Source organism: Stenotrophomonas sp. 107298_Sma (assembly GCF_056480345.1).
This window is the reverse complement of record NZ_CM151094.1, coordinates 226,894-339,212: the sequence shown is the minus strand read 5'-3', so window position 1 is coordinate 339,212 and position 112,319 is coordinate 226,894. Positions and strand designations below refer to the sequence as shown.

Sequence of the window (112,319 nt, the reverse complement as noted above, 5' to 3'; positions counted from 1 at the left end):
GCGGCGCCAGCATTGCCAGGCGGCGGGGTCGATCGAGGGGCAGAGCGGGAACAGCAGGCGGCATCACGCGGATCCGGCGGTACGAAGTGCCCACCGTAGGCCCGCGTCTGGAGCAGCGGAATCCAATTTATTGCAACGCACCAAAGACGCGCGCAGGCGCTCAGCTGCGGTTTCGGATCGCTCCAACGCGACAGGCCCGGCATGAGCCGGGCCTGTCGAGGCATCTTCAAGCGCGCATGCGCGCCGAGGAAGCAGTTACCAGCTGAAGCGCGGGCCGACGGTGTATTCCTTGTCGCCGTCGCGGTTCATCTTCAGCTCGCCGTTCAGGCCCCAGTTCTGGTTCAGCTTGACCTGGCCACCCAGGCGACCGTACCACTGGCCTTCCGGATTGATGCCGTGCTTCTTCGAGAAGTCTTCGTAGCCGACCATGCCGTAGACCTCGGCGTGGGCACCGAAAGCGGTGCGGATGCCGGCTTCGGCGCTGTAGCCGTTGAAGTCCAGGCCGTGCTTCTGGTCGCGCTTCTGGTAAGCAACGCGGGCAACGAAGTCGGTGGTCGGAGCGATTTCAACGTTGTAGCCGGCGCCGATCTTCCACTGGTCCAGCTTGATGTTGGTGTTGTCGATTTCCTGGCGGCTGTACTCACCGAAGGCGTGGAAGTTCGGCAGGAAGCCGTAGGAACCCTTCACGCCCCAACCGTCGGCCTTGAACGCATCGATGTCGGTCTTGGCGTAGTCAGCTTCGGCGTAGTTGTAGGACAGGTTCTCAGCAGCCGAGGCGGTGAACGGCAGGGCAGCGGCCAGGGCCAGAGCAATCAGCGAATTCTTCATGGGGGTACACCTTTACTTTCTTATGGTGTGCAGCAGCGCCAGGGCGCCATCGCATCGGGAATGTAAATTCTCCGTTATTCGCCACAACGCTCCCTGAAAACAGCGGTCTTCGCATTGCTGAATTTTTTGGCTTGATTCAGGCTGCGTCTGGCATACGCGCGCGCCACGCGTGCATCTGCCATCCATCGATGATTGCAACAGGAGGTTGCCTTGCACCTGCCCTACCCGCTGCAGATGACTGTCCGCGCTGCTGTCCTGGCCTGCGCGGCCCTGTTTTCCTCCGCGCCTGCGCACGCACTGCAGGCCGCTGACTACCGGCGCGCCGAACGCGTGCACGACAGTCATCTGCGCGGTGCGCTGCGCAATGCCTCGCTCCTGCCAAACTGGCTGGCTGATGGCCGCTTCTGGTACGAACGCGAAGACGCGCAGGGCCGACGCCAGGCGGTGTTGGTCGATCCGGCGAACGCTATGCGTACGATCCTGTTCGAACCCGATGTGCTGGACGCCGCAGTTGCACCTCTCGGTACCCACGGGCCACGCCTGCGCTTGAACAGCGTGCAGGTACTGCATGATGGCCTGCGCCTGCAGTTCAACGGCGAGGCGGCAATCAACTGCCAATGGCCACGCCTGCAGTGTACGGCCGCACAACAGGCGCCGCCGCCAGCCGATGCATTGCCGTCGCCCGGCGGTGACGCCTGGCTGCAGCTGCGCGACCACAATCTGTGGCTGCAGCGCTCTGGAACGGCGCCGCGCGCACTGACCAGCGGCGGTGAAGCCGGCCACGGCTATGGTGTGCTGCCGGACTTCAGCCTGCGCGGCATTCCGCGCAGCCAGGGCCGGATGCCGCCGCGGCCATTCGCGGTCGGCTGGTCGCCGGATGGCAGCTACGTGGCCGGCATCCGCTACGACGAACGCGCGCTGCAGGACTACCCCTATCTGGAAAGCAGCCCGACCCACAGCGCGCGGCCGCGCGTGCATACCGTGAAGCTGGGGGTGCTGGGTGACACCGATCAGGTGCGCGACAGCCTGTACGTGGTCGATACCCGCAACGGCAGGCAGCATGACATCGCGCTGCCCGAGGGTTGGAACACGCTCAGTGAGGCCGGCATCCTGGGTTGGGACGGTGACCGGTTGTATGCCGCGATCGCGCACTTCGGCACAACGCGCAAGCTGCGCCTGGTGGAGATCGATGCCGGCAGCGGTGCAGTGCGCACCGTGCTGGAAGAAGCCAGCGATACCCGCCTGCAGCTCAACGTGTATTCGTACAACCGGCCAGCGGTGGCGATCCTGCCCGGCCAGGACACTGCGGTGTGGTTCTCGCAGCGCGATGGCCGGGGCCACCTGTACCGGGTGCGCCTGTCCGACGGGAAGGTGATGCAACAACTGACCCACGGTCCATGGGTGGTGCGTGACCTGCTCGGCGTGGACGTTGTGAGTGGCTGGGCATACTTCAGCGCCGGCGGCGTCGACGGTGGCGATCCCTACGTGCGCGGCCTGTACCGGGTATCGCTGCAGGGCGGCCCCATCCAGCGCCTGGCCGCCGATGGCAGCGACCATCTGGCCGATGCCGGCAGCGGCGCTTTGTTCGGTGATCGCGCCCCGCAGGCCCTGTCACCGCGGGGCGACTACCTGGTCGATACCGTCTCCAGTCTCGATCAACCGCCACGCACCGTGCTGCGGGCCAGCGATGACGGCCGTGAAGTGATGGTGCTGGAAACAGCCGATGACAGGGCGATCGTTGCTGCCGGTTGGCGCCCACCACACCGCGAACGACTGCTGGCCGCCGATGGCCGCACGCCGATCTTCGCCACCGTCTACCTGCCCCGCGACTATCGCGATGACGGCAGCTTCCCGGTGATCGACGCGATGTACGGTGGTTCCTTCATCAGCAATGCGCCGGTCACCTACGCCGAGGCGGTGTCCGCCTTGAATCCGGTGTCACGCGCCAGCCTGGCCGAACTCGGCTTCGTGGTGGTCAGCATCGACGCGCGCGGTACCGGCGGCCGTGACAAGGCGTTCCATGACAGCAGCTTCGTGCAAGCCGCCGATGTGCAGCTGGATGACCACGTGGCCGCGCTGCGCCAGCTGGGCGCGCGCTACCGAGGTATCGATCTGCAACGGGTGGGCATCTACGGGCATTCGTTCGGTGGCTACAGTGCAGCGCGCGCCCTGCTGCGCTACCCGGCGTTCTACAAGGTGGGGGTGGCCTCGGCCGGCAGCCACAATTTCCAGGGCATGTACGGTGGGGCCGTTCATGGCATGGACCGGCTGTTCGGTGGCGTGCTGCCGGCCACGACCACTGCCGACGGTGTGCCGGCGCCGTTTGCCGGACTCGACAATGCAGCGCTGGCCGGCAACCTGCGCGGTCACCTGATGCTGGTCTATGGCGAGCTGGACGAAAACGCACCTCCGGCATTGACCCTGCAGCTGGCCGCCGCCCTGAACAAGGCCCAGCGCAGCTACGACCTGCTGTACCTGGCCCGGCAGGACCACGAACTGTTCCGCAACGACGCCACCTACACGCACCGCATGTGGGACTACTTCGTGCGCCACCTGGCGGGCCAGCAGCCACCGGATACGATGCTGGCGCCGCTGCCTGGTGGTCCGGGCTGAACAGGCGCACACAGGATGTCGATCCACGACGCACTGGTTCGTCGGGTACTTGAAGGCCGTGCATGCGGCACGGTCCATCCGGAGGCAGCAATGAGCTACATCGATGGTTTCGTCCTGGCGGTGCCCACCGCCAACAAAGAGAAGTTCCTCGCTCATGCACGCACAGGGGATCCCGTTTTCATCGAATACGGCGCGCTGCGCGTGGTCGAGTGCTGGGGCGATGACGTGCCGCACGGCAAGACCACCGACTTCTTCGGCGCGGTGAAAGCCACGCCAGACGAGACGGTGGTGTTTTCCTGGATCGAATGGCCGGACAAGCCGACCCGCGACGCCGGCATGAAGAAGATGATGGAAGACCCGCGGTTTGATCCGGCGACGAATCCGATGCCGTTCGACGGCGCGCGGATGATCTACGGCGGCTTCGTGCCGATCTACGAACTAACGCGCTGAACCGGGCGGACGTGCTCAGCGCGCGTCCGTTTCATCGCTGGCAGAGGCATGGCCGGCGCCCAGTGCGGCGCCGGCGCCCAGACCCACGCCCCCCATGCCGGCGCCCATTCCGCCCCCACCGCTGCCGCCTCCAGTGCGGCCGCCCTTCGCATCACCATCGGTGCGGCCCTTGCCACTGGCACCGCCCGGGCGGGTCGGGCCCTGCGGCGGAATCTGCAGATCGGCCGGGATCGGCGCCAGGTCCAGCGCTTCGCGCACGAAGTCGCGCAGTGAAACCACCAGATCGTGGGTGTGCACCAGTCGTCCCTGCGCCAACTCGTTGGCCGCACGCGCGGCCAGCCGTACCTGCTCATCGGTGCCCAGCAGCAGGATGTCCGACAGCGCCGCTTCTACGGCGTCGCGGATGCGGCGCGCGCGATCCGAGCGGGGTTCGGCGATGCCTTCGGCATCTTCGCGTTGGCGCAGGTCGCGGCGGTGGCTGGGATCGACACCCAGTTCACCGGTGAACGAGCCGCCCAGGGTCTTGTAGGCGGCCATCAGCGTGCGCAGGCGCTCGTTGATCTGCCGGTTCTCGCGCTCGCGCCGCTGCTGCAGGGTCTGCATCACCAGCAGGCGGATGCCCACGCCCAGCAGAGTGATCAGGACCAGGCCGGCCAGGGTGGACAGCACGCCCTGCCAGGAGCTGAAGTCGATACCGCGCATGCTCGGGGCTCCGGCGGGAAGAACCTGCATCTTGCCCCATCCCGTGTCCCAGAAACGCGAAAGGCCCCACCACCCGGTAGGTGGCAGGGCCTTCGGTACCCGCGCGATTACTTGCGCTTGGCGACCTTGCGCACGGCCTTCTTGGCCGGAGCCTTCTTCGCCGGAGCCTTCTTGGCAGCAACCTTCTTCAGCGGCGCAGCCTTCTTGGCGACAGTCTTGCGGGTGGCGGCAACCTTCTTGCCAACCGCCTTCTTGGCGACGGCGGTCTTCTTGCCGACGACCTTCTTGGCGGCAGCGGTCTTCTTGCCGACGACCTTCTTGGCAACGGCGGCCTTCTTGCCGACAACCTTCTTGGCAGCAGCGGTCTTCTTGGTGGCGACCTTCTTGGCGACAGCAGCCTTCTTGCCGACAACCTTCTTGGCAGCCACGACCTTCTTGCCGGCGACCTTCTTGGCAGCGACGGTCTTCTTGGCCACAGCCTTCTTGGCGGTGGCGACCTTCTTGCCGACAACCTTCTTGGCGGCCTTGGTCTTCTTGGCAACAGCCTTCTTCGCGACGGCAGCCTTCTTGGTGGCGGCCTTCTTCACGGTAGCGACCTTCTTGCCGGCAGCCTTGGTGGCGGCCTTGGTGGTCTTCTTGGCAGCAGCGGCCTTCTTGGCCACGGCCTTGCCTGCAGCTGCCTTCTTCTTGGCCACTTCCTTCTTCAGGGCAGCGGCTTCGGCCTTGGCGTTCTTCTTGGCGGCTTCCAGCTTCTTCTTGGCGTTGGCAACGGTCTTGCCGACCGACTTGGCAGCCTTCTCGGCCTTCTTGGCAACGGTCTTCTCGACCTTGGCCACAGCCTTCTTGGCCTTGGCAACGCGGGTACCGGCAGCCTTGGTGGCGCGCTTGACGGTCTTCTTGACCGACTTCACGGCGTCTTCGGCGGCGTGGGCGATGGTCTCGCCAACGTTGGTGGCGGTTTCTTTGACGTTCTCGACGGCGTCGGTCACGACCGACACACCATTACCGTTGCTCATGTTGCCCTCCTGGGGGCCTTAAGTATCAAAACGGGGCGATGCTATACCGACATTGACGATCGTGGAACGGGGCACGCGCCAGCAATCGCATCTGCTGCGACGCTGATGGTGTAGCCCACCACCCTTGCCGGCGATACATGTGTGCAGGAAAACCCTTCTTTTCAGCACTGAGCCGCGCTGGCGAGGCTGCGGCGGGCGTTCGCTGCACGTGCTTGATCGAATGCAGGCGAAGGAGCGCTTTATGGCGCATCGCGGCACCCGGTTGCGCCGAACTGCGCAAGTATCGGCCTGTATCTGCAATGCATCCGATGTCGCACGAACGCGCACCAGGCACCTCCACTGATGACGCCACCACCCCGAAGCGGGCGGCAGTGGCCCCGCTTTCCGGCGTTCCGTTTTCATGGCGCATTTATCCAGATCGCGACACACTCATTCAGCTTGTTTTACCGTAGAGCCAAACGGCCCCCACCCACGCCAGCGAACCGACTCCCATGCGACCGCTTCCCACCCTGCTCACGCTCGCAATCGCCGCCGCCTTCGGTGGCTTCGTTGCCACCGGCCTCAATGCGCACCTGGACAACCGAGCCGATGCAGCGCCGCTGCCGGCGGTGCTGCCCACCGCCGCCGCGCTGCCAGCTTCGGTGGCCGGGCAGGCGGTGCCGTCACTGGCACCGATGCTGGAGAAAGCGATGCCGGCCGTGGTCAGCGTCAATACCAAGCAGGTCGTGCGGGTGCGCAACCCGTTCTTCAACGACCCGTTCTTCCGCCGTCTGTTCCCGGACATTCCGCAGGAGCGCATCAATGAATCGCTCGGCTCGGGCGTGATCATCGATGCCAAGGAAGGCCTGGTACTGACCAACCACCATGTCATCGACAACGCCGATGACGTGCAGGTGACACTGGCCGACGGGCGCACGGTCAAGGCCGAGTTCCTCGGCTCGGACCGCGATACCGACATCGCGCTGATCCGTATCCCGGCGCAGAACCTGACCGACATCAAGCTCGGCAACAGCGACCAGTTGCGCGTGGGCGACTTCGTGGTGGCCATCGGCAACCCGTTCGGCTTCAGCCAGACGGTCACCTCCGGCATCGTCTCGGCGGTGGGCCGCAGCGGCATCCGCGGGCTGGGCTACCAGAACTTCATCCAGACCGATGCGTCGATCAACCCGGGTAATTCCGGTGGCGCACTGGTCGACCTGCAGGGCCAGCTGGTCGGCATCAATACCGCCAGCTTCAACCCGCAGGGCAGCATGGCCGGCAACATCGGCCTGGGCCTGGCGATCCCCTCCAACCTGGCGCGCAGCGTGGTCGACCAGCTGGTCAAGCACGGCGTAGTGGTGCGCGGCACCCTGGGCGTGGAGAGCCAGAACCTGACCGCACAGATAGCGCAGGGCCTGGGCCTGGGCGAAACCCGTGGCGCACTGGTCACGCGCGTACTGGCCGGATCGGCCGCGGCCGCTGCGGGCCTGAAACCGGGCGACGTCGTGGTGTCGGCCAACGGGCAGCGCGTGGACAGCGCCGAGGCGCTGCACAACGTGGAAGGCCTGGCCACAGTGGGCAGCCCGCTGACGCTGGACGTGCGTCGCGAAGGCAAGCCGCTGCAGATCAAGGCGATATTGAAGGAACAGGCACGCGCGGTCACCGGCGACAGCCTGGACCCGCGCCTGGGCGGTGCCACCTTCGTCGACCTGCCCGAATCGCTGCGCCAGTCCGGCGCTGGCGGCGTGCTGGTCAGCGAGGTCAAGCGCGGCAGCCGCGCCGCCAGCAACGGGCTGCAGCAGGGCGACATCATCACTGATGCAACGGTAGGTGAATTCGCCGACCTGGCCAGCTGGCGCGCCAATTTCCAGCAGCGCCCCCCCACCCTGGTGCTGCGCGTGCTGCGCAACAATGGCCAGCAGCAGGGCCAGCTCGTGATGCGCTGATCGCCCAGCCGTAACACCCCCTATACCCCGGCAATGCTATTGCTGTCAGTCCAGGTCGGCGCCGCCGTCCCCCGTTCCCCCATCGCAACAGGAGTGATTCGATGAGCCCCACCAATACCGAGAACCTGAAGGACCACCTGGGTGAAGCCGGTTCCCACCTGAAGCAGGCCGCCAGCGCTGCCGGCGGTGCGATCAAGGGCGCAACCGGTGCAGCAACCGACGAACTGCGCATCGGCAAGGCCAACGTCAAGGCAGAGTTGTCCGACAGCGCGCTGTCCGGCCTGGCCGCCGCCGAATTCGGTGGAGCCGCAGCCAAGGAACAGGTCGACGCACTGATGGACAAGGGCAAGGACCTGATCGACAGCGCCGCTGAACTGATCCGCGAACGTCCGTTGGCTTCGTTCGGTGTCGCCTTCGCAGCCGGCTGGATCATCGCCAAGCTGGCCCGCGGCAGCAGCGACAAGTAAGCCGCAGCGTGAGCGAAGAGAACGCGCAAGCGCCTGATCCGGCGGCTACCCCGCCGCTGGATGAGAGCATCCGCCAGGTCGGCGCGGCCGGTCGTGCCGCCGCCGATTCTGCCAAGCACACGGTACGCTCCCTGCGCCGGTTGGCCTCTGCCGACTTCGCGCTGGCGCGTAGTGCATTCGGTCGCGCGCTGGCCTGGGCCGGCGTGGCGATCGTGTTTGGAGCCTCGGCCTGGCTGCTGATGGCCGCCACGCTCATCGCCCTGCTGCAGAGCTGGGGCCTGAGCTGGCTGCAGGCCCTGTTGATCACCTCGCTGCTGAGCCTGGCCGTTACCGGCTATGCGATCTGGCGGGTGTCCTACTTCTTCCACCACACCGGCATGCACGCCACCCGGCGCCAGTTGTCGCGCCTGGGCCTGTTCGATGAGCCCAGCGAGGACGACCCTGATGCCGGGGTACAGCTGCCGGAGGGCAAGCCATGAAATTCGGCGCGCTGCAGCGGCGGGTAAAGCGCTGCGAACAGGTGGTGACCGTGCGCATGGGCGAGACCCAGGACCACTGGGGCACGCTCAGCCAGGTCTGGCGCCAGGGCTGGTCGCCTCTGCGCATCGTCGTGGTGGGCCTGGCCGGTGGCTTCATCGCCGGCAAGCTGGAAGTGCCGGGCAAGGTCAACGGCGCACGCTGGCTGCAGATGGTGGGGTCGGTGTCGAACCTGTTCGCCAGCGCGCAGGCTGCATTCGCTACGGCGATGGCAGCGCAGGCCGCAGCCACCGCCGACGATGCGGCTGAAGAAGCCGACGATGCCAGCGAACATGCACAGGCGGCAGCATCAGCGGCGGGCACACGACCGGCACCAGCACCACAACCGCAGGCAGCGCCGGAACCGGAACTGCGCGAACCGCGTCCGGCCGAAGCGGCGACCGAGCTGTCCGAACGTTGATTCACGGGATCCGCCGCGCCGATCGCGGCCGGCGGATAATGCGCTCCCCTTTCCGGTTGATGCGTCGATGAGCGAGTCCCTCCTGTCCCCGTCACCGGCTGGCCCGGAAGCGCCCGAGGCGCCACTGCCGCCGCCATCGCGCCCGCGCGGGCCGATGTCGCTGGTGGTGCTGGCCGCGCTGGCGGTGGGCTATACGCTGTGGGCCGCACAGGACATCATCCTGCCGGTGCTGCTTGCGATGTTCTTCGCGCTGGTCGGCAACCCGATCCTGCGCCTGCTGCAGAAGCTGTGGATCCCACGTGCGCTGGGCGCGCTGCTGATCCTCGGTGCCGGCCTCGGCGTGACCGGTTCGCTGGCCGTGCAGCTGATCGGCCCGGCGATGGAATGGGCGCAGGAAGCCCCGCAACAGCTGCGCAAGGTGGCCCGCCAGGTGCAGGACCTGACCAAGCCGGTGCAGCAGGCCAACCAGGCCGCGGAGAACTTTGCACGCGTCGCTGGCGGCGACAGCAACCGCAAGGTGCAGGTGATCCGCACCCAGCTGGACGACCCGTACCGCATGCTGACCCGTGCGCCGCGTCTGGCCGCCTCGGTGCTGGCAGTGGTGTTGCTGACCCTGTTCTTCATGATCTACGGGCAGAGCCTGCAGCGCGCGGCGATCGCCCTGTTCCCGAACCGCCAGCAGCAACGCTTCACCAGCGACATCCTGCGGTCGATCGAGCGCGAGGTGTCGCGCTACGTGCTGACCATCAGCGTGATCAACACCCTGGTCGGACTGGTGTTCGCCGGCGTACTGATGCTGCTGGGCATCAGCCTGCAGGAAGCGCTGCTGTGGGGCACGGTGGCCGCCCTGCTGAATTTCGCACCGTATGTAGGCCCCTTGATCGGCGTGGCACTGATGCTGCTGATGGGCTTCGTCGAGTTCCGCGACCCGCTGCAGGCCCTGCTGCCCGCAGCCGCCTACCTGGGCCTGCACACCCTGGAAGGACAGATGGTGACCCCGATCGTGCTGGGACGGCGCATGAAGCTGTCGCCGCTGGTACTGATCCTGGCGCTGATGCTGTTCGGCTGGGCCTGGGGCATGATCGGCCTGCTGCTGGCAGTACCGCTGCTGGTCTGCATCAAGCTGGTGCTGGCACGGCTGGACGGCATGCAGGGATGGGCGCGCCTGCTGGAATGAAAGCCCGCGCTGGCGGGGGTAGAATGGCAGGGTGAATTTCCCTGTCCAAGCCATCACCCTCGACCTCGACGACACGCTCTGGCCGTTCGCCCCGATCGGCGCCCGCATCGACCTGGTCCTGCACGAGTGGATGCGTGAACACAGCCCCGCCACTGCCGAGATGTATCCGCTGGCGGCGATGCGCGAACTGCGCGAGCGCTCGTTCCGAGACAATCCACACCTTCACCATGACCTGAGCGCGCTGCGCCGGCTGACGCTGCAGGAGGCCCTGCAGAACAGCGGTGCCAGCCTGGAATTGCTCGAACCGGCCTACGAGGCGTTCTACGCCGCGCGCAACCAGGTCGAGTGCTATCCCGATGCGATCGATGCACTGGCGCGGATTGCCGCGCGGGTACCGGTCGCAGCGCTGAGCAACGGCAATGCCGATCTGGAGCGGATCGGCCTGGCCCATCATTTCGCCTTCCAGCTGGGTGCGCGCGAACACGGCGCGGCCAAGCCCGAAGCGAGCATCTTCCACGCCGCCTGCACCCGCCTGGGTGTGGCGCCGGCACAGGTGCTGCATGTCGGCGACCACGCCGAGATGGACGTGGCCGGGGCGATCGCCGCCGGCCTGCGCGGCTGCTGGATCAACCGCGAAGCCGCCACCTGGACCCATCCGCAACTGCAGCCGGACCTGCAGTTCGACACCCTCACCGGCCTGGCCGACTGGTTGGATGACAACCTCGATGCCGCCGCACCCCGGAGTACCTGACGCATGAGCGAGATCACTGGTTTCACCGCCGAAACCGCCGCAGCACTGCCACTGCATGTGCTGGGCCGCGAGCAGTTCGCGGCATGGAAGGACGGCCAGCCAGCCGCTATCCAGGCCTGGCTGGCATCGCAGGGCTTCAATGCCGGCGCACACAGCGTGGCCCTGCTGCCGGGTGCCGACGGCCTGGCCGGTGCGGTGATCGGCGTTGGTGACCGCGCCGATGCCTACAGCTATGCGCATGCCCCGCACGCCCTGCCGGAAGGCAGCGTGTGGCAGCTGGCGACTGAACTGCCGGCCGAGGAGCAGGCACTGCTGCAGCTGGGCTGGGGCCTGGGCAGCTATCGCTTCGACCGCTACCGCAAGCGTAACCGCGCCCCGGCTCAGCTGGTGGCTGCACCTTCCGGTGAAGTGGCCGATCTGATCGCCGCCAGCCTGCGCGTGCGTGACTGGGTCAACACCCCGACCGAAGACATGGGCCCGCAGCAGCTGGAAGACGCAGCGCGCACCCTGGCTCAGGCACATGGCGCCCAGGTCGAGGCGATCACCGGCGATGAACTGCTGAAGCAGAACTTCCCGGCCATCCATGCCGTCGGCCGCGCCTCGCACCGCGCGCCGCGCCTGGTGGTGCTGCGCTGGGGCAAGGAAACCGATCCTGCACTGGTGCTGGTCGGCAAGGGTGTGTGCTTCGATACCGGCGGCCTGGACATCAAGCCGGCCGACGGCATGCGCAACATGAAGAAGGACATGGGCGGTGCTGCACACGCACTGGCCCTGGCCGGCCTGGTCATGGCTCGCGGGCTTCCGGTGCACCTGACCCTGCTGGTGCCGGCGGTGGAGAATGCGATCGGCCCGGATGCGTTCCGCCCGGGCGAAGTCATCTCCACCCGCAAGGGCCTGAGCGTGGAGATCGATAACACCGACGCCGAAGGCCGCGTGATCCTGTGTGATGCGCTGACCTTCGCCAGCGAACAGAAACCGGACCTGGTGCTGGACTTCGCCACCCTCACCGGCGCTGCGCGCATCGCGCTGGGCCCTGATCTGCCGGCGCTCTTCAGCAATGACGACAGCGTGGCCCAGCAGTGGCTGCAGGCCGGCGACGCCACCCGCGACCCGGTCTGGCGCATGCCTTTGTGGCGCCCGTACCTGCGCTATCTGAGCAGCGGTATCGCCGACCTGGCCAACGCCGGTTCGCGCATGGCCGGCTCGGTCACCGCTGCGCTGTACCTGGAACGCTTCCTGGAAGACGGCCAGCGCTGGGCGCATCTGGACGTGTACGCCTGGAACGACGGCGAACGCCCGGGCCGGCCGGCCGGTGGTGAAGCACTGGCGCTGCGCTCGGCGTGGGCGATGCTGAAGGCGCGTTACGCCTGATGGAGGCGCCGGGCATGGCCCGGCGCAACCTGCCCTGATGCAGCGGGTAAATCTGACGAAAAATTGAATTCCGGCCCCGGCCGGGTTCTGCGAGGATGTGTGGGTCGACCACCCACACGCTCCGTGAAGGCAGGACACCGACCATGTCGCTCTTCCGCTACACCCGCGCCGGCCAGACACCGGGCGCACCGCGCAAGCACTCGCCGCTGCTCTGGATCGCACTGATCGCGTTGATTCTGGGGGCGGTCGCGTTGACCTTCGCCTGGTTGGCCGGCTGGGTTGGCAACCGCCTGACCGCGCAGCGCTTCACCGACACCATCGAAGCTACCGGCCCGGCCCATCCCGGCTTCCGCCGTGCGCACAGCAAGGGCATCTGCGTGAGCGGCTGGTTCGAGCCCAGTGCGCAGGCGCCGACGCTGTCCAGCGCACGGGTGTTTTCACAGCAGAAGGTACCCGTGATGGGCCGCCTGTCGATCGGCGGTGGCGACCCCTACGGCGCGGACAACACCGCACGCGTGCGCAGCCTCGCTGTGCAGATGGTCAGCGACGACGGCCAGGAATGGCGGATGGCGATGAACAGCTTCCCGTTCTTCGCCGTACCCAACGCCGAGGCGTTCTACGAGCAGACGCGCGCCTCCATCCCCGACCCCACCACCGGCAAGCCCGACCCGCAGAAGATGGCCGCGGTGCTTGCGAAGTACCCCAGTGCGCAGGCGTTCCAGCAGTGGGCCAAGACGGCGCCGTGGACCAGCAGCTGGGCCGACACCACCTTCAACAGCGTCAACAGCTTCTGGTTCACCAATGTGCAGGGTCATAAGCGCGCAGTGCGCTGGCGCTGGCAGCCGCAGGCACCGGTGGTGGAGATGGATGCGGACACGCGCAAGCAGGCCAGCGTCGACTTCCTCAGCCAGGAACTGCAGCAGCGCCTGGCCAGTGGCCCGGTGCGCTGGAACCTCGTCGTCACCACCGCCGAACCCGGCGATGCCATCGATGATCCGTCGGTGCCGTGGCCCGAGTCGCGTGAACAGGTTGTGGCCGGCGCACTTAGCCTGGACCGCCTGCAGTCGCAGGAAGAAGGCGCCTGCGGACAGATCAACTTCGATCCACTGATCCTGCCCAGTGGCGTGCGTGGCAGTGACGATCCGATCCTGGCCGCCCGCTCGGCCGTGTACTCGCAATCCTTCAACCGACGCGAACGCGAGCGCGCCAGCGGCAACGTCGAACAACCGAAGGAGGCCGCACGATGAGCACCGGCAACGGCCACTTCAACCTGCTGGCACGGGTGCTGCACTGGGCGATGGCATTGATGATCATCGCCATGCTGTTCATTGGCGTGACCATGGTCGCCTCGCTGCACCTGCGGCCGGTGCTGATCGACCTGCACCGCCCGTTGGGCATCGCCATCGGCGTACTGGTGCTGCTCCGCCTGTACAACCGGCTGCGCCATCGCCCACCGCCGTTGCCGACGGATCTTCCCGTATGGCAGGCGATGGCGGCCAAGGCCTCGCACTGGATGCTGTATGCGCTGATGCTGGCGATGCCACTGATCGGCTGGGCGATGCTGTCGGCCGGCGGTTACCCGATCGTGCTGTGGGGTGGCCTGCACCTGCCGCCGATCGTGCCGCATACCCCGGCGTTGTACGCCGCGTTGCGCAATGCGCACAGCCTTCTGGCGTATGTGTTGTTCGCCACGGTGCTGATGCATGTGGGTGCAGCGCTGTTCCACCTGTGGGTGCGGCGGGATGGCGTGTTCCAGGCGATGGCACGCGGGAAGGACTGATCGTGTTCGCCGGGTGTTCCCGGCGGATCGTTTCCGCGACCGCGGAGGGGTGTCACTTTCTTTGCGCGCAAAGAAAGTAACCAAAGAAACGCTCCGCCGGCCGCGAGCCGGCGTGCTTCGCACGCCGGTGCCCTGCGCTCCTCGGTCCGTCGAGGGACGGTGCGGGAACTCGCTGCGCTCAGACACCCGCACCTCTTCGCCCTCGCCGGACCTGCGGTGCTCGGCTCGCTTGAAGGCGGACTGGAAGGTCAACGGCAACGGCATCCACGCATGGCGTGGATCTACTGGGTGCAGCTGTCGCTCTTGATGTTGGGTCCGCCTTGAGCGAGCCGAGCATCGCAGGGGAATCAGGGGCGAAGAGGCGCCGGTGTTTGAGCGTAGCGAGTTCGGCGCCGTCCCCTGATTCACCGAGAAGCACAGGGCACCGGTGCGCAGCACCGGCTCGTGGCTGGCGGCGCGTTTCTTTTGGTTACTTTTCTTTTCGCGCGAAAAGAAAAGTGACACCCCTCCGCAGTCGCGGAAATGATTCGCCGGGCATGGCCCGGCGCTACCGATGCGTTGGGGCGCCCCCCTACAACCACCCCTTCTGCCGCGCCAGCCGGTACGCTTCGATCCGATTGGCCACGCCCAGTTTGCCGATGCACTCGGACAGGTAATTGCGCACCGTGCCGTGCGACAGCCCCAACTGCTCGGCGATCTCGCTGGCGGTACGGCCCTCGCCCGCCAACCGCAGCACACGGCGTTCGCGGTCGGTCAGTGGATCGGCCTGCGACCAGGCGTCCAGCGCCAGCTGCGGGTCGATCGCGCGGATGCCCTGCTTCACCTTGCGCAGTGCATCGGCCAGGTTTTCGGCCGGTGCGTCCTTCAGCAGGTAGCCCAGCACGCCAGCTTCCAGCGCGCGGCGCAGGAAACCGGCACGGGCGAAAGTGGTCACGATCACCACCTTGATCGGCAGTTCGTGGCGGGCGATGCGTTGCGCCAGCTCCAGCCCGCTCAGGCCCGGCATCTCGATGTCGGTGACCAGGATGTCCGGCTGCAGCTGCTGCAGCATGCGCCAGGCGGCCTCGCCATCGGCGGCACTGCCCAGCACTTCAATGTCCGGTTCCAGGCCGAGCAGCGCCGACAGTGCGCCGCGCACCATCGCCTGGTCTTCGGCCAGCAGGATGCGGATCATGCCGCGCCCCCCTGTGCCAACGATGCCGACGACAGGGGCATGGTGGCGGCCACCAGGGGCACGCGCACGGTCAGCAGCGTACCTTCGCCGCGCGGCGACTGCAGGGTCAGCTGTCCCCCGAGCGCCGCCGCCCGTTCACGCATGCCACTCAATCCATTGCCCTCGGCCTGCACGCCGCCGCGGCCGTCATCGCGTATCTGCATCGCCAACTGTCGGTCCTCAAGCATGAAATCCACCTGCACCCGGGTCGCCTGTGCATGGCGCACGATGTTGGTGGCGGCCTCGCGCAACACCAGCGCCAGCCCGCGCTCCACCTCCACCGGCATCGCTGGCGGTGCCGTGTACTGCAGGTGCACCTGCTGGCATTCCAACAGCAGCCGCGCCGATGCCAGTTCGCCGGCCAGATCGCTGGCACGGATGCCGGTCACCGCACTGCGTACCTGTGCCAGCGCTTCGCGGGCGATGGCCTCGGCTTCACCGATCTCCTGCCGTGCACGCGCGTCATCGCGGTCGTACAGCTTGCGCGCCAGTTCCAGCTTCAGCGTGATCAGCGACAGCGTGTGGCCCAGCAGATCGTGCAGGTCGCGGCCGATACGCTCGCGCTCGGCGGTGGTCGCCAACCGTCGCACCTCGTCCTGGGACAGCTGCAGGGCCACGTCGCGCTGATGGCTCAAGGCCTCCACGTTCACCACCAGGCCGACAATGAACGACACCGCCGGCATCCACACCATGGCCTGCCACGGATAGCCGAAGTACAGCGCGGTGCTGCAGAACAGAAGATTCAGTCCGGTCAACTGCAGCAGGTATACCCACCAGCCGCCGCGGCTGCTCATACGGATCATCACGCAGCCGAACACGAAGTAGCTCAACCCCGACGGATACCATGGCAGCAGTACCAGGGCCATCACGATCATGCCCAGCGCGTAGCGCCAAGCGTGGTGCCGTGGCGCCAGCATCACCTTGGCATAGAGCAGCAGGAACAACGGATAGCTGGCCAGGGTCAGCAGCAGCCAGCGCAGCGTGAAGCCGTTCCCGAGCACCGGGGTGAGGAAGATCCAGACAGACCACAGCAGGTGGATTGCGCCGCTCCAGGGCGACTTGCCACGCCGCAGCAGTTCGGCCACCGCCGAATCCGGTGCAGGGCGCAGCAGGGACGCAAGCCAGCTCGACGACACGGGAGGATCCAGGCGGGGACGATCGCTGCCGATCATGCCAGTTCAGCCGATCCGGCGCAGGCGCCGGCGCGCCAGCAGCAACGCGACCACGGTCACCACCAGCAGCACCAGCAGGTGGCCGGCGAGGTTGCCCACCGCCGGCAGCCCGACCACCGGCAACGCCAGCTGCGCCAGGTGCCAGGTCGGCCACAGCGGTGCCATCGTCGAGAACAGCTGAGGCAGTGCCGACAGCGGCAACCACAGGCCCGACAGCAAGGCCAGCGGCAGATAAACCAGATTGACCATCGCCGGCGCCGCACTGGCACTGACATGGCTGCCGATCAGCAGACCGATCGCTCCGAGCGGCAGTGCTGCCAGACCCGCCACCGCCAGCAGCTGCACCATCTGCAACGCCTGCAGCTGCACGCCACCGAGCACACGCGCCACGCCTATCAGCAGCAACGCCACCAGCAGCGCGAACATCACCGCCATCGCCAGCCGTGCCAGCAGCGGTGCCGCCGCCGGCATCGGCAGCGCGCGCTTGAGGGTCAGCAGGCCGCCTTCGCGATCCAGCGCCAGCTGCACGCCGAAGCCGAACAGCGCTGGAGCCATCGCACCGAACACGCAGTAGGTCGCCAGCAGGTACAGCGGCGCATGCCCGCGCCCGAGCAGCACGCCGAACAGTAGATAGAACAGCACCGGAAACAGCAGCGAGGGCACCGCGAACGCCGGCGTGCGCCAGGCCCGGCGCAGTTCGGCCAGCAGTTCGGCGCGGTACGGGCGCAGGGCCTGGCGCCATGCAGGCAGCGGCAACCTGGCGGTGCGGACAAGGGTGTTCATACGGCCTCCCGGGTCATGTCGAGGAAGGCGTCGGCCAGCGCCGCGCCCTGTACTTCCAGCTCGCGCAGCTGCGCGTCGGCGGCCAGCAGACGCGCCACCACCGGCTCGGCCGGGCTCGCCAGCATCTGCAGATGCTCACCGTCGCGCTGCACCTGCTGCACGCCCGGCCATTGCCGTACGTCCTCAATGGGCAACCCACTGCGGCAACGGATGCGGCGCGGGCGGTCGGCCAGGCGCAGCTCGCTCAGCGGCGCGTCGGCCAGTACCCGGCCCTGCTCCAGCACCACCACCTGTTGCGCCAGCGCTTCGGCTTCCTCCAGGTAATGGGTGGTCAGCAGCACACCACAGCCTTCGGCCACCAGCTGCCGGATCGCCTGCCACATCGCCTGCCGCGCCTGGATGTCCAGGCCGGTGGTGGGCTCGTCCAGGAACAGTACGCGTGGCCGCCCACACAGCGCGATGGCGAACTGCACGCAGCGCTGCTGGCCGCCGGACAGCTGGCCGTAGCGGCGGCGCGCGAGCGCCTGCAGGCCGGCGCGCTGCAGTACCTCCTGCAGCGGCATCGGGTCGGGGTAGCAGGCACTGGCCTGTGCCACCAGTTCGTCCACCTGCAGCATCGGCGGCAGGCTGGTGCTCTGCAGCATCACGCCCAGGCCGAGACGGCTGGTCCGCTGCTGCGGGTCGCCGCCAAGCAGTTCGACCTGCCCGCCATCGGCGCGGCGCAGGCCCAACAACACGCTGATCGCGGTACTCTTGCCGGCACCGTTGCGGCCCAGCAGCGCCAGCACCTGGCCAGCGCGTACCTGCAGGTCGATGCCATGCAGGGCGGTATGGTCGCGGTAACGCACCTGCACCTGCTGCAGGCGGGCCAGCGACGGGGCGATCGGATCCATGGGCGGTACCGGTAGCGGGGACGTTGCCATCCTGTGCCGCCGTGGTCACATTTCGCAGTTGCCGCCGTCAATGACATCGGATGACAGCTGTCACTGCCATCGCCGATGCACCTGCCTTCATGCTGTGCCGCACGCTCCACCGCCGGAACCGCCGCTGCCTGCCCTTCCGGTCACACCCGCCCGAACGCCTGTGATGGAACGAATGAACGCTTCTGCCGAGCTGTTGAAGGAACTCCGTATCGACCGCAAATCGCCGCCGCCCGCCTCCGGTGGTGGCAGCAATGGCGGTGGCCGCCGCTGGCTGTGGATCGCGATCATCGTGATCGTGCTGCTGCTGGCCGCTGCTGCCTTCGCCCTGTTCGGGCGTACGCCGGTGTTGGACGTGGAAACCGCCCCCGCGGTGGCCATCCAGCAGGGCAACGCCAGCAGTTCGGTGCTCGACGCCAGCGGTTATGTAGTTGCGCGGCGCATGGCCACCGTTTCGGCCAAGATCACCGGCAAGGTTCGCGAGGTGATGATCGAGGAAGGCATGCGCGTGGAGCAGGGCCAGATCATGGCCACGCTGGACCCGATCGATGCCGACGCGCAGCGCAGCCTGTATGCCTCGCAGTTGCAGGCCGCACGCAGCCAGGTGGCCGGGCTGGAGGCACAGCAGAAGCAGGCCGCCGCTGAGGCCAGCCGCCTGCAGGCGCTGGTCGGCCAGCAGCTGGTATCACGCTCACAGTACGACCAGGCGGTGGCCCAGCGCGACAGCCTGCGGGCACAGCTGGACACCGCACAGCGCAACGTCAAGGTGGCCAACGACCAGCTGGCCATCGCCGACCTTGGCGTGGACAACAACATCGTGCGCGCGCCGTTCTCCGGCGTGGTCACCGCCAAGGCTGCGCAGCCAGGCGAGATCGTCTCGCCGCTGTCGGCCGGTGGTGGCTTCACCCGTACCGGCATCGGCACCATCGTCGACATGGAATCGCTGGAGATCGAAGTCGAGGTCGGCGAAGCCTTCATCGGCCGCGTGCAGCCGAAGATGCCGGTGGAAGCCACGCTCAACGCCTATCCGGAATGGAAGATTCCGGGTGAGGTGATCGCCATCATCCCCACCGCCGACCGCGGCAAGGCCACGGTGAAGGTACGCGTGGCGCTGAAGGTGAAGGACCCGCGCATCGTGCCGGAGATGGGCGTGCGGGTCAGCTTCCTGGAACAGGCACAGCCGCAGGCGGCCGCCAAGCCGCAAGGCGTGCGCGTGCCAGGTGGCGCCGTGGTCCAGCGCGAGGGTGCCTCGGTGGCCTTCGTGCTGGGTGACGAGAGCCGCGTGCAGCAGCGCACGGTCGAGGCTGGTCAGGCGATGGGCAAGGATCGCCAGATCCTCAAGGGCGTGAGCGCGGGTGAATCGGTCGTGGTGAACCCGCCGGACACCCTGCGCGACGGCGCCAAGGTGCAACAGAAACAAGCGCAGTAACGGCCTGACGCCCACGGGCGCCGCCGGCAGCACCGCTCGACGCACGCCTGCGGCCACCGCAGGTGCGCTTCCTGTTTCCCGCCTTCAGTGGAGAACCACCCATGTCGACCCTGGTTTCATTGCGCAACATCACCAAGACCTACCAGCGTGGCCCCGAAGAGGTGCAGGTGCTGCACGGCATCGACCTGGATATCGCCAGCGGCGATTTCGTCGCGCTGATGGGCCCGTCCGGTTCCGGCAAGACCACCCTGCTCAACCTGATCGGCGGCCTGGACAACCCCAGCGGCGGCGAGATCAGCATCGAAGGCGAGCGCATCGACCAGATGAGCGGCGGCCAGCTGTCGACGTGGCGCAGCCACCATGTCGGCTTCGTGTTCCAGTTCTACAACCTGATGCCGATGCTGACCGCGCAGAAGAACGTGGAACTGCCGTTGCTGCTGACCCACCTCAGCGCGGCGCAGCGCAAGCGCAATGCCGAGATCGCGCTGACCCTGGTCGGCCTGGCCGACCGCCGCAGCCATCGCCCCAACGAACTGTCCGGCGGCCAGCAGCAGCGCGTGGCGATCGCCCGCGCGATCGTCTCCGACCCGACCTTCCTGATCTGCGACGAACCTACCGGCGATCTTGACCGCCAGTCCGCCGAAGAGATCCTGGGCCTGCTGCAGCAGCTCAACCGCGAACACGGCAAGACCATCATCATGGTCACCCATGACCCGAAGGCTGCCGAGTACGCCACCCACACGGTGCACCTGGACAAGGGCGAGCTGGCCGACGCGCCGCTGGCCCACTGACGGAGGCCACAGCGATGAAATACTTCTCGTTGGTCTGGGCGCAGCTGTTCCGCAGCCGCACCCGCACCCTGTTGACCCTGCTGTCGGTGGTGGCCGCGTTCCTGCTGTTCGGCATGCTCGACTCGGTGCGCGTGGCGTTCTCGTCCGGTGGCAGCGTGGAAGGTGCCAACCGGTTGGTGGTGGCTTCGCGACTGTCGATCACCCAGTCGCTGCCGATCCGCCTGGAAACGCAGATCCGCCAGGTCAGCGGCGTGCGCGATGTCACCTACGGCATGTGGTTCGGCGGCATCTACCAGGACCCGAAGAACTTCTTCCCCAACTTCTCGGTGGCGCCCAACTACTTCGATGTCTACCGCGAGCTGCAGATCGACCCGGCGCAGCTGCAGGACTGGCAGCAGACCCGTACCGGCGCGATCGTCGGCGAGACGCTGGCCAAGCAGTTCGGCTGGAAGATCGGCGACACCATCCCGCTGCAGGCCACCATCTTCCCGCGTGGCGGCAGCAACGACTGGCCGCTGGAACTGAAGGGCATCTACCGCTCGAAGGATCGCGCACTGGCGGCCAATGAAGAACGCCAGTTGATGATGAACTGGAAGTACTTCGATGAGTCCAACGACTACATCAAGAACCAGGTGAGCTGGTACACGGTGACGCTGGACAACCCGGAGCAGTCGTCAAGGGTGGCGCAGGCCATCGATGCGATCTCGGCCAACTCCGACCACGAAACCAAGACCCAGACCGAATCGGCGTTCCAGCAGGCGTTCGTCAAGCAGTTCGCCGACATCGGCATGATCGTCACCTCGATCATGGGCGCGGTGTTCTTCACCCTGCTGCTGTTGACCGGCAACACCATGGCGCAGGCGGTGCGCGAGCGCGTGCCCGAACTCGCCACGCTGAAGACGCTGGGCTTCAAGGACAGTACCGTGCTGATGCTGGTGATGGTGGAGTCGGTGCTGCTGATCGGCCTCGGTGGCCTGATCGGCATGGGCCTGGCTGCACTGATCCTGCCGGCGATCGGGCCGAAGAGCATGGGCATGCTGCCGCCGCATGTACCGACACCGACCTGGCTGATGGGGCTGGGCCTGATCGTGGTGATCGGCATCATCGTCGGCCTGCTGCCGGCGCTGCGTGCCAAGCGCCTGAAGATCGTCGACGCACTGGCCGGCCGCTGAGGAGGACACCGACATGTTCAAGAGCAAACTCAAGAAGTGGCTGGGCAATGCGCTGACCGCGCTGTTGCTGGTGATCGGCCTGGTGCTGTGGATCGGCCTGCCGTGGATCGGCGTGTTGGCGGTCGCCGTGCTGGTGGCACTGTGGCTGCTGCTGACCCGTGGCGGGCGGCTGGCATTGGCGGCTACCCGCATCGGCGTAGCCAGCCTGCCGCAGCGCTGGGGCGCGTCCTCGGTGATCGTGGTCGGCATCGCCGGTGTGGTCGGCGTGCTGGTGGCGATGCTGGCGATGGGCGAAGGCTTCCAGGCCACGCTCAACAACACCGGCGATGACACCACCGCCATCGTGCTGCGCGGCGGCTCGCAGGCCGAAACCAACTCAGTCATCACCCGCGAACAGGTGCCGACGTTGTCCACCCTGCCCGGCATCAGCCGCGATGCCGAAGGTCGGCCGCTGCTGTCACCGGAGCTGTCGCAGGTGGTCAACCTGGTGTCGAAGTCCGATGGCACCGACGTCAACGCACAGTTCCGCGGCGTCGGCCCGCAGGCGTGGGCGGTGCATGACAAGGTAAAGATCGTCGAAGGCCGCACGTTCGCCACAGGCCTGCGCGAGATCGTGGTCGGCCAGGGCGCCAAGGGCCAGTTCCGCGATCTGGACGTTGGCAAGACGCTGACCCTGGGCAACCAGACCTGGACCGTGGTCGGTGTCTTCGCCACCGGCGATGCGCATGATTCGGAACTGTGGACCGACGCCGATACGTTGGCCACCACCTACCAGCGCAGTGCGTGGCAGTCGATCAGCGTGCGCACCGATGGAAAGGCCGGCTTCGAGCAGTTCAAGGCCGCCGTCGCCGCCGACCCCCGCCTGAAGCTGGATGTGGAAACCACGCGTACCTACTACAGCAAGCAGGGCGGCGGGCTGACCAAGCTGATCGACATCCTCGGCAAGGTGATCGGCACCATCATGGCGGTGGGTGCGGTGTTCGGCGCGCTCAATACCATGTACGCAGCGGTGGCCACGCGTGCGCGCGAGATCGCCACGATGCGGGCAATCGGCTTCCGCGGCCTGTCGGTGGTGACTGCAGTGATGCTGGAAACAATGCTGCTTGCACTGCTGGGTGGCCTGCTGGGCTGTGCGGTGGCGTGGCTGCTGTTCAATGGCTACAGCGTGTCCACCATCGGCAGCAACTTCAGCGCGGTGGTGTTCAAGTTCCATGTGTCGCCGGAACTGCTGTGGACGGGCCTGAAATGGGCGCTGGGCATCGGCCTGGTCGGCGGCCTGTTCCCGGCGCTGCGTGCGGCACGATTGCCGATCACCACGGCGCTGCGCGAAACCTGAGCATCACGCAGCGACAGACTGCGCATCGTGCAGAGGGACGGAGCGAAGGCTCCGTCCCTTTTTCTTTGGTGGGGTCAGATCCCTTCGCTACGCGAAGGGATCTGACCACGATCTGGGTGGTCGTCGCTACAGATTGCGTAGATACCGCCGCTACCGATGCCTCTGCCCGTCGCAAACGCAACGCGCGTGACGCTGCGCACAGTGAATCTGTGGATTGTTGGTTGCGATTCATTTTCGCGCACATTCGCGGCGCAGCGACAAACAGTTACGAATGGAAACAATCTAGAATCGCGCCCCCCACGTTGGTTTGCAGCACCCCACGCGCCCACAGAACGGGCGCATGTTTTTTCTGAAACACGAGATTTCACGGATGTCCCTGAGAACCAATCCGCTGCGCAACGCGATCGTCATCGCGCTGGCCGCCAGCTGCACCACCCCCGCCTTCGCACAGAGCACCGGCGACGCCACCACCACTCTCGACCGCATCGAAATCACCGGCTCGCGCATCCGCCAGGCCAGTGTCGAGACCGCACAGCCGGTGATCGCGCTCAACCGCGCCGAGATCGAGAAGAAGGGCTACGTCAACGTCGCCGACATCCTGCAGGATATTCCCGCCGCAGGTTCGCCGAGCATGGGCCGCGCGTCTTCGCTGACCTCCTCGCGCGACTTCGGCGGCATGTACGTCAGCCTGCGCAACCTCGGCCCGGAACGCAGCCTGGTGCTGATCGACGGCCGCCGCATGGGCGTCAGCGCCGGCGGTTACTCCGACCTGGCCTCGATCCCGTCGGCCATCGTCGAGCGCGTGGAAGTGCTGACCGACGGTGCATCCGCTCTGTATGGCTCGGACGCGGTCGCCGGCGTGGTCAACATCATCACCCGCAAGAACTTCGATGGTGGCGAAGCCAGCGTCTACGTCGGACAGTACGGCCAGGGTGACGGCCAGAAGCGTTCCTACAGCGCCACCTTCGGCAAGACCTTCGACCGCGGCTGGTTCACCGTGGGTGCCGAGCGCACCAAGGAAGACGAAGTGCTGGGCAAGGATCGCGAGTTCAGCCGCTATCCCAACGGCCCGCGCCACCCGACCGACAACTTGAACGGCAATACCCCGTGGGGCTACGTCACCGTCGGTGGCAAGAACCTGACCGTGGGCCCGGGCGGCGATCCGAGCCAGAAGGGCAACTTCCACGCGCCGGATCCGGCCGATGGTGCCAACAGCAAGACCAACATGAGCCTGCTGACCGGCCTGGAGCGCACCTCGGTGTTCGCCAACGGTGGCTTCTCGATCACCGACGACCTGCGCATCGTCGCCGACGCGCTGTACAGCAAGCGCGAATCGACCAAGCAGCTGGCCGGCTACCCGTACTCGGTCAGCGCCGCCCAGGCGCGTAACGGCAGCCGTGCCGCCCTGTCCAAGGACAGTACGTTCAACCTGTGGGGCCAGGATGTGCTGTTCGCGCACCGCTCCGAGGAGCTGCCGCGCGGCACCGAGAACAATCTGGAGACCAAGCGCGCCAGCATCGGCCTGGAAGGCAGCTTCGAAACCGGTTCGCGGTACTGGGACTGGAACGTCAGCTACATGTACAACCGCAATGAAGGCGAGCGCATCGGTACCGGCAGCATGTACCAGCCGCACGTCAACCAGGCCGTCGGTCCGTCCTTCATGGACGGCAACGTGGCCCGCTGCGGCGCACCGGGTGCGGTGATCGCCGACTGCGTGCCGTGGAACCCGGCTGCGCCGATGGGTTACACCGGCCCCGGCTCGCTGAGCAACCAGGACGTGCAGGACTACCTGTTCGCGCGCTTCGTCGACAAGATGAAGAGCACCACCAAGGTGGCCAGCGCCAACATCTCCGGTTCGCTGTTCACCCTGCCGGCCGGCGACATCATGGGCGCGATGGGCTTCGAGCACCGCAGCGAAGAGGCCAGCTACACCCCGGACATGCGGGTACAGAAGGGCGAGATCGCCGGCACCACCGGCCAGCCGACCCGTGGCGACTACTCGCTCAACGAGGTCTACCTGGAGCTGCAGGTGCCGCTGCTGACCGATCTGCCGTTCGCGCGCGAACTGTCGCTGGACGTGGCCGGTCGCTACTCGGATTACAACAACTTCGGTTCGACCACCAACAGCAAGTTCGGCCTGAAGTGGAAGCCGATCGACAGCCTGCTGGTGCGCGCCACCTACGGTACCGGCTTCCGTGCGCCGACCGTGGATGACCTGTACGCTGGCACCGTCAGCACCCGCGATTCGTTCACCGATCCGTGCGATACCTCGTTCGGTACCGCTGCGACCAGCCCGACCGTTGCCGCCCGTTGCCAGGCGCTGAAGGTGCCGGCCAACTTCCGCCAGCTCAACAGCGATGGCACTGTTGCCACCAAGCCGGGCCAGCAGTCGACCGTCGACTTCAACTCCGGTTCCAACGCAGAGCTGAAGCCGGAAACCGCCAAGACCTGGACCGTGGGCCTGGTGTACAGCCCGGACTTCGTCGCCGGCCTGGATGTCAGCCTCGACTGGTGGAAGATCCGCATCAACAACGCCATTGTCTCCGAGACCGCCAACAGCATTCTCGAACAGTGCTACGTGCAGGGTTCGGATGCCGCGTGCGGCCGCTTCACCCGCGGCAGCAACGGCCAGGTCAACAGCCTGGACCGCTCGCTGGTCAATGCGGGTTTCCGCGAAACCGCCGGCTATGACATCAATGTGCGTTACCGCCTGCCGGAAACCACGTTCGGCCAGTTCGCCGTCAACTGGAACACCACCTACACCGACTACCTGAAGCAGCGCAACGACAACGCCGCGACCACGCCGGTGGAACAGCGCACCAGCTGGGGCGGCGAGTTCCGTGTCCGCTCGACCTTCAACCTGGATTGGCAGTACGGCGACTTCGGCATCGGCTGGACCGCGCGCTACTACTCCAGCATGAAGGAGAAGTGCTCGTACATGGACGAGTGCAACCTGCCGGGCTTCAGCTCGTCGTACACCAGCGCATCGCCGACCAACAAGGTGGGCTCCAACACCTTCCACGACCTGCAGGTGCGTTACAACCTGCCGTGGGACGGCACCGTGTCGCTGGGCGTGAACAACGTGTTCAACCACCAGGGTCCGATCATGTACAGCCAGCCGAACAGCAGCTTCACCTACTACGGTGGCTTCGACATCGGCCGCTTCATGTACATGAAGTACCAGCAGCGCTTCTAAGCCTGCAACCGCGTTCCCGCCACAGCCATCTCTCTCCTGGCTGTGGATGGAAGCAGAGCGGCGCCCTTCGGGGCGCCGCTCTTTTTTGGGGAGCGGGTTCGGATCCCTTCGCCCGCGAAGGGCTCTGGCCCCATGGCTTCGCCGGGCATGGCCCGGCGCTACCGCTTGGCGCGCATCGTGCGGATGTTGTCGCCGACAAACAGGATCAGGCCAGCCCAGATCGCGGCAAAGCCGATCGCCTTGGCGGTATCGAACGCTTCGTGGAAGAAGAACACGCCCAGCAGCAGCTGCAGGCTCGGCGCGATGTACTGCAGGATGCCGACCAGCGACAGCGGAATGCGCTTCACGCCGTAGGCGAAACCGATCAGCGGTACCGCAGTGATCGCGCCGCCGAAGATCAGCAGCAGGTCGTTGCGCCAGCCCCAGCCGTGGAAGAACTCGCCACCATGGCCGTTCTCTGCCCAGACCGCAAAGGCCAGCGCCGGCAGGAACAGGTACAGGCTTTCCACGCCCAGGCCGGCCACCGGATCGACCGAGACCAGCTTGCGCAACAGGCCATACAGGCCGAACGAACAGGCCAGGCCCAGCGCGATCCACGGCGGCGTGCCGGCATCGATGGTCAGCCAGGCCACACCCACCGCCGCCATTGCCACCGCCACCCACTGCAGTCGGCGCAGCCGCTCCTTCAGCACCAGTACGCCCAGCAGCACGTTCACCAGCGGATTGATGAAGTAGCCCAGGCTGGTCTCGATGACGTGGCCGGCATTGATCGCCCAGATGTACAGGCCCCAGTTGAAGGCAATGGTCAGGCTCGACACCAGCAGGATCGGCAGCGCGCGCGGCTGCGCAGCGATCTTCTTCCACCAGTCCAGGCGCGAGCTGAGCAGCAGCCAGCCCAGCACCATCACGGTGCTCCAGATGATGCGGTGGGCGATGATCTGGAACGAGGGCACCTCGTTGAGCAGGTGCCAGTACACCGGCACCAGCCCCCAGATCACGAAGGTGGAGGCAGTGACCAGCAGGCCACGGCGTTGTTCTTTCTCGTCCATGCTCATTTCTTTCGCGTCCTCGCCATCGTCAACACCACCACACCCAGAAGAATCACCGCCATGGCGAGGAAGTCCCGCCATCCAAAGCGTTCACCATTCAATGCGGCGCCCAGCAGCACCGCGATCACGGGATTGACGTATGCATAGCTGCCCGCCAGTGCCGGGCGCACGTTCTGCAGCAGCCACACGTAGGCAGTGAAGGCGACGATGGACCCGAACACGCACAGGTAGGCCATCGCCAGCAGGCCGCCGGTGTCGGGCAGCGTGGTCGGGCGCTCGCCAACCGCCAGGCCGATCAGCACCAGCAGCACGCCGCCGCAGAGCATCTGACCGGCGGCGGTCATGAACGGGCCCGGCAGGTCCAGCCCGCGCGCCCACACCGAGCCGAACGCCCAGCCGATCGGCGCAATCAGCAGCAGCACCAGCCCGGTGGGCGAAGCGGTCAGGCTGCTGCCGGCATTGAGCCAGACCACGCCGACGAAGCCGACGGCGATACCCAGCCATTCACCCTTGCTGGCGTGCTGGCCGCGCAGCGCCGAGAACAGCGCCATCCACAATGGCACCGAGGCCACCGCCGTGGCGGCCAGGCCCGAAGACACCTCGCGTTCGGCCAGTACCACCATGCCGTTACCCAGCACCAGCATGGTCATGCCCATGATGACCAGGTTGCGCCACTGCCGCAGAGTCGGGTTCGGCATCTTCCAGAACAGGCGCAGGGCCAGGAACATCAGGCCACCGGCAATGATGAAGCGGCTGCCGGAGACCATCGTCAGCGGCAGCGCGCCGCCGTGCAGGGCTTTGGCGATGCCCAGGTAGGTCGACCCCCAGACCACGTAGACCAGCAGCAGCGCCAACGCGACAAGGCCACCCCGGGGGGCAGCCGCAGACGGAACAGGGGGAGCCGACATGACGCACCAGAGGGGCCGGGGGAACGCGGATTCTAGGACGTTCGGCCGGCTGAAATAACCCCGGTTTTCAACACACTGCAACTCGGATGGGCGATCTTCCCGGGTGCCGGACGCGAAAGGGCGTACGACGATTTAGCTATAGGCCCGTCTGGCGCCCGCTGTCACCCTGTCCGGTCCCATTCCCCGCCCGCTCGTTCGGCACCCGGCGTTGACGTGGGATGCATTACCTAGGAGGCTGGCCGCAAGCGCCCCGCGCGCGGCTGGCACCGATCTTTCCCGCACGGAAGCGCCGCATCGAGGATTCCCACCCGGATGAGCACCACGTCCCATTCCGCTGTCCCCAGCACCGACGGCGCCGCGCTGCGGCGCTCCATCTCCAATACCCTCAAAGGCTCCGCCGGCAACCTGGTGGAGTGGTACGACGTCTACGTGTACTCGGTATTCGCCGTGTACTTCGAATCGCAGTTCTTCTCGCCGGATGACAAGAACTCCACCATGTACGTGTGGGCGATCTTCGCGGCAACGTTCCTGATGCGCCCGATCGGCGCCTGGTTCTTCGGCCGCTTCGCCGACCGCCATGGCCGTCGCCAGGCCCTGACCGTGTCGGTCACGCTGATGGCGGCCTGTTCGTTCCTCATCGCCATCACCCCCACCGCCGCCAGCATCGGTATCTGGGCGGCAGTGATCCTGCTGTTCGCGCGGTTGCTGCAGGGCTTCGCCACCGGCGGCGAGTACGGTGCCAGTGCCACCTACATGTCCGAAGCCGCCATCCCCGGCCGCCGTGGCTTCCTGTCCTCCTTCCACTACGTCACCCTGGTCGGTGGCCATGTGCTGGCCCAGCTGACCCTGCTGCTGATGCTGACCTTCTGGGGCAAGCCGGAAATCTCCGAATGGGGCTGGCGCATCGCCTTCGGCATCGGTGGCATCGCGGCGGTGGTGGTGTTCTGGCTGCGCCGTGGCATGGACGAGTCGCTGTCGGAGTCGTCCATCGAGGCGGCACGCGAGGGCAAGGCACAGAAGTCCGGCTCGATGTACGAGCTGTTCGTGCACCAGTGGCGGCCGCTGCTGCTGTGCTTCCTGATTACCGCCGGTGGCACCGTGGCCTTCTACACCTATTCGGTGAACGGCCCGAAGATGATCCAGAGTGCCTTCGCCGCCAATGATCCGATGACCGGCACCCTGATCAACCTGGGCGTGCTGGCCTTCCTGATGGTGCTGCAGCCGGTCGGTGGCTGGCTGTCGGACATCATCGGCCGCAAGACCCTGCTGGTGTTCTTCGGCGTCGGCGGCGTGCTGTACAGCTGGTACCTGATCACCCAGCTGCCGCACCAGCATGACGCCACCCTGGCATTCCTGACCCTCGCGCTGGGCTTCGTCATCCTCACCGGCTACACCTCCATCAACGCGGTGGTGAAGGCCGAACTGTTCCCCACCCACGTGCGTGCACTGGGTGTGGGCCTGGGCTATGCACTGGCCAACTCGCTGTTCGGCGGCACCGCCCCGCTGCTGTACCAGGGCGCGCTGAAGACCGGCCACGTGGACTGGTTCGCCATCTACGTCACCGCGACGATCGCGGTATCGTTGGTGGTCTATGTGTTCTTCCTCACCAACAAGGGCCCGAACTGGCTCGACGGCACCCGCAAGTAAGCGCGCCGTCATGATCGCGGCCACCGGTGCAATGCCGGTGGCCGCTGCGTCTTCCGCCACGCCACTGATGTGAATCGCGGCGACGCTGGCCGCAGCCACGGCATTGGCCTGCGCACGATGGTGGCCTGCTATCTGGCAGCACTCGCAGCCGCCAGCTGGGGCGCATGCTGCGCCGGCGTCGGTAGTGCCGGCCGCTGGCCGGCAACCACGCCGTCTTTCCGAAGGTTCATGAGGTTGCCGGCCAGCGGCCGGCACTACCCCCTCAGCGGCGGGCCGCTTCGCTCTTGTCGCGCGCGCCGTGGAACTCCGATTCCTTCTCCCACGTCGGCCAGCGGCGGCTGTTGGCCAGCTCGGCGCCCAGGTCGTAGACCAGCAGTGTATCGGCGGCGTGGCCGCTCGGATCCCAGCTCGGCGTCCACGCATCGCAGGCCTGGTGGTAGCAGTCGGCGAAGTACTTCTCGCGCAGCGCGCGGCCGGCTTCAACGCCACCGTCCAGCTTGTCCAGGCCCGGGCCGATGGTGATCGCCGGCACACCCAGCCGGGCGAAGGCGAAGTGGTCGGCACGGTAGAAGAACCCGGCTTCCAGATTCGGGTCCGGGCTGTAGCTGCGGCCGCGGGCCTTGGCCACGCGTTCCAGGTCACCTTCCAGCGAGACCCGGCCCTTGCCCCACGACGCGATGTCACGGGTCGCACCATCCGGGCTGAACATCTCGATGTTCAGTACTGCGGCGGTCTTGTCCAGCGGCGCCAGCGGGTGTGCGGCGTAGTAGCTGGCGCCCAGCAGGCCCTTCTCTTCAGCGGTCAGTGCCACGAAGTACAGCGTGCGCTGCGGCTGCGGGCCGGCGGCGAACACCCGGCCCAGTTCCAGCACCGTGGCCACGCCGGTGGCGTTGTCAATCGCGCCGCGGCGGATACGATCGCCCTTGGCATCGGCCTGGCCGATACCGAAGGCATCCCAGTGCGCAGAGAAGATCACCGCCTCGTCGGCATGCTCGCCACCGGGCAGCTTGGCCACCACGTTGCGGGTCACCACCTGCTCGCGCTTGAGTGCGAAATCCACGCTCAGCTTCGCGTTGTCCAGTGCCACGGGTCGGAAATCGGCACGCATCGCCTTGCGCTTCTCGGCATCGAAGTCGAGGCCGGCGTCGGCGAAGATCGCCTCGGCCAGCTCGCGTTGCATCCAGCCGCGCAGCGGCGTGTGCTGGGCCATCGCCTCGGCCTGACCGCGTTCGATGTCGAACAGCGGCGAGGTGCCCGAGCTCTTCACCGTGGCCCAGCCATACGCAGCCGGCGCGGTCTCGTGCACGATCAGCACGCCCTCGGCACCACGGCGTGCGGCTTCCTCGAACTTGTAGGTCCAACGGCCGTAGTAGGTCACCGCCTTGCCATCAAATGCACCCGGCGCATCGGCTTCGAAATCGGCGTCGTTGATCAGCACCACCGCGATCTTGCCGTGCAGGTCCACGTCCTTGTAGTCGTTCCACTGCCGTTCCGGCGCGTCGATGCCGTAGCCGACGAATACCAGCGGCGCGTCCTTGATCTGCACGCGCTTGCGCGGCTGCAGGCTCTGCAGGGTCACGTCCACGCCGTTGGCCAGCGCGCGCTTGCCCTGCTTCAGCGACAGGCTGGCCTTGGCCGCGCCATCCAGCTGTGCGCGCACCAGCGGCACCGGCTGCACCCAGCTGCCGTCCACGCCGCCCGGCTGCAGGCCGTAGCTGCGGAACTGCTCGATCAGGTACTGCACCGTGCGCTCTTCACCCTCGGTGGCCGGTGCACGGCCCTCGAATTCATCCGACGCCAGCACGCGCACATGGCGCGACAGTGCCTGCGGATCGATGCCGCCACCCGGCAGGTCGTTGGCCGCATGGGCCAGGCCACCGACGAACAGGCAGGACGACAGCAGCAACACGCGCATCGGATTCACGGCAATACCACGGCAGGCTTGGAAGTCACCAGAGTGTAACGTGGTCGTGACATCGCGGCGCAGCCTGGGCCAACGTCATCCACGCATGGCATGGATCTACTTGCTGATGCGATCCAGCCAGCAGGCCAGGCCTTGGGCGTTGAGTTCGATGTCCATCGCCAGAACAGCGGTCACCGCGGCATCGTCCAGCGCACAGCCATGCAGTTGTGCACGTTCCAGGTACAGCGCCTGCAGTGCGGCCAGCAGGCAGCGGTGGCGATCCGGTCGACCATCGCACTGGCGGCCGATGGCGGCCATCGCATCGATCTGTTCGAACAGGTCGTCGGCCAGTTTCTCCACCTGTTCCACACGACCGTAGTGGGTCAGGTACATCGCTTGCGGCGCGTAATCGAGCATGCGCCGGATCGAAGCCTTCATCGCTTCTGGATCGAACTGCACCGGCGACGAAGTCGGGAAGATGAAAGCACCCTGCGCACTGTCCAGCTCACGGTAGGAGATACCGAACGTATCGCCGGTGAACCAGCTGTGGCTGCGCGCATCCCACACGCAGTAGTGGTGCAGCGCGTGGCCCGGCGTATGCAACAGCACCAGTTCGCGGCCGGCCAGGTCGATGCGGTGGCCGTCTTCGGCCACCACCACACGGTGCTCCGGAATCGCCTCGATGCGACCATAGCTGCGCGCGATCTCTTCGGCGCCGTACACCGCGGTGGCGCCGGCAATCAGCCGGGTCGGATCGATCATGTGCGGCGCACCGCGCGGATGCAGCACCGCCTTCGCATTCGGCAGCTGCTGCATCAGCAGGCCTGCACCACCGGCGTGGTCCAGATGTACGTGCGTGAGCAGCAGCCAGTCCACTGCTTCCACGCCCAGACCGGCCTCCGCCAGCGCCTGCAGCATCGCCGGTACCGACAGGCCGGTGCCGCAGTCGACGAACGCGGCACGGCCGTTTTCAACGATCAGATACGCCGCGTCGAAATCCGGGCGCTGGAAACCGGTATCGATGGTGTGGATGCTGGGGTCGGCGGTCATTGGCACGCACCTGGCAGGATCGGGAACAGACACCCATGGTAGGCGCGCAGGCGGCCCGGGTTCGATGCGGCTTTGGTCGGGTAGTGCCGGCCGCTGGCCGGCAACCTCGGTGTAGCCAGTTGAATGCAGTTGCCGGCCAGCGGCCGGTACTACCGATCAGCCGGAGCGCAATGCGAACCGCGGCCGCAGCAGCAACGCCAGCACCAGCACTGCCAGGAAAGCTCCATAGGCATACAGCACCGCCAGCACCTGCGGCCAGATCGGGCCGGCGCCGGGCTGCACCAGGCCGATATGGTGGCCCCACAGCATCGCCAGGATGCTCAGCAGCAATGCCAATGCCAGGGCAGCACCATCGAACAGGCGCCGCCGCGCGCTACGCGGCTGGCGCGGGAACAGCCAGTACAGGCTGCCCAGCAACAGAAACCAGGGCAGGAACAGCAGCAGCGACAACCAGGCCATTGCAGACTCCATGTCATCGCGCCTGAGGCGCGCGGACATCATGCCATGGCCGCCGATTGCGGGTAGTGCCGGCCGCTGGCCGGCATTCCGCCCTCAACAGCGCCGACCAAGGTCGGCATCTACCGATCAGTCGGCGCGCAACACAGCCAATGCCGCCAGCACCGCATCCACCTCGGCTTCCAGCTTGAACAGCTCGCTCTGCAGCTGGTCGCCCTGCTCGGCCTGCTTGATCACCGCGATCAACTGGCCCGCATCGCGCGGCGAATCAAAGCCTTCGCTCTGGATCAGCAGCGTGCCGTCACCGGCGGTCAGCTTGAAGTAGAAACGGCCGTCCTTCTCGCGGTACTGCTTGAACAGCGGCGGTGCCACGCGGGCCACGCCAGCGTCCTCGCTGGCGATGTCGCCCGCGGTGGACAGGTCACGCAGGCCCACCGCATGGCGCAGTTCTTCCAGCAGCGGTGCTGCCAGCTGCTCACGCAACTGCTGGCCACGGCGCTTGAGCAGTGCTTCGATCTTCTCCGGCTCGGCCATCAGCGCGTTGTAGCGCTCGCGCAGCGGCGACAGTTCGCTGTCGATGCGCTCGAACAGCTGCTGCTTGGCATCGCCCCAGCTGATGCCATCGGCGAAGGCCTTGGCGAAGGCAGCGGTCTGCTCCGGGGTGGCGAACGCCTGGTACATCTGGAACAGCGCCGAACCTTCGGTGTCCTTCGGCTCGCCCGGTGCACGCGAATCGGTCAGGATCGAGAACACCAGCTTCTTCAGCTCCTCGCGCGGCACGAACAGCGGAATGGTGTTGTGGTAGCTCTTGCTCATCTTGCGGCCATCCAGGCCCGCCAGGGTTGCCACCTGCTCGTCGATCACCACGTCCGGCAGCGGGAAATACTCCTTGCCGTATACGTGGTTGAAGCGCTGGGCGAAGTCACGCGCCATCTCGATGTGCTGGATCTGGTCACGGCCCACGGGTACCTGGTTGGCCTTGAAGATCAGGATGTCGGCCGCCATCAGCACCGGGTACATGAACAGGCCGGCGCTGACACCTGCGTCCTCGTCCTGGCCTTCCTCCCGGTTCTTGTCCACCGCCGCCTTGTAGGCATGGGCGCGGTTGAGGATGCCCTTGCTGGCGATGGCGGTCAGGAACCACATCAGCTCGGTGGTCTCGCGGATGTCGCTCTGGCGATAGAACCACACGTGTTCCGGGTCCAGCCCACAGGCCAGCCAGCTGGCAGCAATCTCCAGGGTCGCGCGCTGGGTGCGCTGCGGGTCCTGCGACTTGATCAGGCTGTGCAGATCGGCCAGGAAGAAGAAGCTCTCGATGTCCGGCGCGCGGCTGGCCGCAATCGCCGGGCGGATGGCGCCAACGTAGTTGCCCAGGTGGGGCGTGCCGGAGGGGGTGATGCCGGTAAGGACTCGGGTCGTCATGACTGCGTGGGGTAACCTTCGATGAACGGGGCCAGTTTACCTTGCACGCCACCAACCCCGTCAGGGCCCGCGGCGCGTTCATTCACGCAACCCCGCTGGAGACGCCCGATGAAACGCCTGCTGCCCCTGCTGCTGATCCTGCCCCTGGCCGGCTTCCGCCCGGCCCCGATGCCGCCGCCGGTGTACGAAGGTGGCCCCGTGCGCATGTCCCTGGTCGACCGCGACCGCGGCACCGAACTGCGCAGCTACCCCGCCGAGGGCCAGCGTTGGGTGGCCGGCGAGCGCGGCCACCGCTACGCCGTGCGCCTGTACAACGACAGCCCGCGCCGGGTGCTGGTGGTGCTGTCGGTGGACGGCGTCAACGCCATCTCCGGCGAAGATGCCGATCCCTCGCAGACCGGCTACGTGCTCAACCCCGGCCAGCGCGCCGACATCACCGGCTGGCGCAAGAGCCAGGACGAAGTGGCGCAGTTCGTGTTCAGCAGCCCCGGTGGCAGCTATGCCAGCCGCACCGGCCGTCCGGACAACATCGGCGTGGTGGGCGTTGCGGTGTTCGAGGAAGCACGACGCTGGTACCCGCAGCCGATCCTGCGCCGTGGCCTGCCAGCACCGGCCCCGGCGGCCGAAGCAGCGGCCGATGCCAGCGCCAGCAACAGCCGAATCGAGGGCTACGCCAGCAAGTCGCAGGCGCCAGCGTTGGGCACCGGCCACGGCGCACGCGAACAGTCCTCGGTACGCGACACCGACTTCGAACGCGCCAGCCGCAGCCCGGCGCAGGTCCTGCAGCTGCGCTACGACAGCGCCCGCAACCTGCGCGCACGCGGCATCCTGGTGGATTCGCCGTCGCGCCTGCCGCGCGAACCGCAGGCGTTTCCCAACCGCTACGTGCCGGACCCGCCGGCGCGCTGATCCTCCCGACCAGACAACACAACGCCCGCAACCTCACGGTGCGGGCGTCGTGTTGTGGGGGAAACCGAGGCGCTTACTTGTAGTCCGGGTAGTCCTTGCTCACGGCGTCCTGGAACTCACGCACTTCCTTCTCCGCGCGATCCTTGGCCCAGCCATAACGTTCCTGCAGGCGGCCGGCCAGATACTCGGCATTGCCTTCGGCCACATCGAAGTCGTCGTTGGTCAGATCGCCCCACTTGGCCTGGGCCTTGCCCTTCAGCTGCGACCACTTGCCGGAAATGATGTCTTTGTTCATTGCTGGGAGTCCTTGGTTGCAACGGCGTTCTTACCGTGGCTCCAGCTTCGCGCAGCGGCTGTTGAATGCCGGTCAACCCGCAATGAAATGCATGCTCACCTGCTTGAATGGTTCACTCCGCTTCCACAACCCCTGCAGCGAACGCGCGCACAAAAAAAGGGCCGGGGATATCCCCGGCCCTTTTCTCTTTCCGTTCCGTGCAGGGCTCAACGGCCCTTCGCGGTGTCCTCGACCTTCTCGCCCGCCTTCTGCACGTCCTTGCCGGCGCCGGCAATGGTGTTGCAACCGGCCAGCAGGGCCACCGAGAACATCGACAACAGCATCAGGGCAACTACGCGCTTCATGGGCTTCTCCTTGGGTTTGCCGCTACACCGCTTCATTCGCGGATGGGATTGTTTCGCTCGGCGGGAGAAGGCCAATGCCCACCACCGCCGCGTGAAGTGCAATCTGGCGGCAGTGGCGTGGAGCGCGTGTGAACGGATCACAGATCCGTTCAGGCGGAACCGTCAATCGCGCATCAGGGTGGACTTGCCGAACAGGCTTTCGACCAGGTCCACGGCCAGTTCGGCAGTGGCATTCTGCTTGTCCAACAAGGGGTTGAGCTCAACGATGTCCAGCGAGCCCATGCGCCCGGTGTCGGCGATCATCTCCATCACCAGCTGCGCCTCGCGGTAGTTCACCCCGCCCGGCACGGTGGTGCCCACGCCCGGCGCGATGCTCGGGTCCAGGAAGTCCACATCGAAGCTGACATGCAGATGGGTGTTCTCGTCGATGCCGGCCAGCGCCGCTTCCACGGTGCGCTTCATGCCGTTCTCGTCGATGTAGCGCATGTCGTAAACATCGACCTTGTGGGTCTTGATCAGGCGCTTCTCTTCCGGGTCCACCGAGCGGATGCCGATCTGGTGCATCTGCGCCGGGGTGATCGCCGGTGCGCTGCCACCCAGCTGGGTCAACGCGTCCGGGCCAAGGCCGCACAGGCAGGCCACCGGCATGCCGTGGATGTTGCCCGACGGGGTGACATCGCTGGTGTTGAAGTCCGAATGCGCATCCAGCCACAGCACGCGCAGGGTCTTGCCCTGCTCTCGGCACCAGCGCGCCACGGCGGTGATCGAACCGATGCCCAGGCAGTGGTCGCCACCGAGCATGATCGGCATGCGGCCGGCCTGCAGTTCGGCATAGCTGGCTTCCATCAGTGCGTGGTTCCACGCCACCACTTCATCCAGGTGGCGATAGCCCTGCACCGGCGCAGTCCACGGGTTGCGCGGGCCGTCCAGGTTGCCGAGGTCGCGCACGTCCACGCCACGCGCTTCCAGTGCTTCGGGCAGGCCCGCCACGCGCAGCGCTTCCGGCCCCAGCCGTGCACCGCGATGGCCTGCGCCCACATCGGTGGGAACGCCAATCAGGGATACGGAGATGGGATGGGCCATGGGTGCCTCCTGCGCGGAAAAAGAAGCACAGTCTAGCCAGAGCTGTGTGACACCACTCGCGGCGGTGCAGCAGGACATTGGCATGGCATGATGCCGCGCGGACCCGACTCCCCCTCATGGAAGATTGCGATGTCGCCCTTCATCAATACCGCCTGGCCCCGCTTTTTCACCGTGGCGCTGCCCATCGCCCTGCTTGCGGTTTTTCTGAGCAGTTCGATCGATGCGTCGCCGAACGGCTGGCTGATGCAGGCGACGCTCCTGCTGACGCCATTCTCGTTTCTGCTGTTCCTCGGTTTGGGTTGGCAGCGCCTGCGCAAGGCACACGCTGAATACCCGATCCTGAAGAGCGAGCCGCAGCGGATGCTGGCGGCATTGATTGGCAACGTGAAGGTGGCCGCGCTGTGGTTCGGCCTGACGTCAGTCGGGACGCTCGCCCTGATGCTGGCGTGGGTGTTGTTGTATAGGTCCCGCGGCTGAGGCCGGCCCCCAGCCCGCTGCAAGCTCAGCTTCCGCGGCGGCGAACCGGCGTCACGCTCTGCACCTGGCCGTTGTTGCGCATCATGCACAGGAAGCGCCCATCGGGATAATCGATGATGAGTTCCTGGTAATCGCTGCCCACCGGCATCTGGGTCACCAGCGTGCCCTGCGCACCCTTGCGCATGTTGCAGGAACCCAGCGCGGTATCGCCTGCCGGCGCGCTGTTGGCCGCCTTGGACACATTGCGGAACACCGCGCGGCAGCCGCCGTTCACCCACACCGAATGCCGCGACAGACCCCAGTTCTGGCCTTGTTCGCAGCGGCTATGACTGAGCTGGCGCACGATTTCCACGTTGCCACGGGTATCCATGTCGCACGACACCTGCTGCTGGCCGGTGGACTCGCAGGTGACTTCGCGCGGTAGCGCCGCGTCGTTGTCGTCATCGTGGCGACGGTGGTCGCGATGTTCAGACGGTGCGGGCTCTCCGCCGGCACTGACCTGGCAGATGCCGTTGGCGCCGCCACGGCCGGTGTAGCTGATCTGCGGCGAGCCGTCCTCGTTGCTGCTGATCGACAGGGTGATGCCACTGTTGGCATCGCGTGCCTCGAAATAGCGGTCGTTGAAGCGTTTCAGCGAGGCCTCGCGGCCCTGCACGTAGACCGGCCCGCCCTCGTCGGCGTGCACATCGATGCCGCCCGGGCAGCTGGCGTTGAAGAACGGCACGGCGGCCATGGCCGGGGTAACGAAAGCGGTGGACAACAGTGCGGCGGTGAGCGACAGGGCATGGCGACGCATGTGCGGATCCCGAAGGGGCCCAGAGTGGGCGTGTGGCGGCAGTATGCGGTGGGGCGCTGCTCACTGTCCGTGAGGAATATCAAGATCCGGGTGGAGCGCGTGGGGATTCAGGTCTGGTAGGGTGTTCTAGAAGTCTTGCCGGGGAAGCTAAGCCAGCTTTACTTCCTGGGCCTTAAAGGGCCGTGCGACAGCAATGACGCGCCAGGATTCATCGTTGGTTTCAGCCCCGCGCGATATGTCGCTTCTGGCATTGCGATGTTCGAAACGCGCCAAACTAGATAATTCATTTTTCCTTTCAGATCACCCGATGCCATCGAAACAAACGACTGGCAGGCGGTGATTTCACATGCGCATGATGAATCGCCACCTGCAAAGGTGGTCGGGACTTCCAAGCCTGTGTTGTCAACGATGTATACGCTTGCCAGCCGGCGTCGTCCTTTCAGGGGCGGCGCCGGCTAGCAATCCGTTCGCCGATCGACGGCGGGCGGTGCGTGGGGGCCTCGTGCCCGCCGATTCGTTGACCCGGTCTTGGAAGCCACGCATCGCCCGCCACCCTCTTCGGGTGGCACCTCTGTTCTTGCCGAGGATGCCCGCATGCCCAAGACCCACCACCCGTACCTGACCGCCACCCTGGGCGAGGCTGCCCTGCGCCTGCCGCCCGAACTGGCGCAGCCGTTGGAAGCCGCTTTCGCTGCCGCCAACGATGCGCCCGCGCCCATCAACCTCCCCGCCTGCCTGCGGCACATCCAGGCCGGCGATGCCGCCGACGGACAGCCGTGGCAGGGGTCGTCAAGCACGCCCGGCCAAGCGGTGGCCGCCGCGCGCAGGGATCGCGCCGCCGCCTGTCTGGTGTCGCTGCTGGAGCTGTACCACGCCGCCGAGCGCGTTCGCGTGGATGGGGAAGAGAAAGACGATATCGGCGATGGTGCGCGCGAGGGGCTGATGCTGGCCTGCCGAGGGCTGGCGGAGTATGTGGCGTTGCAGGTGGGTGCGGCTCAATAATGCAGAACATTGAGATCCCCAATGTACAGGTTCAACGCGTCGCTACCCCGGCTATCGAATCAGACAGACCCGCTGCTGGCATGAGCACACCCTACCCAAACCTGAAACCTGTTCTCGTTGAGCTGCGTCTGGACGAAGTGGATTCGCGCGGTGGCGTTGTTGCCGAGATGATCGCCTCCACCGCGCGCCCCATGGCGCTTTCAATAAGCCCTGAACTCATGTGGTACAGCTTCGTGTTGAATGATCGCGCCATTACCCGCATCACGCCTGGAACGCGGGCACACTGCACGATCTCATTCGTCAACCATGACGGTGCGAAAGAAGTATTCCAGTGCGGCACGGTGGCCGCCTTCGGAGACGGATCGGCAACAAAAGGGTTGATCCGCATCATTCGGTTTGATTGAACCTGATCGCGCCAGATGTCTTTGTCTGGCCACTGCTGACGCGTAGTGCATCGATGCGTCGCGTGTTCATGCGCTTTACGTCCAGCGACGTGCCAACGCGCCAAGGTCCGCTGGTACGCTCATGCAGCGCTGGCATTTAGTCGCACGCCCAAGGCACGGGTCACCTTCAGGATGGTCGCGAAATCCGGGCTGCGCTCGCCCGACAGTGCACGATACAGACTCTCGCGCGACAAGCCCGCCGCACGCGCAACCTTGCTCATGCCCTGAGCGCGAGCGATATCGCCAAGCGCCTTGGCGATAAATGCAGAATCACCGTCGCTTTCTTCGATGCAGGCGTCGAGATAAGCCGCCATCTCCTCCGGCGTCCGAAGATGCTCGGCCACATCAAATGCTTTGAGTTCGACTTTCTTCTTGGCAGCCATGATTGGACAGCTCCAGTACTTTGGTATTGAGTCGTTTCGCCCACAGCCAGTTCGATGCTCACAGGGCACGCGCAATCTCCCTGGCCTTCTCGATATCGCGCTGCTGTGAACCCTTGTCGCCTCCAACCAGGAGAATCACCAACTGCCTTCCGCGCTGGGTGTAGTACACGCGGTAACCCGGTCCTGCATCGATACGCAATTCAGAAACGCCATCCGCCAGATAGCGGAATCACCAGGATGGCCTTCAGCGAGCCGACCGATACGGGCCAGGATGCTTGAGAGCGTCAATCCATGTCGCGAACTGACGGGTACGCTGGATCTTCATGGAGAGATGTAGCCTACTGGCTACAATCTTTCAACTATCGGGAATGCGCGCATGGAGCTGTGCCCGGCCTCCCGTCCGGTGCTCCCTCCCTCGCAGCCGACGCCCCATCTTTTCAAATTTGAAAGTAGAACCGAGTGCGTTTTCAGTAGCTCATTGTTCACGCGGAGCCAATCCGCACTCACAAAATGCTGTGCTAGATTCAAGAGCGTGACATTGGCGCGAGAGATGCTTTCATGGATGCATGGGTCGAGAAATGCGCTTCCTCATCAAACCGTGGACTTCAGCGCCGCCTCTGGATAGCAGCGCGTCGTCGCCTCGCGATCGCTATTCCGGCGCTTGTGCTGGCAGCATGTTCAATCGCCGCGCCGCCACGCCCATCAGATCATCTGAATCAAAGACAGACCATCAAATCAGGGAGTGAAGCTGGTATGGAGCGATTCAAGAACGACATCGAGCGATTGTCCAGTGTGCGCTTTGATGATGTCGATGCATTGAGTGAACTTCTCCACACCCGCCTGGGAGAGCCGGCGCGTCAGGACCTCATGGACGAGCGGATCGCAGAACGGGGAATGCTGGGCGACCTTGAGGTGCGGAACATCAGGCTGAGAAGTGCCGCTGACAACCCCGCCCTCGCGAACCTGATCTTTGATATCGCGCCACCGAGCATTGCGCTCGAGGAAATGATCTGGGAGAACTCCACCAAACATCCACCTCGACCCGATGCGCCGGGCTCTCGCCCTTACTGGACCGCGCAGGTGAACGATGCACAGGTCGTGCTCGGGCTCGCCGCCGACAACGTGACGCTGACCTACATATCGATCCGTCAGCGCTGAAGCCTGTAATTGCGAAGGAGTCGCCGCATGGAGCGCACTGAAGACGCTGGACTGCCACAGCCGCAGGAGGGAGGCCGCCCAGGAGCCGCACGACGTCCTGCATCGCCGTTGGACGATCCTTCCTTGGCCCCGCTTCTGGCAAAATCCCCAACACTTCAGGCGGGTCTCGCCCAGGCGAGACGCGAAGGTATCGTTGTTCAATGGGGCTCAGCCGGTGAAGGCACCTACCTTGTTCCCGGCGTGAAGATCGTTATAGACGAGAATGCAATCGGGCAAGGCACCCGAATCGCACGTTCTCTTTCTCACGAAGTTGGGCACCATCTCTTCACCGAACCCTCAAACCGAGCTTCTAAACAAGCCTATGTAAACAGCGAGTTGCGAGGAGAAGCCGCCGCAACTCTCAGCAATGTCCAGGTCCAGCGTGAGATCGTTGCGGGTGGCGGCCCAGATATTGGCGTTTCCGGCACGGGTAGCCGGCCACAACAATATGGAACCATTGCGGCAGAACTCCAGGCGGGACGAATCAACCGTAGCCAAGCACTGGGTCAGATCGCTGAAGTGTTCAAGACGGAGACTCCGTCCGTTGGTCCTCATGCGACATACGAGCTTTACTATGGCGACTTCTACGACCGGGAAATAGCACCCACGCAACGGCGGCGTAGGCCAGATCCAGAATCTGACGCCGAGCGCACGGCGGTTGCGGCCAGCGTCGGCTCGGCCACCGACGACTCACTCTCGCTGCAACGAGCTACTTTCTCAGTAGCTGAGCTTGGCGATGCTGACCGTTCTCTCTATAGGCAGATAAGAGCGGGTGTGGAACGCCTGGACGCCGAGAGCGGGAAGCAGTGGGATGAGTCGAGCCAGCGCATGTCCGCGAGTTTGTTCGTGCTCGCGAAGGAGCAAGGGCTTTCAAGAGTTGACCACGTTGTATTGAATAACCCGACAGAGTCCCTTGCACGTGGCGAGAAAGTATTCATCGTCGAGGGAGCGATGGACGATCCTGCCCAACGCCGTGGAACCATGAATACGATGGACGCGCTTCGGGCGCCTGAAGCAGAGTCCTTGCATCGCGCTGAGGCGTTGGCAGCAAATCCTGAACAGCAGCCAGCGCAGCAGGTTCATGCGCAGGACGGGCCATCATTCTCAAGGTAAGACTGCCCAGGTGCCGGGTATGCCGCCTTTCGAACCACCGGGCAAGTACCTGGAGCAGCGCAAAGAGGCGCCGACACATGGAGGGATGGTGCCGCTTATCCGAATCGAACGGATGACCTACTGTTTACAAGACAGTTGCTCTACCAACTGAGCTAAAGCGGCATGGGTGGATCACCGGCGGCAGCGCCGCAGTCCGGGGATTCTAGCGCAACCGTGTGCATTCCAGCGACCGGCTCTGTGCCGCCCCGCTGCGCTGCTGGGCCTGGGCCGGCTGCGCGCCCGCCGCCAGCTGCCCTTCCAGCCACCACTGGCCGGCATCGCCGCTGGCGACCAGACGCGGCTGGAAGCCAGCGGCCTGGACTGCGGCCATGCGGCGCTCGGCGCCTTCGCGGTTGCGGTACTGGCCCAGCGCCACGGCGTTGATGTCCTCGCCCTGGCTGATGATGTAGTAGTCGCTCAGGCCGGCGGCGACGATGCGCTTCACCGTGGCCTGGGCTTCTTCGCGATTGGCGGCGGCCGGCAGCATCACCCGGAAACGTGCGCTGCCGCTGGCAGCAGGCTGTTCGCGCAGGCGCACCTGACTGATGACGTTGCCGGCCTTGCCTTGCGCACTGGTAGCAGCAGCGCGGTCGGCGAACGGGCCCAGCGCGATGCAGCGCGGCGGCTCCGCGGCCACGGGCGGGGTTACGGGTTTTTCCGGCGCCGGGGCCGGTGCAGGCGGCGTTACCGGCTTTGCAGCGGCAGCAACCGGCGTAGCCTCAGCTACCTGCGGCTTGGCGACCTCGGGCTGGGCCGGCACGGCCGGTGCAGGCGCGGGCATCGCAGCCACAGCCGTCTTCGCGGCAGGTTCGCGCTCCATCAACGGCGCGGTCGGGGCGGCGGCAGTGGCCTCGGCGGCCGCAGCGGCATCCACGCCACCGGGCACCCAGCGCAGCTCGGCTACGCCAGCGGGTTGCGGCGGCGGCGCAGGCGCCTGCGGTGCATCGCGCAGCAGCCACCAGCAGGCGACGCCAAGATTGAGGATGGCCAGTACGACGATCAGGGCACGGGTCAGCATGCGCGGATACTAGCCTGCGGGCTGGTGCACCGCCCAGCGGGCGAGGCCATCCAGCACCAGCGACGGGTGATAGTCGGCGCCGGGCAGCAACGGCATCAGCGCTGGTGCGCCGCCACCGTGTACCAGCAGTGACGGTGCCACGCCCAGCAGCGCGTTCGCCTGCTGTGCGCTGCGTTCGATCAGCGCCACAGCCGCACCATCGCAGCCGGAGGCCAGCGCGTCGGCAGTGTCGTTGGCGAATTCGCTGTAGTCGCCGCCGGTTGCAGGCAGCTGCACTGCACGCGCGTGCAGTGCTTCGCGCATGGTGGTGGGCGATGCGGAAATGCGGCCACCGTGGTGCTGGCCATTGGCGTCGAGCAGATCAATCGTCAAGGCGGTGCCAACGCCGACCACCAGCACCGGGCGCTGCGCCTTGGCGGCGGCCAACAGGGCCAGGAAGCGGTCGACGCCGAACTTTTCCGGCTTGGCATAGGCGATGCGCACGCCGGCACATTCGGCGCTGGTGCGCACCACATGCACGTGTTCGAAGCGGCGCTGCAGCTGGTCCAGCATGGCGCTGGTCAGCGAGGGTGCGGCCACGCTGGCCACGAACGCGGTGGTGCCGCTGGGCAGGCTGTGCGGCGGCTGCCCGGCCATGCCTTCGGCGCCGTGCGCCCAGGCCTGTACGTCGCCGGCACGGTCACCCTGCAACGGCGCGAACTTGAAGCGCGAGTTGCCCAGGTCGAACAACCAATCGCTCATGCCGCCCTCACGCTGACTTCGCCGGCGTGCAGCAGGCGCTCGTGGCCATCGATGCGCACGCGCAGCGCGCCGTCGTCAGCCAGGCCAAGTGCGGTACCGTGCTGCCACTGTCCGTCCAGTTCCACGCGTACTTCGCGGCCGGCCAGCATGTCAAACGCGGCGTAGCGCGGCAGGAACGGGGCCAGCCCTTCGCGATCGAACTCTTCCAGCGCCGGCAGCAGGCGCGTCAGCACGGCGGCGACCACTACGTTGCGGTCCACCGGCTTGCCGGCCAGCGTGTCCAGGTCCACCCACGGCTGGGTGATCTGCTCGGCGAACGACGGCGGCATATGCGTGTTGATGCCGATGCCGATCACCGCGCGCGCCGGGCCGGCGTATTCGCCACCACCCTCCGCGAGCAGGCCGACCAGCTTGCGCTTGCCATCGACGATCAGGTCGTTCGGCCACTTCAGCTGCGCCTGGGTGTAGCCCAGATCGTGCAGCGCTTCGGCCACGGCGATGCCCGCCACCAGGCTCAGCCCGGCGAGGCGGCCAAGGCCACCGGAGTACAGGCGCAGCACCGACAGGTAGATATGCGCGGCCAGCGGCGAGGCCCAGGCGCGGCCGCGACGGCCACGGCCGCCGGTCTGGCGTTCGGCCAGCAGGACACTCACCCCGCGCTGGGGCGCGCTGCAGCGCAGCAATTCGGCGTTGGTCGAGTCCACCGTCCAAGCCACCTGCAGGTCGTGCAGCAGGGCCTGGACGTCAGCAGGCAGGCCGGCGCGGATCGCGTCCGGGTCCAGCAGATCGACCGGGCGGGTCAGGCCATAGCCTTCGCCAGCACGGCCCTCGATGTCCACACCGGCGGCCCTAAGTCCTTGAATACGCTTCCAAATGGCCGCCCGGGTCTGACCCAGCTCACGGGCCAGGGCGTCGCCGGACAGGCGACCGGCAGCGAGTTTGGCCAGCAATTGGCGATCGTCCACGGCAGCTTCCACGAAGTCAGGAAGGAATTATGCGGGAAAGCCGCCAGCGACGCCCGCCACGCTGGGTTCCGAGGGGGCTTCCAACTGGGCGTCGGGTTCGGGCTAGAATCGGGAACTCACCCTCCCTTAACGTGGATGTCGTCAATGCGCCGTTATGCCCATTGCCTGATCCTGCTGATGATGCCCTTCGCGGCGTCTGCGACAGCAGCGCTGGACGACAGCCGCGGCGCTTGCGTGTCCTCCAATGGTGATGCCGCCTCGCAGCGCGCACCGACCGCAACCGCCTCGGCAGCCACCACCAAGCCGGCACCGGTACGCCCGGCCGCCAGCAGCGCCACCAGCACCGGTGGCGGTGGCAGCGACGACGACGTGCTGCAGCGCATCCGCGCACCGAAGTGGCACAGCTACCTGCCGGGAATGTTCCGCTGATCAAGTCGTTGCTGCAGTGGCTGCGGCCTGCGCCGCGGCCGATTGACGATGCGCTTTGGGATGACGCCTGCCGCCGCGCGGCCTGGCTGCACGGCCTGGACGACGAACGCCGTGCGCGCCTGCGCGTGCTGACCACGCGCTTCCTGCACGAGAAGACCATCACGCCGATTGGTGACCTGCAATTGCAGGCCGGCGATGGCGTGCTGCTGGCGGCGCTGTGCTGCCTGCCGCTGCTGGAGTTCGGCGAAGTGGGCCTGGAAGGCTGGTCGCAGCTGATCGTCTACCCCGATGCGTTCCGCGTGCACCGCAGCCACATGGATGCGGCCGGCGTGCTGCACGAGTGGGATGACGAACTGATTGGCGAATCGTGGGACAGCGGTCCGTTGATCCTGTCCTGGGCCGACGTGCAGGCCGACCTGGCCGCACCGCACGAGGGTTACTGCGTGGCCGTGCACGAAATGGTGCACAAGCTGGATGCGCTGGATGGCGCGATGGACGGTACGCCACCGCTGCCACGCGAATGGCAGCGCGAGTGGGCGGGCATTTTCCAGCGTGCCTTCGACGCCTTCTGTGCGCAGGTGGACGCAGGCGAGGAAACGTTGATCGATCCGTATGCGGCCGAGGCGCCGGAAGAGTTCTTCGCGGTGGCCAGCGAATACCACTTCTCCGCGCCGGATCTGCTGCATAAGGCGTTGCCGGAGGTGGCCGCGCAGCTGCGGCGGTTCTATGGCGAGCCGCCGGCGTTCGAAGAACGGTAGTGCCGGCCGCTGGCCGGCAACCTGGGACTGCCATCGAAGATCATGAGGTTGCCGGCCAGCGGCCGGCACTACCGGAACACCATGCATTGTTGCGCCAGGCGATGCCCGGCGGGCGGGAGCGCGCGGCTTACGGCCCCGGCGGCAGCTGCACCTCGAAGCGGGCGCCGCCGAGTTCACTGGAACGGCCCACGGTCAGCTCGCCGCGGTAGTCCTTGATCAGGTCCTGCACGATCGACAGGCCGATGCCGTGGCCCTGCACGCGCTCGTCGCCACGCACGCCACGCTGCAGCACCTTGCCGATGTCGTCCGGGGCGATGCCCGGACCATCGTCGTCCACCGCCAGCAGCAGGCCGGCACGGCGCGCGTTCGGTGCCGGCAGCGGCTGCGCGGTCAGCAGCACGCGGCGGTTGGCCCACTTGAAGGCATTCTCCAGCAGGTTGCCCAGCAGTTCCTGCAGGTCACCCGGTTCGCCGTGGAAGCGCGCCGCCGGGTCGATATCGAATTCGCACAGCACGCCCTTCGAGGCGTAGACCTTCTCCAGGCCACGCACGATTTCCTCGGCGTTGGATTCAATCGGCAGCGGCGCAGAGAACAGCTTGTGACCCGACGACGCCGCACGTGCCAGCTGGTAGGAGACCAGGTTGTTCATGCGCTGCAGCTGCACGTCCAGTTCCTCACGCAGCGCGCCATCGCCCGCGCCGCTGTCCATCTGCGTGCGCAGCACCGCGATCGGCGTCTTCAGGCTGTGCGCCAGATCGGCCAGGGTGTTGCGCTGGCGCTCCAGGTTCTCGCGCTCGCTTTCAATGAAGGCGTTGATGCTGTCAGTCAGCGGCTCCAGCTCGCGCGGGTGGCGCTCGCTCATGCGCGCGGTCTCGCCACGCTGCACCTTGGTCAGCTCGGTGATCACGCGACGCAGGGGCCGCAGGCTCCACTGCAGGATGACGGTCTGCAGCAGCAGCAGGATCAGGCCGATGCCGCCGAGGTAGAACCACACCCGGCCACGGAACACACGCAGCTGTGCACCCAGCGCGCGCGAGTCTTCCATCACATAGATGGTGTACGGGAACTCGGTAGCGGGGTCGGCGTCGGCGTCCCACACCAGGCCCAGGCCGTAGCGGTATACCGAGCCCTGGCTGCCGTCGATCTGGATCATCGGCAACGGGCCTTCGAACACTTCCTGGCGCGGCGCCAGCAGGCCACCACCGACGGTGGGCAGCATCGGGCCTTCGGCGGACATGGAATTGCCCTTGCCGTGCGGCATCACCACCTGCAGGTACAGGCCACTGCCGGGTACGTCGAAACGTGAATCCGGTGGCTGCTCGCGGATGTACAGCGAGCGGTCGCGGGTGAAGTCGATGCCGGCCGCGTACGCGGTGGCGTAGTTCTTCAGGCGCTCACGCAGGTTCGCCTTCGCCGTATCGGCGAAGGCGGCATCGAGCGCGTAACCGGCCAGTGCCAGGAACGCGACCAGGCCCACGGACGCGGCGAGCATCTGGCGCGCCTGCAGTGAGCGCGGCCGCCAGCGTCGGAAGAACCACAGACGGCCGGACATCGTGTTATCGCCAGGGTGAGCCGGCTCAGCCCTCGTTGCGCGGAATCGCGAAACGGTAGCCGCGACCGCGCACGGTCTCGATCGGCTTCAGTTCGCCATCCGGGTCCAGCTTCTTGCGCAGGCGGCCGATGAAGACCTCCAGCACGTTCGAGTCGCGGTCGAAGTCCTGCTGGTAGATGTGCTCGGTGAGGTCGGCCTTGGAGACCAGTTCACCGGCGTGCATCATCAGGTACTCCAGCACCTTGTACTCGTAGCTGGTGAGGTCGACATTGCTGCCAGCCACGCTGACGGTCTGGGCAGCCAGGTCCAGGGCAACCGGGCCGCATTCCAGGGTCGGCTTGCTCCAGCCGGCGGCGCGGCGCAGCAGCGCGTTGACGCGTGCCAGCAGTTCTTCGACGTGGAACGGCTTGACCAGGTAATCATCAGCGCCCTGCTTCAGGCCCTCGACCTTGTCCTGCCAGCTCGAACGCGCGGTCAGGATCAGCACTGGGAACTTCTTGCCTTCGTCACGCAGGGCCTTGATCAGCTCCATGCCCGACATCTTGGGCAGGCCGAGGTCGATGATGCCGACATCGAACGGGACTTCGCGCCCCATGTAGAGGCCTTCCTCGCCGTCCTGCGCAGCATCGACGGCAAAGCCTTCGCGCTTGAGCCGGGCTGCCAGGGTCTCACGCAGCGGGGCTTCGTCTTCGACCAGAAGGATACGCATGAACTCTCCCTAGTGTCCTGGGTGTGGCCCGGAGGCCTGTGGGGTACGGGTTGATAGCGACGACTATCCCTGTTCAGGGGTTATCGCCGCGTAGTGATGACATATCCGACCGCGGCGTGCGCGGCTGTGAACGCGACGGCGCGGGGTCGTCCATGTAGCGGACCCGGCCCCGATCGTCCATGTACTTCACCCGGTTGATATCACGACCATCGAACGGCACGCGCTCGGCGCCGAGGATGTGCCCGCCGGTGGTGCGCTGCACGCGGCGCACGGCATCGGACAACGAACGCTCGTCGCCACGGCCACCGCGCTCGCCCCGCTCCATCATCTCCGCCCGCCCCTGGTCGCCGCGCGGCGGCTGTTGCGCCAGCGCCGAAGACAGCGGCGCAGCCGCCAGCACCACGCAGGTGGCCAGGGCAATGCGGCGATGGAAGGGAGCGGAAGACATCAGTGCGATCCTAGCCGAGCACGGCGATTCGTTCAAAAGTCGTAAATCCGGGTGCCGGTTCGGGACCCGGCGCTTTACAAATCTTTTGCAAATTCTTGGTTTGGCGCAGTGAATCCGGTCTGAACTTTTCCGGCTTCAACTCCAAGTCGTTCAGCTAAGTGAACATTCGGGACGAATCGCCGCCCCTTGTCAAGTCAGGAATGTGATTGCGGTCACGCTACGGCGCGATCAGATGCACGTTCGGTGACAGCCAGCGCCTGCTCGATCAGCCGCCAATCGGCGCCCGGGCGGTGTGCGCCCTCACTCAGCACCTGGCGGAACGCGCGGCCACCGGGCTGGCCATGGAACAGGCCAAGTACGTGGCGGGTGATGTGCTTCAGCGCCAGGCCTTCGCCCAGTCGCGCTTCCACGTAGGGCCGCAGCGCGCGCAGCAGGTCGGCACGGGCCTGCAGCGGGGCGCCGGTATGCAGCGCCTCCAGCTGATGCAGCAGATAGGGATCGTGATAGGCCGCGCGGCCCAGCATCACGCCATCGACGTGCGCGGCCTGCGCCTGCACCGCCTCGAGGCTGGCCAGGCCGCCGTTGATCACCACCGGCAGTGCCGGGCGCTCCTGCTTCAGGCGGTAGGCCCAGTCGTACTTCAGCGGCGGAACCTCGCGGTTCTCCTTCGGCGACAGGCCCTTCAGCCACGCGTTGCGCGCATGCACCACCACCATCGCCGCACCGGCGGCAACCTGGCGGTCGACGAAGGCGGCGAACACGTCGTAGTCGTTGTCCTCGTCCACGCCCAGGCGGCACTTCACCGTCACCGGGATATCAACCGCATCGACCATGGCCGCCACACATTCGGCCACCAGTACCGGCTCGCGCATCAGGCAGGCACCGAAACGGCCCGCCTGCACGCGATCAGACGGGCAGCCGCAGTTGAGGTTGACCTCGTCGTAGCCCCACTCGGCGGCGATACGCGCGGCCTGCGCCAGCAGCGCCGGATCACTGCCGCCCAGCTGCAACGCCAGCGGCTGTTCGCTGCGGTCGAAGCCGAGCAGGCGCTCGCGATCGCCGTGGATGACCGCGTTGGCGTGCACCATTTCCGTGTACAGGCGTGCGCCCGGTGCCAGCACGCGGTGGAACACGCGGCAATGGCGATCCGTCCAGTCCATCATCGGGGCGACGGACAGGCGCAGGGAATCGGCGTAACGGGCGGTGGCGGACGTCATCGGAGCGTTGATCGTGGAGACTGGCATTGCCAGTGAGATCAATAGTTTACACCGCGTGGCTGAATGCGCGCGGTCAGCCGCGTTGCGAGCGCCGGTTGGGCGCGGTTCCGGCTGGCGGCCGGGGCGGGCCGGGCGGCGGCGGCGGACGCTTCCTGCCCTCGGGGAGCTTGGGGTTCGCGTTCTCCATGGATACGACCAGCTGGTCCAGTGGTGGGTTGGAACCCTTCCTCAACTTAGCCATTGTCTGTCTCCTGGAGAATCTCGACCCACTGCACATCCACTGCGTGAATCAGTATGCCATCGAGCTGCGGAAGCTCGACCACGGCGGGGCTGCCCACGAGATGCGCTGCTGGATCGGCACCTTCATCGGGTGGATCCGCATCCACCAGCCAGGCCGGCATCTGCATGTAGAACTGTCCCGCAGCGGGGCTGATCGGCCACTCCTTGGGGTAGCCGGTCAATCGACGGCCATCCTTCAGTTGCAGCACCACGAAGGCAGGACGCGTACCCAGCACGCAGTACCACTCGCTCGGGTGGGACGTACGCGTGGTGAAGCCTGCGCGGCGGAGCCCCGCGTGGAAAAGTCCTTGTTCGCAGCGAGGGCCAATCCTGCCCCCAGCAGTCCAGCGAGGACAAAACCCCAGAGCAGGCTGCTGGACTCGGTCCAGGTGCCCAGCACAAAACAGCGACCAGCCAGCAGGAGCATCAGTTCGGTGAACTTGACCAGCGCCTGGACTACGAAGGTGAACACCAGCGCTTCCACGGTCCTTTCGAACTGCGGTGGCTTGCGGTGGGAAGTCAGCCCGTAGAACACCCAGGCTGCCAGAAAGCCCGGCAGCAGAAAGGTCAGCAGCGTGGTGGCGTTGTTGAAGAGCGAATCCATTCCGGCAGAAGTATTCCGTCGTGAGGATCACAACGAATCACGATCACGGCGATTCTTCCACCCGATGTGGGGTTCACAGGCTGAAGATGCAGCAACCCCAACAGCAGCCATGGCGTTGCAGTTGCTCCACGAGAGCCGACAGCGTCAATGCGCGCTGCCAGCAGTGCCTTTGCCACCCACCTGTTCGACGAGGGTCTGGCTGGCCGCATTGAGCCCCACCACTGTCACCTCCGCACCGTGCGCGGCCAGCTTTTCCTGCGCCCGCTCCAGCGCGGCCACGGCAGTCAGATCCCACAGGTGGGCATCGCGCAGATCAATCTGCACCTGCGGCGCCACGTGCTGGTAATCGAACGCCGCACCCAGCTGCCCCGCTGAGGCAAAGAACACCTGCCCACGCACGCGGTAGACCTGCATGTCACCGGCATCGTCGCGCTGCACATCCAGCATGCGGCCAACCTTTCGCGCGAAGAACACTGCCGACAGCAGCACACCGCTGAGCACGCCCTTGGCCAGGTCGTGGGTGGCAACGGTGACCACCACGGTCAGCAGCATCACTGCTGACGAACTACGCGGATGCGTGCGCAGGTCGCGCAGCGAGCGCCAGCTGAAGGTGCCGATGCTGACCATGATCATTACCGCCACCAGCGCGGCCATCGGGATCTGCCGCACCAGGTCGCTGCCGTACACCACCAGCACCAACAGGAACACGCCTGCCACCAGGCAGGACAGGCGGCCACGTCCACCGGAGGTCACGTTGATCACCGACTGGCCGATCATCGCGCAGCCGGCCATGCCACCGAGGAAGCCGGTGACCGTATTCGCCACGCCCTGGCCGACGCATTCGCGGTTGCGCTCGCTGGGCGTTTCGGTGATGTCCTCGACGATCTGCAGGGTCATCATCGATTCGAGCAGTCCGACCACCGCCAGCGTGGCCGACACCGGCAGCAGAATGCGCAGCGTCTCCCAGGTGAGCGGCACATCGGGGATGAAGAAATGCGGCAGGCTGTCGGGCAGCTGGCCCATGTCGCCGACGCTGCGTACGTCCACGCCGAAGCCGATCACCACGGCGGTCAGCACCACAATGGCCACCAGCGGCGACGGCACCGCGCGGGTAACGCGTGGCAGCAGGTAGATGATCGCCAGCGCGGCGGCGCACAGCACGTAGACCGTAGGGCCGCGTCCGATCAGCTCGGGCATCTGTGCCAGGAAGATCAGGATCGCCAGCGCGTTGACGAATCCGGTGATGACCGAGCGCGAGACGAAGCGCATCAGCGAGCCGAGCTTGAACGCACCGGCCAGCACCTGCAGCAGGCCGGCCAGGATGCTGGCGGCGAACAGGTACTGCAGGCCATGGTCCTTGACCAGGTCGACCATCACCAGCGCCATCGCACCGGTGGCGGCGGAGATCATGCCGGGGCGGCCGCCAGCAATGGCAGTGATGACGGCAATGGAGAACGCGGCATACAGGCCGACCTTGGGGTCGACGCCGGCGATGAGCGAGAAGGCGATCGCCTCGGGAATCAGGGCCAGGGCGACGACGATACCGGACAGCAGGTCGCCACGGATGTTGCCGAGCCATTGCTGGCGCAGGGGGTAGGACGTTTGCATGGGAAAACTCCGCGCGCATGCGGGCGTGGCCGCAAGGCGCTGCAGTGGGATACACGGGTTCCTGAGCCGGTGCCGGGGGCACGGCCGGACCATCGACGTTGCGCGCGCCAGGAGGGGCGACGGTCAACCGAGGGCGGCAGGGGTCAGGGTGGCGTGATCACTGCGGGGAGGTGTGGGTGCGTGGGAGGGGCGCAGTCTACGGGAAGCGGCCCCACGGGGGTAGCGCGGATGGCCGGCGAAGGCAGCGAAACGCAGCAGAGCATGGCTCCGCTCTACAATCACAGCATGGCCGCCAACCGCCCGCACTTCTTCGACCCCGCCACCGAACAGGGCGTGCTGCGCCTGTCGATCGCCGCCTCGCTGCTGCTGGCCGCGGCGGCGGTGGTGTTCGGCCTGCTGGCCAATTCCTCGCTGATCATCTTCGACGGCATCTACGGCCTGATCGACGTGGTGATGACCTGGCTGTCGCTGCTGGTGGCGCGGCTGATCGCGCTGTCCACCCAGACCGACGCACTGCAATCGCGGCTCAACCAGCGCTTCACCATGGGCTTCTGGCACCTGGAGCCGATCGTGCTGGGGGTGAGCGGCACGCTGATGATCGGCGCCGCGCTGTATGCCCTGGTCAATGCGGTCGATGCGTTGATGTCCGGTGGACGCCATATCGCGCTCGGCCCGGCCATTGCCTTCGCCGGGCTGTCGATCGTGGGCGAAGGCGCGCTGGCCTGGTTCATCCTGCGCGCCAACCGCCGCATCGGCTCGGAGTTCATCGCATTGGACGCGAAGAACTGGGTGATCGCGGCCAGCATGTCGGCCTGCTACCTGCTGGCCTTCCTCGGTGGTGTACTGGTGCAGCGCACCTCGTGGGCTTGGGTCGGGCCCTACATCGATCCGGCCATCCTCGCCTTCGTCTGCGTGCTGGTGATGATCGCTCCGCTCGGCACCGTGCGCCGGGCGCTGGCCGGCATCCTGCTGGTCACCCCGCCGGAACTGCAGGCCCATGTGGATGCAGTGGCACGCGCGATCGTGGCCAAGCACGGCTTCGTCGAGCACCGCAGCTACGTGGCCCAGGTGGGGCGTGGCGAGCAGATCGAGCTGTTCTTCGTGGTGCCGGAAAACGACCCGCCGCGGCCGCTGGTGGAATGGGACCAGCTGCGCGACGAGATCGGCGATGCACTGGGCGAGGCCTCGCCGGACCGCTGGCTGACCATCATGTTCACCACCGACCGCGAGTGGACGATCTAGGCCGGCAGGACGATGAATCAAGTTTTCCGGACGTATTGCAACCCAACGTACGCGGAAACCGGGCAAAGTAGGCTCCAACGCAACACCCACCCACCGACCAGGAGCATCCCGATGTCCATCGAAAAGGTTCTGTACACCGCCCAGGCCACCTCCACCGGCGGCCGTGAAGGCCGTTCCGTCTCCTCCGACAACGTGCTGGACATCCAGCTGTCGACCCCGCGCGAGCTGGGCGGCGCCGGTGGCCCGGGCACCAACCCGGAGCAGCTGTTCGCCGCTGGCTACTCGGCCTGCTTCCTGGGAGCGCTGAAGTTCGTGGCCGGCCAGGCCAAGGTCGCGCTGCCGGCCGACACCACCGTGACCGGCAAGGTCGGCATCGGCCAGATCCCGACCGGTTTCGGCATCGAGGCCGAGCTGACCATCAATGTGCCGGGCGTGCCGCGCGAGCAGGTGGAAGAGCTGGTGCAGAAGGCACACATCGTGTGCCCGTACTCCAACGCCACCCGCGGCAACATCGACGTGACGCTGATCGTTGCCTGATGCGGCCGGGGTCAGAGCCCTTTCGCGTTGCGAAAGGGATCCGACCCCAAAAAAATGGGCGGATGCCGGTCGAAACCGAGCATCCGCCCATCCCACCTCGGGTGGGCCCCGGCGCGCGGCCGGGGACGCATTCGCTTACTTCTCGCTCGTAATGAGCTGCACGACGCTGGAGAAATCCAGTTTGCCGCGGCCGGCCTGGTGGTTCATCGAGTACAGGTTGCGGGCCACTTCTCCCAGCGGGATCGAGGCGCCGACACTCATCGCCGCCTCCACCGCCAGGCCCATGTCCTTGAGCATCAGGTCGCTGCCGAAACCACCGCTGTAACCACGCGACGCCGGGGCGTTTTCCAGCACACCCGGCCACGGGTTGCACACTTCAGTGGCCCAGCTGCGGCCGGTGCTGACGGCCATCATCTGCGACAGCACCTTCGGGTCCAGCCCGTGTGCCACGCCCAGTGCGATGGCTTCACCGGTGACGGCCATGATCACGCCCAGTGCCATGTTGTTGCACAGCTTGGCGACCTGGCCGGCACCACTGGCGCCCACATGGAAGATGTTCTTGCCCATTGCCTGCAGTACCGGGCGGGCGCGTTCAAGCGCGTCCTCTTCGCCACCGACGATGAAGGTGAGGGTGCCGGCCTGTGCGCCGGCAGTGCCACCGGACACCGGCGCGTCGATCATCTGCAGGCCACGTGCGGCAGCCGCTTCGGATACCTTGCGCGCGCTGGCCGGGGCAATCGTGCTGCAGTCGATGACCAGCGCACCGGCGGGAATCGCGGCAAGGATGCCGTCATCACCCAGGTACACGCCTTCAACATGGCGACTGGCCGGCAGCATCGAGATCACCACCTCGGCCTCGGCCAGGGTCTCGCGTGCCGACGGCGCGGCGCTGGCACCCGCGTCGACCGCCGCCTGCACCGCGGCAGGCACCAGATCGAACACACGTACGGTGTGGCCGTTCTTGACCAGATTGGCGGCCATCGGGCCACCCATGTTGCCCAACCCAATGAATGCAATGCGGCTCATGCCAGGCTCCTTTCAGCGACAGGGGTACCCAGGTCGGCCAGCGGATGCGCGGCATCGGCCCAGGGAGAAGCGAAGAACGTATCGGCCCATGCGCGGTCGGCATCGGCCAGCGTGGCCGGGTTCCACGAGGGATTGCGGTCCTTGTCGATCAGCAGCGCGCGGATGCCTTCAGCAAAATCACCATGCGCAGCGCAATGCAGGGCGGTGATGTATTCCAGCCGGTAAACGCTGGCCAGATCCTGGCCGGCGCTGCGGCGCTGCAGCTCGAAGGCCAACCGTGCCGAACCGGGTGCACCGGCGGCAAGGGTCTTCTGTGCGCCCTGCAGCCACGCGTCATCGGTCTGCAGGGTGCTGATGCGTTCGACGATGGCGGCCAGGTCATCGCCTGCGCACAGCGCATCGACCTGCGCGGCATTGGCCAGCAGCGGGCCGGTGGCCGCATCGCTGGCAAACGACAGCAGCAGCTGTGACAGGCGCTCGTGGTTGCGTGCGGCATCGGCCGACCACGCGACCTGCAGCAGCGCGTCGAACACCGCACTGCGGCGTTCCTCGGTCACATGCACGTCGGCCAGGCCGGCATAGATCGCGTCGCCCGGGTTGAGCAGCGCACCTGTCAGCGCCAGGAACAGGCCACCGTTGCCCGGCACGCGCGGCAGCAGCCAGCTACCACCCACGTCAGGGAACAGGCCCACGGTGATTTCCGGGAAGGCCAGCTTGGAACGCTCGCTGACCACGCGGTGGCTGGCGCCGGACATCAGGCCGATGCCGCCGCCCATCACGATGCCGTGGCCCCAGCACAGGATCGGCTTGGCGTAGGTATGGATCAGGTAGTCGACGCGGTACTCGACGTCGAAGAACTCGGCGGCGTAGTCGTTCCCGCGGATATCGCTTTGGCCGGCGTCGCGGTAGGCACGCATGCTCTGGTACAGGCTGTGCAGGTCACCGCCGGCGCAGAACGCCTTCTCACCGGCGCCCTGCAGCACCACCATGGCGATGGCATCGTCGTCGGCCCAGGCATTCAACTGCTTCAGCAGCAGGTGTGCCATCGGCAGCGAGAAGCCATTGAGCGTGCGCGGTGCGTTGAGCGTGGCGATGCCGATGCGCGTGCCATTGCTGGCCACGCGCTCTTCGAACAGGACCGGTGCTTGTTCGGCAACGGTGTCGGTTGTCATGCGTTTTTCCACTGCGCGGCGCGCTTTTCAAGGAAGGCACTCACGCCCTCGACCTGGTCGGCGGTGTCGAACAGATCGACGAAGGCCTCGCGCTCGGCCACCAGCGCCGACGCATGGGTGCCGGTGCGCGTGGACTGCACCAACGTCTTGCAGGCGGCAATGCTGGTCGGGCTCTGCTTGCCGGCCTTCTTCGCCCATTCCAGTGCCAGCGCTTTGGCTTCGCCCTTGCCGACCTTTTCTTCGGCCAGGCCAATGCGCAGTGCGGTCTCGGCGTTGATGCGCTCGCCGAGCAGGATCATGCGCTTGGCCCAGCCCTCGCCGACCAGGCGCGGCAGGTTCTGGGTGCCACCGGCGCACGGCAGCAGGCCGACGGTGGCCTCCGGCAGCGCGACCTGGGCATGGTCTTCGATGATCCGCAGGTCACAGGCCAGCGCGCATTCCAGGCCGCCGCCCATGGCATAGCCGTTGATCGCGGCGATCGACACGCCACGGAAACCGGACAGCGCCTCGAAGGCTTCGCCGAAGCGGCGTGCCGCTTCGCGTGCGGCAGCCTTGTCGCCGGAAGCGAACTGGTTGAGGTCGGCACCCGCGGAGAAGAACTTCTCGCCATCACCGGTGATCACCAGCGCGTAGATGTCGCGGTCTGCGTTGAGCGCGCCCACCAGGTCGCGCAGCGCCGAAAGGCTGTGCACGGTCCAGGTATGCGCCGGCGGGTTGTGCAGGGTGACGACGGCGGTGTGGCCATCGGCCTCGACCTTCAGGCCCACGTGTTCCTGGGTACGCCAATCCTTCATCGCAGTTCCTCTTCGGTGTTGAGCAGGTGACGGGCAACGATCACCCGCATGATCTCGTTGGTGCCTTCCAGGATCTGGTGCACACGCGAATCGCGCAGCAGGCGTTCGATCGGGTATTCGCGGATGTAGCCGTAGCCGCCGTGGATCTGCAGCGCTTCATTGCAGACGTTGAAACCGGCATCGGTGGCGAAGCGCTTGGCCATCGCACACCACACATTGGCATCGCTGGCACCGGCGTCGAGCTTGCGCGCAGCCGAATGCACCATCTGCCGGGCGGCCACCAGTTCGATGGCCATGTCGGCCAGCTTGAACTGCAGCGCCTGGAAATCAGCCAGCGCCTTGCCGAACTGGCGGCGCTCGCCCATGTAGCGGCGTGCGGCATCCAGCGCGCCCTGCGCGGCACCCAGCGAGCAGGCGGCGATGTTGATGCGGCCGCCGTCCAGCCCCTTCATCGCCAGCTTGAAGCCCCCGCCTTCCTCTCCCAGAAGGTGGCTGACCGGTACGCGGACGTTTTCGAAGGTGATGCCGCGGGTGGGCTGGCTGTTCCAGCCCATCTTCTCTTCCTTGCGGCCGAAGCTGATGCCCGGCAGGTCCGCCGGCACCGCAATGGCGCTGACACCACCAGCACCGGCACCACCGGTACGCGCCATCACCACCAGCAGTTCGGTGGCACCGGCGCCGGAAATGAAGGCCTTGGATCCGTTCAGCACATAGAAGTCACCGTCGCGTACGGCGGTGGTCTTCAGCGAGGCCGCATCGGAACCTGCGCCCGGTTCGGTCAGGCAGTACGAGGCCAGCTTGCTGCCCGAGGACAGATCGGTTCCCCACGCATCGCGCAGCGCCGGCTGGCCCCACTTGGACACCATCCACGACGCCATGTTGTGGATGCTGATGTACGCCGCGGTCGACGGATCGACGTTGGCGAGCTCCTCGATGACGACGGCGGCGTCCAGTCGGCTCAGGCCGCTGCCGCCCACTTCCGGGTCCATGTACAGACCGCAGAAGCCCAGTTCACCGGCCTTGGCGATCGCCTCGCGCGGGAAGATGCCCTCCGCATCCCATCGCGCGGCGTGCGGTGCCAGTTCGGCCTGTGCGAAGTCGCGCGCCGCCTCGCGGTACGCCTGCTGCGCTTCTTCCAGTTCCGTCGTCATCGAGTGGCTCATGGCTGCTCCTGCCGTTACTTCAGGCTGATCGTGGTGTTGACGCCATGGCTGAGCGTCTCGTCATCGAACCAGCGCGCGGTGACCGTCTTGGTCTGGGTGTAGAACAGCACCACCTGCTTGCCGTACGGGCCCAGATCGCCCAGCTTGGAAGCACGCGAACCGGTGAAGGAGAACAGCGGCACCGGCACCGGGATCGGCACGTTGATGCCGACCTGGCCAACGTCGATGTCTTCCTGGAACTTGCGCGCAGCCGCGCCGGACTGGGTAAACAGTGCGGTGCCGTTGCCGTTCGGGTTGCTGTTGACCATCGCGATGGCCTCTTCCAGCGTTTCCGCTTCGAGGATGACCAGCACCGGCCCGAAGATTTCTTCCTGGTAGATGCGCATGTCGGTGGTAACACCGGCAAAGATGGTCGGGCCGACGAAGTTGCCCTTCTCGAAACCATCGACCTGCGGCTTGCGGCCATCGAGCACCAGCTTGGCACCCTGCTCCACGCCCGAAGCGATCAGGCCTTCGACGCGATCACGGGCGCTGCAGGAAATGACCGGGCCGACGTCGGTGCCGGCGACCGTGCCACCGCTGACCTTCAGGGTCTTGGCCTTTTCGACCAGATCCTGCACCCAACCGCGCGCTTCACCGACCAGCACCAGGGTGGAGGCGGCCATGCAGCGCTGGCCTGCCGCACCGAAGGCCGCGCCGACCATCGCGTTGAGGGTCTGTTCCTTGTTGGCATCCGGCAGCACCACGGCGTGGTTCTTGGCGCCCATCATGCACTGCACGCGCTTGCCGGCCAGCGAGGCACGGTTGTAGACGTGGGTGCCGACGCGGGTGGAACCGACGAACGACACCGCCTTGATGTCCGGGTGGTCGCAGATCGCGTTGACCACTTCCTCGCCGCCGTGGACGACGTTCAGCACGCCCTTCGGAATGCCGGCTTCCAGCGCCAGCTCGACCAGGCGCATGGTGACCATCGGGTCCTGCTCGGACGGCTTGAGGATGAAGGTGTTGCCGGTGGCGATCGCCATCGGGAACATCCACAGCGGGATCATCGCCGGGAAGTTGAACGGGGTGATGCCGGCGCACACGCCCAGCGGCTGCATGATCGAGTAGGTGTCGACGCCGGTGGCCACGTTGTTGGCCAGCTCGCCCAGCTGCAGGTTGCCGATGGCGGCAGCGTGCTCGACCACTTCCAGGCCGCGGAACACATCGCCTTCGGCGTCGGGCAGGGTCTTGCCCTGCTCGGCGGTAAGGATGTGCGCCAGCTCGCTCATGTTCTCGCGGATCAACTGCTGGTACTTCAGGAAGATGCGCGCGCGGGTGCCGATCGGGGTCTTGCGCCAGGTCTTGAAGGCTTCCTTGGCGGCGGCGACGGCGGCGTCCACTTCGCCGGTGGTGGCGAACGGCACCTTGGCCAGCACGTCCTGGGTGGCCGGATTGATCACGTCCTGCCAGTGGGAAGTAGCCGATTCAACGAACTGGCCATCGATCAGCATGCGGATACGGGGCGCTGCAACAGTCATGACGACAATCCCACGGGGTGCGAAAGATGCTTGGCATTATTCACAGCACCCACCTCGATTTCCGGGCTGAATCCGCTTAATCTGGCCAACACGCCAGACGATTCATGTTAATTCTGTGAATTATTCAGCCATCCAGCGGCAACTCGGCCTTCGCCTGCTGCGGCTGCGCGAGCAGCGCGGCTACAGCCAGGTCGACCTTGCCCGCGCACTGGGGCTGTCGGCCAGCTACCTGAACCAGATCGAGCGCAACAAGCGCCCGCTGACGCCTGCGGTGCAGAAGAAGCTGGGCGAGGTGTTGGGCGATGTTTCCACCCTGTTCGACGACGATGAGCCCGCCGCGCTGCAGGAGTCGCTGGGCGAGACCCTGCGCGATCTGGGCCTGGCCGACGTCAGCGCCACCGAACTGCGCGCGCTGGCCGGCAACCTGCCGCAGGTCAGCCGCGCGCTGCTGGACCTGCACCGCCGCCACCTGGCATTGCGCGAGCATGCCGCCGCGCTGGAGTTCCAATTGGGCGAGCCGGGTGCGGGCAGCACGTTGCCGGCGGGTGACCAGGTGCGCGAGTTCTTCAACCGCATGCACAACCACATTCCCGAGCTGGACGAACTGGCCGAGCAGCTGTTCGCCGAATGGGGGCTGGCGCCGGGACACGTGGCGCCACGGCTGCGCCAGCTGCTGGCCGACCGCCACGGGGTGCTGGTGGAAGTGGCCGCGCTGCAGGCCGGGCGCGAGAAGCGCCAGTACGATGCCGGTGCGCGGCGGCTGTGGCTGCCCGATTATCTGGAGCCTGGCCAGCAGGCATTCCAGATGGCCGCCGAGCTGGCGCTGCACGGTTACCTGCCGCAGATCGATGCGGTGGTGGCGCGGGCCGGCTTCACCGACGACGCGCGCATCGCGCAGGCACGGATCGGTCTTTCCAACTATTTCGCCGGCGCGCTGGTGATGCCGTACATGCGCTTCCTGCGTGCGGCCGAGGCCAGCAGCTATGACATCGAGCTGCTGGCGCATCAGTTCGGCGTGGGATTCGAGGCGGTCTGCCATCGGTTGAGTACGCTGGCACGCCGCAGTGCGCCGGGGCTGCCGTTCTTCTTCATCCGCGTGGACCGCGCCGGCAACGTGTCCAAGCGCCACTCGGCCACCGATTTCCACTTCTCGCAGGTGGGTGGTTCGTGCCCGTTGTGGATCGTCTACGAGGCCTTCAACCAGCCCGGACGCATCCTCACCCAGACCGCGCGCATGCCCGATGGCCGCCGCCATTTCTGGCTGGCACGGCAGGTGAGCAGCGGCCCGGTGGGACACGGCCAGCCACGCAAGACCTTCGCGGTGGCACTGGGGTGTGACCTGCAGCATGCGGATCGGCTGGTGTATTCACTGGGGCTGGACGTGCAGAGCCCGGGTAATTCGGTGTCGATTGGCCCGGGGTGCCGGGTGTGCCCGCGCGAGGACTGCATGCAGCGCGCGTTCGCGCAGTTGCCTGGGCGGTAGGGTTGGTTCGGCAGGGCTGCGCCCTGCACCTGCAGAGGCCGAAGCAACGGCAACAGCAAAAGCTGGCATTCCGTGCGAAGGCGGGGCGGTGTCGGATTGCGGGGACGCCGTGAACCCGTCCCTGCGGGCTTGGCCGCGGCATCCATGCCGCGGACACCCCGCAATCCGACACCACCCCGCCTTCGACAGGTTCCTGCTACCTGTCGGAACGACGTATTGCCCTGGTGGGTGTCGACCTTGGTCGACACGGTAGATCCACGCATGGCGTGGATCTACTAAACCTTTCGTGCGTAGGCTGCATCCCATTGCAATGCCCATCCTGGAGACACCCAATGTCCTTGCTGCGCTCTTGCCTGATCCTGCTGCTCGCCGCCGTCGCTGCGCCGGCGTGGGCGACCTTTTCCATTGCGGCCTGCAATGAGGCCGGCGACTGCGGTGTGGCGGTGGCTACGCACAACCTGGCGGTCGGGGGTGTGGGTGTGCCGTGGGCACAGGCGAAGGTGGGCGCGGTCGCCAGCCAGTTCGAGACCAACCCGACCTATGGCTCCAAAGGCCTTGAGCTGTTGGCCGAAGGCCGCACGCCTGCGCAGGTGCTGAAGCAGCTGTTGGATGAAGACGGCAACTTCGATGGCACCACGCTTGCCGAGCGCCAGGTGGGACTGGTCAGCGCGCGCGGCGGCAATGCGCAGTACACCGGCGCCACCGCGCAGCAGGCGGGTTGGGCCGGTGCGCAGGGTGAGGGCATGCTGAGCGTGCAGGGCAATGGCCTGGCCGGGCCAGAGGTGCTGGCATCGATGCAACGCGTCTTCGCCGCCTCACGTGGGCCGCTGGCCGCACGCTTGTTGGCGGCGCTGGAAGCCGGTCAGGCAGCGGGGGGGCAGCGCAGCGGGCAGTGGTCGGCGGCGCTGCTGGTGCGTACACCCGGCGGCGACTGGCAGGACACCGATCTGCGCGTGGACGCCGACCCGCGTGCGGTAGCGAGGCTGCGCGAGCTGTACGACATGCGCCTGTCCAACGAGGCGATCATCCGCGCCGAGGAGCGGTGGGAGAAGGGTGATGTGGCAGGTGCGCGCGCGGCGCTGGCAACGTCGTTGTCGCTGGCGCACGGTTGGGACCGCACCTGGGCGCGCGCAGCACGCCTGGCGATGCGGCAGGGCGATACCGCGCTGGCGCGCGAATATCTGGCAGGACTGCGTGCGCTCAATCCGGGCTGGGTGAAGCAGGAACTGACGTTGCCGTTGTATGCGCCGTTGCAGGGTGATGCGGTGGTGGCGCCGTGGCGGTGACGCACCGCGGGGTCAGATCGTGCCGACCAAGGTCGGCACCCACCAGAGCAGTTCAATCGGCTGCGGCGTTGATCAATAGATCGGCGTCACTTTCATCTGCGGCAGCGGGCGCGGCGCGCCATCGGTGAGGTCCGGGCCCAGGTCGTCCCAGCTGCGTCCCTGCTCGACCATCAATCCCCACAGCTGCTGCGAGGCCAGCCGCTTGTCTTCCGAGCCCAGCTTGTACGACGGCGGCGTCGGCTGGCCGCTGGCAACCATCGCGTACGCTGCACGGTAGGCCAGTACCTGCTGCGCCGGGTCATCGGTACGCGCCACTTCCAGCGTGTAGCGCTGGTAGGCCGAGGCCAGGTTGCGCCAGCGGATCCAGTAGTGGTTCTCGAACGAGAACGAACAGAACCGTGCACCGGCCAGGCTGCCCTTGTCGGCGATGCGGGTCAGCACCTCCTGCGGCATGTCCAGGTTCATGCCGCCCTCGTCGCCCTGCAGGCTGACGTGCACGATGCGGTCGCGGTAGCCCGGTGCACGCGCCTGCAGCAGGTCGCGCCAGTTCTGCATGGTCGCCACCACCGCGAACAGGAAACGGCCCAGCTCCGCAGCGGCCAGCGGTGTGGCGATCGACTGGTAGGTCCGCTGCCAACCGTGGCGGTTCTCGGTGGGCAGGAACACGGCGTGTTCCAGCGCCTGGCGGCCACTGCTGCCGTGGCTCATCTCTTCGGCATGCTGCGGGTAGACCAGATTGATGGCGAAGGTCGGCCAGCGCGGCAACGCGGCATCGAACAGGTGGATCGGGAAGTTGCTGCTGATGCCACCATCGGAGAACCAGCAGATCCGGAACGCGGTGATCACCGGGCCGCAGGTCTGCCCGGCACTGGTCAGCCCTTCCATGCTGTCGGCCACGTTCTGCCCGCCCTCATCTGCAGCCGTCGACGTCGGCTCGCAGCGACGTTCGCGACGCGAGGGCTCATGCAGCGGCACCGCGCTGATCAGCAGCGGGAAGCTGAGGCTCATGCGCGTGGCCACCAGTACCGGCAGCGACGCGCCCTGCGGCAGATGGTAGTAGTTGCGGCCTTCAACCTCGCGCGGTGGGCCGGCACGGTCGACCATCCACTGCACCACACTGGCCGGAAACAGCTGTTCGAACTCCTCGCGCAGGAACCAGAACTGCGCCCCACCCAACGGCAGCGTGCGCGGTTCGTTATGCGACACGCAGGTGGTGATCATCTGCAGGCTGATCGCATGCGGGCTGTCCGGCTCACCGGCATAGCGCGGCGCATCGTGCAGGTCGGCGAAGGTGAGCGGTGCATCCAGCGGCTTGCCTGACAACTGCTGCAGGCACTCGTGCAGCCACTCGGTCAATGCCGGATTGCGCGCGTCGCGGCCGAGGCCGCTGCACAGGCCCAGCAGATTGCGCCGCGCCACCCGCGCCACCCGCAGCGCGGCGCCGGCCACGCCGGCACCATAAGCGCACAGCAGCGACGGCAGCAGCGTGGCGGCCACGCCGCTCCAGCCACCGCCCCACCAGCCCAGGCCCAACAGCAGCGCCAGCGACACCAACACCTCCAGTGGCGCGATCTCGAACACGGCAACGGCCAGGCACAGCAGCTTGTGCGGCAGGCGGGCATTACCGGTCAGCACCACCAGCAGCCGATACGCCGCACGAGCGCCTCGCGCTGGCTGGAACAGGCTGTAGATGAAGCCGCGCCGCGACAGCTGCGCCGACACCGCCGATAACCCGCTGTAGCCTGCGTCGCCGGACAGGTGTTCACCCGCCTGCTGCCGACGATCACCGCACGCCGCTGCCGCTGCCACCGCCGCGGCGATGGCGCCGGCCGAGGTGCCGCCGATGCTCTTGAAGCGATATTCGCGGGCCAGCGCCAGTACCGCATTGGGGTACACGATGCCGCTGGTGATGCCACCTTTCATGACCAGATCGCAGTACTTCGCCGCCACGAGCCACCTCCCGTCTGTCGGTGCCCAGTATGGCAAGAGGCGCTCTCACAGCCTGAGAAACGAGCCACAGCCCTGCACTTTCATTGGGCCTTGACCATTGCCGCCAACGCGTCCACCGTGGGCATGCCGAAGGTATCCCTGCCGTGGCGTTGATGGCGGCAGGGATTTAAACGGGAATCCGGTGAAGGCGCCTTGCGCGCCCATTCCGGAGCTGCCCCGCAGCGGTGAATGGAAACGAATCCTGCCAACAGCACTGGGCTCGCGCCTGGGAAGCGGCAGGTAGTAGGTGGGCTGCGGCCCGTGTCCATCAGCCCGAATACCGGCCCCGGCCAGGGGACACGACCGTCCCCTGACTCGACCTGGAATCTCCGCGGGGAGGTTGCCGGGGCCGTCGTCGTCCTGCGCGTGCAGGCGATGCCGCCGCGCGCGTCCTTTTCACGGTATCCGGCCAGACCTGTTCACCCACGCGCTGATGCATGGGCCACCGCCGTTGCCGGCGGTCCATGCGGTACCTGACGATGACCGAGCTCCAACGCCCCACCCTGACCCTGCCCGCCGACGGCAAGCGCCTGCTGCTGCATTCGTGCTGCGCGCCCTGTTCGGGCGAAGTAATGGAGGCGATCACCGCCTCCGGGATCGACTACGCGATCTTCTTCTACAACCCCAACATCCATCCGGTGAAGGAATACGAACTGCGAAAGCAGGAAAACATCCGCTTCGCCGAACAGCACAACATTCCATTCATCGACTGCGACTACGACACGGACAACTGGTTCAGTCGTGCACGCGGCATGGAGAACGAGCCCGAGCGTGGTATCCGCTGCACGATGTGCTTCGACATGCGTTTCGAGCGCACCGCGCTGTATGCGCACGAGCACGGCTACGACACCATCAGTTCGTCGCTGGGCATTTCGCGCTGGAAGAACATGACGCAGATCAACGACTGTGGCATCCGCGCTGCATCCCGCTATGAAGGCCTGCAGTACTGGGATTACAACTGGCGCAAGGGCGGCGGCGCCAGCCGCATGGTAGAGATCAGCAAGCGCGAGCAGTTCTACCAGCAGGAATACTGCGGCTGCGTGTACTCGCTGCGCGATGCCAACCGCCACCGCCGCGAGAACGGCCGCGAACGGATCAAGATCGGCCTGCTGTACTACGGGCAGGACGCTGAGACGCCGCAGGGCGATTGACGTGTGGGCATGGGGCGGCCACGCTGGTCGCCCCTTCTGTTGTACCGGAACTGCCATGACCGCCCTGCCCGCCGATGTCGCCCTGCTGGTGATCGACCTGCAGCCGGACTTCATGCCCGGCGGTGCGCTGGCCTGCGATCAGGGCGATGCGCTGGTGGCACCGATTGCTGATCTGCTGGCGCAGCGCCGCTACGGCACCGTGGTGGCGACACAGGACTGGCACCCGGCCGACCATGCCTCGTTTGCCAGCCAGCATCCCGGCCAGCGCCCGTTCGAAACCATCCTGCTGCACGCGCAGCCGCAGACCCTGTGGCCGGACCACTGCGTGCAGGGCAGCGCGGGTGCCGCCTTGCACCCGGATGTGGACTGGACCGTGGCCGACCTTATCCTGCGCAAGGGCACCCGCCAGCAAGTGGATTCGTACAGTGCCTTCCGCGAGAACCACGGGCCCGACGGTACTCGTCCCGCCACCGGCCTGGCCGGTTGGCTGCACGAGCGTGGCATCCGCGAGGTGCACGTGTGCGGCCTGGCCCGCGACTACTGCGTGCTGTGGAGCGCGCAGGACGCGGTGAAGTCCGGCTTCCGGGTGAAATTCCTGTGGGAGCTGACCAAGCCGGTGACCGAAGCCAACGACGCGATGGTGCGCGAGGCGCTGGGCAAGGCGGGGATCGCGATTCTGTAGTTTCGACCCGGAAGGGACCGACGGTAGTGCCGGCCGCTGGCCGGCATCTGCACAGGTTCCGTGGCTGCCGGCCAGCGGCCGGCACTACCGGAGCCCGCATGTGCAGGCATTCTTGTCGGATCTACCTGAACACCACCGTGCGGTGCCCGTTGAGCAGGATGCGGTGCTCCACATGCCGGCGCACGGCGCGTGCCAGCACCAGCGATTCAGTATCGCTGCCCAGCCGCACCAGTTCGCGCGGTGCCATCGCGTGGTCCACGCGGGCCACGTCCTGTTCGATGATCGGGCCTTCGTCCAGATCCTCGGTGACGTAGTGCGCGGTGGCGCCGATGATCTTGACGCCGCGCGCGTGCGCCTGGTGGTACGGCTGCGCACCCTTGAAGCTGGGCAGGAAGCTGTGGTGGATGTTGATCGCACGACCGGCCAGGGCGCGGCACAGCGTGGGTGACAGGATCTGCATGTAGCGCGCCAGCACTACCAGGTCGATGCGCTCGCGTTCGACCAGGTCGATGATCTGCTGCTCCTGCACCGCACGCGTATCGGCGGTCACCGGCAGGTGATGGAACGGCACCTGGTAGGACGCGGCCAGCGCTGCGAAGTCGGCATGGTTGGACGCCACCGCCGCGATGTCGACCTTCAGCTGGCCGCTGTGGGCGCGGAACAGCAGGTCGTTGAGGCAGTGCCCCTGCTTGCTGACCAGCACCAGCAATCGTGCGCGGCGTCGGCCATCGTGCAGTTGCCAGTCCATGCCGAAGCCGGCGGCGAGCGTAGCCATGGCGGCGTGTACGGTCTCCAACGGCAGGCTGGCATCGCGGTCGAAGTGCACGCGCAGGAAGAAGCGGCCGCTTTCCTCGTCGCCGAACTGCTGGGCGTCGAGGATGTTGCAGCCGTGGTCGAACAACAGGCCGGACACGCGGTAGACGATGCCGGTACGGTCGGGGCAGGACAGGGTGAGGATGGAATCGGGGCGCATCTTCCGAGTGTAGGGCAGCGACATGCCTGCCGGATCGATGGTCACCGATGCAACCGACCTGCTTGGTTCAGTCCCAAGCGATACTTGGGTTTCTCCATGGCAAGCTGGTCGGTCATGAACCTGTTGCAACTGATCCGCAGCTTCACCCGCACCGCAGAGACCGGCAGCATTGCCGCTGCGGCCCGCATCCTTGGCATCAGCGCCACCGCAGTCGGCCAGAACATCAACCGGCTGGAGGCGCATCTGGGCGTACGGTTGCTGAACCGAAGTACGCGCCAGCTGGCCCTCAGCGAGGCCGGCGCGCTGTACCTGGCGCAGGTGCGCCACATCGAAGCCGACCTGGCACGCGCGCAGGCGATGGTCACCTCCGGTGACATCGAACCGGCCGGACCGCTGCGCATCGCCAGCAGCAGCGCGTTCGGTCGCCACGTGCTTGCGCCGTTGCTGCCTTCGCTGCAGCAGCGCTACCCGCAGCTGCAGCTGGAGCTGCGGCTGACCGACCGCGCCGTGCAGCATGGTCCGGAGGCGGTGGATGCCAGCATCCGCATCGGTGCGCAGCTGGAGGACGGCGTGGTCGCGCGGCAACTGGCGCGCGTGCCCTTCGTGTTCTGTGCCTCACCGGCCTATCTGAAGGCACATGGCACGCCGCAGCTACCCTCCGACCTGAGCGGCCATCGCGGTCTGCTGCACCGCTTTCCCACCGACGGCCGGCCGCTGCGCTGGGGCCTGCTGAAGGATGGCCAGCGCGTGGGCACCGCGCTGCCGCCGAGCATGGTCTGCGATGACATCGACGCGTTGGCGACGCTGGCGGCGGCCGGTGCCGGCATCACCCGGCTGGCTGCGTTCGTGGCCGAGCCGTACCTGCGCGATGGCCGCCTGCAGGCGGTGTTCGGCGCCGATACCGCGTGGCGACCGGAGCCGATGGAAGTCTATTTCTGCGTCAGCGACCGTCGCGACTTCACCGCCAAGATCCGCGCGCTGTTCGAGCACCTGCAGGCTGGCATCGCGCCGGCCTGGCGGGTGTGACGGGGAAGAGCGGAGGGCCTTCGCGGTCAGAAACTCTCCTTCAGGCTCATCAGGTGAGCACTGGCCTCTGCCCATCCTGTCAGGGTGCGCAGGCGCAGCCCATTCCTGAAAACATGGAATACCGGAGTTTCATGGACATCCAGTTCTTTCCAGCCCGCGGGCCCCGCTTGGAGCAACATGGGATGAGAGGGATTGCTTCTGTTCCACTCGCTGACACCTGGCTGCGGCCATGCAGGAGATCGACGCACGACAAAGCGCACGCTGGATCGAATCCATGTCCATTCTGGTTCGTTCATGATCACGTGCATCGCGCGTCGCGAGGGAGCGCATGCCGGACTGACATAGGCGACCACCTCCAATCCCTCCCTGTACGTCCACCCCCGCCATTCCAGCTTTCCACTCGCAAGAGGGTGGAGAACGCCCTGCTGGCCAGGCGCGTTCCGCTCTATCTCGGGAAGTTCATCTACACGCAATGACGCCATCTCACGCAGCTCATTGGCCTCAGCAAAATGTCGAACCTGCACCAGAACCGCGTGCATTTTCCGGTGCGTTGTCTCTGTGGCAATACCTCTCCGCCCCAGTTCCGCATGAATGCATCGGACCTTGCCAAGCCATTTCTCGTCTCCAACGTACATTGAGATGTAGAAGCTGGCGCGGAACGCGGCCTCAAGGTCCAGATCGCTCAAACTGCCGCAACCATCCCCTGATGGTCTGGAAGACTCCCATGACGAATAGCCATCCACCAGCTTCTCGACTCGGTCTGAAGCGCCAGCGGCCAACATCTCCCGGTCCATTTCACGCAGTTGAGCGTCTACTGGAGTTGCTGCCCACGTACTTGTGGGCAGCAGCAAACACCAAAGCAGCATGCGACCAATCATGCGATCAGCAACTCGACATGCAGATGCTGCTCATGGAGGTTGAACAGGTCGCACGCCCTGAACAGGCGTAGCCCGGATAATCTTCGAATACCGGGTTTGGATTGGCCGACTGCACGACCACATGATCCGCTTCCGACTCCTGCCGCAATCCCGGGATGTGCACAATTGTGCGCTGTGCCCCGAAGAGTGACAGGAGCCGATAGGCTTCACCTGCACTCAGTTCGGAGACGATGGGCTCGTAGCTGAAGCTGGCCAGTCCCCGATCTCCAAACACCAGCGAATCGACAAACTGCTTGCGCGCAAGGGGTGAAAGCAACATCAGTGGGGATTCGGGAGAGAGCTCGATCATGTGAAGATCAAGCCGCCCCCGCGAGTTCACAGGGGCGTGCATGAGCGAGACATTCTCCGCCCCGGTGACACTCGCCACGTCATCACCTGCGACGGCAGGCATTGATAGAGGCAGTGAGAAAGCCGAGAGCAGAACAACCAGCATCATGGGTTTCATTGCGTTTCTCCATTGGCTGCACAACCGTGTGTGCAGCTCAACGTTGCAATGTCCGCACCCAGCGCAATGAGGTGTCATTCACATAAAGTGGTATCCGCAATCATTCCTAGTTCGTTGCGACAGGCTATGCCGCAACTCGCCGCCGCGTAGATCCCCTGCATCCTGAAGCGTCACAATGCGCTCGCAGATTGCGTCAGCGCGCCTTGAACACACCGCGCGCATCGCGTGGCTCACAGCGCAGGTACTGGGGCGCAGCGTCCACGCTGTCGCGCAATGCTGCGGCAGCGTGCCACGGCCAACGCGGGTCGTAGAGGATGCCGCGCGCCAGGGCCACGGCATCGGCGTGGCGGTGGCGCAGAATCGACTCGGCCTGTTCCGGTTCGGTGATCATGCCCACCGCGATCACCGGCATGCGCACCTTGGCCTTGATCGCCGCGGCGAACGGCACCTGGTAACCGGGGCCGACGGTGATCTTCTGGCGCTCGTCCAGGCCACCGCTGGAGACATGCAGGAAGTTGCAGCCGCGCGCGTCCAGCACCTGGGCCAGCGCCTCGCTCTGCACCAGGTCCCAGCCGCCATCGACCCAATCGCTGGCAGAGATGCGCACGCCCACGGCGACCTTGTCGGACACCACCGCACGCACCGCGTCGAACACTTCCACCAGCAGGCGCAGGCGGTTCGGCAGCGAGCCGCCGTAGCCATCGGTGCGGCGGTTGCTCAGCGGCGACAGGAACTGGTGCAGCAGGTAACCGTGCGCGGCGTGCAGCTCGATCAGCTCGAAGCCCAGGCGCTCGGCGCGCACCGCACTGGCGGCGAAGGCGGCGATGACTTCGGCGATGCCGGCTTCGTCCAGCTCCTGCGGTGCCGGATCGGTGGCATGGAACGGAAGTGGCGACGGTGCCAGCGTGGCCCAGCCACGCGCATCGTCGGCCGGCAACTGGCCACCGCCGTCCCACGGACGCTTCACCGAGGCCTTGCGGCCGGCGTGGCCCAACTGGATGCCCAGCGGCATCGGCGACCAGCGGCGGACGCTGACCAGCACCTGCGCCAGCGCGGCCTCGGTGCCATCGTCCCACAGGCCCAGGTCGGCCCAGCTGATGCGGCCGCGCGGCTCGACGGCAGTGGCTTCCAGGATCAGCAGGCCGGCGCCGGACTGCGCCAGGTTGCCCAGGTGCATGGCATGCCAGTCGCTGGCGCGGCCGTCTTCGGCGGAGTACTGGCACATCGGCGCGATGACGATGCGGTTGGACAGGGTCAGGGGGCCGAACGAGATCGGCGAAAACAGCTGGGTCACGGCGAGGCGGGGGAGAAGCGGATGGGGGGGCGTATTGCACCGCCGCACGGCCTGCGAATCAACCGTCTGGATGGATCGCTGTTTCGTGGGAAGGCGCAGACGCTGGGTCAGCGCACCCAGCCGGCCAGCGCCTCGGCGCAGTCGCGCTCGTCCTTGAACTGCAGCAGGTCGTCGGCGCGGGTGCGGCCACGGTTCAGCGCGGCTACCGGCAGCCCCGCCTTGGCTGCGGCCTGCACGAAGCGGAAACCGGAATAGACCATCAGCGAGGAACCCACCACCAGCACCGCGTCGGCCTGCTGCAGGTGATCGTGCACCGCCGCCACGCGTTCACGCGGCACGTTTTCGCCGAAGAACACCACGTCCGGCTTCAACACGCCGCTGCAGTGCGGGCACTCGGGCACCACAAACGTGGAGAAATCGGTCTCCAGGTCGGCGTCGCCATCCGGGGCGATGCCGGCCTCCAGCGCGTCCCAGCCGGGGTTGGCGTCCAGCAGGCGCTGTTGGAATTCCTCACGGCCACTGCGGCGCTCGCAGCCCATGCAGCGCACCAGATCCAGACGGCCGTGCAGGTCGATGACGTTGTGGCTGCCGGCACGCTGGTGCAGGCCGTCCACATTCTGCGTCAGCAGCACCTGCAGCGTGCCGCGCGCTTCCAGCGCGGCCAGGGCCTGGTGGGTGCCGTTGGGCTGGGCCAGGCCGAAGCGCGGCCAACCCAGCAGGCTGCGCGCCCAGTAGCGCTGGCGGGTGGCCGCCTCGCCCATGAAGGCCTGGTAAGTCACCGGCGGCGTGCGTTTCCACTGGCCATCGGTATCCCGGTAATCGGGAATGCCCGAAGCGGTACTGCAACCAGCGCCGGTCAGTACGAACAGGCGCTGGGCGCGGTCGATGAAGTCGGTCAGTGGCGGGGTCATGGCTGCCAGATGGGGGCGCGGCGGCGCCCCCGCAAGCGCAGGTTCAGCCGGCGGATCAGGCTGCCGGCAGCGGCGGAACCGCGATCGGATGGCCTTCCTCGTCCAGCGCGATCATCACGAAGTGGCCGCGGGTGCACAGCTTGCGCTCGCCGCTGTGCAGGTCTTCGGCGACCAGTTCCACCTCCACCTTCATCGAGCTGCGGCCGACTTCGACGATGCGGCCGATGGTTTCCACCATCTGGCCGATGCGGATCGGCAGCTTGAAGTCGACCTGGTCGCTTCGCGCGGTCACCACGGTGCGGCGCGAGTAGCGGGCGGCCGCCAGGAACGCGGCCTTGTCCATCCACGCCAGCGCCTGGCCACCGAACAGGGTGCCAAGGTGGTTGGTGTGGTTGGGGAAGACGATTTCGGCCATGCGCACTTCGGTGGGCGGCACGGTCTCGGGGATCGGGGTCATGGGGGTGCTTCGGTGTGGGGTGCTGCGGATTCTAAGCGACCGGCGTGATGGCCATCGGAATGCACGTGCAACGGTCACCCGGCAGCGGCGCCTGCGCAGGCCGCGCCTGTGGCAGGCGTTACACTGCGCCACGCCCACTGCCAGGACTGCCCATGCCCGCCACTTCCGACCTGCTGGCCTTTGCGCTGGTCTCGCTGGCCATGGTGCTCACGCCCGGGCCGAACATGATCTACGTGATCTCGCGCTCGATCTGCCAGGGGCCGGTGGCAGGCCTGATCTCGCTGGGCGGGGTGGCGCTGGGCTTCGTGTTCTACATGCTGTGCGCGGCACTGGGCATCACCGCCTTGCTGATGACCGTACCGTTCGCCTACGACGCGCTGCGCATCGGTGGCGCGCTGTACCTGCTGTACCTGGCCTGGCAGGCGCTCAAGCCCGGCGGCCGCTCGCCGTTCGCGGTACGCGAGCTTCCACAGGACAGCCCGCGCAAGCTGTTCACGATGGGCTTCCTGACCAATCTATTGAACCCCAAGGTGGCGGTGATGTACCTGTCGCTGCTGCCGCAGTTCCTGCACCCGGACAGCGAAGGCAGCGTGTTGATGCAATCGGTGGTGCTGGGCTCCACCCAGATCGCGGTGAGTGTGACCGTGAACGGCATCATCGCGGTGACCGCGGGCAGCATTGCCGGCTTCCTCGCCGCGCGCCCGACCTGGCAGGTGGTGCAACGCTGGCTGATGGGCACGGTGCTGGCCGGGCTGGCGGTGCGCATGGCGGTGGAAGGGCGGCGGTAAGACATACGGTAGCGCCGGGCCATGCCCGGCGAGCGCGCAGCGCGGCCGACGTTGTCCGTCGTGCCGGACAGTTTCCGCCGAGCATGGCCCGGCGCTACCAACAAAAAACCCCGGCGTTGGCCGGGGTTTCTCGTTGCGACAGGCCTGACCGGTTCGATCAGAAGTTCATGTCGAAGGCGACTTCGCCCTGCACGCCCACCTGGTAGGCCGAGGCGCGGCGTTCGAAGAAGTTGGTCAGTTCCTGCACGTCCTGCAGTTCCATGAAGCTCAGCGGGTTGCGCACGTTGTACTTGCGCTCCATGCCCAGGCGATGGAAATGGTTGTCGGCGCAGTGCTGCAGGTACTGGCGCATGTCACGGGTGGAGATGCCCGCCACGCCACCGGACAGCACGTCCTCGGCGAACTGCACTTCGCACTCGATCGCTTCGGCCAGCATGTCATAGACATCCTGCTTCATCTTGTCGTCGAACAGGTCCGGCTCTTCCTCGCGGATCACGTCCACGCACTCGAAGGCGAAGTCCATGTGCGCGCTTTCGTCGCGGAACACCCAGTTGGTGCCCGAAGCCAGGCCGTTGAGCAGGCCGCGCGAACGGAAGTAGTAGACGTAGGCGAACGCGGCGAAGAAGAACAGGCCTTCGATGCACGCAGCGAAGCAGATCTGGTTGAGCAGGAACTGGCGACGCTCTTCGCGGGTCTCGATGCGCTTCAGGTTCTGGATCGAGTCGATCCACTTGAAGCAGAAATCGGCCTTCTTCTTGATCGAGTCGATGTTCTCCACCGCGGCGAAGGCTTTGACGCGCTCGTCCGGATCCGGCAGGTAGTTGTCGAGCAGGGTCAGGTAGAACTGCACGTGCAGCGCTTCTTCATACAGCTGGCGCGACAGGTACATGCGCGCTTCGGGCGCGTTCAAGTGCTGGTACAGGTTCAGCACCAGGTTGTTGGACACGATCGAATCGCCGGTGGCGAAGAAGGCGACCAGGCGGTGGATCAGGTGGCGCTCGCCCGGCGACATCTTGCTGTGCAGGTCGCTGATGTCGATCTGGAAGTTGATCTCTTCCACCGTCCAGGTGTTCTTGATCGCATTCCGGTACATGTCATAGAACTGCGGGTAGCGCATCGGGCGCAGGGTCAGTTCAAAACCGGGATCGAGCAGCATCTGCTTGGGCGTGGCTGAGGTCATTTGTATATCTCTTCAATTTCTGCCGGGCCAAGGTGGCCCGGCGAGTGGTCCAATATTAGTCCAAAACTACGCTGCGGCTGATCCGCTAAACCACCGGATCGCGATCTCCTCGCATGCCGCCTCAATGTCCTTCATCTTCCTGACGTGCGCCTTCGGTGCAACGGTCACGGATGAGGTCGGCACGTCAACGACGTAACACTTGCGGTGATCCACATGCGAGTTACCTTTCTCGAGTTCCATGTAAACACGCATCGCCGTAGCAACGTACTCCGCGCCAGCTGAGGTCAAAGGCGAAGTCTTGGGAAAATGAAGCTTGAGAGCCCCTTCAATCTCGCCAGTCACCCAGTTCCGCAGATAGATATCAGGCCGGACAGATACGTACACACCAGAGACCGTCATACCTTGGGAAGTCGTGCCGGGCATAGACACAGCAATGCAGTCACCGAGATCAATGTCGCCAACGGCCTCAATAAAACTCTCAATGGCGTCGGCCGAGGCGATTCGATCATTAATCGCGAACTCAGAACCCTCGCGGCTCTTGCGAAGCCGAGAAGCCACGGATAACAACCCGGCACGATCACTCATACCGGAGACGACGAAATCAACAATCGCCTCTCGAGCATCTTTGTAGCGCGCAGCAATAAAGGGCTGCGGTGTCTGTTGATCTGAAACAATACGTTTACGTCGCGACGGGGTCGGCGCCGTCATGTATTCACCAAGCTTGTTCAAACTGATTCGAGGATCTTGCATTGGCCAACTCCTTGGAATCGTGCTGATATTGTTTGTACAACCGATGACTAAGCAATCTAGAAGGGCTGGGCTACTTGAAGTAGCCCAGCTAGATTCTGCTATCGAGGCTTGTTCGACTGTGACACCAAGCTTGCTGCCAATGTACGCGTGGTGGCAGACGATCGATCGTTGTTCAATGCGCGACCTGCACGCTCTTCCATTCGAGCTCCGGTTTGACTGGCAGTCCCACGCTGAGCCAATACCGAGGCAGCAAGAGATCGCTCAAGCCCGGACGAGCTTCCATTGTTGAGAGTCCGTGCCGCCAACGAGGCCGCCGAAGCGGAGCTAGTTTTAGTATTTCTACTCATGATCAAGCCTCTTAACGATTCAGGGGGCTTGGTCTCGAATCTTGATCTGCATCTAACCTTTTCGAATTGCAGAAAAGGTATAGTTGGCGAACTTCCTAGACGAAGTAGCAGAGCAAGAACACCCTGACCAAACGTTGGATGTTTTGTGAAGCACCAGAAGGGCCCCGAGTTACAGCTCGGGGCCCTTCTTTTTTACTGGCAGGCTTCGCAGGCTTCCGGGTTCTCCAGCGAGCAGGCGATGGCCTCTTCCGGGCTGAACACCTTCTCCGGGGCGGCGCCTGCGGCGTGGCTGACCGTGGTCTTGGCGATCTTGGTGGCCGGACGCGAACGCAGGTAGTAGGTGGTCTTGATGCCCTGCTTCCAGGCGTACATGTACATGGAGGACATCGCGCCGATGTTCGGGCTTTCCATGAACAGGTTGAGCGAGGCGGACTGGTCGATGAAGGCGCCACGGTCGGCGGCCATGTCGATCAGCGAACGCATCGGCAGTTCCCACGCGGTGCGGTAGACGTGGCGCAGCGTTTCCGGAATCTGCGTGATGCCCTGGATCGAGCCTTCGGCCAGCTTGATCGCGTCGCGCATTTCCGGGGTCCAGTGGCCCAGCTTCTTCAGCTCGTTCACCAGGTAGCGGTTGACCTGCAGGAAGTCACCGGACAGGGTTTCGCGCTTGAACAGGTTGGACACCTGCGGTTCAACGCACTCGTAGCAGCCGGCAATCGAGGCGATGGTCGCGGTCGGTGCGATGGCGATCATCAGCGAGTTGCGCAGGCCATGTTCCTTGATGCGCTCGCGCAGGCTATCCCAACGCTCGGCGTCTTCGGGCACCACGTTCCAGGCATCGAACTGCAGCTCGCCGCTGGCCGCACGGGTGTCGGCGAAGGACGGGTGCTTGCCGCGTTCCTGGGCCAGTTCGACCGAGGTTTCCAGCGCGTGGAAGTAAATGGTCTCGGCGATCTTCTTCGACAGCGCGCGGGCTTCGGCGCCGTCGAACGGCAGGCGCTTGCGGAAGAACACGTCCTGCAGGCCCATGCAGCCCAGGCCGACCGGGCGCCAGCGCAGATTGCCACGGCGCGCCGATTCGATCGGGTAGAAGTTCAGGTCGATCACGCGGTCGAGCTGGCGCACGGCCAGTCGCACGGTGTCGGCCAGCTTGTCGAAATCGAACTCGCCGTTGCCGTCGAAGTGGTTGCCCAGGTTGATCGAACCCAGGTTGCACACTGCGGTCTCTTCGGCCGAGGTGACTTCCAGGATTTCGGTGCACAGGTTGGACAGGTGGATCACGTTGCCGGCGCGCAGGGTCTGGTTGCTGGCGCGGTTGCACTTGTCCTTGAAGGTCATCCAGCCGTTGCCGGTCTCGGCCAGGGTGCGCATCATCCGCGAGTACAGCTTGCGCGCGGAGATGGTGCGGTTGGCCTTGCCCTGTGCCTCGGCCTGCAGGTAGGCGGCTTCGAAGGCTTCACCGAACAGGTCGGTGAACTCCGGCACCACGCGCGGATCGAACAGCGACCATTCCTGGTCGGCCTCGACGCGCTTCATGAACAGGTCCGGGATCCAGTTGGCCAGGTTCAGGTTGTGCGCACGGCGCGATTCGTCGCCGGTGTTGTCACGCAGTTCAAGGAAGTCCTCGACGTCGGCGTGCCAGGTTTCCAGGTAGACGCAGGCCGCGCCCTTGCGCTTGCCGCCCTGGTTCACCGCAGCCACCGACGAATCCATGGTCTTCAGCCACGGCACGATGCCGTTGGAATGGCCGTTGGTGGACTTGATCAGCGAGCCGCGCGAACGCACGCGGGTGTAGCTGACGCCGATACCGCCGGAGAACTTGGACAGCTGGGCGATATCGCCGTACTTGGAGTAGATCGACTCCAGCGAATCCTGCGGCGAATCCAGCAGGAAGCACGAGGACAGCTGCTCGTGGGTGGTGCCGGAGTTGAACAGGGTCGGGCTGGACGGCAGGTAGTCCAGGTTGCCCATGCGCTTGTACAGCGCCAGGGCCTCCGGCACGTCCTCGCTGAGCGCGCTGGCGATACGCAGGAAGAACTGCTGCGGGGTCTCGATCACCTTGCGGGTGTGCGGATGGCGCAGCAGGTAACGGTCGTACAGGGTACGCAGGCCGAAGTAATCGAAGTTCAGGTCCAGCGACATGTCGATCGCATCGTTGAGCTTGCGTGCGTTGGTCTGCACGAAGTTCAGCAGGCGGTCGTTGATCAGGCCCACTTCGTGGCCACGACCAACCGACTGCGAGAAGGCATAGATTTCCTGGCCCGAGACTTCCTTGGCGATGTAGTTGGCCAGCAGGCGCGCGGCCAGGCGGCCGTACTCGGGCTCTTCACCGATCAGCAGGGCGGCGGTGCGGATGGACAGCTCGTCCAGCTCGCGGGTGGTGGCGCCGTTGTACAGGCCGGAAATGGTGCGGGTTGCCACGCGCATCGGATCGACGGCGTGCAGGCCTTCGGAGGAACGCTGCACCGCGCGCACGATCTTGTTCAGATCCACCAGCTCGGTCGTGCCATTGCGCTTGGTCACACTCATCGCGTTGGCCGTCGGCGGCGACGTCAACAGGAATTCGCTTTCCTTCTCGATGGTGGCGCTGGATTCGGTGGTCACGGCGTGAGTCCTCTTGGCGTGATGGATGGTGGCTCGGTGCATCGGATGACGCGGCCCGGGACGTGACACCCCAGCATTGCAGACCGGCGTCGCAGGAATTGAGACCTGCGCCTGTGGCTGCTGCTGGTAGTGCTGACCGGTGCCGCTTCGGGCGTGGAGGGCGCATCACCGGAGGGTCCGGCGATCCATTCCATGGACCCGGCGGCTTGGGGTTCCCAACGCCGTCAGCCACAAGATAGTGGGGGTCAGGGGGTCCGTCAACGCCAAATGTAGTGAAATTCGGCAATCCCTTGCGCCGCAAGGATCGGGCCGTCGGCGCCCGGTTTGGACGCTTTGAACCTGCTGGAACGGGCTGCGCAGTCAAGCCCGAAAAACGTCACGGCGGTAGCAATCAGCGCCCCACCAGCGGAACGATGACAGCTTCACATGACAGTGATGAAACTGGCTAGGGACAACCCTGTGGATAGGTGGTGGGCAGCCGGTGGGAATCCGGTGGACGGGTGACTTCCGGCCGGTGACGGCCTCGCCCAGGCAGCGGATGCTGGGGACCTTCGGTTCCGGAGAAGGATGTTCCGATGCGCCTGTCACTGCCCGCCCTGGCCCTGCTGCCCGCCCTGTTCATTGCCCCGGCACTGGCCGCCGAAGGACCGGACCTGCGTTCAGACCAGTGCGGCATCCGTACCGACTACGACGTGCTGGTGGACAGCGGCGGCATCTGGCTGCGGCACGGCCCACAGGCACCGCATGAAGTGGTGTTCCACGACGGCGAGCTGAGCCTGGACGGCAGGATGGTGACGGTCAGCACCGCCGACGCCGCCCGCCTGCGGCAGATGGAGGCCGGCGCCCGCCAGCTGATGCCGGCGGCCACCGCGTTGGCCCACGAAGTCTCCGGGGTCACCTTCGATGCGCTGGACGCCGCCTTCGAGGCCATCACCGGCAAGTCCCGCAACCGCCAGATGCGTGCGATGCGCGGCGAGATGCAGGACTGGATCGACGCCAGCCTGGGCCGCGGCTACTGGGAACAGGAAGCCTTCGGCGACGGCTTCGACGCGCACATCGAGCAGATGGCCGAGACGATGGCCGGGTCGATGACCCGCAGCGTTTTGTGGCAGGTGTTCACCGGCCGCGCCGGCGCCATGGAGCGCCGCGCCGACCGCCTCGATGTGGAAGTGGACCGCCGCATGGAAGCGCGCAGCCAGCAGCTGGAGGCCAAGGCCATGGCGCTATGCCCGCTGGTGCGGTCACTGGCAGAGGCCCACGATGCGCTGGAGGTGCGCTACCAGGGCCAGCCGCTACGGCTGCTGCAGCGCGACGCGAGCGTACGGGTGGAGCACGGCACCGGCTCGGGGCTGCATGTCTCGGCCGGGCCGGATGAGCAGCCACGTGGGAATGCCGTGGCACCCTCCCGATAACTGCGCTGCGTATGCCGGCCAGCGGCCGGCACTACCGGAACCCTAGCGTGGTAGTGCCGGCCGCTGGCCGGCAACGCACTCCCGCAGAACCCCTCACGCCCGGTGCGGGGTACCCAGGTATTCGGCGCTCTGCATTTCAATCAGGCGCGAGGCGGTGCGCTCGAACGCGCCCTGCAGGCGGGTGCCGGAATACAGCTCGACCGGCGAAGTGCTGGCGGTACAGACCAGGTTGACATGGCGGTCGTACAGCTCGTCGATCAGATTGACGAAGCGGCGCGCGGCATCTTCGTTCAGGCGGTCGAACGCAGGGATGCCGCCCAGCAGCACGGTGTTGAACTCGTGCGCGATCTCGATGTAGTCCGACGGGCCGCGCGGGCCCTCGCACAGGGCGGCGAAATCGAACCAGGCAATGCTCTTGCCACGGCCACGAACCGGGATCTTGCGGCCCTCGATCTCGATGTTGCCGGTCTTGGCCGGCTGGCCGCCACTCAATTCGTTCCAGCGCGTGGCCAGCCAGTCGTCGCTGTCGGCGGCCAACGGTGCGCGGTACACCGGCGAGCGGGTCAGCGCGCGCATGCGGTAGTCCTCGGTGCCCTCGGCGTACAGCTCGACGCAGAAGCGCTGCAGCAGGCCGATGGCCGGCATGAAACTCTCACGCTGCAAGCCGTTGAGGTACAGGTTTTCCACCGCCGTATTGGAAGTAGTGACCAGGGTCACGCCCTCGGCGAACATCCGCTCCAGCAGCCGCGCCAGCAACATGGCGTCGCCGATGTCGGTGACGAAGAATTCGTCCAGCACCAGCACGCGCAGGTTGCTGCGCCACTCCTGGGCGATCTTCGCCAGTGGATCGCTCTGCCCCTGGTGCTCACGCAGGCGCTCGTGGACGCTGCGCATGAAACGGTGGAAATGGGTGCGGTACTTCTGCTTGATCGGCAGGCCGTCGTAGAACAGGTCGACCAGGAAGGTCTTGCCACGACCGACGCCACCCCAGAAGTACAGGCCCTTGACCGGCTCGGGCTTCTTCCAGAACGAGGACAGGCGGTCCAGCCAGCCGTCCTCGGCACTGTCCAGCAGGCCCAGGTGGATGCGGTCCAGTTCGGCCAGCGCGGCGTGCTGGGCCGGGTCGTTCTGCCAGTCGCCACGGGCAACCCCTTCCGCGTACCGCTGCGACGGGGTCAACTCGGTTGCACTCATGCCGCCGCGCCCAGCCAGTGCTTGACGCCGTGGGTCAACGCGCCGCGCAGATCGATCAGCTTGCGGTGGAAGAAGTGGCTGGTCTCCGGCATGCGTACCAGCTCATGCGGGAACGCCAGCGTGTCCAGCCACTGGTAGACGGCCTGCGGATCGACGATCTCGTCCTGCTCGCCCTGTATCACCAGCCAGCGCGCCGGGGGCGCGATGCCATCGAAATCCCAGCGGCCGGCCGGCGGCGCGATCGAGATCAGCGCTTCCGGCTGCAGCTCGGCAGCAGCCTTCAACGAAACGAACGAGCCGAAGCTGAAACCGGCCAGCCACAGGCGGTCGTCGGGGCGCTGGCTCTGCACCCAGGCGGCAACCGCCTTCAGGTCGTCCTGCTCGCCCACGCCGTGATCGAACTCACCGGCCGAACCACCGACGCTGCGGAAGTTGAAGCGCACCGTGGCGATGCCCAGCTCGCGCAGGGTGGTGGCGGTCATGGTGACCACCTTGTTGTGCAGGGTGCCGCCTTCGGTGGACAGCGGATGGCAGATGATGGCCACGATCGGCTGCGCCGGCACATCGGCCTTGGGCAGGTCGACGACCACCTCCAGCGGACCAACCGGGCCATCCAGCACCAGGCATGCAGTTTCGCCAGCGGCGACAGGGAACGAGGGCTTGTGCATGGCACCATGATAGCGTCCCCCGCCCCTGCCCTGTGCCGCCCCATGCTCTACCTGTCCTTGGCCGTGATCTGCAGTGTGCTGGTTTCGGTGTTGTTGAAGCTGGCCAGCCGCCGCCAGCTGGATGTTGCGCAGATGGTCACCTGGAACTATCTGGTGGCGGCGACGATGACGGCGGTGGTGCTGCAGCCGCCACTGGACGCACTGCGCGGACCGCATGCGCCGTGGCTGTCATTGCTGGCGCTGGCGGTGGTGCTGCCCTCGATCTTCCTGGTGCTGGGCCGCGCGGTGGCGGTGGCCGGCATCGTCCGCAGTGATGTGGCGCAGCGGTTGTCGCTGCTGCTGTCGCTGGCGGCGGCGTTCCTGTTCTTCGGCCAGACCGCCACGCCGTGGAAGCTGGCCGGTCTCGGCCTGGGTCTGCTGGCGATGGTGGCCATCAGCCTGCGCCCGCGCGGACCGGCGATGGCGTCCTCACCCGGTGGCTGGGGCTGGCTGCTGGGCGTCTGGGCCGGGTTCGCGGTGGTGGACGTGCTGCTCAAGCAGGTGGCGCTGTCCGGCACACCCTCGATGGCGGCGGTGCTGGCCAGCTTCAGCGTGGCCTTCGTGCTGATGCTGGCGTTGCAGCTATGGCGGCATTTCAGTAGCCGCAGCCGGCTGGCCTGGCGCAACCTCGGCGCGGGCGCGCTGCTGGGCCTGCTCAACGGCGGCAACATCCTTTTCTATGTGCATGCGCACCAGGCGATGCCGGAGAGCCCGGCCACCGTGTTCGCCGGCATGAACATCGGCGTGGTGGTATTGGGCGCGCTGGTGGGTGTGTTCGCCTTCGGCGAAGCGACCACGAAGTGGAACCGCGCCGGCCTTGCACTGGCGGTGCTGGCGATCGGGTTGATCGCCTGGGGGTGAGCGATTCCCGGGGTCAGAACCCGTTCCGTGGGAATGGGATCCGACCCCGGCGGTGCGTTATTTGTCGAAACCCAGCAGCAGCGGATCGTGGTCGGAGCTGCGCCACGGGCCCTGCACGTTGCGGCCCTGGTAGCCGCTGGCGTCCTGTTCGTCGGCATTGCTGTGCCACTCGGCGGCACCGCGCAGGCGCTTGGCCATGCCCGGGTTCAGCAGGGCGTGGTCGAGGCGGCCGGTATAGCCGTTGTAGACGTAGCTGTAGGGATGCTCGACCTTGGCCACCTTGAAGGCATCCTGCCAGCCGAGGTCATGCAGGGTGCGGATCGGGTCTTCCATCGCATAGGCATTGAAATCGCCCAGCAGCACCGCGTCCTTGGCACCGGTACCGGTCGGGTCGGCCTGCAGCCAGGCGTGCAGCTGCTGCGCCGAGGTCACGCGGGTGGCGTTCCAGCAGCCCTGGTTGTCGTTGCGGTCGGCGTCGGCGCCGCTCGCATCGCGGCAGCCCTTCGATTTGAAGTGGTTGGCGACCACCACGAACGGCGCGCCCTGCTTGCCCTGGAAGGCCTGCGCCAACGGCACGCGGCTGTGCTCGACGAACGGGCCGCCGGTCAGCGTGGCCGGCTTGCCGACCGGCTGCAGGCGCGTGCTGCGGTAGATGATGCCGACCCGGATCGGATTGTCACCGGGGCCGCTGCCGGCGTCGACGAAGCGCCAGTCACCCTGCGCGCCGCGATCGCGGTTGAGCGCATCGACCAGTTCGGCGATGGCCGACTGCGGGCCGTAGCCGTCGTTCTCCAACTCCATCAGTGCAGCGACATCGGCGCCCAGCGCATTGACCGTGGTGACCAGCTTGGCCACCTGCGCCTTGTGCTCATCCGGCGTGCGCGCACCACGCAGGGTCGGGAAGCCGCCGCCCTGGCCGTCGCCATTGAAGAAATTCTCCAGGTTGAAGGCCGCCACGTGCAGACTGCCCGGCACCGTCGGCACCGCCGGACGCTTCAGCTCCGGCAGCTTCAGCACGCCTTCGACCTGCAGGCGCGGACGGCCCTGTGCATCCACGTGCACGACACCTTCCACATTGCGCAGCTGCATGCCGGTACGCAGCACCGGGTTGGCCGGCAGGTAGGCCACGCTGGCCGGGTCGCGGGCATCGCTGCCGTCGTCCAGCACCAGGCGGCGGCGCTGGTTGTCGGCCATCACCTGTTCGTAGCCCGCGGTACCCGGCGCGGCCACTTCGGTCGGCTGCCACAGGCGGCCATCGAAGGCCACGGTGAGCTGCCCAAAGCGCTCCAGGCCATCAGTGCCGGCCAGGGTCAGTGGCGCGGCGACGCGCACGTGCTGGCCGTCCAGTGCACGCCAGTCGGCCGGCGCGGCGGTCAGCACCACGGTGGCGCTGTTGCGCGCGGCGGCGGGTGACGCGACCGGTGCGACCTGCGGCTGGGCCTGGGCGAAGGCGCTGGCCGGCAGCAGCAGGGACAAGGCAAGAACGAGGGAACGGCGGCGCATCGACGGGCGACTCCATGGAAGAGGCGCACAGACTAACCCTGAAATGCGAAACCCCGCCTGCGCAGCGGGGGCATATGAGCGATCAGGCCTTGGTGGGCAAAGCCTGGTAGTGCCGGCCGCTGGCCGGCAACCTCATGACCTTCGTGCAATGCGTGGTTGCCGGCCAGCGGCCGGCACTACCGGTTACTTCAGGTTGCCCAGCATCCAGTCCACGGTGGCGTGGATCTGCTCCTCGGTCAGCGCCGGGTTGCCACCCTTGGGCGGCATGATGCCGCCATCGGGACCGGTGTAACCCTCGATGGCGTGCTTGTACAGGGTGTCCTTGCCCTGTGCGATGCGCTTGTCCCAGTGCGAGTGGTCCAGCGTCGGCGCCATGCCCACGCCGGTGGTGTGGCAGGCGGTGCACAGGTTGTCGAAGATCACCTTGCCGTCCTTGGTGCCGCCGTAGGCGACCTGCGAGGCGGCCTTGGCCAGTGCGGCAGCCTTGGCGGCGGCCTGCGCGGCGGCGCCGGTGCTGCCGGCATAGACCGCGCCGGTGGGCGAAATGCGCTGTTCGGTACGCTTGACCGCGGTGGGCGACACCTCGGGCGGAATCCGGGTATGGATGTAGGCGGCAAGCAGGATCAGGCCGAGGGTGATGGCCATCAACAGCGCGATCACCATGGAGAAGCGTTTCAGGAACTCCAGATCGTAATTCCGCACTCTTCGTTACCCCTGGCTGATAGTCGTTGGACCACGGCTGAGCGACTGCGTGATGAACCGAGTATAGAACGGGCTTTGCGTGCGACAACAGGCGTCACTGCTGGTGCGGCGCAGCATTCGGCCCCGGTAGTGCCGGCCGCTGGCCGGCATCTCCATCCCACCGGATAGATCATGCAGAAGCCGGCCAGCGGCCGGCGCTACCGAATTACCGGTGCGCCGATCGCGCGCAGGCAGAAGCTGCAGATCGCATCCACCAGCGCGTCTTCGTCGCGGTGTGCTTCGCGGCTGGGCGCGGTCGGGCCGACCATCGCCTCGGTGAAAGCTCCGACCAGGCAGGCGGCGGCCACATGCGCGTCCTGCGCCGGCAGCTCACCGGCCGCCACGCCCTCCTCCACCAGCCGCAGGAACACGTCGCCGAAGGCGCGGCGACCGCGCATGCGCTCGGCTTCCACCTCCGGATCGACCGGTTCGACGATGAAGGCATGGGCCAGCCCAGGCCCGGCCAGGGCGCGGCGGACGAAGGCGGTGATCGCCAGCCGCAGGCGCTCGCTGGCCACCTCCGGGCCGCTGGCGATGCGCTCCATGATCGCCACTTCGTGGGCCACCGCGGCGTTGAGCACCTCCACGAACAGTTCGGCCTTGGACGGGAAGTGCCGGTAGATCAGGCCGGTGGACACCCCCGCCTGGGTTGCCACGGCGGTCACCGGGGCGTTGCGCCAGCCACCGGCGGCGACCCGTGAACGGGTCGCCAGCAGGATCCGTTCACGGACCCCGGCCAGGCGTTCTTCCATCAGTGCAGAGCGTTTGTAGGCCATGTTTTGATTCTAGATTCAATTGTTGAATTTGTATTCACTTCTTTCCCGAACCCCGTTACGCTGGGGCCCAATCGCCCGTGCGGGTGGCAGTCCCTGAAACCGCCGCCCGCTCCCCGCCGGGTGCGTCCATTCCCTGCAGTCCCGTCGTGGAGCCACCGCAATGCACGTGCCATCCCTGAACTTCGATCTCGGCGAAGAGATCGACCTGCTGCGCCAGAGCGTGGCCCATTTTGCCGCTGCCGAGATTGCACCGCTCGCGGCTGAAGCCGACGCAACCAACCAGTTCCCGTTGGCACTATGGCCGAAGCTGGGCGAACAGGGCCTGCTGGGCCTGACCGTGGAAGAAGAATACGGCGGCACCGGCATGGGTTACCTGGCCCACGTGGTGGCGATGGAAGAGATCTCACGCGCCTCCGGCGGCATTGGCCTGTCCTATGGTGCGCACTCCAATCTGTGCGTGAACCAGCTGCGCAAGAACGGCAACGAAGAACAGAAGCAGCGCTTCCTGCCCGGCCTGTGCAGCGGCGCCCTGGTCGGCGCCTTGGCGATGAGCGAGCCGGGCGCCGGTTCGGACGTGGTGTCGATGAAGCTGCGCGCGGACAAGCGCGGTGACCGCTACGTGCTCAACGGCAACAAGATGTGGATCACCAACGGCCCGGACGCCGACGTGCTGGTGGTCTACGCCAAGACCGACATGGACGCAGGCGCCAAGGGCATCACCGCGTTCCTGGTCGAGAAGGGCATGAAGGGTTTCTCCACCGCGCAGAAGCTGGACAAGCTGGGCATGCGTTCCTCGCCCACCTGCGAGCTGGTGTTCCAGGATTGCGAAGTACCGGAAGAGAATGTGCTGGGTCAGGTTGGCGGCGGCGTGCGTGTGCTGATGTCCGGCCTGGACTACGAGCGCGTGGTGCTGTCCGGTGGCCCGCTGGGCCTGATGGCCGCCGCCATGGACGTGGTGATGCCGTACGTGCATGAGCGCCACCAGTTCGGTGAAGCGATCGGCAGCTTCCAGCTGATCCAGGCCAAGATCGCCGACATGTACGTGGGCCTGGGCGCCTGTCGCGCCTATGTGTATGCCGTGGCGCGCGCCTGCGACCAGGGCCGCACCACCCGCCAGGATGCCGCCGGTGCCATTCTGTACGCCGCTGAAAAGGCCACCTGGCTGACCGGCCAGGCGATCCAGATCCTGGGCGGCAACGGCTACATCAACGAGTACCCGACCGGCCGTCTGTGGCGCGACGCCAAGCTGTATGAAATCGGCGCCGGCACCTCTGAGATCCGCCGCATGCTGATCGGCCGCGAACTGTTCCAGCGCACTCTGTAAGGCTATCGCGATGACCGTCCTGAACAGCCAGCTGCAACCGGGCAGCGAAACGTTTGAAAGCAACCGCGCGGCGATGCAGGCCGTGGTCGACGACCTGCATGCCACCCTCGCCCGCGCCGCGCTGGGTGGCAGCGAAGCAGCGCGTGCCAAGCACACCGCACGCGGCAAGCTGCTGGTGCGCGACCGCATCGACGCCCTGCTCGACCCTGGCAGCGCCTTCCTTGAGATCGCGCCGCTGGCCGCGCATGGCATGTATGACGATGCCGTGCCCGCCGCCGGCGTGGTCGCAGGCATTGGTCGGGTGAGCGGCGTGGAGTGCGTGATCGTGGCCAACGATGCCACGGTCAAGGGCGGCACCTATTACCCGGTGACAGTGAAGAAACACCTGCGCGCGCAGGAGATCGCCGAGCAGAACCACCTGCCGTGCATCTACCTGGTCGATTCCGGTGGTGCTTTCCTGCCGCTGCAGGACGAGGTGTTCCCCGACCGCGACCATTTCGGCCGCATCTTCTACAACCAGGCCAATCTCTCCGCGCAGGGCATCCCGCAGATCGCCTGCGTGATGGGCAGCTGCACCGCCGGTGGTGCCTACGTGCCGGCGATGAGCGACGAGACGGTGATCGTGCGCGAGCAGGGCACCATCTTCCTCGGCGGCCCGCCGCTGGTGAAGGCGGCCACCGGTGAAGTGGTGACGGCCGAAGAACTGGGCGGTGCCGACGTGCACACGCGCATTTCCGGTGTGGCCGACCACATGGCCGACAACGACCTGCAGGCGTTGGCACGGGTGCGCGCGATCATCGCCCAGCTCAACTGGCGCAAGCCCGAAGCCGCGATGGCACTGCAGCCGGTGGAAGAACCGCTGCTGCCGGCGCACGAACTGTACGGGGTGATCCCGGCCGATACGCGCAAGCCCTACGACGTGCGCGAAGTGATCGCGCGACTGGTCGACGGCTCGCGCTTCGATGAGTTCAAGCCACGCTACGGCGCCACGCTGGTCACCGGCTTTGCGCATCTGAACGGTTACCCGATCGGCATCATCGCCAACAACGGCATCCTGTTCTCCGAATCCGCACTGAAGGGCGCGCACTTCATCGAGCTGTGCACCCAGCGCAACATTCCGCTGGTGTTCCTGCAGAACATCACCGGCTTCATGGTTGGCCGCAAGTACGAACAGGGCGGCATCGCCAAGGACGGGGCCAAGCTGGTGATGGCGGTGGCCTGCGCCAAGGTGCCCAAGTTCACCGTGGTGATCGGTGGTTCGTTCGGCGCCGGCAACTACGGCATGTGCGGCCGCGCGTACTCGCCCAACTTCCTGTGGATGTGGCCGAACGCGCGTATCGGCGTGATGGGCGGCGAGCAGGCCGCCAGCGTGCTGGCCACGGTCAAGCGCGATGGCATCGAAGCCAAGGGCGGCCAGTGGCCGGCAGCGGAGGAAGACGCCTTCAAGGCACCGATCCGCGACCAGTTCGAGCAGCAGGGACACCCGTACTACGCCAGCGCGCGCCTGTGGGACGACGGTGTGATCGATCCGGTCGATACCCGCCGCGTGCTCGCCCTGGCGCTGTCGGCCAGCCTCAACGCCGCCCCGCAGCAGACGCGCTTCGGCGTGTTCCGCATGTAACCCGTGCCATGACCGAGCAAGCTCCTATGAAGCACGTTGCCATGTTCACCAAAGTCCTGATCGCCAACCGCGGCGAGATCGCCTGCCGCGTCATCGCCACCTGCCGCCGCCTGGGCATCGCCACGGTGGCGGTGTATTCCGATGCCGACCGCAATGCGCGCCACGTGCGGCTGGCCGACGAAGCCATCCACATCGGCCCGGCGGCCGCGCGCGAGAGCTACCTGCGCGGCGACGTGTTGCTGGACGCCGCACGCCGCAGCGGGGCGCAGGCGATCCATCCCGGCTACGGCTTCCTGTCCGAGAACGCCGATTTCGCAGATGCCTGTGCCGCCGCCGGCATCACCTTCATCGGCCCGCCGGCCACCGCGATCCGCGCGATGGGCGACAAGAGCGCGGCCAAGGCGCTGATGGCCAAGGCCGGTGTACCGCTGACGCCGGGCTACCACGGCGACCAGCAGGAACCGGACTTCCTGCGCACGCAGGCCGACGGCATCGGCTACCCGGTGCTGATCAAGGCCAGCGCCGGTGGCGGTGGCAAGGGCATGCGCAAGGTTGATCGCAGCGAGGACTTCGTCGATGCACTGGCCAGCTGCCAGCGTGAGGCGGCATCGGCGTTCGGTAACGACCACGTACTGGTCGAGAAGTACGTCGAGCGTCCGCGCCATATCGAGATCCAGGTGTTCGGCGACAGCCACGGCGATGCGGTCTACCTGTTCGAGCGCGACTGCTCGGTGCAGCGCCGCCACCAGAAGGTGCTGGAAGAAGCGCCCGCACCGGGCATGAGCGCCGAACGCCGCGCCGCGATGGGCAAGGCCGCGGTCGATGCCGCGCGCGCGGTGGGATACGTGGGCGCGGGCACGGTGGAGTTCATTGCCGGCCCGGACGGCGATTTCTATTTCATGGAAATGAACACCCGCCTGCAGGTCGAGCACCCGGTAACCGAATACATCACTGGCACCGATCTGGTGGAGTGGCAGCTGCGCGTGGCCTCGGGCCAACCGCTCCCGCTGCGCCAGGAGCAGCTGGCCATCCATGGCCATGCGATCGAAGCGCGCCTGTACGCCGAGGACGCCGACCGTGGCTTCCTGCCCTCCACCGGCACCCTGCGCCGCCTGCGCCTGCCGATTGCGTCGGCCCATGTGCGCGTGGATACCGGCGTGGAGGAAGGCGACAGCATCACCCCGTACTACGATCCGATGATCGCCAAGCTGATCGTCTGGGACGTCGATCGCGAGGCGGCCCTGCGCCGCATGAGCCAGGCCCTGGCCGACTGCCAGGTGGTGGGCGTGACCACCAATGCCGGCTTCCTGCGTCGGCTGGTGAACACCGATTCGTTCGCGCACGCGAAGCTGGATACCGCGCTGATCGAACGCGAACAGGCGGCATTGAACGCGTTCGGCGACAGCGGCGATGCGCTGTGGCAGCTGGCAGCGGTTGCCGCTGTGGCCACTACCGCGCGCGCCGGCAGCGATGCGCGCGACCCGCATTCGCCGTGGCAGGCGCAGGATGGCTGGCGTCTTGGTGCCTCCGCCCCGCGCGTGCTGCCGCTGCAGCAGGGCGAACGCACGCACACGCTGAAGGTATGGGCGCAGGCCGATGGCTGGCGTGTGCAGAGCGATGACGCAGCACCGGTGCAGGTGATCGGTGCGGCCGATGCACAGGGCCTGACGGTACAGCTGGGCGAGCGTCGCTGGACGTTGCAGCTGCTGCGCGAGGGCGACCAGCTGTACCTGTTCGGCGCCGATGGCCAGCACCGCTTCACCCTGCATGATCCGGTGGGCGAATCGGACACTGCCGTAGCCGACGCCGGCAGCCTGCTGGCCCCGATGCCGGGCAAGATCGTGGCCACGCTGGTCGCGGCCGGTACCGAGGTCAAGCGCGGTACGCCGCTGGTGGTGCTGGAGGCGATGAAGATGGAGCACACCCTGCAGGCACCGGCCGATGGCACGGTGAAGGGCTACCGCGCCAAGGCCGGCGACCAGGTAGGTGATGGCGCGGTGCTGGTGGACTTCGAGGCGGCGTGAACGATGACGCGCCGGGCCCTAGGGCCCGGCTGCGTCGGCATCCCCCGCGCGTGGGTCCGAACGTGGCCACACGTGGCCATCCGGGTCCAGCTCCGCGGTGGTCTTTGTGCCACTGCGCCAGCCCAGCCCGCAGATCGCCAACGCACCTTCGGCCATCGGCTGCAGGCCAAATGCACGCCCGGCCTCGGCTTCGTTGATGGCCGCTGTAACAAAAGCGCCCAGGCCCAGTGCGGTGGCCGACGCATACAGTGCCTGTGAAACATGGCCGGCATCCAGCGTGACGGCACGGTAGGCCTTGGCATGGTTCCGATACTTCCAGAAGTTGCGCTCGAAGCGGCACACCAGCACCAGCAGCACGTGTGCATCGGCGAACCAATGCTGCCCGGCCAGCAAGCGCTGGCACAGCGACTCCAGGTCCTGTGGCTGTGCCGACAGCCGGCCGAGCTCGTGCGCCACCGCATGGTAGTGATACAGCCCCGGGGCCATTCCCTCCACGTTGCGTACCAGTAAGTAGGCCTCCAGCGGATGCAGGCTGCCGGCTGAAGGCACGTTCTTCTTCAGGAACCGGACACCTGGATCGGTTTCCACCTCGGCCTGTGCCATCAGCACCTGTTGCAGCACGCGGGCCAGCAGTGGCAACGGCAGCGCACGCCCGGTATCGAAGTTGCGGCAGGTAGCCCGTGCCTGCAGCTGCGGCTGCATCGGATCATCCTCGTAGCAAGGCAGTGCCCGCGCGCCATGTATACGCGGAGGTGCCTCGGGCGGCGGACTGCCGTAGCTGCGCACCAGATCGCGTGCGGTCACCAGCTGGTGCTGCTCCATGTCCTGCACGCTGTCCACCTCGTCCCAGCACGACTGCTGGTAGTGCAGCGCCGACAATGGCCACCAGTGACTGTCGCGTACCTGCTGCTCGATTGCCAAGGCCTGCGCGTGGGCAGGATCATCGCTGACCAGCAACCCCAGTTCCAGCAGCGTCAGGACATCAGCGCGCGCCTGCGGATCCGAAGGAAGCGGCTGCCATTGCTCTGCACTGCACTGAAGCAGCCACATGCAGCTTGCTGCATCGATCACACGCGGTTCCCGCAGGTGCGCGGCACGGACCTGCAGCGAACGCTCGAAATCAACGCCGGTACCGCCACCCAGTACGCCAGCCAGGTCGAACCTGGGGCGCTCGATCGGCTCCACCATCATCATCAGGCAACGGCGGAAATTCATGTGGATCTGTCATCCCAGGGCCTGCATGGTCGACGATGATAGCGCGCGGCCCGCAGGCGGCCATCAACTCCCCTGTACGGCAGCCGATACTTGTACTTTCCACCTTCTGGTAGTGCCCCATGTCTGCATCCCCCCTCTCCGCCGACGTCGTCCAGCAGCTGCTGGAGCGCCTGTCCCACGACGATGACTTCCGCGTAGCCTTCAGTGCCGACCCGGGCAAGGCCCTGCTGGCGCTGGGTGCCGACGAAGCTACCGTGCATGCCTGCCGCGCGCCGCTGGCGACGCTGGGGGGCAAGCAGGAGTTCGCCGAGGCGGCCTCGCGCATGAGCAGCCTGCTGAGCGCACGCGCGGCCTTCAACGTGCCGTTCCTGTTCGAGGACGGCCTGCCCGGCCTGAAGCACGATTGATCGATCAGGGTGCGACCGGCGCGCCTGTGCCAGCGGCGAGGGTTGTGCCCTTCTGGAGGGCAAGCCGCTGTGCGTCCATGACGTTCAGCGGCAGCAGCGCGTAGTCGCCGATGCTTTCGGCGAAGGCCAGGCCCGCATGACGCTGCAGCCAATGCGCCTGTCGAGCGGCAGCATCGTGGTCGCCGCGAGCACGCAACAGGTCCAGCTGCAACACCCGCCACTGGAACAGGCTTGCATCGGGTCGCTGGGCCAGCAGTGACTGCGCATGCGCCAACTTGCCCTGGTCGAATGCGATACGCGCCTGCAGCAGGTTCCACAGTTCGCGCAGGCGAGGATCACCATCCCGTTCCGGCAGGGCCTGCAGCGCGTCCTGCCGATTGGCCACCACGGACGCCTGTCCGGCACGTACGGCATGGTAGGCCGTCGCCAAGGCAATGAATGCGTTGCGGCGCGCGGGCGCCGGCTGACTGCGATCGATGGCCGCCAATGCCCGGTCCAGTACCTGCTGGTACTGCTGTTCCACAGCCGGGGCACCGGCTTGTCCGCGCCAAGCCAGTGCCTGCAGGGCCAGGATGTCGCACATGCCGCCGCGAGTTCTGCATTGCGACGCCAGCTGTTGCATGTCAGCGGCCGCCTCCGTCCTGCGGTCCTGCATGGCCAGCACCGCCGCGCGCTCCATGCGCGTGCCAAGCCCGAGCGGTGCCATGGCTTCGAAACTGGCGTTGGCTGCAGCGAAATCACCGGTCAGTGCTGCCAGCACCGGCTCCATGCCATCGCCATTCCAGCCCGGATGCAGCCGGGCGCCCCGCAGCGCGGCATCTGCGGCGCCCGTCTCTCCGCGTGCCAGCTGGATCCGTGCGACGAACGCCAGCACCAATGCACGACGCGAGTGCTGGCGGCCAAGCAATGGCTGGGCAGCTGCCAGGGCGCCGTCATAGTCCCCCTGCGCGAACAGCACCAGCGCGTAGTTCATCCAGCCGGCCGGGTCGTCCGGGTACAACTCGGTCAGCATGCGCCATTTGTCAGCGATGCGTGCAGGCGGTGCACCTTCGAAATCGGCCGCCCAGGCATCGAGATAGAGCTGGTCGCGCGCGGTCAGGTGCGTACGCTGGCTGACCGCCTTGTGGTACAGCGCCGCGGCCTGCTCCAGGTTGCCCTTGGCGTGCTGGATGTTCATCTGCCCGACGTAGGCGAAGGCAAAGGCAGGATCCAGCCGGGTTGCCTGCTCGAAGAACATCAACGCATCGTCGTAGCGCGCCGCAGCCGTTGCATCCACGCCCTTGGCATACGCATGCAGTGCGTCCAGATTGGCGGTAGCCACGGTAGGCAACGGTCGCTGGTCAGCGCCGACGTCACGAAGCGCTTCGCCAAGGTCGGTACGCAACGCCGCAACCACGTGATCGGTCGAGGCGAGGATCGAGTCCAGCCCGCGGCCGTCGGCAAAGCGCGTGTAAACGGTCTGTCCACTACGCGGATCCACGACTTCGACACTGACCCGCACTTTGCCGTTGAGCTCCAGCACGCTGGGGATCAATACCGCACGAACTCCGTCACGCAGCGCGACCTCGATGGCCAGCCTGCGGTCCAGCCGCGCCTGCGGAGGGCGCTGCATCAGCTGCAGCGTGTCACGCACCTTCAGCTCGCTGAGGATGTTGACGAAGCGCGACTGCCCCAGGCTGATATACAGCGCCTGCTCCAGGCTGCTATCCAGCTGCGGATAAGCCGTGGCGTTGTGCACCGCCGCCACGATCACCCAATCGCGTTCGGCGAAGGCGATGGCCGGTGCCGGCCGAAACAGTGTCCACAACACTCCGCATAGCGCCAGCATGAGCGCCGCCTCGGTCACCAGCGCGGCTGGGCGACGCCACAGCGGCAGATCCCGCCACGCTTTTTCGCCCGAGCGCGGGCGACGTAGCGGGGCGCTGCCACGCAGTCCCACCTCGAAGACTTCCTGGCGTTCGCCGATGCCCTTGAAGCGCCAGCAGCCGTGATCCTTCCAGCGCAGCTCATCGGCCGCCCAGGGCAGTTCGCTGGCTGCCCGACGCGCCATCTGTTCGGCAGCCGAAGACAGCAGAACCTGTCCAGGCCACGCCAGCTGCATCAGGCGCGCAGCCATGGGCTTGGCCAGGCCTTCCACCTCCACCGGCTTTGCGCCGTGAGCAACGGCCTCGGCACTGTTGTTCCACAGCAGCACGTCACCCACGTGCAGGCCGGCGCGTGCACGCAGGACGACGCCACGGTCGCGCCCCAGTGCATCAACGGCGTTCTGGTAGGAAAGGGCAAAGCCGATGCCATCGATGGGACGTTCGAACAGGATGAACAATCCGTCAGAGCGATCGATCAGCTGGCCGTTCCAGCGCTGCTGCAGGCCCAGCACCAGACGGTCATGCTGCTGGAACAGCTCAGCGGCGGCAACGTCACCGATCCGCTCGACCAGCTGCAGCGAATCGCACAGATCGGTGAACAGCAGGGTCCGCACTTGCGAACTCTGCATCGGGAGGAAATCCGGAATGCCGTCCATTGCCACCTCTGCTGCTCATTGTCCGTTTTCGGAGTCGCCGCCCCAGCGCAGGCAGTTGCCGCCATCGCGCTTGGCCTGGTACAGCGCACGATCCGCACAGGCATACCACTCGCTCCAGCCTGCCTCCGGCACCAGCAGGCTGGCACCGATGCTGACCAGGCTGACATGCGGCGTGCCATGACTGCGTTCGAGCAGGCCATGCACCGCGCTGAGGATGAACTCGGCCGCGTGCTGCACGATCTCATGGTTGCCACGGCGCAGGATCAGGCAGAACTCATCGCCGCCGAGGCGGCAGGCCAGGTCCTGCTCACCGGCCATCGAGCGCAGGATGTTGCCCATGCTCTGCAGCACTCGGTCGCCGGCCTGGTGGCCGTGACGATCATTGATCTGCTTGAAGCGGTCGCAGTCGATCAGCAGCAGTGCCTGCGGCAACCCGTCACCATCGGCGCGGCACTCCTGCAGGTACAGGGTGAGGCCGCGACGGTTGTGCAGCCCGGTCAGTTCATCGGTACGCACCAGTTCACGGGTGTGGGTCAACTGGTGTGTGGTGATGTACAGGTTGTCCAGCGCGGTTTCCAGATCGTGGTTGCGCCGGCGCAGCTGGCTGATCAGGGCCTGCTCGTTGGTCAGCACGCGCATGATCGTGCGGCGCAGGAAGTAGGCGACCAGGCCGGGATCGGATTCCACCAGGCGATGGAAGTCAGCCGGGCCCAGCTCCAGCACTTCACAGTCGGCCAGCGCGCGTGCACTGGCGCTGCGCAGGTGATCGCCGACCAGTAGGCCAAGCTCACCGAAGAACTCATGCTGGCCGAGCGTCTTGATCACCAGGTCCTCGCCGAAGTCCAGTTCGATCTGGCCCTGGAGGATCACATACATCCGTTCGCCGCGATGGCCACGCTGGAACAACCACTGTCCGGCATGAAGCTTGCATGGGCGGGCAAATCTGGCAAACAATGCAACCTCGGCAGCGGAAAGCAGCGCGTGCACGATCTCGGCCATCGCCACCCGGGCGATACCTGACGTCACATCACTGTTCTCGGCCGCACCCCTGCCGGTCATTCCCTGCACCCGCCGCCAGCGTCCCCTGGTGAGCCGCGGAGCATAGCACCGCTTTAAAGTGTGCGCCCTATCTCATTTTTAATGCCCCGGCGATCTTGCCTGATGTGAGGATGCGTGGTGGCCGTTCTGGTCACGGGTGTCCGGGCAAAAGTCCTGCTGGATCAACCCGATGGCACTCTTCACAGGCTTTCGGCCAAGTTGCCGGTACGCGGGGGTGCGCCTGATTGACGCTGCTTGCTGACCACGCCTTTGCATCGATACAACAACGCCGGCAGGTCCCCCGACCGGCCGGCGTTGTCTGGCCCTTCCCTGGCCACCCTGATCGGATCTCCAGGCTTCGGTAGAGCCTGGCCGCTGGCCGGCTTCCCCGTGGTGCCCGGAGGATCGCGTGGTTGCCGGCCAGCGGCCGGCACTACCGCATCACGCCGCGCGTTCGCTGCGCCCGCCGTGGAACTGCTCTTCCTCGGTCGAGCCGGTCAGCGCGGTGGTCGACGACTGGCCCTGCTGGATCGCCTGGGTCACCGCATCGAAGTAGCCGGTGCCGACCTCACGCTGGTGCTTGACTGCGGTGAAGCCGCGCTCGGCCGCTTCGAACTCGGCTTCCTGCAGTTCCACGAACGCGCTCATCTGCCGACGCGCGTAGCCATGGGCCAGGTTGAACATCCCGTAGTTCAGCGCATGGAAACCGGCCAGGGTGATGAACTGGAACTTGTAGCCGTAGCTGCCCAGTTCACGCTGGAACTTGGCGATGGTGGCGTCATCCAGGTTCTTCTTCCAGTTGAAGCTGGGCGAGCAGTTGTAGGCCAGCAGCTTGCCTGGGAACTTCGCATGGATTGCCTCCGCGAATTTCCGAGCGAATTCCAGATCCGGCTTGCCGGTCTCGCACCACACCAGGTCGGCATAGGGCGCATAGGCCAGGCCGCGGCTGATCGCCTGGTCCAGGCCATTGCGGGTCTTGTAGAAGCCCTCGACGGTGCGTTCGCCGGTAGCGAAGGGCTTGTCGTTGCCGTCGATGTCGCTGGTCAGCAGATCGGCAGCCTCGGCATCGGTACGCGCCACCAGCAGGGTCGGCACGCCCAGCACGTCCGCGGCCAGGCGCGCAGCGTTGAGCTTTTCGATCGCCTCGCGGGTCGGCACCAGCACCTTGCCGCCCATGTGGCCGCACTTCTTCACCGAGGCCAGCTGATCTTCGAAGTGCACGCCAGCGGCGCCGGCTTCGATCATCGCCTTCATCAGCTCGAACGCATTGAGCACGCCACCGAAACCGGCTTCGGCATCGGCCACGATCGGCTGCAGGAAGTCGATGTCGTCCTTGCCCTCAGCGTGGTGCAGCTGGTCGGCGCGCAGCAGCGTGTTGTTGATGCGCTTGACCACCGCCGGCACCGAATCGGCCGGGTACAGCGACTGGTCCGGATACATCTGACCGGCCAGGTTGGCGTCGGCCGCCACCTGCCAACCGGACAGGTAGATCGCCTTCAGACCCGCCTTGACCTGCTGCATGGCCTGGTTGCCGGTCAGTGCACCCAGCGCGTTGACGAACTCGCGCTCATGCAGCGACGCCCACAGCTTCTCCGCACCCAGGCGGGCCAGCGAGTGCTCGATGTGGACGGTGCCGCGCAGGCGCACCACGTCGGCGGCGCTGTAGTTGCGCTGGATGCCTTCCCAGCGCGGGTTGGTATCCCAGTCGTGCTGGATCTGTTCGGCAGTGGGCAGCTTGCTCATGTCTTTCTCCAGTTCGGTTCGTGCGTGCAGCGGGGAGGGAAACGGCGGGATACGCGGGCGGCGATCAGTCGATGCGCGCGTAGGCCGGCAGGGTCAGGAAATCGGTCAGTTCTTCGCTGCGGCTCAGTTCGCCGAGCAGGGCGATGGCCTCGCTGATGCGCGCGCCACCGGGCAACGCAGCGGTATCGCCCAGCCGTGCCGGCAGCTGCGAAAGTGTGGAATCCAGCAGCGCCGGGTCGATCGCGGTGCCATCGTCCAGCTGCTGGCCCGGCGTATGCAGCCACTGCCACAGCTGGCTGCGACTGATCTCGGCGGTGGCCGCATCCTCCATCAGGTGGTGGATCGGCACGCAGCCGTTGCCATCCAGCCACGCCGCCAGATAGCGCACGCAGACTTCCACGTTGCCTTCGAAGCCAGCGCGGGTGATGGTGCCCGGCGGCCGCGCGATCAGTTCGTCGCGGCCGACACGCACATCCTGGCGCAGCACGCTGTGCTGGTTCGCACCGGGCATGTGCTCATCGAAGATCGCCATCGCCACCGGAATCAGCGCCGGATGCGCGACCCAGGTGCCGTCGTGGCCGGCGGTCACTTCGCGCAGCTTGTCGGCGCGCACGCGTGCCATCGCCTGTTCGTTGGCGGCGGCATCGTTGTTGATCGGAATCTGCGCGGCCATGCCGCCCATCGCATGCGCACCACGGCGATGGCAGGTCTGGATCAGCAGTTCCGAATACGCCTTCAGGAACGGCTGGGTCATGGTCACCTGGCCGCGCTCGGGCAGCACGCGATCGGCGTGACGGCGGAAGGTCTTCAGGTACGAAAAGATGTAATCCCAGCGCCCGCAGTTCAGGCCGACGATGCGATCACGCAGGGCGTGCAGGATCTCGTCCATCTCGAACACCGCCGGCAGCGTTTCGATCAGCACGGTCACTTTGATCTGGCCGTGCGGCAGGCCGAGCATGCCTTCGATGTGCGACAGCGCGATCTCCCACAGCGCGGCCTCTTCCATGCTCTGCAGCTTGGGCAGGTAGAAGTACGGGCCGCGATCCTTGGCCTGCAGGGTGCGGGCGTTGTGGAAGGCGAACACCGCCGCATCGAACAGGCCGCCGGCGAGGAACTGGCCATCCACGCGCACATGCTTTTCGTCCAGGTGCCAGCCGCGCGGACGCACGATCAGCACCGCCTGCTCCTCATAGGGGCGCAGCGCGTAGTGCTTGCCATTGGGTGCGGTGTACTGCAGGTCGCCGCGCACCGCAGCGGCCAGCGACTGCTGGCCGGCCAGCAGGTTGCGCCAGGTCGGCGAGGTCGAATCCTCGAAGTCGGCCATGAACACCTTGGCGCCGGAGTTCAGCGCATTGATGACCATCTTCGGGTCGGTCGGGCCGGTGATCTCGACGCGACGGTCCTGCAGTGCGGCCGGCAGCGGCGCCACGGTCCAGTCCCCGCTGCGGATCGCGGTGGTGTCCTGGCGGAAGTCCGGCAGGCCGCCCTGGTCGAAGAATGCCTGGCGCTCGCGGCGCGCCTGCAGCCGTGCCTGCCGGCCCGGTTCCACCGCACGGTGCAGCGACACCAGCAGGGCCAGCAGCGGCGCCGGCAGCAGCGTGTCCTGGCCGGCCACGCGGGTCGCCAGGGCGATGCCGGGGGTGGCCTTGCTGGCGGGGGTGGGAACAGCGGAAGCGACGGCGGACATGGGGCGACTCCAGCGGTGGGGGAACGTCTCCACGGTGCCGCTGGGGCCGAGTATTTGGCAAAACAGTTTTTGCAATGTTCTACATAATTTGTGCTAATACTTGTGACACGATGAGCACACGCCCCCCGCCAAGCCCTCGTTTTTCCTACAAATCCGACCGGCTGAAGCCGCTGCGCGCGTTCTGCCAGACCGTACGCCTGGGCTCAGTCTCACGGGCGGCTGAGGCACTTTTCGTCAGCCAGCCGGCCATCAGCCTGCAGTTGCAGGCGCTGGAACGGGAGCTGGGGGTGCCGTTGTTCGAGCGCAGCGGGCGCCGTCTGGTGCCCAGCCGCGAGGGCCAGCTGCTGTACGAAATGGCACAGCCGCTGGTGGAGAACCTGGACGGGCTGGAGGCGCGTTTCCGCGACAAGGTGCGTGGCCTGGACGCGGGCGAGCTGAACATCGCCGCCAACAGCTCGACCATCCTGTACCTGCTGCCGAAGATCGTCGAACGCTTCCGCCTGCACCATCCGGATGTGCGACTGACCCTGCACAACGCGATCAGCGCCGACGGCACCGACCTGCTGCGCGAGGACGCGGCTGACCTGGCGATCGGTTCGATGACCGATGTACCGGCCGACCTCAGCTACGCCCCGGCCTACCGCTTCGAGCAGGTGCTGATCGCCCCGCACGACCATCCGCTGGCCAGTGGCGGCGAGCTGGAGCTGGCCGATATCGCGCGCTACCCGCTGGTGCTGCCGCCGAAGCGGCAGATCACCTACCGCCTGGTGGACCAGGTGTTCCAGCGCCACCGCATCGCGTACACGGTCGCGCTGGAGGTGGGCGGCTGGGAGGTGATCAAGCAGTACGTGGCGATGGGCATGGGCATTTCCATCGTGCCGGCGCTGTGCCTGAACGAGGCTGACCGCGAGCGGTTGGCGGCGCGTTCGATGAAACGCTGGTTCCCCGAACGCAGTTACGGGGTGATCGTGCGGCGTGGCAAGGCGTTGTCGGCGCAGGCGCGGGCGTTCATCGAGCTGATCCAGCCGGAATTGTTCAGTCCGCGCGATTACGACCAGAGCGGGCATTCGGAGCGGTGAGGGGTTGTCGGCAGGGCTGCGCCCTGCACCTGCCGAATCAACGGCAACGGCAGAGGCAACGGCAACGTCAAAGGCAACAGCGGGGATTCCGTGGGATGGCGGGGCGGTGTGGGTGGGCAGGACACGCCGTAAACCCGTCCTTGGGGGCTCGATGGCGCCATCCATGGCGCCAACGGTCCTGCCCACCCACACCTCCCCACCTCTGACAGATTCCCGCGATCTGTCGGAACGGCATGGCCTGCTCCTGGTGGGTGTCGACCTTGGTCGACACGGTTGGTCCACGCCATGCGTGGATGACGATTCCCGGCGTCGGGCTGGATAGACTGCACCCATGTCCATCGAACTCCGCCACCTGCGCTACTTCCTCGCCGTTGCCGATACGCTGCACTTCGGACAGGCGGCGGAGCGGCTGGGTATGTCGCAGCCGCCGCTCAGCCAGCAGATCCGCCAGCTGGAGGACCTGATCGGTGCGCGCTTGTTCGTGCGCAGCCATCGTCGTGTACAACTGACGCCTGCCGGTGAGCTGCTGCAGGAACGTGCACGCGCCATCGTGCAGCAGGTGGAAACGGCGGTGGATGAGGTGCAGCGCGCGCAGCGCGGTGAGCAGGGTGAGTTGCGCATCGGCCTGACCCGGGCCACGCCGCTGTCACCGCAGATTCCGCGTTCGATCCTGCGCTACCGCCAGCAGTACCCGCAGGTGCGACTGCAGCTGAGCGAGATGAACACCCTGCAGCAGATCGATGCGCTGCTCGATGGCAGCCTGGACGTGGGCATCATCCGCAAGCGCGCGTTGCCGCCGGAGCTGGTGGCCCACAGCCTGTTCGTCGATCCGCTGGCGTTGATCGTGCATGCCGACCACCCTGCCCTGCGCAGGCTGTCGAAGCAGGGCACGCTGTCGCTGCGCGACTTCGCGCAGGAACCGTTCGTGGCATTCCGGCGCAGCGCCGGCGCCGGCATCCATGACCACATGATCGCGTTGTGTGCCGCCGCCGGCTTCACTCCACGCATCGTGCAGGAAGCCGGTGAGGCTTCGACGCTGATCAGTCTGGCCGCCGCCGGGCTGGGTGCGGCAATCCTGCCGTCGTCGTGCGACCACATCCGCGTGGAGGGTGCGCGCTTCGTGGCGCTTGCAGACGCCGGCGCGCATTCGGAGGTGCAGCTGGCGTGGCATCGCGAGGGGGTGACGCCGTTGATCCGCAATTTTGCTGGGCTGCTGCGCGGGGCGTTCGCGGAGGGGTGATACGGCCGACCATGCAGCTTTGGTAGATGCCAACCTTGGTTGGCCCCCCTGCCAGAGCGCCGACCAAGGTCGGCATCTACCAGAGCAGCGCCGCGCCCAAGTGGAGCGCGCGTTGGGTCACGCCGTCACCGGCTGCGGGGTGCGCTGCTGCAGCGCCCAGACGATGCCACCACCGATCAAAGTCAGCACGGCAGCGAACAGGCACACGCCCAGCCAGTCCCAGGCCGCATAGGCCAGGCCGCCGACTCCGCCCAGCACACTGGACCCGAGGTAGTAGGCAAACAGGTACAGCGCCGAGGCTTCCGCGCGCATCGCACCGGCACGGCTGCCAACCCAGCTGCTGGCCACCGAGTGGCCACCGAAGAAGCCGAAGGTCACCAGCGCGATGCCCAGCGCCATCGTGCTCAGCCATGGCATCGCCAGCAGCACGATGCCGGCACCGATCAGTGCGAACGAGATCGACAGGATGCGGCCGCGTCCGTAGCGCGTGGCCTGCTGCCCCATCCATGCCGAACTGAAGGTACCCACCAGATACACGCTGAAGATCAGTCCGACCACGGTCTGGCTGAGGTGGTACGGCGGCGCCAGCAGGTGGTAGCCCAGATAGTTGTAGAGGGTGACGAACACACCCATCAGCACGAACGAGGTAGCGAACAGCCACGGCAGGCCCGGGTCGGCGAACAGCGTGCGCCAGCGCGACGGCAACTGGCGCAGGCCATCACGGCGGGGATGGAAGTGGCGCGACGGCGGCAGCTGCAGCCACAGCAGCACGGTGCTGGCCACTGCGATGATCGAGACCACACCGATGCCCCAGCGCCAGCCCCAGTGGTCAGCGATGATGCCGGCCAGCAGGCGCCCGCTCATGCCACCAATGGCATTGCCGCCGATGTACAGGCCCATCGCCAGGCCCAGCGCGCGGCTGTCCATTTCCTCGACCAGGTAGGTCATCGCCACTGCCGGCACGCCGCTCAGCGCCAGGCCAAGCAGGGTGCGCAGCACCAGCAGCGTGGTCCAGTCGTCCACCAGCGCAGTGCTCAGCGACAGCATGGCCGAGGCCAGCAACGCAGCGATCATCAACGGGCGACGGCCGACCGCGTCGGACAGCAGGCCGGCCAGCAGCATTGCCACCGCCAGCGTGCCGGTGGTCAGCGACAGCGACATCGCGCTGCCGGCGGCGGACACGCCGAAGTGGCGGCTGAACTCGGGCAGCAGCGGCTGCACCGTGTACAGCAGGCCGAAGGTGGAGAAGCCGGCCAGGAACAGCGCCAGCGCGGTGCGGCGGAAAGCCGGTGTGCCCTGCTGGATGCGGGTCTCGGCGTCGGAGTCGACGGTGTGTAGGCGGTGCTCGACGGCCGCCGTGGTTTCGCCAGTCATGGAATCGAAGGGCCGGTGGGGATGGCCGGGCGTGGGAGGGAACGGGCCTCAGACTAGGCCCGCCCATCCAGTCGATCCATAACCTGATAGGTCAGGATTGATACACAGGAAGTATCAATTCAGCTTACAGGCGCTGCCACTCGAAGCCAGCGCCTCGGCGGTAATACACCGCCACGGCGCGGCCGTAGACCTTGTCGGCGTCGACAAAGCCGAAGAAGCGGCCATCGAAGCTGTTGCCACGGTGGTCACCCAGCACCAGCACCTTGCCGTCCGGCACCACCAGGTCGGCGATGTCCGGGCCGCCGCCCATGTCCAGGTCGAGGCTGGCATGGCGGTCGCCGAAGGCTTCCACGTCCTGCAGGTCGGCAATCTGCAGCGGCTGGCCGTTGATGCTCAGATGGCCGTCGCGCAGCTGCACGTGATCACCGGCCACTGCTGCCACGCGCTTGATCAGGCGGGTGCCGTCGGCCGGTGAATCGAACACCGCCACTTCACCGCGCTGCGGAACGCCGGTGGACATCAGTTCCTTGCCGGTGAACGGCAGGCGCAGGCCATAGGCCCGCATGTCCACCACCACCCGGTCGCCGGGCTGCAGGGTCGGCTGCATCGAGCCGCTGGGCACCACGTAGTGGTTGGCGAGGGTATCGCGGGCGGCGGCGAGCAGACCCAGCATCACCAGCAACGGCAGCGCCTCCTTCTTCAACCAGGCAAGTGCGCGTTCGGAAAACGGGGGACGGGCAACAGCATCCATGACAGGCTCCGGGTGATTGGTAGCTGCATCAGACCACATCCGGGCGCAGGAGGTTCCGTTAGCGCCGGGCCACGCCCGGCGAGCGCGCAGCGTGGCCGTTCCAACACGCCGCCGGGCATGGCCCCGCGCTACCGATGCACGGGTTACGCAGGTTTTACGCCCCGACCCGGCCGCGGGCATCGCACCTTTACGGGCAGCACGCGCATCGTGTGCCCACCGCGCCGCAGGGCGCATTCCGCAAGGTGTTGTATGACCCTCCTGGTGATCCGCCACGCGTCTCCGTCGGCGCCGCACCCGCAGCTGCCGGCGCAGCTGAGCGGCCATCGCGTGCTGTGCAGCGACTGCGCCAGCCTGTCCGAGGTGCGCCAGTGCCTGTGCCAGCCACAGGCGCGCTCGGCCGACTGGGTACTGCTGGATGTCGGCGCCGCCGACGAGGCGCAATGGCAGGCCGAAGGTGGCGCGCTGCAGGCGGCGCTGGAACGGCTGCCGGCGCAGTACATCGAGCTGCAGTCCCCCAGCGAGCCCGGCCTGGAGGCACGCCTGCGCCTGCAGCACGGTCCCGCCGCAGTGGTGGTCGACCAGCGCAGCCAGCAGGCCGGTTACCCGTTGTCGCTGGCCATCGTTGGCCGCCGTCTGGCGCAGGAGGGCTGAGCCATGTCGATCTTCATCATCCGCGGCCCGGAAGCGGCCGGTGCATTGATCCGCACGGCAATGCCGCTGCCGGCGCCGGTACTGAAGTCGTTGGTGCATCGCGCGATCGACGCCGGCACCAGCGTCGCGATCCGTGCCTGCGGTTCGGAACAGGAACTGCTGGATGCGCTGCGCGTGGCCGATCACAGCCGTGGCGAGGTGACGCTGCTCGATCCGGGTGCGTGTGCCAACAGCCTGCGCCTGCAGCGGCTGCTGCCGTACCTGCACAACGCCTACGTGGAAGTGCATGACGACGGCGCGGTGGCCGAGCCGTGCCTGCCGGCCGGTGTCGGCCAGCGCCTGGGCATCGCCGCGGGGTATGGCGCGCAGAGTTATGTGCTGGCGCTGGACATCGCGCTGGACCACCTGGGGTTGGCCGAGCAGGCGAACCGGGTGCATGTAGGGACGTGATGGCCGGGCTGCGCCCGGCACCCGGGGTAGTGCCGGCCGCTGGCCGGCAACCTCAACAACAACAGCAACAGCGGAGGCTGGCATTGCTTGGGATGGCGGGGTGGGTGTCGACCTTGGTCGACACATGGATCCACGCCATGCGTGGATGAGCGACACAACGAAAAACGGCGGGGTTGCCCCGCCGTTCTTTCTTTCGTACTTCAGGCCGCGCTTACTTCAGGCCGCGGAACTTCAGCAGCGGCTCCACCGACGGGTCCTTGCCGCGGAAATCGCGGTAGAGGGTCGACAGCTCCACGCTGTTGCCGCGCGAGAGGATCTTGTCGCGGAATTCCTGGCCATTGGCGGCGGTCAGGCCACCGTGTTCGGTGAACCACTGGTAGGCGTCATGGTCCAGCACTTCGGCCCAGAAGTAGGCGTAGTAACCGGCCGAATAACCACCACCCCAGATGTGGTCGAAGTAGGTGGTGCGGTAACGCGGCGGCACCTGCGGCAGGTCGACCTTGAACTTCTTCAGTGCGCTGGCTTCAAACGCACCGACATCCTGCAGCGGCGCATCGGCCTTCTGCGTGTGCCAGGCCAGGTCCAGCAGCGCGGCCGACAGGTACTCGGTGGTCGCATAGCCCTGGTTGAAGCTGCGTGCCTTGAGGATCTTGTCGACCAGTTCCTGCGGCATCGCCTCGCCGGTCTTGTAGTGCTTGGCGTAGTTGGCAAACACCTTCGGATCCAGCGCCCAGTGCTCGTTGAACTGCGACGGGAACTCGACGAAGTCACGCGAAGTGGCGGTGCCGGCGATCGACGGGTATTTCACGTTCGAGAACATGCCGTGCAGCGCATGGCCGAACTCATGGAACATCGTGGTGACGTCGTCGAAGCTGATCAGCGCAGGCTGGCCGTCGGCCGGCTTGGTGAAGTTGCAGACGTTGTAGACCACCGGCTTGGCACCGGTCAGGCCGTCCTGTTCGACGAACACGTCCATCCATGCGCCGCCGGACTTGGTGTCACGCTTGAAGTAGTCGGTGTAGAACAGGGCCAGCGAAGTGCCGTCCTTGTCGAACACTTCGTATACCTTCATGTCCGGGTTGTAGGTCGGAATGTCGGTACGCGGCTTGAAGGTGATGCCGTACAGCTGGGTGGCGGCGTAGAAGACGCCGTTCTGCAGCACGTTGTCCAGTTCGAAGTACGGCTTGATCTGCGACTCGTCCAGATCGTACTTGGCCTTGCGCACCTGTTCGGCGTAGAAATCCCAGTCCGAAGCAGCGACCTGGAAACCACCCTTCTGCGCGTCGATCACCTTCTGGATCTCGCCGGCTTCGGCACGCGCCTTGGCCGTCGCGGCCGGCACGGTGTCGGTCAGCAGCTTGAGCGCAGCGGCCGGGGTCTTGGCCATCTGGTCGCCCAGCTGGTAGTCGGCGAAGGTGTCGAAGCCGAGCAGCTTGGCCTTCTGCGCACGCAGCTGTGCCAGGCGCTGTACGGTCTGCCGGGTGTCGTTGGCATCGCCACGCTCTGCGCGGGTTTCCGAAGCCTTCAGCACCGCGGCGCGCTGGTCACGATCGGTCAGCGAACCGAGCACCGGCTGCTGGGTGGTGTTCTGCAGCGGCAGCAGGAACTTGCCATCCAGCTTGCGGTCCTTGGCGGCAGACGCAGCGTTGTTGATCGCATTGTCGTCCAGGCCGGCCAGCTTGGCCTTGTCGTCGACGACCACGGCGGCAGCGGCGGTAGCGGCCACCAGGCGGGTGTGGAACTGGGTGGAGAGGGTGGTCTCTTCCACGTTGAGCTTGCGCAGGCTCGCCTTGTCGGCGTCGGACAGCTGGGCACCGGCGCGCACCAGGCCGTCGTAGTAATGCTCGACCAGGCGCTTCTGCACCGGGTCCAGTTCCAGCGTGTCACGCTGGTCGTACAGCGACTTCACACGCGCGAACAGCTTCGGGTCGAGGTTGATCTCGTCCTGGTGCGCGGCCAGCTTCGGTGCGATGTCTTCCTGGATCTTCTGGCGCGCTTCGGTGCCGTCGGCCTGGACCAGGCCGAAGAAGATGCGCGACACGCGGTTCAGGGTCTCGCCGCTGCGCTCCATCGCCACCAGCGTGTTGTCGAAGGTGGCCGGCTCAGGGTTGTCGGCGATCTTGCGGACATCAGCCAGGTGCTGGCGCATCCCTTCTTCGAAGGCCGGCAGGTAGTCGCTGTCCTTGATCTTGTCGAACTGCGGGGCCTGGAACGGCAGCGTGCTGGCGCTCAGCAGCGGGTTGGTGGAGGCTTCGGCCGGCTGCTGGGCCGGGGCTTTCTGGGCATCGGACACGGGGGTGGACTCCTTGCCGGAACAGGCCGCCAGCGCCAGGCTGATGGCGGCGGCCAGGACTACGGTACGCGACATGTAAAACGCTCCTTGGGCAGACGGTATGGGATACCAGCCGTCCACCCTACTCCTGTCGCGCACGCCCGGCATGTGCCGGACGTGGCGTCTAGGCAGCGGCGCGCGGCCGGCTCAGACCGTGCCGCGGGTCTTGCCGATCCAGGGCCGGTAGAACTCGCGGATCGCCGCCATGTCGGCTGCGTCGTCTCCGCTGGGATGGAACACCGGGCCGATGCCGATGATCTTTTCCGGGTAATGGAAATACGCCGCCAGAACCGGCACATCAGCCATCCGCGCGATCTTCAGGAAACCGGCCTTCCAGTCCTTCACCGCCTTGCGCGTGCCTTCCGGGGTGATGGCAAACCACATCTTCTCGTTGTTGCGCAGCAGGTCCACCGCCTGGCCCACCGTGCCCTGCGGCGAACTGCGGTCCAGCGGGATCACGCCCAGCTTGTGCAACAGGGGGCCCAGTGGCCACCAGAACAGCGAGGCCTTGCCCAGCACCTTGACCTTCATGCCCAGTGCGATCTTGGCCGCCATACCCCACAGGCCATCCCAGTTGGACGAATGCGGGGCGATGATGAAGACCAGCTTCGGGATGTCGGGCAGGGTGCCGGTAACCTTCCAGCCGCCCATGCGCAGCGTGCAGCGCGCCAGCCAGCGCAGGAAGCGGTTGGGTTTGACCTGCGGCATGTTCGGCGGAATGGCCGGCAGCAACGGCGTCGGGTTGTTCAAGCAATCACTCCCAGTCACGTGATGAGCGCCCGCGCTTGACCTGCGCGCGCCCGCGTTTGGCGTCCAGACGACGCAGTTTCGACCCGAGGGTCGGCTTGGTGGCCTTGCGTGGCTTGGGCACGTGCAGCCCGGCCTGGATGAAGGCCGCCAGCCGCTCGCGCGCATCCTCGCGATTGCGATCCTGGGTACGGAATCGTTGCGCGTCGATGACCAGCACGCCTTCGCCGGTCATGCGCCGGTCGCGCCGCGCCAGCAGGCGTTCGCGCAACGGTTCGGGCAACGAGGGCGAGCCGGCCACATCGAAACGCAGTTCCACCGCGGTGGAAACCTTGTTGACGTTCTGGCCACCGGCACCACTGGCACGTACGAAACGCTCGACGATCTCGCCGTCGGGGATTTCAAGCTGCGCGCTGATGGTGACCGGTCCACTGCCCATCCGCGCATTGTAGCGGCAGCCACGCGACGGAGTGCGTCATTGCGCACCGTATGCCGCCGATCAGGTACCGAACACGCCGCCTTCGCCTCGGCTGCCGGTATGCTGGCCGTCCCATGTACTGCAGGAAGCCCCGCATGACCCGCACCACACCCGCCCTGCCGTCCCTGCTGCGCCGCGCCGCCCTGCTGCTGGCGCTGGCCGTGGCCAGCGTTCCGGCACTGGCCGCCCCGCCGACCGATGGCGACATCAACCGCCTGCTGTCAGCCTCGCGCGCGCAGAGCATGATCGACACCATGCTGCCGCAGATCGAGGCGATGCAGCAGCAACAGTTCCAGCAGGTGGCCGCGCAGCGCCAGCTCAACGCCCAGCAGCAGGAGCAGCTGAAGCGGATCCAGGCGCGGACCAGCCAGACCCTGCGCCAGGCCCTGTCGTGGCAGCAGCTGCGGCCGATGTACGTGGACCTGTACAAGAAGACGTTCAGCAAGGAAGACGTGCTGGCGATGGCCGAGTTCTACGAGAGCGCCGCCGGCCAGAGCCTGCTGGACAAGACCCCGGCCCTGATGCAGAACGTGATGGTGGCGATCCAGGCCCGCATGCAGCCGTTGTTCGCGGACCTGCAGAAGGACCTGGAAGCGATCGTCAACGAGCCGGAAAAGAAGTGAGGTAGTGCCGGCCGCTGGCCGGCTCCCCAGTACATCTGGAATCGCGTAGCTGCCGGCCAGCGGCCGGCACTACCGTCAAGCGGTATCCACCTGCCAGCCGAACAGGTCCAGCGCCTTCTGGAACCCGCCGTCCAACGGCGCACGCACGTCCACCGTGCCACCGTCCGGATGCGGGAAGCGCAGGCGCTCGGCGTGCAGCAGCATGCGGTGTACGCCCTGCATGCGGAAGATGCGGTTGTGCCGACCATCACCGTGGCTGGTGTCGCCGATCATGTGGTGCGACAGGTGCTTGAGGTGCCGGCGGATCTGCCGGAAACGCCCGGTCTGCGGCTGGCAGCGCAGCAATGCATAGCGCGAACTGGTGAACTCTCCGATCGGCACTGACAGCTCGCCGGTGGCCAGGCGCTGGAAGTCGGTCACTGCCGGCTTCTTCACCGGCTTGCCCGGGCCACCGTCGAGGTCGTGGTCGACCCGCCAGGACAACTCGGCCGGCCAGCCACGGCAGACCGTCAGGTAGTCCTTGGCCACTTCACCGCCCATCAGCGCCTTGCCCAGCGTGCTGGCGGTCTCGCGGTCGAAAGCCAGCAGCAGACAGCCGCTCGTCGCCCGGTCCAGGCGATGCACGAGGAAGATCGGGCGACCCAGCTGCTCGCGCAGGCGGTCGGCCAGGAAGTCGTCTTCGCCACGGGCCAGTTTGCTGTCGTGGACCATCAGCCCGGCAGGCTTGTTGACCACGGCCAGGCGCTCATCCAGGTACAGCAGCTGCAGGGGCGCGGTGTCGGTCTCGACCGCGGCGAGGGTATCGGGTTCGGTGCTCACCGCGGGATTATACGGGTGCCCTGATCGGGGTCAGATCCCTTTCCCTGTGGAAAAGGGATCTGACCCCAGGTAGGCAGATGCGCCGGTCAGGCGTTGCGCACGGCCAGCAACTCGCCGTTGCCCACCGGCACCAGACTGGTGCTGAAGTCCGGATCAGCATCCAGCAGCACGCGCAGCGGTTGCATCTCTTCCGCATGCGAGGTGGCGTTGTCCACCACCAGCAGGCCACCGGGGCGCAGCACGCGGCGCAGCTGCGGCCACCAGCCGGCGTACTGCCCGCGGTCCGAATCGAGGAACAGCAGGTCGATGCAGGCATCGGCGGCCTGCGCCAGCCAGAGCCCGGCATCGCCATGGACCAGGCTGATGCGATCACCCAGGCCACTCCGTGCAAACGTGGCTCGCGCCATCGCCACCTTGTCGTCGGCGTACTCCAGCGTGGTCACGTGGCCGCCGATGGCGGCGGCGGCCTCGGCCAGCCACAGCGTGGAATAGCCGTTGGACGTACCGATTTCCAGCACCCGGTGAGTGTTGCCGAATCGCACCAGAACCGACAGGAACTCACCGGTGTCAGGCGTGATGTTGAGCATGCGTCGGCCGCGCTCGCTTTCGCGTGCGTCGTTGTCGGCGCCGAAGCGGACCAGCTCGTCCTTGAGCGCTTTCAGCACGGGGCCTACTTCCACCACGCGCGCAGCAGCGCGACCGCACCGACCGCACCGGACAGCCAGCTCCACATCGGCAGGTCACCCCAGTACCAGCCCGGTGGCTGCACCACATACATCAGTGCGGCGATGGCCAGCAGGCCGACACCGGTGATCGCACCCACCGCGCGCTTCTGCAGGCGCTGCACGCTGGCATCCAGTGCGGCCAGGTCGCGCGAACGCATCGACAGTTCGTGGCGTCCTTCCACCTGCTGGGTCAGCCAGGCGTGTACCAGGCGCGGCATGTCCGGCGCGTGGGTCATGATTTCCGGCAGCCGCTTGCCGATCTCGCGCACCACGCGGCGCGGGCTGTAGCGCTCGCGCAGGATCTTCGCCAGCACCGGCTTGGCCACTGCCCAGATGTCGATCTGCGGGTCGAGCTGGCGGCCGACGCCTTCGATGTTCAGCAGGGTCTTCTGCAGCAGGATCAGCTGCGGCTGCAGGGTCAGCTGGTAACGCTGGGCCACGCGGAACAGCTTCATCAGCACTTCGGCCAGCGAGATCTGCGACAGCGGCCGGGTGAAGTACGGCTCGCACACCGAACGCACGGCGGCCTCGAGATCATCGATGCGCACGTTGTCCGGCATCCAGCGCGCCTGCACGTGCAGTTCGGCGATGCGGCGGTAATCGCGGTTGAAGATGGCCATGAAGTTCTCGGCCAGGTAGTACTGATCTTCCTGGGAGAGCTGGCCCATGATGCCGAAGTCCAGCGCGATGAAGCGCGGGTTGGCGCGGCGCGACGGATCGGTGTCGACCCAGATGTTGCCGGCATGCGCGTCGGCATGGAAGAAGTTGTCGCGGAACACCTGGGTGTAGAACACCCGCACCCCCTTGGCAGCCAGTGCCTTGCGGTCGATGCCCGCCTTGTCCAGTGCAGCAATGTCATCGGAGGGGATGCCCCACACGCGCTCCAGGGTCAGCGCGCGCTCGGCGGTGTGGCTCCAGATCACTTCCGGCACGTACAGGTCGTCGCTGTTTTCCCAGAAGCGGCGCAGCACGCTGGCATTGGCGCCTTCGCGCTGCAGGTCCAGCTCGGCGGACAGGGTGTTTTCGACTTCGGCCACCACTTCGCGCGGACGGATCTTGTCGGCGCGCGGATGGGTGCGCTCGACCAGGGCAGCCAGCGAATTGAGCAACGCGATATCGGCGTCGATCTGCTTCTCGATGCCCGGGCGCAGCACCTTGACCACCACCTGGCGGCCATCGGCCAGCGTGGCCGCGTGCACCTGTGCGATCGACGCCGAGGCCAGCGGCTCGGTGTCGAAGCTGGCGAAGGCCTCGCTGACCGGCAGGCCGAGCGCTTCTTCGACGATGCGGCGTGCGGTCTCGCCATCGAACGGCTTGACGCGGTCCTGCAGCAGGGTCAATTCATTGGCCACGTCCGGCGGCACCAGGTCGCGGCGGGTGGACAGGATCTGGCCGAACTTGACGAAGATCGGGCCGAGATCCTGCAGTGCCAGGCGCAGGCGTGCACCGCGCGACTGAGCAGCGATGTCGGCCGAAGCGCGCGGCACGAACGGCTTGGCCAGGCGCAGCCAGCGCTCGGCGGGGGTGCCCTGCAGCAGGTCGTCCAGGCGGTAGCGCAGGATCACCCGGCCAATGCGGCTGGCGCGCAGCACAGCCTTCATGCGGCACCCCGCAGGCGCTGTACGCGCGCGCCGAGACGTTCGAC

Annotated in this window: 108 protein-coding genes, 1 tRNA gene and 1 riboswitch (2 of these 110 only partly in view); of the genes, 44 read left to right on the top strand and 65 right to left on the bottom strand. The window is 66.4% G+C overall.

The genetic code is table 11. The annotated features are described in order from the left end of the window. Together ACZK2G_RS01590 and ACZK2G_RS01585 are read right to left on the bottom strand one after the other, a co-directional pair. Positions 1-64 carry the 5' portion of a response regulator gene (locus ACZK2G_RS01590; RefSeq protein ID WP_478474489.1) on the bottom strand. Its footprint begins 614 nt before the window's first position, so the window shows 64 of its 678 coding nt (coding positions 1-64); its start codon is at positions 62-64; its stop codon lies off the left edge, out of view. Between the two features lie 191 nt (positions 65-255). After that, complete coding sequence (locus ACZK2G_RS01585) at positions 256-828, bottom strand: OmpO family porin (protein WP_046984113.1); 573 nt, start codon at positions 826-828, stop codon at positions 256-258. Positions 829-1,038: 210 nt separating this feature from the next. On the opposite strand from ACZK2G_RS01585, the gene ACZK2G_RS01580 reads away from it, so the two are divergent. Together ACZK2G_RS01580 and ACZK2G_RS01575 are read left to right on the top strand one after the other, a co-directional pair. Continuing rightward, positions 1,039-3,441: a S9 family peptidase gene (locus ACZK2G_RS01580; protein WP_478474488.1), complete on the top strand. Its 2,403-nt coding sequence runs from the start codon at positions 1,039-1,041 to the stop codon at positions 3,439-3,441. Positions 3,442-3,531: 90 nt separating this feature from the next. Then, a complete protein-coding gene (locus ACZK2G_RS01575) occupies positions 3,532-3,891 on the top strand; it encodes a DUF1428 domain-containing protein (protein ID WP_005407745.1) in 360 nt (119 codons plus the stop codon). A gap of 15 nt (positions 3,892-3,906) precedes the next feature. On the opposite strand, the gene ACZK2G_RS01570 is transcribed toward ACZK2G_RS01575, so the two are convergent. Then, a complete protein-coding gene (locus ACZK2G_RS01570) occupies positions 3,907-4,593 on the bottom strand; it encodes a hypothetical protein (RefSeq protein ID WP_046984115.1) in 687 nt (228 codons plus the stop codon). Positions 4,594-4,700: 107 nt separating this feature from the next. Further along, the gene (locus tag ACZK2G_RS01565; RefSeq protein ID WP_136639132.1) at positions 4,701-5,609 is read right to left on the bottom strand and encodes a histone; all 909 of its coding nucleotides are present in this window, start codon (positions 5,607-5,609) and stop codon (positions 4,701-4,703) included. 491 nt (positions 5,610-6,100) lie between these two features. On the opposite strand from ACZK2G_RS01565, the gene ACZK2G_RS01560 reads away from it, so the two are divergent. From ACZK2G_RS01560 to ACZK2G_RS01520, 9 genes are all read left to right on the top strand, one after another. After that, a complete protein-coding gene (locus ACZK2G_RS01560; RefSeq protein WP_012509800.1) occupies positions 6,101-7,534 on the top strand; it encodes a Do family serine endopeptidase in 1,434 nt (477 codons plus the stop codon). Positions 7,535-7,635: 101 nt separating this feature from the next. Then, a complete protein-coding gene (locus ACZK2G_RS01555) occupies positions 7,636-8,001 on the top strand; it encodes a hypothetical protein (protein WP_004137828.1) in 366 nt (121 codons plus the stop codon). A gap of 8 nt (positions 8,002-8,009) precedes the next feature. Next, positions 8,010-8,480 (top strand): phage holin family protein, encoded by a 471-nt coding sequence (locus ACZK2G_RS01550; protein WP_004137827.1) that lies wholly within the window; start codon positions 8,010-8,012, stop codon positions 8,478-8,480. Continuing rightward, the gene (locus ACZK2G_RS01545; RefSeq protein WP_046984572.1) at positions 8,477-8,938 is read left to right on the top strand and encodes a hypothetical protein; all 462 of its coding nucleotides are present in this window, start codon (positions 8,477-8,479) and stop codon (positions 8,936-8,938) included. The genes ACZK2G_RS01550 and ACZK2G_RS01545 overlap by 4 nt, the downstream gene beginning before the upstream one ends. 67 nt (positions 8,939-9,005) lie before the next feature. Then, on the top strand, positions 9,006-10,115 hold the full coding sequence (locus ACZK2G_RS01540; RefSeq protein ID WP_012509798.1) for an AI-2E family transporter: 1,110 nt from the start codon (positions 9,006-9,008) through the stop codon (positions 10,113-10,115). A 31-nt stretch (positions 10,116-10,146) separates the two neighbouring features. Beyond that, the gene (locus ACZK2G_RS01535) at positions 10,147-10,866 is read left to right on the top strand and encodes an HAD family hydrolase (RefSeq protein WP_046984571.1); all 720 of its coding nucleotides are present in this window, start codon (positions 10,147-10,149) and stop codon (positions 10,864-10,866) included. A 3-nt stretch (positions 10,867-10,869) separates the two neighbouring features. Continuing rightward, positions 10,870-12,237, top strand: a complete 1,368-nt coding sequence (locus tag ACZK2G_RS01530) for a leucyl aminopeptidase family protein (protein WP_478474485.1) — start codon at positions 10,870-10,872, stop codon at positions 12,235-12,237. Positions 12,238-12,380: 143 nt separating this feature from the next. Next, the gene (locus ACZK2G_RS01525) at positions 12,381-13,484 is read left to right on the top strand and encodes a catalase family peroxidase (protein WP_478474483.1); all 1,104 of its coding nucleotides are present in this window, start codon (positions 12,381-12,383) and stop codon (positions 13,482-13,484) included. Then, positions 13,481-14,017, top strand: a complete 537-nt coding sequence (locus tag ACZK2G_RS01520; RefSeq protein ID WP_478474482.1) for a cytochrome b — start codon at positions 13,481-13,483, stop codon at positions 14,015-14,017. Before ACZK2G_RS01525 ends, ACZK2G_RS01520 begins: the two co-directional genes overlap by 4 nt. A 571-nt stretch (positions 14,018-14,588) precedes the next feature. Here ACZK2G_RS01520 and ACZK2G_RS01515 read toward each other — a convergent pair. The 4 genes from ACZK2G_RS01515 to ACZK2G_RS01500 are packed head-to-tail and all read right to left on the bottom strand — an operon-like array spanning position 14,589 to position 18,078. Beyond that, positions 14,589-15,191 (bottom strand): response regulator transcription factor, encoded by a 603-nt coding sequence (locus ACZK2G_RS01515; RefSeq protein WP_005407733.1) that lies wholly within the window; start codon positions 15,189-15,191, stop codon positions 14,589-14,591. Next, the gene (locus ACZK2G_RS01510) at positions 15,188-16,402 is read right to left on the bottom strand and encodes a sensor histidine kinase (RefSeq protein WP_136639128.1); all 1,215 of its coding nucleotides are present in this window, start codon (positions 16,400-16,402) and stop codon (positions 15,188-15,190) included. Before ACZK2G_RS01510 ends, ACZK2G_RS01515 begins: the two co-directional genes overlap by 4 nt. A 6-nt stretch (positions 16,403-16,408) precedes the next feature. Beyond that, positions 16,409-17,185 carry an ABC transporter permease gene (locus tag ACZK2G_RS01505; protein ID WP_136639127.1) on the bottom strand — a complete coding sequence of 259 codons (777 nt, stop codon included), beginning with the start codon at positions 17,183-17,185 and terminating at the stop codon, positions 16,409-16,411. After that, the gene (locus tag ACZK2G_RS01500) at positions 17,182-18,078 is read right to left on the bottom strand and encodes an ABC transporter ATP-binding protein (RefSeq protein ID WP_478474480.1); all 897 of its coding nucleotides are present in this window, start codon (positions 18,076-18,078) and stop codon (positions 17,182-17,184) included. Before ACZK2G_RS01500 ends, ACZK2G_RS01505 begins: the two co-directional genes overlap by 4 nt. Positions 18,079-18,280: 202 nt before the next feature. Between ACZK2G_RS01500 and ACZK2G_RS01495 the strand changes: the two genes are divergently transcribed. The 5 genes from ACZK2G_RS01495 (at position 18,281) to ACZK2G_RS01475 (ending at position 26,029) form a co-directional block, all read left to right on the top strand. Beyond that, complete coding sequence (locus ACZK2G_RS01495) at positions 18,281-19,534, top strand: efflux RND transporter periplasmic adaptor subunit (RefSeq protein ID WP_430767055.1); 1,254 nt, start codon at positions 18,281-18,283, stop codon at positions 19,532-19,534. Between the two features lie 101 nt (positions 19,535-19,635). Then, the gene (locus ACZK2G_RS01490) at positions 19,636-20,325 is read left to right on the top strand and encodes an ABC transporter ATP-binding protein (RefSeq protein ID WP_046984563.1); all 690 of its coding nucleotides are present in this window, start codon (positions 19,636-19,638) and stop codon (positions 20,323-20,325) included. Between the two features lie 14 nt (positions 20,326-20,339). After that, a complete protein-coding gene (locus tag ACZK2G_RS01485) occupies positions 20,340-21,497 on the top strand; it encodes an ABC transporter permease (RefSeq protein WP_046984562.1) in 1,158 nt (385 codons plus the stop codon). Between the two features lie 13 nt (positions 21,498-21,510). Then, positions 21,511-22,833, top strand: coding sequence for an ABC transporter permease (locus ACZK2G_RS01480; RefSeq protein WP_478474477.1), 1,323 nt, complete (start codon positions 21,511-21,513; stop codon positions 22,831-22,833). Positions 22,834-23,203: 370 nt separating this feature from the next. Then, positions 23,204-26,029, top strand: coding sequence for a TonB-dependent receptor (locus ACZK2G_RS01475; protein WP_478474476.1), 2,826 nt, complete (start codon positions 23,204-23,206; stop codon positions 26,027-26,029). A 158-nt stretch (positions 26,030-26,187) separates the two neighbouring features. On the opposite strand, the gene rarD is transcribed toward ACZK2G_RS01475, so the two are convergent. Together rarD and yedA are read right to left on the bottom strand one after the other, a co-directional pair. Further along, positions 26,188-27,084 carry an EamA family transporter RarD gene (gene rarD, locus ACZK2G_RS01470; protein WP_478474475.1) on the bottom strand — a complete coding sequence of 299 codons (897 nt, stop codon included), beginning with the start codon at positions 27,082-27,084 and terminating at the stop codon, positions 26,188-26,190. Beyond that, a complete protein-coding gene (gene yedA / locus ACZK2G_RS01465) occupies positions 27,081-27,986 on the bottom strand; it encodes a drug/metabolite exporter YedA (RefSeq protein ID WP_337302920.1) in 906 nt (301 codons plus the stop codon). Before yedA ends, rarD begins: the two co-directional genes overlap by 4 nt. A 312-nt stretch (positions 27,987-28,298) precedes the next feature. On the opposite strand from yedA, the gene ACZK2G_RS01460 reads away from it, so the two are divergent. Beyond that, positions 28,299-29,633: an MFS transporter gene (locus ACZK2G_RS01460; protein ID WP_004137399.1), complete on the top strand. Its 1,335-nt coding sequence runs from the start codon at positions 28,299-28,301 to the stop codon at positions 29,631-29,633. A gap of 262 nt (positions 29,634-29,895) precedes the next feature. Here the strand turns inward: ACZK2G_RS01460 and ACZK2G_RS01455 are convergent, their stop codons facing one another. The 4 genes from ACZK2G_RS01455 to ACZK2G_RS01440 form a co-directional block, all read right to left on the bottom strand. Then, positions 29,896-31,548 (bottom strand): M28 family metallopeptidase, encoded by a 1,653-nt coding sequence (locus ACZK2G_RS01455; protein ID WP_478475548.1) that lies wholly within the window; start codon positions 31,546-31,548, stop codon positions 29,896-29,898. Between the two features lie 105 nt (positions 31,549-31,653). Continuing rightward, positions 31,654-32,586: an MBL fold metallo-hydrolase gene (locus ACZK2G_RS01450; RefSeq protein WP_136639122.1), complete on the bottom strand. Its 933-nt coding sequence runs from the start codon at positions 32,584-32,586 to the stop codon at positions 31,654-31,656. Positions 32,587-32,742: 156 nt separating this feature from the next. Continuing rightward, the gene (locus tag ACZK2G_RS01445) at positions 32,743-33,045 is read right to left on the bottom strand and encodes a hypothetical protein (RefSeq protein WP_046984557.1); all 303 of its coding nucleotides are present in this window, start codon (positions 33,043-33,045) and stop codon (positions 32,743-32,745) included. A gap of 126 nt (positions 33,046-33,171) precedes the next feature. Further along, entirely contained in the window at positions 33,172-34,464 is a 1,293-nt protein-coding gene (locus ACZK2G_RS01440) for a tryptophan--tRNA ligase (protein WP_478474473.1), read from the bottom strand. 108 nt (positions 34,465-34,572) lie between these two features. On the opposite strand from ACZK2G_RS01440, the gene ACZK2G_RS01435 reads away from it, so the two are divergent. Beyond that, positions 34,573-35,373 carry a hypothetical protein gene (locus ACZK2G_RS01435; RefSeq protein WP_136639120.1) on the top strand — a complete coding sequence of 267 codons (801 nt, stop codon included), beginning with the start codon at positions 34,573-34,575 and terminating at the stop codon, positions 35,371-35,373. A 73-nt stretch (positions 35,374-35,446) separates the two neighbouring features. On the opposite strand, the gene ACZK2G_RS01430 is transcribed toward ACZK2G_RS01435, so the two are convergent. The 3 genes from ACZK2G_RS01430 to rocF form a co-directional block, all read right to left on the bottom strand. Continuing rightward, on the bottom strand, positions 35,447-35,668 hold the full coding sequence (locus ACZK2G_RS01430) for a CsbD family protein (protein WP_004153772.1): 222 nt from the start codon (positions 35,666-35,668) through the stop codon (positions 35,447-35,449). A gap of 206 nt (positions 35,669-35,874) precedes the next feature. After that, positions 35,875-36,012, bottom strand: coding sequence for an entericidin A/B family lipoprotein (locus ACZK2G_RS01425; protein ID WP_008266021.1), 138 nt, complete (start codon positions 36,010-36,012; stop codon positions 35,875-35,877). A gap of 162 nt (positions 36,013-36,174) precedes the next feature. Next, the gene (rocF, locus tag ACZK2G_RS01420) at positions 36,175-37,095 is read right to left on the bottom strand and encodes an arginase (RefSeq protein WP_478474471.1); all 921 of its coding nucleotides are present in this window, start codon (positions 37,093-37,095) and stop codon (positions 36,175-36,177) included. Positions 37,096-37,224: 129 nt separating this feature from the next. On the opposite strand from rocF, the gene ACZK2G_RS01415 reads away from it, so the two are divergent. Continuing rightward, positions 37,225-37,572, top strand: coding sequence for a hypothetical protein (locus ACZK2G_RS01415; RefSeq protein WP_046984553.1), 348 nt, complete (start codon positions 37,225-37,227; stop codon positions 37,570-37,572). 25 nt (positions 37,573-37,597) lie between these two features. Here the strand turns inward: ACZK2G_RS01415 and ACZK2G_RS01410 are convergent, their stop codons facing one another. Next, entirely contained in the window at positions 37,598-38,368 is a 771-nt protein-coding gene (locus ACZK2G_RS01410) for a DUF3011 domain-containing protein (protein ID WP_478474469.1), read from the bottom strand. A 594-nt stretch (positions 38,369-38,962) separates the two neighbouring features. On the opposite strand from ACZK2G_RS01410, the gene ACZK2G_RS01405 reads away from it, so the two are divergent. Next, the gene (locus tag ACZK2G_RS01405; RefSeq protein WP_478474468.1) at positions 38,963-39,370 is read left to right on the top strand and encodes a hypothetical protein; all 408 of its coding nucleotides are present in this window, start codon (positions 38,963-38,965) and stop codon (positions 39,368-39,370) included. Between the two features lie 80 nt (positions 39,371-39,450). Beyond that, positions 39,451-39,774, top strand: coding sequence for a hypothetical protein (locus ACZK2G_RS01400; protein ID WP_426354777.1), 324 nt, complete (start codon positions 39,451-39,453; stop codon positions 39,772-39,774). A 119-nt stretch (positions 39,775-39,893) separates the two neighbouring features. On the opposite strand, the gene ACZK2G_RS01395 is transcribed toward ACZK2G_RS01400, so the two are convergent. Then, on the bottom strand, positions 39,894-40,196 hold the full coding sequence (locus tag ACZK2G_RS01395) for an addiction module antidote protein (RefSeq protein WP_478474467.1): 303 nt from the start codon (positions 40,194-40,196) through the stop codon (positions 39,894-39,896). 58 nt (positions 40,197-40,254) lie between these two features. Beyond that, entirely contained in the window at positions 40,255-40,365 is a 111-nt protein-coding gene (locus ACZK2G_RS01390) for a hypothetical protein (protein WP_478475547.1), read from the bottom strand. A 389-nt stretch (positions 40,366-40,754) separates the two neighbouring features. Here ACZK2G_RS01390 and ACZK2G_RS01385 point away from each other — a divergent pair, with 389 nt between their 5' ends. Both ACZK2G_RS01385 and ACZK2G_RS01380 read left to right on the top strand, forming a co-directional pair. Then, positions 40,755-41,354 (top strand): hypothetical protein, encoded by a 600-nt coding sequence (locus ACZK2G_RS01385; RefSeq protein WP_478474465.1) that lies wholly within the window; start codon positions 40,755-40,757, stop codon positions 41,352-41,354. 108 nt (positions 41,355-41,462) lie between these two features. Further along, the gene (locus ACZK2G_RS01380; protein WP_478474463.1) at positions 41,463-42,506 is read left to right on the top strand and encodes an XVIPCD domain-containing protein; all 1,044 of its coding nucleotides are present in this window, start codon (positions 41,463-41,465) and stop codon (positions 42,504-42,506) included. Between the two features lie 86 nt (positions 42,507-42,592). Here the strand turns inward: ACZK2G_RS01380 and ACZK2G_RS01375 are convergent. The 4 genes from ACZK2G_RS01375 to birA form a co-directional block, all read right to left on the bottom strand. Further along, positions 42,593-42,668, bottom strand: a tRNA-Thr gene (locus ACZK2G_RS01375). Between the two features lie 40 nt (positions 42,669-42,708). Then, a complete protein-coding gene (locus ACZK2G_RS01370; protein ID WP_478474461.1) occupies positions 42,709-43,563 on the bottom strand; it encodes an SPOR domain-containing protein in 855 nt (284 codons plus the stop codon). A gap of 9 nt (positions 43,564-43,572) precedes the next feature. Then, positions 43,573-44,304 (bottom strand): type III pantothenate kinase, encoded by a 732-nt coding sequence (locus ACZK2G_RS01365; RefSeq protein WP_046984540.1) that lies wholly within the window; start codon positions 44,302-44,304, stop codon positions 43,573-43,575. Then, on the bottom strand, positions 44,301-45,269 hold the full coding sequence (birA, locus tag ACZK2G_RS01360; RefSeq protein ID WP_426354766.1) for a bifunctional biotin--[acetyl-CoA-carboxylase] ligase/biotin operon repressor BirA: 969 nt from the start codon (positions 45,267-45,269) through the stop codon (positions 44,301-44,303). The genes ACZK2G_RS01365 and birA overlap by 4 nt, the downstream gene beginning before the upstream one ends. A 144-nt stretch (positions 45,270-45,413) precedes the next feature. On the opposite strand from birA, the gene ACZK2G_RS01355 reads away from it, so the two are divergent. Together ACZK2G_RS01355 and ACZK2G_RS01350 are read left to right on the top strand one after the other, a co-directional pair. Then, positions 45,414-45,698, top strand: a complete 285-nt coding sequence (locus ACZK2G_RS01355; RefSeq protein WP_014645622.1) for a hypothetical protein — start codon at positions 45,414-45,416, stop codon at positions 45,696-45,698. Further along, a complete protein-coding gene (locus ACZK2G_RS01350) occupies positions 45,665-46,456 on the top strand; it encodes a M90 family metallopeptidase (protein WP_169050351.1) in 792 nt (263 codons plus the stop codon). The genes ACZK2G_RS01355 and ACZK2G_RS01350 overlap by 34 nt, the downstream gene beginning before the upstream one ends. Positions 46,457-46,583: 127 nt before the next feature. Here ACZK2G_RS01350 and ACZK2G_RS01345 read toward each other — a convergent pair whose 3' ends face one another. The 7 genes from ACZK2G_RS01345 to ACZK2G_RS01315 all read right to left on the bottom strand — a co-directional run bounded on the left by ACZK2G_RS01345 (position 46,584) and on the right by ACZK2G_RS01315 (position 52,873). Beyond that, positions 46,584-48,008, bottom strand: a complete 1,425-nt coding sequence (locus ACZK2G_RS01345) for an ATP-binding protein (RefSeq protein WP_041864616.1) — start codon at positions 48,006-48,008, stop codon at positions 46,584-46,586. Between the two features lie 25 nt (positions 48,009-48,033). Then, the gene (locus ACZK2G_RS01340; protein ID WP_004136763.1) at positions 48,034-48,717 is read right to left on the bottom strand and encodes a response regulator transcription factor; all 684 of its coding nucleotides are present in this window, start codon (positions 48,715-48,717) and stop codon (positions 48,034-48,036) included. Positions 48,718-48,790: 73 nt separating this feature from the next. Further along, positions 48,791-49,165, bottom strand: coding sequence for a hypothetical protein (locus ACZK2G_RS01335; RefSeq protein ID WP_005407693.1), 375 nt, complete (start codon positions 49,163-49,165; stop codon positions 48,791-48,793). A 212-nt stretch (positions 49,166-49,377) separates the two neighbouring features. Continuing rightward, positions 49,378-50,409, bottom strand: a complete 1,032-nt coding sequence (dusA, locus tag ACZK2G_RS01330) for a tRNA dihydrouridine(20/20a) synthase DusA (RefSeq protein WP_478474458.1) — start codon at positions 50,407-50,409, stop codon at positions 49,378-49,380. A 206-nt stretch (positions 50,410-50,615) separates the two neighbouring features. Further along, entirely contained in the window at positions 50,616-50,873 is a 258-nt protein-coding gene (locus ACZK2G_RS01325; RefSeq protein ID WP_478474457.1) for a hypothetical protein, read from the bottom strand. After that, positions 50,858-51,265 carry a hypothetical protein gene (locus tag ACZK2G_RS01320; RefSeq protein ID WP_478474456.1) on the bottom strand — a complete coding sequence of 136 codons (408 nt, stop codon included), beginning with the start codon at positions 51,263-51,265 and terminating at the stop codon, positions 50,858-50,860. The genes ACZK2G_RS01325 and ACZK2G_RS01320 overlap by 16 nt, the downstream gene beginning before the upstream one ends. Positions 51,266-51,409: 144 nt before the next feature. Next, the gene (locus ACZK2G_RS01315) at positions 51,410-52,873 is read right to left on the bottom strand and encodes a SulP family inorganic anion transporter (RefSeq protein WP_478474455.1); all 1,464 of its coding nucleotides are present in this window, start codon (positions 52,871-52,873) and stop codon (positions 51,410-51,412) included. A gap of 261 nt (positions 52,874-53,134) precedes the next feature. On the opposite strand from ACZK2G_RS01315, the gene ACZK2G_RS01310 reads away from it, so the two are divergent. Both ACZK2G_RS01310 and ACZK2G_RS01305 read left to right on the top strand, forming a co-directional pair. After that, entirely contained in the window at positions 53,135-54,115 is a 981-nt protein-coding gene (locus ACZK2G_RS01310; RefSeq protein ID WP_478474453.1) for a cation diffusion facilitator family transporter, read from the top strand. Positions 54,116-54,226: 111 nt separating this feature from the next. Next, a complete protein-coding gene (locus ACZK2G_RS01305) occupies positions 54,227-54,652 on the top strand; it encodes an organic hydroperoxide resistance protein (RefSeq protein WP_004153735.1) in 426 nt (141 codons plus the stop codon). Positions 54,653-54,787: 135 nt separating this feature from the next. Here the strand turns inward: ACZK2G_RS01305 and mmsB are convergent, their stop codons facing one another. The 5 genes from mmsB to ACZK2G_RS01280 are packed head-to-tail and all read right to left on the bottom strand — an operon-like array spanning position 54,788 to position 60,327. After that, positions 54,788-55,678, bottom strand: coding sequence for a 3-hydroxyisobutyrate dehydrogenase (gene mmsB, locus ACZK2G_RS01300; protein WP_478474451.1), 891 nt, complete (start codon positions 55,676-55,678; stop codon positions 54,788-54,790). Beyond that, positions 55,675-56,850, bottom strand: a complete 1,176-nt coding sequence (locus ACZK2G_RS01295; protein ID WP_478474449.1) for an enoyl-CoA hydratase/isomerase family protein — start codon at positions 56,848-56,850, stop codon at positions 55,675-55,677. Before ACZK2G_RS01295 ends, mmsB begins: the two co-directional genes overlap by 4 nt. Beyond that, complete coding sequence (locus ACZK2G_RS01290; RefSeq protein ID WP_136639106.1) at positions 56,847-57,644, bottom strand: enoyl-CoA hydratase; 798 nt, start codon at positions 57,642-57,644, stop codon at positions 56,847-56,849. Before ACZK2G_RS01290 ends, ACZK2G_RS01295 begins: the two co-directional genes overlap by 4 nt. After that, positions 57,641-58,807, bottom strand: coding sequence for an acyl-CoA dehydrogenase family protein (locus ACZK2G_RS01285; RefSeq protein WP_046984532.1), 1,167 nt, complete (start codon positions 58,805-58,807; stop codon positions 57,641-57,643). The genes ACZK2G_RS01290 and ACZK2G_RS01285 overlap by 4 nt, the downstream gene beginning before the upstream one ends. Before the next feature lie 14 nt (positions 58,808-58,821). Continuing rightward, a complete protein-coding gene (locus ACZK2G_RS01280; protein WP_046984531.1) occupies positions 58,822-60,327 on the bottom strand; it encodes a CoA-acylating methylmalonate-semialdehyde dehydrogenase in 1,506 nt (501 codons plus the stop codon). A gap of 115 nt (positions 60,328-60,442) precedes the next feature. On the opposite strand from ACZK2G_RS01280, the gene ACZK2G_RS01275 reads away from it, so the two are divergent. Beyond that, positions 60,443-61,810, top strand: a complete 1,368-nt coding sequence (locus ACZK2G_RS01275) for a helix-turn-helix domain-containing protein (protein WP_478474447.1) — start codon at positions 60,443-60,445, stop codon at positions 61,808-61,810. 332 nt (positions 61,811-62,142) lie between these two features. Then, positions 62,143-63,096, top strand: coding sequence for a DUF1028 domain-containing protein (locus tag ACZK2G_RS01270; RefSeq protein ID WP_478474445.1), 954 nt, complete (start codon positions 62,143-62,145; stop codon positions 63,094-63,096). Between the two features lie 72 nt (positions 63,097-63,168). Here the strand turns inward: ACZK2G_RS01270 and ACZK2G_RS01265 are convergent, their stop codons facing one another. Then, on the bottom strand, positions 63,169-65,019 hold the full coding sequence (locus ACZK2G_RS01265) for an RpoH suppressor (RefSeq protein WP_478474443.1): 1,851 nt from the start codon (positions 65,017-65,019) through the stop codon (positions 63,169-63,171). Positions 65,020-65,173: 154 nt separating this feature from the next. After that, positions 65,174-65,388, top strand: a riboswitch (cobalamin riboswitch). A 161-nt stretch (positions 65,389-65,549) separates the two neighbouring features. Between ACZK2G_RS01265 and ACZK2G_RS01260 the strand changes: the two genes are divergently transcribed. Together ACZK2G_RS01260 and pncA are read left to right on the top strand one after the other, a co-directional pair. After that, positions 65,550-66,236, top strand: coding sequence for an epoxyqueuosine reductase QueH (locus ACZK2G_RS01260; protein WP_428709771.1), 687 nt, complete (start codon positions 65,550-65,552; stop codon positions 66,234-66,236). Positions 66,237-66,291: 55 nt separating this feature from the next. Continuing rightward, entirely contained in the window at positions 66,292-66,918 is a 627-nt protein-coding gene (gene pncA, locus ACZK2G_RS01255; RefSeq protein ID WP_136639100.1) for a bifunctional nicotinamidase/pyrazinamidase, read from the top strand. A gap of 121 nt (positions 66,919-67,039) precedes the next feature. On the opposite strand, the gene purU is transcribed toward pncA, so the two are convergent. Then, the gene (gene purU, locus ACZK2G_RS01250) at positions 67,040-67,891 is read right to left on the bottom strand and encodes a formyltetrahydrofolate deformylase (RefSeq protein WP_136639137.1); all 852 of its coding nucleotides are present in this window, start codon (positions 67,889-67,891) and stop codon (positions 67,040-67,042) included. Between the two features lie 114 nt (positions 67,892-68,005). Here purU and ACZK2G_RS01245 point away from each other — a divergent pair, with 114 nt between their 5' ends. Further along, positions 68,006-68,917, top strand: a complete 912-nt coding sequence (locus ACZK2G_RS01245) for a LysR family transcriptional regulator (protein ID WP_136639099.1) — start codon at positions 68,006-68,008, stop codon at positions 68,915-68,917. Between the two features lie 26 nt (positions 68,918-68,943). On the opposite strand, the gene ACZK2G_RS01240 is transcribed toward ACZK2G_RS01245, so the two are convergent. The 5 genes from ACZK2G_RS01240 to ACZK2G_RS01220 form a co-directional block, all read right to left on the bottom strand. Continuing rightward, the gene (locus ACZK2G_RS01240; protein WP_136639098.1) at positions 68,944-69,699 is read right to left on the bottom strand and encodes a hypothetical protein; all 756 of its coding nucleotides are present in this window, start codon (positions 69,697-69,699) and stop codon (positions 68,944-68,946) included. A 100-nt stretch (positions 69,700-69,799) separates the two neighbouring features. After that, entirely contained in the window at positions 69,800-70,300 is a 501-nt protein-coding gene (locus ACZK2G_RS01235; RefSeq protein WP_478474439.1) for a hypothetical protein, read from the bottom strand. A 193-nt stretch (positions 70,301-70,493) separates the two neighbouring features. Beyond that, a complete protein-coding gene (locus ACZK2G_RS01230) occupies positions 70,494-71,594 on the bottom strand; it encodes an NADH:flavin oxidoreductase/NADH oxidase (protein ID WP_478474437.1) in 1,101 nt (366 codons plus the stop codon). A gap of 107 nt (positions 71,595-71,701) precedes the next feature. Then, positions 71,702-72,505: an NAD-dependent protein deacetylase gene (locus ACZK2G_RS01225; protein WP_136639095.1), complete on the bottom strand. Its 804-nt coding sequence runs from the start codon at positions 72,503-72,505 to the stop codon at positions 71,702-71,704. A 55-nt stretch (positions 72,506-72,560) separates the two neighbouring features. Beyond that, the gene (locus tag ACZK2G_RS01220) at positions 72,561-72,962 is read right to left on the bottom strand and encodes an acyl-CoA thioesterase (RefSeq protein WP_004153688.1); all 402 of its coding nucleotides are present in this window, start codon (positions 72,960-72,962) and stop codon (positions 72,561-72,563) included. A 152-nt stretch (positions 72,963-73,114) separates the two neighbouring features. Here ACZK2G_RS01220 and ACZK2G_RS01215 point away from each other — a divergent pair, with 152 nt between their 5' ends. Further along, the gene (locus tag ACZK2G_RS01215) at positions 73,115-73,750 is read left to right on the top strand and encodes a LysE family translocator (protein ID WP_136639094.1); all 636 of its coding nucleotides are present in this window, start codon (positions 73,115-73,117) and stop codon (positions 73,748-73,750) included. A 157-nt stretch (positions 73,751-73,907) separates the two neighbouring features. Here ACZK2G_RS01215 and ACZK2G_RS01210 read toward each other — a convergent pair whose 3' ends face one another. The 3 genes from ACZK2G_RS01210 to ACZK2G_RS01200 form a co-directional block, all read right to left on the bottom strand. Continuing rightward, on the bottom strand, positions 73,908-74,930 hold the full coding sequence (locus ACZK2G_RS01210) for a ribonucleotide-diphosphate reductase subunit beta (protein ID WP_478474435.1): 1,023 nt from the start codon (positions 74,928-74,930) through the stop codon (positions 73,908-73,910). A 66-nt stretch (positions 74,931-74,996) separates the two neighbouring features. Next, positions 74,997-75,680: a hypothetical protein gene (locus ACZK2G_RS01205; RefSeq protein ID WP_313116513.1), complete on the bottom strand. Its 684-nt coding sequence runs from the start codon at positions 75,678-75,680 to the stop codon at positions 74,997-74,999. Between the two features lie 539 nt (positions 75,681-76,219). Continuing rightward, complete coding sequence (locus tag ACZK2G_RS01200; RefSeq protein ID WP_004136104.1) at positions 76,220-78,631, bottom strand: ribonucleoside-diphosphate reductase subunit alpha; 2,412 nt, start codon at positions 78,629-78,631, stop codon at positions 76,220-76,222. Between the two features lie 575 nt (positions 78,632-79,206). On the opposite strand from ACZK2G_RS01200, the gene ACZK2G_RS01195 reads away from it, so the two are divergent. Continuing rightward, positions 79,207-80,043 carry a DUF2884 family protein gene (locus ACZK2G_RS01195; protein ID WP_478474433.1) on the top strand — a complete coding sequence of 279 codons (837 nt, stop codon included), beginning with the start codon at positions 79,207-79,209 and terminating at the stop codon, positions 80,041-80,043. A gap of 93 nt (positions 80,044-80,136) precedes the next feature. On the opposite strand, the gene zapE is transcribed toward ACZK2G_RS01195, so the two are convergent. Beyond that, positions 80,137-81,237, bottom strand: coding sequence for a cell division protein ZapE (zapE, locus tag ACZK2G_RS01190; protein WP_136640094.1), 1,101 nt, complete (start codon positions 81,235-81,237; stop codon positions 80,137-80,139). Beyond that, the gene (locus ACZK2G_RS01185; protein WP_136640095.1) at positions 81,234-81,905 is read right to left on the bottom strand and encodes an alpha/beta hydrolase; all 672 of its coding nucleotides are present in this window, start codon (positions 81,903-81,905) and stop codon (positions 81,234-81,236) included. Before ACZK2G_RS01185 ends, zapE begins: the two co-directional genes overlap by 4 nt. Positions 81,906-81,947: 42 nt before the next feature. Between ACZK2G_RS01185 and ACZK2G_RS01180 the strand changes: the two genes are divergently transcribed. After that, complete coding sequence (locus ACZK2G_RS01180; RefSeq protein ID WP_478474430.1) at positions 81,948-82,805, top strand: EamA family transporter; 858 nt, start codon at positions 81,948-81,950, stop codon at positions 82,803-82,805. A gap of 57 nt (positions 82,806-82,862) precedes the next feature. Here ACZK2G_RS01180 and ACZK2G_RS01175 read toward each other — a convergent pair whose 3' ends face one another. The 3 genes from ACZK2G_RS01175 to ACZK2G_RS01165 form a co-directional block, all read right to left on the bottom strand. Then, entirely contained in the window at positions 82,863-84,308 is a 1,446-nt protein-coding gene (locus tag ACZK2G_RS01175) for an ExeM/NucH family extracellular endonuclease (RefSeq protein WP_046984323.1), read from the bottom strand. A 183-nt stretch (positions 84,309-84,491) separates the two neighbouring features. Continuing rightward, the gene (locus ACZK2G_RS01170) at positions 84,492-85,010 is read right to left on the bottom strand and encodes a c-type cytochrome (RefSeq protein ID WP_135271957.1); all 519 of its coding nucleotides are present in this window, start codon (positions 85,008-85,010) and stop codon (positions 84,492-84,494) included. 197 nt (positions 85,011-85,207) lie between these two features. Beyond that, positions 85,208-85,825: a TetR/AcrR family transcriptional regulator gene (locus ACZK2G_RS01165; RefSeq protein ID WP_478474428.1), complete on the bottom strand. Its 618-nt coding sequence runs from the start codon at positions 85,823-85,825 to the stop codon at positions 85,208-85,210. 160 nt (positions 85,826-85,985) lie between these two features. Here ACZK2G_RS01165 and ACZK2G_RS01160 point away from each other — a divergent pair, with 160 nt between their 5' ends. The 3 genes from ACZK2G_RS01160 to ACZK2G_RS01150 are packed head-to-tail and all read left to right on the top strand — an operon-like array spanning position 85,986 to position 90,794. Then, positions 85,986-87,149: an isovaleryl-CoA dehydrogenase gene (locus ACZK2G_RS01160; RefSeq protein ID WP_046984325.1), complete on the top strand. Its 1,164-nt coding sequence runs from the start codon at positions 85,986-85,988 to the stop codon at positions 87,147-87,149. 10 nt (positions 87,150-87,159) lie between these two features. Then, positions 87,160-88,770 carry a carboxyl transferase domain-containing protein gene (locus ACZK2G_RS01155; protein WP_478474427.1) on the top strand — a complete coding sequence of 537 codons (1,611 nt, stop codon included), beginning with the start codon at positions 87,160-87,162 and terminating at the stop codon, positions 88,768-88,770. 8 nt (positions 88,771-88,778) lie between these two features. Next, positions 88,779-90,794 (top strand): acetyl/propionyl/methylcrotonyl-CoA carboxylase subunit alpha, encoded by a 2,016-nt coding sequence (locus ACZK2G_RS01150; protein WP_478474425.1) that lies wholly within the window; start codon positions 88,779-88,781, stop codon positions 90,792-90,794. Positions 90,795-90,812: 18 nt separating this feature from the next. On the opposite strand, the gene ACZK2G_RS01145 is transcribed toward ACZK2G_RS01150, so the two are convergent. Beyond that, complete coding sequence (locus tag ACZK2G_RS01145; protein WP_136639973.1) at positions 90,813-92,009, bottom strand: putative peptide maturation dehydrogenase; 1,197 nt, start codon at positions 92,007-92,009, stop codon at positions 90,813-90,815. Positions 92,010-92,128: 119 nt separating this feature from the next. Between ACZK2G_RS01145 and ACZK2G_RS01140 the strand changes: the two genes are divergently transcribed. After that, complete coding sequence (locus ACZK2G_RS01140; RefSeq protein WP_136639972.1) at positions 92,129-92,416, top strand: NHLP-related RiPP peptide; 288 nt, start codon at positions 92,129-92,131, stop codon at positions 92,414-92,416. A gap of 4 nt (positions 92,417-92,420) precedes the next feature. Here ACZK2G_RS01140 and ACZK2G_RS01135 read toward each other — a convergent pair whose 3' ends face one another. From ACZK2G_RS01135 to aceB, 4 genes are all read right to left on the bottom strand, one after another. Continuing rightward, complete coding sequence (locus tag ACZK2G_RS01135; RefSeq protein ID WP_253079472.1) at positions 92,421-94,910, bottom strand: putative peptide modification system cyclase; 2,490 nt, start codon at positions 94,908-94,910, stop codon at positions 92,421-92,423. 42 nt (positions 94,911-94,952) lie between these two features. Further along, complete coding sequence (locus tag ACZK2G_RS01130) at positions 94,953-95,996, bottom strand: GGDEF domain-containing protein (RefSeq protein ID WP_046984329.1); 1,044 nt, start codon at positions 95,994-95,996, stop codon at positions 94,953-94,955. Between the two features lie 420 nt (positions 95,997-96,416). After that, entirely contained in the window at positions 96,417-97,718 is a 1,302-nt protein-coding gene (aceA, locus tag ACZK2G_RS01125) for an isocitrate lyase (protein WP_004153647.1), read from the bottom strand. Positions 97,719-97,782: 64 nt separating this feature from the next. Continuing rightward, positions 97,783-99,405, bottom strand: coding sequence for a malate synthase A (aceB, locus tag ACZK2G_RS01120; protein WP_478474423.1), 1,623 nt, complete (start codon positions 99,403-99,405; stop codon positions 97,783-97,785). 110 nt (positions 99,406-99,515) lie between these two features. On the opposite strand from aceB, the gene ACZK2G_RS01115 reads away from it, so the two are divergent. Together ACZK2G_RS01115 and ACZK2G_RS01110 are read left to right on the top strand one after the other, a co-directional pair. After that, positions 99,516-100,484: a LysR family transcriptional regulator gene (locus tag ACZK2G_RS01115; RefSeq protein ID WP_337302941.1), complete on the top strand. Its 969-nt coding sequence runs from the start codon at positions 99,516-99,518 to the stop codon at positions 100,482-100,484. A 331-nt stretch (positions 100,485-100,815) separates the two neighbouring features. Further along, positions 100,816-101,724: a LysR family transcriptional regulator gene (locus ACZK2G_RS01110; RefSeq protein WP_014645561.1), complete on the top strand. Its 909-nt coding sequence runs from the start codon at positions 100,816-100,818 to the stop codon at positions 101,722-101,724. 117 nt (positions 101,725-101,841) lie between these two features. Here ACZK2G_RS01110 and ACZK2G_RS01105 read toward each other — a convergent pair whose 3' ends face one another. Together ACZK2G_RS01105 and lepB are read right to left on the bottom strand one after the other, a co-directional pair. Further along, entirely contained in the window at positions 101,842-103,098 is a 1,257-nt protein-coding gene (locus ACZK2G_RS01105) for an MFS transporter (RefSeq protein WP_430767122.1), read from the bottom strand. A gap of 124 nt (positions 103,099-103,222) precedes the next feature. Beyond that, positions 103,223-103,849, bottom strand: coding sequence for a signal peptidase I (gene lepB / locus ACZK2G_RS01100; protein ID WP_136640087.1), 627 nt, complete (start codon positions 103,847-103,849; stop codon positions 103,223-103,225). A 249-nt stretch (positions 103,850-104,098) separates the two neighbouring features. Between lepB and ACZK2G_RS01095 the strand changes: the two genes are divergently transcribed. Further along, positions 104,099-104,500 (top strand): hypothetical protein, encoded by a 402-nt coding sequence (locus tag ACZK2G_RS01095; RefSeq protein WP_253079467.1) that lies wholly within the window; start codon positions 104,099-104,101, stop codon positions 104,498-104,500. Positions 104,501-104,503: 3 nt separating this feature from the next. Further along, positions 104,504-104,950, top strand: coding sequence for a 3-dehydroquinate dehydratase (locus ACZK2G_RS01090; RefSeq protein ID WP_004153636.1), 447 nt, complete (start codon positions 104,504-104,506; stop codon positions 104,948-104,950). Between the two features lie 211 nt (positions 104,951-105,161). Here ACZK2G_RS01090 and dcp read toward each other — a convergent pair whose 3' ends face one another. From dcp to arfB, 3 genes are all read right to left on the bottom strand, one after another. Then, positions 105,162-107,318 carry a peptidyl-dipeptidase Dcp gene (dcp, locus tag ACZK2G_RS01085; protein WP_046985334.1) on the bottom strand — a complete coding sequence of 719 codons (2,157 nt, stop codon included), beginning with the start codon at positions 107,316-107,318 and terminating at the stop codon, positions 105,162-105,164. Between the two features lie 111 nt (positions 107,319-107,429). Continuing rightward, positions 107,430-108,032: a lysophospholipid acyltransferase family protein gene (locus ACZK2G_RS01080; protein ID WP_012509731.1), complete on the bottom strand. Its 603-nt coding sequence runs from the start codon at positions 108,030-108,032 to the stop codon at positions 107,430-107,432. A gap of 4 nt (positions 108,033-108,036) precedes the next feature. Next, a complete protein-coding gene (arfB, locus tag ACZK2G_RS01075; RefSeq protein WP_046985335.1) occupies positions 108,037-108,468 on the bottom strand; it encodes an alternative ribosome rescue aminoacyl-tRNA hydrolase ArfB in 432 nt (143 codons plus the stop codon). Positions 108,469-108,602: 134 nt separating this feature from the next. Between arfB and ACZK2G_RS01070 the strand changes: the two genes are divergently transcribed. Then, entirely contained in the window at positions 108,603-109,130 is a 528-nt protein-coding gene (locus ACZK2G_RS01070; protein WP_337302943.1) for a DUF2059 domain-containing protein, read from the top strand. Positions 109,131-109,205: 75 nt separating this feature from the next. Here ACZK2G_RS01070 and ACZK2G_RS01065 read toward each other — a convergent pair whose 3' ends face one another. The 4 genes from ACZK2G_RS01065 to ACZK2G_RS01050 form a co-directional block, all read right to left on the bottom strand. After that, complete coding sequence (locus tag ACZK2G_RS01065) at positions 109,206-109,949, bottom strand: pseudouridine synthase (RefSeq protein WP_136640064.1); 744 nt, start codon at positions 109,947-109,949, stop codon at positions 109,206-109,208. An 86-nt stretch (positions 109,950-110,035) separates the two neighbouring features. Beyond that, the gene (locus tag ACZK2G_RS01060) at positions 110,036-110,614 is read right to left on the bottom strand and encodes an O-methyltransferase (RefSeq protein ID WP_046985338.1); all 579 of its coding nucleotides are present in this window, start codon (positions 110,612-110,614) and stop codon (positions 110,036-110,038) included. Between the two features lie 5 nt (positions 110,615-110,619). Next, positions 110,620-112,275: a ubiquinone biosynthesis regulatory protein kinase UbiB gene (ubiB, locus tag ACZK2G_RS01055; RefSeq protein ID WP_253079464.1), complete on the bottom strand. Its 1,656-nt coding sequence runs from the start codon at positions 112,273-112,275 to the stop codon at positions 110,620-110,622. After that, positions 112,272-112,319 carry the final stretch of a ubiquinone biosynthesis accessory factor UbiJ gene (locus ACZK2G_RS01050; protein WP_046985340.1) on the bottom strand. 588 nt of this gene lie beyond the right edge of the window, so the window shows 48 of its 636 coding nt (coding positions 589-636); its start codon lies off the right edge, out of view — the gene reads right to left on this strand; the stop codon is at positions 112,272-112,274. The genes ubiB and ACZK2G_RS01050 overlap by 4 nt, the downstream gene beginning before the upstream one ends.

Coding starts and splice junctions, on each gene's coding strand:
- ACZK2G_RS01585 (WP_046984113.1), bottom strand. CDS start 828: ATGAAGAATTCGCTGATTGCTCTGGCCCTGGCCGCTGCCCTGCCGTTC.
- ACZK2G_RS01575 (WP_005407745.1), top strand. CDS start 3,532: ATGAGCTACATCGATGGTTTCGTCCTGGCGGTGCCCACCGCCAACAAA.
- ACZK2G_RS01570 (WP_046984115.1), bottom strand. CDS start 4,593: ATGCGCGGTATCGACTTCAGCTCCTGGCAGGGCGTGCTGTCCACCCTG.
- ACZK2G_RS01565 (WP_136639132.1), bottom strand. CDS start 5,609: ATGAGCAACGGTAATGGTGTGTCGGTCGTGACCGACGCCGTCGAGAAC.
- ACZK2G_RS01560 (WP_012509800.1), top strand. CDS start 6,101: ATGCGACCGCTTCCCACCCTGCTCACGCTCGCAATCGCCGCCGCCTTC.
- ACZK2G_RS01555 (WP_004137828.1), top strand. CDS start 7,636: ATGAGCCCCACCAATACCGAGAACCTGAAGGACCACCTGGGTGAAGCC.
- ACZK2G_RS01545 (WP_046984572.1), top strand. CDS start 8,477: ATGAAATTCGGCGCGCTGCAGCGGCGGGTAAAGCGCTGCGAACAGGTG.
- ACZK2G_RS01540 (WP_012509798.1), top strand. CDS start 9,006: ATGAGCGAGTCCCTCCTGTCCCCGTCACCGGCTGGCCCGGAAGCGCCC.
- ACZK2G_RS01530 (WP_478474485.1), top strand. CDS start 10,870: ATGAGCGAGATCACTGGTTTCACCGCCGAAACCGCCGCAGCACTGCCA.
- ACZK2G_RS01525 (WP_478474483.1), top strand. CDS start 12,381: ATGTCGCTCTTCCGCTACACCCGCGCCGGCCAGACACCGGGCGCACCG.
- ACZK2G_RS01520 (WP_478474482.1), top strand. CDS start 13,481: ATGAGCACCGGCAACGGCCACTTCAACCTGCTGGCACGGGTGCTGCAC.
- ACZK2G_RS01515 (WP_005407733.1), bottom strand. CDS start 15,191: ATGATCCGCATCCTGCTGGCCGAAGACCAGGCGATGGTGCGCGGCGCA.
- ACZK2G_RS01510 (WP_136639128.1), bottom strand. CDS start 16,402: ATGATCGGCAGCGATCGTCCCCGCCTGGATCCTCCCGTGTCGTCGAGC.
- ACZK2G_RS01505 (WP_136639127.1), bottom strand. CDS start 17,185: ATGAACACCCTTGTCCGCACCGCCAGGTTGCCGCTGCCTGCATGGCGC.
- ACZK2G_RS01500 (WP_478474480.1), bottom strand. CDS start 18,078: ATGGATCCGATCGCCCCGTCGCTGGCCCGCCTGCAGCAGGTGCAGGTG.
- ACZK2G_RS01495 (WP_430767055.1), top strand. CDS start 18,281: ATGAACGCTTCTGCCGAGCTGTTGAAGGAACTCCGTATCGACCGCAAA.
- ACZK2G_RS01490 (WP_046984563.1), top strand. CDS start 19,636: ATGTCGACCCTGGTTTCATTGCGCAACATCACCAAGACCTACCAGCGT.
- ACZK2G_RS01485 (WP_046984562.1), top strand. CDS start 20,340: ATGAAATACTTCTCGTTGGTCTGGGCGCAGCTGTTCCGCAGCCGCACC.
- ACZK2G_RS01480 (WP_478474477.1), top strand. CDS start 21,511: ATGTTCAAGAGCAAACTCAAGAAGTGGCTGGGCAATGCGCTGACCGCG.
- ACZK2G_RS01475 (WP_478474476.1), top strand. CDS start 23,204: ATGTCCCTGAGAACCAATCCGCTGCGCAACGCGATCGTCATCGCGCTG.
- rarD (WP_478474475.1), bottom strand. CDS start 27,084: ATGAGCATGGACGAGAAAGAACAACGCCGTGGCCTGCTGGTCACTGCC.
- yedA (WP_337302920.1), bottom strand. CDS start 27,986: ATGTCGGCTCCCCCTGTTCCGTCTGCGGCTGCCCCCCGGGGTGGCCTT.
- ACZK2G_RS01460 (WP_004137399.1), top strand. CDS start 28,299: ATGAGCACCACGTCCCATTCCGCTGTCCCCAGCACCGACGGCGCCGCG.
- ACZK2G_RS01455 (WP_478475548.1), bottom strand. CDS start 31,548: ATGCGCGTGTTGCTGCTGTCGTCCTGCCTGTTCGTCGGTGGCCTGGCC.
- ACZK2G_RS01450 (WP_136639122.1), bottom strand. CDS start 32,586: ATGACCGCCGACCCCAGCATCCACACCATCGATACCGGTTTCCAGCGC.
- ACZK2G_RS01445 (WP_046984557.1), bottom strand. CDS start 33,045: ATGGCCTGGTTGTCGCTGCTGCTGTTCCTGCCCTGGTTTCTGTTGCTG.
- ACZK2G_RS01440 (WP_478474473.1), bottom strand. CDS start 34,464: ATGACGACCCGAGTCCTTACCGGCATCACCCCCTCCGGCACGCCCCAC.
- ACZK2G_RS01435 (WP_136639120.1), top strand. CDS start 34,573: ATGAAACGCCTGCTGCCCCTGCTGCTGATCCTGCCCCTGGCCGGCTTC.
- ACZK2G_RS01430 (WP_004153772.1), bottom strand. CDS start 35,668: ATGAACAAAGACATCATTTCCGGCAAGTGGTCGCAGCTGAAGGGCAAG.
- ACZK2G_RS01425 (WP_008266021.1), bottom strand. CDS start 36,012: ATGAAGCGCGTAGTTGCCCTGATGCTGTTGTCGATGTTCTCGGTGGCC.
- rocF (WP_478474471.1), bottom strand. CDS start 37,095: ATGGCCCATCCCATCTCCGTATCCCTGATTGGCGTTCCCACCGATGTG.
- ACZK2G_RS01415 (WP_046984553.1), top strand. CDS start 37,225: ATGTCGCCCTTCATCAATACCGCCTGGCCCCGCTTTTTCACCGTGGCG.
- ACZK2G_RS01410 (WP_478474469.1), bottom strand. CDS start 38,368: ATGCGTCGCCATGCCCTGTCGCTCACCGCCGCACTGTTGTCCACCGCT.
- ACZK2G_RS01405 (WP_478474468.1), top strand. CDS start 38,963: ATGCCCAAGACCCACCACCCGTACCTGACCGCCACCCTGGGCGAGGCT.
- ACZK2G_RS01400 (WP_426354777.1), top strand. CDS start 39,451: ATGAGCACACCCTACCCAAACCTGAAACCTGTTCTCGTTGAGCTGCGT.
- ACZK2G_RS01395 (WP_478474467.1), bottom strand. CDS start 40,196: ATGGCTGCCAAGAAGAAAGTCGAACTCAAAGCATTTGATGTGGCCGAG.
- ACZK2G_RS01385 (WP_478474465.1), top strand. CDS start 40,755: ATGGATGCATGGGTCGAGAAATGCGCTTCCTCATCAAACCGTGGACTT.
- ACZK2G_RS01370 (WP_478474461.1), bottom strand. CDS start 43,563: ATGCTGACCCGTGCCCTGATCGTCGTACTGGCCATCCTCAATCTTGGC.
- ACZK2G_RS01365 (WP_046984540.1), bottom strand. CDS start 44,304: ATGAGCGATTGGTTGTTCGACCTGGGCAACTCGCGCTTCAAGTTCGCG.
- ACZK2G_RS01355 (WP_014645622.1), top strand. CDS start 45,414: ATGCGCCGTTATGCCCATTGCCTGATCCTGCTGATGATGCCCTTCGCG.
- ACZK2G_RS01345 (WP_041864616.1), bottom strand. CDS start 48,008: ATGTCCGGCCGTCTGTGGTTCTTCCGACGCTGGCGGCCGCGCTCACTG.
- ACZK2G_RS01340 (WP_004136763.1), bottom strand. CDS start 48,717: ATGCGTATCCTTCTGGTCGAAGACGAAGCCCCGCTGCGTGAGACCCTG.
- ACZK2G_RS01335 (WP_005407693.1), bottom strand. CDS start 49,165: ATGTCTTCCGCTCCCTTCCATCGCCGCATTGCCCTGGCCACCTGCGTG.
- dusA (WP_478474458.1), bottom strand. CDS start 50,409: ATGCCAGTCTCCACGATCAACGCTCCGATGACGTCCGCCACCGCCCGT.
- ACZK2G_RS01320 (WP_478474456.1), bottom strand. CDS start 51,265: ATGGATTCGCTCTTCAACAACGCCACCACGCTGCTGACCTTTCTGCTG.
- ACZK2G_RS01315 (WP_478474455.1), bottom strand. CDS start 52,873: ATGCAAACGTCCTACCCCCTGCGCCAGCAATGGCTCGGCAACATCCGT.
- ACZK2G_RS01310 (WP_478474453.1), top strand. CDS start 53,135: ATGGCTCCGCTCTACAATCACAGCATGGCCGCCAACCGCCCGCACTTC.
- ACZK2G_RS01305 (WP_004153735.1), top strand. CDS start 54,227: ATGTCCATCGAAAAGGTTCTGTACACCGCCCAGGCCACCTCCACCGGC.
- mmsB (WP_478474451.1), bottom strand. CDS start 55,678: ATGAGCCGCATTGCATTCATTGGGTTGGGCAACATGGGTGGCCCGATG.
- ACZK2G_RS01295 (WP_478474449.1), bottom strand. CDS start 56,850: ATGACAACCGACACCGTTGCCGAACAAGCACCGGTCCTGTTCGAAGAG.
- ACZK2G_RS01290 (WP_136639106.1), bottom strand. CDS start 57,644: ATGAAGGATTGGCGTACCCAGGAACACGTGGGCCTGAAGGTCGAGGCC.
- ACZK2G_RS01285 (WP_046984532.1), bottom strand. CDS start 58,807: ATGAGCCACTCGATGACGACGGAACTGGAAGAAGCGCAGCAGGCGTAC.
- ACZK2G_RS01280 (WP_046984531.1), bottom strand. CDS start 60,327: ATGACTGTTGCAGCGCCCCGTATCCGCATGCTGATCGATGGCCAGTTC.
- ACZK2G_RS01270 (WP_478474445.1), top strand. CDS start 62,143: ATGTCCTTGCTGCGCTCTTGCCTGATCCTGCTGCTCGCCGCCGTCGCT.
- ACZK2G_RS01265 (WP_478474443.1), bottom strand. CDS start 65,019: ATGAAAGGTGGCATCACCAGCGGCATCGTGTACCCCAATGCGGTACTG.
- ACZK2G_RS01260 (WP_428709771.1), top strand. CDS start 65,550: ATGCGGTACCTGACGATGACCGAGCTCCAACGCCCCACCCTGACCCTG.
- pncA (WP_136639100.1), top strand. CDS start 66,292: ATGACCGCCCTGCCCGCCGATGTCGCCCTGCTGGTGATCGACCTGCAG.
- purU (WP_136639137.1), bottom strand. CDS start 67,891: ATGCGCCCCGATTCCATCCTCACCCTGTCCTGCCCCGACCGTACCGGC.
- ACZK2G_RS01245 (WP_136639099.1), top strand. CDS start 68,006: ATGAACCTGTTGCAACTGATCCGCAGCTTCACCCGCACCGCAGAGACC.
- ACZK2G_RS01240 (WP_136639098.1), bottom strand. CDS start 69,699: ATGTTGGCCGCTGGCGCTTCAGACCGAGTCGAGAAGCTGGTGGATGGC.
- ACZK2G_RS01235 (WP_478474439.1), bottom strand. CDS start 70,300: ATGAAACCCATGATGCTGGTTGTTCTGCTCTCGGCTTTCTCACTGCCT.
- ACZK2G_RS01225 (WP_136639095.1), bottom strand. CDS start 72,505: ATGACCCCGCCACTGACCGACTTCATCGACCGCGCCCAGCGCCTGTTC.
- ACZK2G_RS01220 (WP_004153688.1), bottom strand. CDS start 72,962: ATGACCCCGATCCCCGAGACCGTGCCGCCCACCGAAGTGCGCATGGCC.
- ACZK2G_RS01215 (WP_136639094.1), top strand. CDS start 73,115: ATGCCCGCCACTTCCGACCTGCTGGCCTTTGCGCTGGTCTCGCTGGCC.
- ACZK2G_RS01210 (WP_478474435.1), bottom strand. CDS start 74,930: ATGACCTCAGCCACGCCCAAGCAGATGCTGCTCGATCCCGGTTTTGAA.
- ACZK2G_RS01205 (WP_313116513.1), bottom strand. CDS start 75,680: ATGCAAGATCCTCGAATCAGTTTGAACAAGCTTGGTGAATACATGACG.
- ACZK2G_RS01195 (WP_478474433.1), top strand. CDS start 79,207: ATGCGCCTGTCACTGCCCGCCCTGGCCCTGCTGCCCGCCCTGTTCATT.
- zapE (WP_136640094.1), bottom strand. CDS start 81,237: ATGAGTGCAACCGAGTTGACCCCGTCGCAGCGGTACGCGGAAGGGGTT.
- ACZK2G_RS01185 (WP_136640095.1), bottom strand. CDS start 81,905: ATGCACAAGCCCTCGTTCCCTGTCGCCGCTGGCGAAACTGCATGCCTG.
- ACZK2G_RS01180 (WP_478474430.1), top strand. CDS start 81,948: ATGCTCTACCTGTCCTTGGCCGTGATCTGCAGTGTGCTGGTTTCGGTG.
- ACZK2G_RS01175 (WP_046984323.1), bottom strand. CDS start 84,308: ATGCGCCGCCGTTCCCTCGTTCTTGCCTTGTCCCTGCTGCTGCCGGCC.
- ACZK2G_RS01165 (WP_478474428.1), bottom strand. CDS start 85,825: ATGGCCTACAAACGCTCTGCACTGATGGAAGAACGCCTGGCCGGGGTC.
- ACZK2G_RS01160 (WP_046984325.1), top strand. CDS start 85,986: ATGCACGTGCCATCCCTGAACTTCGATCTCGGCGAAGAGATCGACCTG.
- ACZK2G_RS01155 (WP_478474427.1), top strand. CDS start 87,160: ATGACCGTCCTGAACAGCCAGCTGCAACCGGGCAGCGAAACGTTTGAA.
- ACZK2G_RS01150 (WP_478474425.1), top strand. CDS start 88,779: ATGACCGAGCAAGCTCCTATGAAGCACGTTGCCATGTTCACCAAAGTC.
- ACZK2G_RS01145 (WP_136639973.1), bottom strand. CDS start 92,009: ATGAATTTCCGCCGTTGCCTGATGATGATGGTGGAGCCGATCGAGCGC.
- ACZK2G_RS01140 (WP_136639972.1), top strand. CDS start 92,129: ATGTCTGCATCCCCCCTCTCCGCCGACGTCGTCCAGCAGCTGCTGGAG.
- ACZK2G_RS01135 (WP_253079472.1), bottom strand. CDS start 94,910: ATGCAGAGTTCGCAAGTGCGGACCCTGCTGTTCACCGATCTGTGCGAT.
- ACZK2G_RS01130 (WP_046984329.1), bottom strand. CDS start 95,996: ATGACCGGCAGGGGTGCGGCCGAGAACAGTGATGTGACGTCAGGTATC.
- aceA (WP_004153647.1), bottom strand. CDS start 97,718: ATGAGCAAGCTGCCCACTGCCGAACAGATCCAGCACGACTGGGATACC.
- aceB (WP_478474423.1), bottom strand. CDS start 99,405: ATGTCCGCCGTCGCTTCCGCTGTTCCCACCCCCGCCAGCAAGGCCACC.
- ACZK2G_RS01115 (WP_337302941.1), top strand. CDS start 99,516: ATGAGCACACGCCCCCCGCCAAGCCCTCGTTTTTCCTACAAATCCGAC.
- ACZK2G_RS01110 (WP_014645561.1), top strand. CDS start 100,816: ATGTCCATCGAACTCCGCCACCTGCGCTACTTCCTCGCCGTTGCCGAT.
- ACZK2G_RS01105 (WP_430767122.1), bottom strand. CDS start 103,098: ATGACTGGCGAAACCACGGCGGCCGTCGAGCACCGCCTACACACCGTC.
- lepB (WP_136640087.1), bottom strand. CDS start 103,849: ATGGATGCTGTTGCCCGTCCCCCGTTTTCCGAACGCGCACTTGCCTGG.
- ACZK2G_RS01095 (WP_253079467.1), top strand. CDS start 104,099: ATGACCCTCCTGGTGATCCGCCACGCGTCTCCGTCGGCGCCGCACCCG.
- ACZK2G_RS01090 (WP_004153636.1), top strand. CDS start 104,504: ATGTCGATCTTCATCATCCGCGGCCCGGAAGCGGCCGGTGCATTGATC.
- dcp (WP_046985334.1), bottom strand. CDS start 107,318: ATGTCGCGTACCGTAGTCCTGGCCGCCGCCATCAGCCTGGCGCTGGCG.
- arfB (WP_046985335.1), bottom strand. CDS start 108,468: ATGGGCAGTGGACCGGTCACCATCAGCGCGCAGCTTGAAATCCCCGAC.
- ACZK2G_RS01070 (WP_337302943.1), top strand. CDS start 108,603: ATGACCCGCACCACACCCGCCCTGCCGTCCCTGCTGCGCCGCGCCGCC.
- ubiB (WP_253079464.1), bottom strand. CDS start 112,275: ATGAAGGCTGTGCTGCGCGCCAGCCGCATTGGCCGGGTGATCCTGCGC.